114 protein-coding genes, 2 tRNA genes and 1 other RNA gene (2 of these 117 cut by a window edge) are annotated in these 112,490 nt (G+C 55.5%); 62 read left to right on the forward strand and 55 right to left on the reverse strand.

Annotation, left to right across the window (positions count from 1 at the left end; translation table 11 throughout):
• The 9 genes from pheS to selO form a co-directional block, all read left to right on the forward strand.
• Positions 1-104, forward strand: the 3' end of a protein-coding gene (pheS, locus tag ACMGGH_RS14505) for a phenylalanine--tRNA ligase subunit alpha (RefSeq protein ID WP_010426091.1). The gene continues 880 nt to the left of window position 1, outside the view; only the last 104 of its 984 coding nucleotides appear in the window; the start codon falls outside the window, past its left edge; its stop codon occupies positions 102-104.
• 15 nt (positions 105-119) lie between these two features.
• Positions 120-2,507, forward strand: coding sequence for a phenylalanine--tRNA ligase subunit beta (gene pheT / locus ACMGGH_RS14510; protein ID WP_420299128.1), 2,388 nt, complete (start codon positions 120-122; stop codon positions 2,505-2,507).
• 4 nt (positions 2,508-2,511) lie between these two features.
• Positions 2,512-2,811 carry an integration host factor subunit alpha gene (ihfA, locus tag ACMGGH_RS14515; RefSeq protein WP_003857805.1) on the forward strand — a complete coding sequence of 100 codons (300 nt, stop codon included), beginning with the start codon at positions 2,512-2,514 and terminating at the stop codon, positions 2,809-2,811.
• Between the two features lie 102 nt (positions 2,812-2,913).
• Positions 2,914-3,894 carry a vitamin B12 ABC transporter permease BtuC gene (gene btuC, locus ACMGGH_RS14520; protein WP_045261582.1) on the forward strand — a complete coding sequence of 327 codons (981 nt, stop codon included), beginning with the start codon at positions 2,914-2,916 and terminating at the stop codon, positions 3,892-3,894.
• 22 nt (positions 3,895-3,916) lie between these two features.
• Complete coding sequence (locus ACMGGH_RS14525) at positions 3,917-4,468, forward strand: glutathione peroxidase (RefSeq protein ID WP_028012818.1); 552 nt, start codon at positions 3,917-3,919, stop codon at positions 4,466-4,468.
• Positions 4,468-5,223, forward strand: coding sequence for a vitamin B12 ABC transporter ATP-binding protein BtuD (gene btuD / locus ACMGGH_RS14530; RefSeq protein ID WP_232948117.1), 756 nt, complete (start codon positions 4,468-4,470; stop codon positions 5,221-5,223). Before ACMGGH_RS14525 ends, btuD begins: the two co-directional genes overlap by 1 nt.
• Positions 5,224-5,297: 74 nt before the next feature.
• Positions 5,298-5,762 carry a C40 family peptidase gene (locus tag ACMGGH_RS14535; RefSeq protein WP_028012820.1) on the forward strand — a complete coding sequence of 155 codons (465 nt, stop codon included), beginning with the start codon at positions 5,298-5,300 and terminating at the stop codon, positions 5,760-5,762.
• A 291-nt stretch (positions 5,763-6,053) separates the two neighbouring features.
• Positions 6,054-6,770: an EAL domain-containing protein gene (locus ACMGGH_RS14540; RefSeq protein ID WP_028012821.1), complete on the forward strand. Its 717-nt coding sequence runs from the start codon at positions 6,054-6,056 to the stop codon at positions 6,768-6,770.
• A gap of 61 nt (positions 6,771-6,831) precedes the next feature.
• Entirely contained in the window at positions 6,832-8,274 is a 1,443-nt protein-coding gene (selO, locus tag ACMGGH_RS14545) for a protein adenylyltransferase SelO (RefSeq protein WP_232948118.1), read from the forward strand.
• Positions 8,275-8,317: 43 nt separating this feature from the next.
• Here selO and ACMGGH_RS14550 read toward each other — a convergent pair whose 3' ends face one another.
• Genes ACMGGH_RS14550 through ACMGGH_RS14570 form a run of 5 tightly spaced genes read right to left on the reverse strand, consistent with a single transcriptional unit; the run spans position 8,318 to position 13,092 of the window.
• Complete coding sequence (locus ACMGGH_RS14550) at positions 8,318-9,088, reverse strand: 3-hydroxybutyrate dehydrogenase (protein WP_232948119.1); 771 nt, start codon at positions 9,086-9,088, stop codon at positions 8,318-8,320.
• A gap of 10 nt (positions 9,089-9,098) precedes the next feature.
• Positions 9,099-10,493 (reverse strand): GntP family permease, encoded by a 1,395-nt coding sequence (locus tag ACMGGH_RS14555; protein ID WP_220457929.1) that lies wholly within the window; start codon positions 10,491-10,493, stop codon positions 9,099-9,101.
• Positions 10,494-10,534: 41 nt separating this feature from the next.
• Complete coding sequence (locus tag ACMGGH_RS14560; RefSeq protein WP_232948120.1) at positions 10,535-11,716, reverse strand: acetyl-CoA C-acetyltransferase; 1,182 nt, start codon at positions 11,714-11,716, stop codon at positions 10,535-10,537.
• Positions 11,717-11,725: 9 nt separating this feature from the next.
• A complete protein-coding gene (locus tag ACMGGH_RS14565; RefSeq protein WP_232948121.1) occupies positions 11,726-12,382 on the reverse strand; it encodes a CoA transferase subunit B in 657 nt (218 codons plus the stop codon).
• 2 nt (positions 12,383-12,384) lie between these two features.
• Complete coding sequence (locus ACMGGH_RS14570; protein ID WP_028012827.1) at positions 12,385-13,092, reverse strand: CoA transferase subunit A; 708 nt, start codon at positions 13,090-13,092, stop codon at positions 12,385-12,387.
• Between the two features lie 140 nt (positions 13,093-13,232).
• Here ACMGGH_RS14570 and ACMGGH_RS14575 point away from each other — a divergent pair, with 140 nt between their 5' ends.
• Positions 13,233-14,156 (forward strand): LysR family transcriptional regulator, encoded by a 924-nt coding sequence (locus ACMGGH_RS14575; RefSeq protein WP_232948122.1) that lies wholly within the window; start codon positions 13,233-13,235, stop codon positions 14,154-14,156.
• Here the strand turns inward: ACMGGH_RS14575 and ACMGGH_RS14580 are convergent.
• The 8 genes from ACMGGH_RS14580 to ppsR form a co-directional block, all read right to left on the reverse strand.
• Positions 14,123-14,902, reverse strand: coding sequence for a heme ABC transporter ATP-binding protein (locus ACMGGH_RS14580; protein WP_232948123.1), 780 nt, complete (start codon positions 14,900-14,902; stop codon positions 14,123-14,125). The two genes, ACMGGH_RS14575 and ACMGGH_RS14580, sit on opposite strands and share 34 nt — an antisense overlap.
• A complete protein-coding gene (locus ACMGGH_RS14585) occupies positions 14,895-15,887 on the reverse strand; it encodes a FecCD family ABC transporter permease (protein WP_045261574.1) in 993 nt (330 codons plus the stop codon). Before ACMGGH_RS14585 ends, ACMGGH_RS14580 begins: the two co-directional genes overlap by 8 nt.
• The gene (locus ACMGGH_RS14590; RefSeq protein WP_028012830.1) at positions 15,887-16,708 is read right to left on the reverse strand and encodes a heme/hemin ABC transporter substrate-binding protein; all 822 of its coding nucleotides are present in this window, start codon (positions 16,706-16,708) and stop codon (positions 15,887-15,889) included. Before ACMGGH_RS14590 ends, ACMGGH_RS14585 begins: the two co-directional genes overlap by 1 nt.
• Positions 16,705-17,733 carry a hematinate-forming heme oxygenase ChuS gene (gene chuS / locus ACMGGH_RS14595; RefSeq protein WP_045630149.1) on the reverse strand — a complete coding sequence of 343 codons (1,029 nt, stop codon included), beginning with the start codon at positions 17,731-17,733 and terminating at the stop codon, positions 16,705-16,707. The genes ACMGGH_RS14590 and chuS overlap by 4 nt, the downstream gene beginning before the upstream one ends.
• A gap of 35 nt (positions 17,734-17,768) precedes the next feature.
• Positions 17,769-19,751 (reverse strand): TonB-dependent hemoglobin/transferrin/lactoferrin family receptor, encoded by a 1,983-nt coding sequence (locus ACMGGH_RS14600; RefSeq protein WP_420299129.1) that lies wholly within the window; start codon positions 19,749-19,751, stop codon positions 17,769-17,771.
• Positions 19,752-19,823: 72 nt separating this feature from the next.
• Positions 19,824-20,012, reverse strand: a complete 189-nt coding sequence (gene hemP, locus ACMGGH_RS14605) for a hemin uptake protein HemP (RefSeq protein ID WP_028012833.1) — start codon at positions 20,010-20,012, stop codon at positions 19,824-19,826.
• 212 nt (positions 20,013-20,224) lie between these two features.
• On the reverse strand, positions 20,225-21,271 hold the full coding sequence (gene aroH, locus ACMGGH_RS14610; protein ID WP_028012834.1) for a 3-deoxy-7-phosphoheptulonate synthase AroH: 1,047 nt from the start codon (positions 21,269-21,271) through the stop codon (positions 20,225-20,227).
• Between the two features lie 152 nt (positions 21,272-21,423).
• Positions 21,424-22,257 carry a pyruvate, water dikinase regulatory protein gene (gene ppsR / locus ACMGGH_RS14615; protein WP_028012835.1) on the reverse strand — a complete coding sequence of 278 codons (834 nt, stop codon included), beginning with the start codon at positions 22,255-22,257 and terminating at the stop codon, positions 21,424-21,426.
• A 335-nt stretch (positions 22,258-22,592) separates the two neighbouring features.
• Here ppsR and ppsA point away from each other — a divergent pair, with 335 nt between their 5' ends.
• The 3 genes from ppsA (at position 22,593) to ACMGGH_RS14630 (ending at position 28,984) form a co-directional block, all read left to right on the forward strand.
• On the forward strand, positions 22,593-24,971 hold the full coding sequence (ppsA, locus tag ACMGGH_RS14620) for a phosphoenolpyruvate synthase (protein WP_028012836.1): 2,379 nt from the start codon (positions 22,593-22,595) through the stop codon (positions 24,969-24,971).
• Positions 24,972-25,204: 233 nt separating this feature from the next.
• On the forward strand, positions 25,205-26,605 hold the full coding sequence (locus ACMGGH_RS14625; protein WP_150143545.1) for an MFS transporter: 1,401 nt from the start codon (positions 25,205-25,207) through the stop codon (positions 26,603-26,605).
• 3 nt (positions 26,606-26,608) lie between these two features.
• Complete coding sequence (locus ACMGGH_RS14630) at positions 26,609-28,984, forward strand: glycoside hydrolase family 3 N-terminal domain-containing protein (protein WP_232948125.1); 2,376 nt, start codon at positions 26,609-26,611, stop codon at positions 28,982-28,984.
• A gap of 5 nt (positions 28,985-28,989) precedes the next feature.
• Here the strand turns inward: ACMGGH_RS14630 and rprA are convergent.
• Together rprA and ydiK are read right to left on the reverse strand one after the other, a co-directional pair.
• An RNA gene (gene rprA / locus ACMGGH_RS14635) (antisense sRNA RprA) lies at positions 28,990-29,097 on the reverse strand.
• A gap of 209 nt (positions 29,098-29,306) precedes the next feature.
• The gene (gene ydiK / locus ACMGGH_RS14640) at positions 29,307-30,422 is read right to left on the reverse strand and encodes an AI-2E family transporter YdiK (RefSeq protein WP_232948126.1); all 1,116 of its coding nucleotides are present in this window, start codon (positions 30,420-30,422) and stop codon (positions 29,307-29,309) included.
• A gap of 198 nt (positions 30,423-30,620) precedes the next feature.
• Here ydiK and ACMGGH_RS14645 point away from each other — a divergent pair, with 198 nt between their 5' ends.
• From ACMGGH_RS14645 to ACMGGH_RS14655, 3 genes are all read left to right on the forward strand, one after another.
• The gene (locus ACMGGH_RS14645; protein ID WP_232948127.1) at positions 30,621-33,677 is read left to right on the forward strand and encodes an FAD-binding and (Fe-S)-binding domain-containing protein; all 3,057 of its coding nucleotides are present in this window, start codon (positions 30,621-30,623) and stop codon (positions 33,675-33,677) included.
• Positions 33,674-34,084 (forward strand): 1,4-dihydroxy-2-naphthoyl-CoA hydrolase, encoded by a 411-nt coding sequence (gene menI, locus ACMGGH_RS14650; protein WP_028012841.1) that lies wholly within the window; start codon positions 33,674-33,676, stop codon positions 34,082-34,084. The genes ACMGGH_RS14645 and menI overlap by 4 nt, the downstream gene beginning before the upstream one ends.
• Positions 34,085-34,169: 85 nt before the next feature.
• Complete coding sequence (locus tag ACMGGH_RS14655) at positions 34,170-34,364, forward strand: YdiH family protein (RefSeq protein ID WP_003857766.1); 195 nt, start codon at positions 34,170-34,172, stop codon at positions 34,362-34,364.
• Positions 34,365-34,414: 50 nt separating this feature from the next.
• Here ACMGGH_RS14655 and ACMGGH_RS14660 read toward each other — a convergent pair whose 3' ends face one another.
• Positions 34,415-35,044 carry a helix-turn-helix domain-containing protein gene (locus tag ACMGGH_RS14660; RefSeq protein WP_232948128.1) on the reverse strand — a complete coding sequence of 210 codons (630 nt, stop codon included), beginning with the start codon at positions 35,042-35,044 and terminating at the stop codon, positions 34,415-34,417.
• Positions 35,045-35,121: 77 nt separating this feature from the next.
• A complete protein-coding gene (locus ACMGGH_RS14665; protein WP_232948129.1) occupies positions 35,122-35,781 on the reverse strand; it encodes a winged helix-turn-helix transcriptional regulator in 660 nt (219 codons plus the stop codon).
• 422 nt (positions 35,782-36,203) lie between these two features.
• On the opposite strand from ACMGGH_RS14665, the gene ACMGGH_RS14670 reads away from it, so the two are divergent.
• The 6 genes from ACMGGH_RS14670 to ACMGGH_RS14695 are packed head-to-tail and all read left to right on the forward strand — an operon-like array spanning position 36,204 to position 42,210.
• The gene (locus ACMGGH_RS14670) at positions 36,204-36,734 is read left to right on the forward strand and encodes a fimbrial protein (protein ID WP_028012844.1); all 531 of its coding nucleotides are present in this window, start codon (positions 36,204-36,206) and stop codon (positions 36,732-36,734) included.
• Between the two features lie 57 nt (positions 36,735-36,791).
• On the forward strand, positions 36,792-37,469 hold the full coding sequence (locus tag ACMGGH_RS14675; RefSeq protein WP_048960405.1) for a molecular chaperone: 678 nt from the start codon (positions 36,792-36,794) through the stop codon (positions 37,467-37,469).
• Positions 37,470-37,510: 41 nt separating this feature from the next.
• Positions 37,511-40,054, forward strand: a complete 2,544-nt coding sequence (locus tag ACMGGH_RS14680; RefSeq protein WP_232948130.1) for a fimbria/pilus outer membrane usher protein — start codon at positions 37,511-37,513, stop codon at positions 40,052-40,054.
• A 1-nt stretch (position 40,055) separates the two neighbouring features.
• Entirely contained in the window at positions 40,056-41,003 is a 948-nt protein-coding gene (locus ACMGGH_RS14685; RefSeq protein ID WP_063153870.1) for a fimbrial protein, read from the forward strand.
• An 11-nt stretch (positions 41,004-41,014) separates the two neighbouring features.
• Positions 41,015-41,527 (forward strand): fimbrial protein, encoded by a 513-nt coding sequence (locus tag ACMGGH_RS14690; RefSeq protein ID WP_232948132.1) that lies wholly within the window; start codon positions 41,015-41,017, stop codon positions 41,525-41,527.
• Between the two features lie 41 nt (positions 41,528-41,568).
• Positions 41,569-42,210: a helix-turn-helix transcriptional regulator gene (locus ACMGGH_RS14695; RefSeq protein WP_232948133.1), complete on the forward strand. Its 642-nt coding sequence runs from the start codon at positions 41,569-41,571 to the stop codon at positions 42,208-42,210.
• A 15-nt stretch (positions 42,211-42,225) separates the two neighbouring features.
• On the opposite strand, the gene ACMGGH_RS14700 is transcribed toward ACMGGH_RS14695, so the two are convergent.
• Together ACMGGH_RS14700 and ACMGGH_RS14705 are read right to left on the reverse strand one after the other, a co-directional pair.
• The gene (locus ACMGGH_RS14700) at positions 42,226-42,864 is read right to left on the reverse strand and encodes a helix-turn-helix domain-containing protein (protein ID WP_080351080.1); all 639 of its coding nucleotides are present in this window, start codon (positions 42,862-42,864) and stop codon (positions 42,226-42,228) included.
• A gap of 87 nt (positions 42,865-42,951) precedes the next feature.
• Complete coding sequence (locus ACMGGH_RS14705) at positions 42,952-43,614, reverse strand: winged helix-turn-helix transcriptional regulator (RefSeq protein ID WP_028012851.1); 663 nt, start codon at positions 43,612-43,614, stop codon at positions 42,952-42,954.
• Positions 43,615-44,020: 406 nt separating this feature from the next.
• On the opposite strand from ACMGGH_RS14705, the gene ACMGGH_RS14710 reads away from it, so the two are divergent.
• From ACMGGH_RS14710 to ACMGGH_RS14745, 8 genes are all read left to right on the forward strand, one after another.
• On the forward strand, positions 44,021-44,539 hold the full coding sequence (locus ACMGGH_RS14710) for a fimbrial protein (protein ID WP_232948134.1): 519 nt from the start codon (positions 44,021-44,023) through the stop codon (positions 44,537-44,539).
• A gap of 61 nt (positions 44,540-44,600) precedes the next feature.
• On the forward strand, positions 44,601-45,278 hold the full coding sequence (locus ACMGGH_RS14715) for a molecular chaperone (RefSeq protein WP_232948135.1): 678 nt from the start codon (positions 44,601-44,603) through the stop codon (positions 45,276-45,278).
• A gap of 40 nt (positions 45,279-45,318) precedes the next feature.
• A complete protein-coding gene (locus tag ACMGGH_RS14720; RefSeq protein WP_232948136.1) occupies positions 45,319-47,859 on the forward strand; it encodes a fimbria/pilus outer membrane usher protein in 2,541 nt (846 codons plus the stop codon).
• Positions 47,860-47,867: 8 nt separating this feature from the next.
• A complete protein-coding gene (locus ACMGGH_RS14725) occupies positions 47,868-48,794 on the forward strand; it encodes a spore coat protein U domain-containing protein (RefSeq protein WP_232948137.1) in 927 nt (308 codons plus the stop codon).
• Positions 48,795-48,805: 11 nt separating this feature from the next.
• Positions 48,806-49,315 carry a fimbrial protein gene (locus tag ACMGGH_RS14730; protein WP_232948138.1) on the forward strand — a complete coding sequence of 170 codons (510 nt, stop codon included), beginning with the start codon at positions 48,806-48,808 and terminating at the stop codon, positions 49,313-49,315.
• Between the two features lie 12 nt (positions 49,316-49,327).
• Positions 49,328-49,837: a fimbrial protein gene (locus ACMGGH_RS14735; RefSeq protein WP_059356938.1), complete on the forward strand. Its 510-nt coding sequence runs from the start codon at positions 49,328-49,330 to the stop codon at positions 49,835-49,837.
• Between the two features lie 42 nt (positions 49,838-49,879).
• A complete protein-coding gene (locus ACMGGH_RS14740; RefSeq protein WP_269835757.1) occupies positions 49,880-50,566 on the forward strand; it encodes an EAL domain-containing protein in 687 nt (228 codons plus the stop codon).
• Between the two features lie 3 nt (positions 50,567-50,569).
• Positions 50,570-51,211, forward strand: a complete 642-nt coding sequence (locus ACMGGH_RS14745; protein WP_232948140.1) for a LuxR C-terminal-related transcriptional regulator — start codon at positions 50,570-50,572, stop codon at positions 51,209-51,211.
• Positions 51,212-51,278: 67 nt separating this feature from the next.
• Here ACMGGH_RS14745 and fdhF read toward each other — a convergent pair whose 3' ends face one another.
• From fdhF to ycgZ, 4 genes are all read right to left on the reverse strand, one after another.
• Positions 51,279-53,429 (reverse strand): formate dehydrogenase subunit alpha, encoded by a 2,151-nt coding sequence (gene fdhF, locus ACMGGH_RS14750; RefSeq protein ID WP_232948141.1) that lies wholly within the window; start codon positions 53,427-53,429, stop codon positions 51,279-51,281.
• Positions 53,430-53,613: 184 nt separating this feature from the next.
• Positions 53,614-53,892, reverse strand: coding sequence for a biofilm/acid-resistance regulator YmgB/AriR (locus tag ACMGGH_RS14755; protein WP_028012859.1), 279 nt, complete (start codon positions 53,890-53,892; stop codon positions 53,614-53,616).
• A gap of 29 nt (positions 53,893-53,921) precedes the next feature.
• The gene (locus ACMGGH_RS14760) at positions 53,922-54,242 is read right to left on the reverse strand and encodes a hypothetical protein (RefSeq protein WP_028012860.1); all 321 of its coding nucleotides are present in this window, start codon (positions 54,240-54,242) and stop codon (positions 53,922-53,924) included.
• Positions 54,243-54,246: 4 nt separating this feature from the next.
• A complete protein-coding gene (gene ycgZ / locus ACMGGH_RS14765; protein ID WP_028012861.1) occupies positions 54,247-54,486 on the reverse strand; it encodes a regulatory protein YcgZ in 240 nt (79 codons plus the stop codon).
• 340 nt (positions 54,487-54,826) lie between these two features.
• Here ycgZ and ACMGGH_RS14770 point away from each other — a divergent pair, with 340 nt between their 5' ends.
• The 9 genes from ACMGGH_RS14770 to ldtE all read left to right on the forward strand — a co-directional run bounded on the left by ACMGGH_RS14770 (position 54,827) and on the right by ldtE (position 63,905).
• Positions 54,827-56,047: a diguanylate phosphodiesterase gene (locus tag ACMGGH_RS14770; protein WP_182034293.1), complete on the forward strand. Its 1,221-nt coding sequence runs from the start codon at positions 54,827-54,829 to the stop codon at positions 56,045-56,047.
• Positions 56,048-56,235: 188 nt separating this feature from the next.
• A complete protein-coding gene (locus ACMGGH_RS14775; protein ID WP_048956258.1) occupies positions 56,236-56,964 on the forward strand; it encodes a MerR family transcriptional regulator in 729 nt (242 codons plus the stop codon).
• Positions 56,965-57,277: 313 nt separating this feature from the next.
• A complete protein-coding gene (gene sufA, locus ACMGGH_RS14780; RefSeq protein WP_041910386.1) occupies positions 57,278-57,646 on the forward strand; it encodes a Fe-S cluster assembly scaffold SufA in 369 nt (122 codons plus the stop codon).
• Positions 57,647-57,654: 8 nt separating this feature from the next.
• The gene (gene sufB / locus ACMGGH_RS14785; protein WP_028012865.1) at positions 57,655-59,145 is read left to right on the forward strand and encodes a Fe-S cluster assembly protein SufB; all 1,491 of its coding nucleotides are present in this window, start codon (positions 57,655-57,657) and stop codon (positions 59,143-59,145) included.
• A 9-nt stretch (positions 59,146-59,154) separates the two neighbouring features.
• A complete protein-coding gene (gene sufC / locus ACMGGH_RS14790) occupies positions 59,155-59,901 on the forward strand; it encodes a Fe-S cluster assembly ATPase SufC (RefSeq protein WP_041910384.1) in 747 nt (248 codons plus the stop codon).
• Positions 59,876-61,147 (forward strand): Fe-S cluster assembly protein SufD, encoded by a 1,272-nt coding sequence (gene sufD / locus ACMGGH_RS14795; protein WP_232948142.1) that lies wholly within the window; start codon positions 59,876-59,878, stop codon positions 61,145-61,147. The genes sufC and sufD overlap by 26 nt, the downstream gene beginning before the upstream one ends.
• Positions 61,144-62,364, forward strand: a complete 1,221-nt coding sequence (gene sufS / locus ACMGGH_RS14800) for a cysteine desulfurase SufS (RefSeq protein ID WP_028012868.1) — start codon at positions 61,144-61,146, stop codon at positions 62,362-62,364. The genes sufD and sufS overlap by 4 nt, the downstream gene beginning before the upstream one ends.
• A 13-nt stretch (positions 62,365-62,377) precedes the next feature.
• Positions 62,378-62,794, forward strand: coding sequence for a cysteine desulfuration protein SufE (sufE, locus tag ACMGGH_RS14805; RefSeq protein ID WP_028012869.1), 417 nt, complete (start codon positions 62,378-62,380; stop codon positions 62,792-62,794).
• A gap of 97 nt (positions 62,795-62,891) precedes the next feature.
• A complete protein-coding gene (gene ldtE / locus ACMGGH_RS14810) occupies positions 62,892-63,905 on the forward strand; it encodes a L,D-transpeptidase LdtE (protein WP_420299130.1) in 1,014 nt (337 codons plus the stop codon).
• Between the two features lie 60 nt (positions 63,906-63,965).
• Here the strand turns inward: ldtE and lpp are convergent, their stop codons facing one another.
• From lpp to ACMGGH_RS14835, 5 genes are all read right to left on the reverse strand, one after another.
• Positions 63,966-64,202 (reverse strand): murein lipoprotein Lpp, encoded by a 237-nt coding sequence (gene lpp / locus ACMGGH_RS14815; RefSeq protein ID WP_001082307.1) that lies wholly within the window; start codon positions 64,200-64,202, stop codon positions 63,966-63,968.
• Between the two features lie 309 nt (positions 64,203-64,511).
• Positions 64,512-65,924 (reverse strand): pyruvate kinase PykF, encoded by a 1,413-nt coding sequence (gene pykF, locus ACMGGH_RS14820; RefSeq protein ID WP_014883536.1) that lies wholly within the window; start codon positions 65,922-65,924, stop codon positions 64,512-64,514.
• Positions 65,925-65,931: 7 nt separating this feature from the next.
• Complete coding sequence (locus ACMGGH_RS14825; protein ID WP_418721936.1) at positions 65,932-66,126, reverse strand: hypothetical protein; 195 nt, start codon at positions 66,124-66,126, stop codon at positions 65,932-65,934.
• Between the two features lie 175 nt (positions 66,127-66,301).
• Positions 66,302-67,447, reverse strand: coding sequence for a trans-sulfuration enzyme family protein (locus tag ACMGGH_RS14830; RefSeq protein WP_232948144.1), 1,146 nt, complete (start codon positions 67,445-67,447; stop codon positions 66,302-66,304).
• Between the two features lie 11 nt (positions 67,448-67,458).
• Positions 67,459-68,829 (reverse strand): pyridoxal-phosphate dependent enzyme, encoded by a 1,371-nt coding sequence (locus ACMGGH_RS14835; RefSeq protein WP_232948145.1) that lies wholly within the window; start codon positions 68,827-68,829, stop codon positions 67,459-67,461.
• Positions 68,830-69,229: 400 nt separating this feature from the next.
• Between ACMGGH_RS14835 and ACMGGH_RS14840 the strand changes: the two genes are divergently transcribed.
• The 4 genes from ACMGGH_RS14840 to fumD all read left to right on the forward strand — a co-directional run bounded on the left by ACMGGH_RS14840 (position 69,230) and on the right by fumD (position 72,069).
• A complete protein-coding gene (locus ACMGGH_RS14840; RefSeq protein WP_045630167.1) occupies positions 69,230-70,252 on the forward strand; it encodes a methionine ABC transporter ATP-binding protein in 1,023 nt (340 codons plus the stop codon).
• The gene (locus tag ACMGGH_RS14845; protein ID WP_028012874.1) at positions 70,245-70,913 is read left to right on the forward strand and encodes a methionine ABC transporter permease; all 669 of its coding nucleotides are present in this window, start codon (positions 70,245-70,247) and stop codon (positions 70,911-70,913) included. The genes ACMGGH_RS14840 and ACMGGH_RS14845 overlap by 8 nt, the downstream gene beginning before the upstream one ends.
• 23 nt (positions 70,914-70,936) lie before the next feature.
• The gene (locus tag ACMGGH_RS14850; RefSeq protein ID WP_028012875.1) at positions 70,937-71,749 is read left to right on the forward strand and encodes a MetQ/NlpA family ABC transporter substrate-binding protein; all 813 of its coding nucleotides are present in this window, start codon (positions 70,937-70,939) and stop codon (positions 71,747-71,749) included.
• 110 nt (positions 71,750-71,859) lie between these two features.
• Positions 71,860-72,069, forward strand: coding sequence for a fumarate hydratase FumD (gene fumD / locus ACMGGH_RS14855; RefSeq protein ID WP_028012876.1), 210 nt, complete (start codon positions 71,860-71,862; stop codon positions 72,067-72,069).
• Here the strand turns inward: fumD and ACMGGH_RS14860 are convergent.
• Genes ACMGGH_RS14860 through ACMGGH_RS14875 form a run of 4 tightly spaced genes read right to left on the reverse strand, consistent with a single transcriptional unit; the run spans position 72,050 to position 75,114 of the window.
• Positions 72,050-72,736, reverse strand: coding sequence for an amino acid ABC transporter permease (locus tag ACMGGH_RS14860; RefSeq protein ID WP_028012877.1), 687 nt, complete (start codon positions 72,734-72,736; stop codon positions 72,050-72,052). The two genes, fumD and ACMGGH_RS14860, sit on opposite strands and share 20 nt — an antisense overlap.
• On the reverse strand, positions 72,720-73,466 hold the full coding sequence (locus tag ACMGGH_RS14865) for an amino acid ABC transporter permease (RefSeq protein ID WP_059356946.1): 747 nt from the start codon (positions 73,464-73,466) through the stop codon (positions 72,720-72,722). The genes ACMGGH_RS14860 and ACMGGH_RS14865 overlap by 17 nt, the downstream gene beginning before the upstream one ends.
• Positions 73,466-74,281 (reverse strand): amino acid ABC transporter ATP-binding protein, encoded by an 816-nt coding sequence (locus ACMGGH_RS14870; RefSeq protein ID WP_192970964.1) that lies wholly within the window; start codon positions 74,279-74,281, stop codon positions 73,466-73,468. Before ACMGGH_RS14870 ends, ACMGGH_RS14865 begins: the two co-directional genes overlap by 1 nt.
• Positions 74,282-74,283: 2 nt before the next feature.
• On the reverse strand, positions 74,284-75,114 hold the full coding sequence (locus ACMGGH_RS14875; RefSeq protein WP_232948380.1) for an ABC transporter substrate-binding protein: 831 nt from the start codon (positions 75,112-75,114) through the stop codon (positions 74,284-74,286).
• Between the two features lie 241 nt (positions 75,115-75,355).
• Here ACMGGH_RS14875 and ACMGGH_RS14880 point away from each other — a divergent pair, with 241 nt between their 5' ends.
• The 3 genes from ACMGGH_RS14880 (at position 75,356) to ACMGGH_RS14890 (ending at position 77,270) form a co-directional block, all read left to right on the forward strand.
• The gene (locus ACMGGH_RS14880) at positions 75,356-75,523 is read left to right on the forward strand and encodes a hypothetical protein (RefSeq protein WP_032644868.1); all 168 of its coding nucleotides are present in this window, start codon (positions 75,356-75,358) and stop codon (positions 75,521-75,523) included.
• A gap of 144 nt (positions 75,524-75,667) precedes the next feature.
• Positions 75,668-77,074, forward strand: coding sequence for a DUF1996 domain-containing protein (locus tag ACMGGH_RS14885; protein ID WP_232948146.1), 1,407 nt, complete (start codon positions 75,668-75,670; stop codon positions 77,072-77,074).
• 16 nt (positions 77,075-77,090) lie between these two features.
• On the forward strand, positions 77,091-77,270 hold the full coding sequence (locus ACMGGH_RS14890) for a LuxR C-terminal-related transcriptional regulator (RefSeq protein ID WP_028012882.1): 180 nt from the start codon (positions 77,091-77,093) through the stop codon (positions 77,268-77,270).
• A gap of 35 nt (positions 77,271-77,305) precedes the next feature.
• Here ACMGGH_RS14890 and ACMGGH_RS14895 read toward each other — a convergent pair whose 3' ends face one another.
• Positions 77,306-77,446, reverse strand: coding sequence for a hypothetical protein (locus tag ACMGGH_RS14895; RefSeq protein ID WP_003857665.1), 141 nt, complete (start codon positions 77,444-77,446; stop codon positions 77,306-77,308).
• 125 nt (positions 77,447-77,571) lie between these two features.
• Here ACMGGH_RS14895 and ACMGGH_RS14900 point away from each other — a divergent pair, with 125 nt between their 5' ends.
• Together ACMGGH_RS14900 and ACMGGH_RS14905 are read left to right on the forward strand one after the other, a co-directional pair.
• A complete protein-coding gene (locus ACMGGH_RS14900; protein ID WP_232948147.1) occupies positions 77,572-78,354 on the forward strand; it encodes an MBL fold metallo-hydrolase in 783 nt (260 codons plus the stop codon).
• Between the two features lie 72 nt (positions 78,355-78,426).
• Positions 78,427-79,062 carry a carbonic anhydrase gene (locus ACMGGH_RS14905; protein WP_028012884.1) on the forward strand — a complete coding sequence of 212 codons (636 nt, stop codon included), beginning with the start codon at positions 78,427-78,429 and terminating at the stop codon, positions 79,060-79,062.
• Between the two features lie 28 nt (positions 79,063-79,090).
• Here the strand turns inward: ACMGGH_RS14905 and ACMGGH_RS14910 are convergent, their stop codons facing one another.
• The 4 genes from ACMGGH_RS14910 to mdtK form a co-directional block, all read right to left on the reverse strand.
• The gene (locus ACMGGH_RS14910; RefSeq protein WP_232948148.1) at positions 79,091-80,686 is read right to left on the reverse strand and encodes an FAD-NAD(P)-binding protein; all 1,596 of its coding nucleotides are present in this window, start codon (positions 80,684-80,686) and stop codon (positions 79,091-79,093) included.
• A gap of 118 nt (positions 80,687-80,804) precedes the next feature.
• A tRNA-Val gene (locus ACMGGH_RS14915) sits at positions 80,805-80,881 on the reverse strand.
• 4 nt (positions 80,882-80,885) lie between these two features.
• Positions 80,886-80,962 (reverse strand) — tRNA-Val (locus ACMGGH_RS14920).
• 153 nt (positions 80,963-81,115) lie between these two features.
• A complete protein-coding gene (mdtK, locus tag ACMGGH_RS14925) occupies positions 81,116-82,489 on the reverse strand; it encodes an MdtK family multidrug efflux MATE transporter (RefSeq protein WP_049138896.1) in 1,374 nt (457 codons plus the stop codon).
• Between the two features lie 225 nt (positions 82,490-82,714).
• Between mdtK and ACMGGH_RS14930 the strand changes: the two genes are divergently transcribed.
• On the forward strand, positions 82,715-83,356 hold the full coding sequence (locus tag ACMGGH_RS14930) for a riboflavin synthase (RefSeq protein ID WP_028012887.1): 642 nt from the start codon (positions 82,715-82,717) through the stop codon (positions 83,354-83,356).
• A 31-nt stretch (positions 83,357-83,387) separates the two neighbouring features.
• Here ACMGGH_RS14930 and cfa read toward each other — a convergent pair whose 3' ends face one another.
• Together cfa and punC are read right to left on the reverse strand one after the other, a co-directional pair.
• Positions 83,388-84,536: a cyclopropane fatty acyl phospholipid synthase gene (gene cfa / locus ACMGGH_RS14935; RefSeq protein ID WP_028012888.1), complete on the reverse strand. Its 1,149-nt coding sequence runs from the start codon at positions 84,534-84,536 to the stop codon at positions 83,388-83,390.
• A 297-nt stretch (positions 84,537-84,833) separates the two neighbouring features.
• The gene (gene punC, locus ACMGGH_RS14940) at positions 84,834-86,024 is read right to left on the reverse strand and encodes a purine nucleoside transporter PunC (RefSeq protein WP_232948149.1); all 1,191 of its coding nucleotides are present in this window, start codon (positions 86,022-86,024) and stop codon (positions 84,834-84,836) included.
• A gap of 114 nt (positions 86,025-86,138) precedes the next feature.
• On the opposite strand from punC, the gene punR reads away from it, so the two are divergent.
• Entirely contained in the window at positions 86,139-87,050 is a 912-nt protein-coding gene (gene punR / locus ACMGGH_RS14945; protein WP_420299131.1) for a DNA-binding transcriptional activator PunR, read from the forward strand.
• A 17-nt stretch (positions 87,051-87,067) separates the two neighbouring features.
• On the opposite strand, the gene purR is transcribed toward punR, so the two are convergent.
• A complete protein-coding gene (gene purR / locus ACMGGH_RS14950; RefSeq protein WP_008500597.1) occupies positions 87,068-88,093 on the reverse strand; it encodes an HTH-type transcriptional repressor PurR in 1,026 nt (341 codons plus the stop codon).
• A 297-nt stretch (positions 88,094-88,390) separates the two neighbouring features.
• On the opposite strand from purR, the gene ACMGGH_RS14955 reads away from it, so the two are divergent.
• Both ACMGGH_RS14955 and ACMGGH_RS14960 read left to right on the forward strand, forming a co-directional pair.
• Positions 88,391-88,480, forward strand: a complete 90-nt coding sequence (locus tag ACMGGH_RS14955) for a YnhF family membrane protein (RefSeq protein ID WP_020688313.1) — start codon at positions 88,391-88,393, stop codon at positions 88,478-88,480.
• Between the two features lie 163 nt (positions 88,481-88,643).
• The gene (locus ACMGGH_RS14960) at positions 88,644-89,810 is read left to right on the forward strand and encodes an MFS transporter (protein WP_045261503.1); all 1,167 of its coding nucleotides are present in this window, start codon (positions 88,644-88,646) and stop codon (positions 89,808-89,810) included.
• Between the two features lie 37 nt (positions 89,811-89,847).
• Here the strand turns inward: ACMGGH_RS14960 and sodB are convergent, their stop codons facing one another.
• Both sodB and ACMGGH_RS14970 read right to left on the reverse strand, forming a co-directional pair.
• Complete coding sequence (gene sodB, locus ACMGGH_RS14965) at positions 89,848-90,429, reverse strand: superoxide dismutase [Fe] (RefSeq protein WP_028012892.1); 582 nt, start codon at positions 90,427-90,429, stop codon at positions 89,848-89,850.
• Positions 90,430-90,551: 122 nt separating this feature from the next.
• Positions 90,552-91,325, reverse strand: coding sequence for a C40 family peptidase (locus ACMGGH_RS14970; protein ID WP_028012893.1), 774 nt, complete (start codon positions 91,323-91,325; stop codon positions 90,552-90,554).
• 338 nt (positions 91,326-91,663) lie between these two features.
• Between ACMGGH_RS14970 and grxD the strand changes: the two genes are divergently transcribed.
• Positions 91,664-92,011 (forward strand): monothiol glutaredoxin 4, encoded by a 348-nt coding sequence (gene grxD, locus ACMGGH_RS14975; RefSeq protein WP_003832760.1) that lies wholly within the window; start codon positions 91,664-91,666, stop codon positions 92,009-92,011.
• Positions 92,012-92,055: 44 nt separating this feature from the next.
• On the opposite strand, the gene rnt is transcribed toward grxD, so the two are convergent.
• The 5 genes from rnt to eptA all read right to left on the reverse strand — a co-directional run bounded on the left by rnt (position 92,056) and on the right by eptA (position 96,727).
• Positions 92,056-92,706 (reverse strand): ribonuclease T, encoded by a 651-nt coding sequence (rnt, locus tag ACMGGH_RS14980; RefSeq protein ID WP_232948150.1) that lies wholly within the window; start codon positions 92,704-92,706, stop codon positions 92,056-92,058.
• Between the two features lie 95 nt (positions 92,707-92,801).
• Entirely contained in the window at positions 92,802-93,209 is a 408-nt protein-coding gene (gloA, locus tag ACMGGH_RS14985; RefSeq protein ID WP_013096923.1) for a lactoylglutathione lyase, read from the reverse strand.
• A gap of 100 nt (positions 93,210-93,309) precedes the next feature.
• Positions 93,310-94,407 (reverse strand): alkene reductase, encoded by a 1,098-nt coding sequence (locus ACMGGH_RS14990; protein WP_028012895.1) that lies wholly within the window; start codon positions 94,405-94,407, stop codon positions 93,310-93,312.
• A gap of 53 nt (positions 94,408-94,460) precedes the next feature.
• The gene (locus tag ACMGGH_RS14995; protein WP_232948151.1) at positions 94,461-95,060 is read right to left on the reverse strand and encodes a TetR/AcrR family transcriptional regulator; all 600 of its coding nucleotides are present in this window, start codon (positions 95,058-95,060) and stop codon (positions 94,461-94,463) included.
• A 41-nt stretch (positions 95,061-95,101) separates the two neighbouring features.
• Positions 95,102-96,727 (reverse strand): phosphoethanolamine transferase EptA, encoded by a 1,626-nt coding sequence (gene eptA / locus ACMGGH_RS15000; protein ID WP_232948152.1) that lies wholly within the window; start codon positions 96,725-96,727, stop codon positions 95,102-95,104.
• Between the two features lie 149 nt (positions 96,728-96,876).
• On the opposite strand from eptA, the gene ACMGGH_RS15005 reads away from it, so the two are divergent.
• The 3 genes from ACMGGH_RS15005 (at position 96,877) to sodC (ending at position 98,660) form a co-directional block, all read left to right on the forward strand.
• Positions 96,877-97,116, forward strand: coding sequence for a DUF1289 domain-containing protein (locus ACMGGH_RS15005; protein ID WP_028012898.1), 240 nt, complete (start codon positions 96,877-96,879; stop codon positions 97,114-97,116).
• Between the two features lie 48 nt (positions 97,117-97,164).
• The gene (locus ACMGGH_RS15010) at positions 97,165-98,061 is read left to right on the forward strand and encodes an aldo/keto reductase (RefSeq protein ID WP_069732381.1); all 897 of its coding nucleotides are present in this window, start codon (positions 97,165-97,167) and stop codon (positions 98,059-98,061) included.
• 80 nt (positions 98,062-98,141) lie between these two features.
• Positions 98,142-98,660, forward strand: coding sequence for a superoxide dismutase [Cu-Zn] SodC (gene sodC / locus ACMGGH_RS15015; RefSeq protein WP_045630184.1), 519 nt, complete (start codon positions 98,142-98,144; stop codon positions 98,658-98,660).
• Here the strand turns inward: sodC and ACMGGH_RS15020 are convergent.
• Genes ACMGGH_RS15020 through ACMGGH_RS15030 form a run of 3 tightly spaced genes read right to left on the reverse strand, consistent with a single transcriptional unit; the run spans position 98,639 to position 101,771 of the window.
• Positions 98,639-100,672 carry an FUSC family protein gene (locus ACMGGH_RS15020; RefSeq protein ID WP_126326110.1) on the reverse strand — a complete coding sequence of 678 codons (2,034 nt, stop codon included), beginning with the start codon at positions 100,670-100,672 and terminating at the stop codon, positions 98,639-98,641. The two genes, sodC and ACMGGH_RS15020, sit on opposite strands and share 22 nt — an antisense overlap.
• A complete protein-coding gene (locus ACMGGH_RS15025) occupies positions 100,672-101,532 on the reverse strand; it encodes an HlyD family secretion protein (RefSeq protein WP_232948153.1) in 861 nt (286 codons plus the stop codon). Before ACMGGH_RS15025 ends, ACMGGH_RS15020 begins: the two co-directional genes overlap by 1 nt.
• A 2-nt stretch (positions 101,533-101,534) precedes the next feature.
• Positions 101,535-101,771 (reverse strand): DUF1656 domain-containing protein, encoded by a 237-nt coding sequence (locus ACMGGH_RS15030; protein ID WP_028012903.1) that lies wholly within the window; start codon positions 101,769-101,771, stop codon positions 101,535-101,537.
• 186 nt (positions 101,772-101,957) lie between these two features.
• On the opposite strand from ACMGGH_RS15030, the gene slyA reads away from it, so the two are divergent.
• Entirely contained in the window at positions 101,958-102,398 is a 441-nt protein-coding gene (gene slyA / locus ACMGGH_RS15035; RefSeq protein ID WP_028012904.1) for a transcriptional regulator SlyA, read from the forward strand.
• 37 nt (positions 102,399-102,435) lie between these two features.
• On the opposite strand, the gene ACMGGH_RS15040 is transcribed toward slyA, so the two are convergent.
• Positions 102,436-103,797, reverse strand: a complete 1,362-nt coding sequence (locus tag ACMGGH_RS15040) for an MASE4 domain-containing protein (protein WP_232948154.1) — start codon at positions 103,795-103,797, stop codon at positions 102,436-102,438.
• 196 nt (positions 103,798-103,993) lie between these two features.
• Positions 103,994-104,461: an outer membrane lipoprotein SlyB gene (slyB, locus tag ACMGGH_RS15045; protein WP_028012906.1), complete on the reverse strand. Its 468-nt coding sequence runs from the start codon at positions 104,459-104,461 to the stop codon at positions 103,994-103,996.
• 255 nt (positions 104,462-104,716) lie between these two features.
• Between slyB and anmK the strand changes: the two genes are divergently transcribed.
• The 5 genes from anmK (at position 104,717) to pdxY (ending at position 109,299) form a co-directional block, all read left to right on the forward strand.
• A complete protein-coding gene (anmK, locus tag ACMGGH_RS15050) occupies positions 104,717-105,841 on the forward strand; it encodes an anhydro-N-acetylmuramic acid kinase (RefSeq protein ID WP_028012907.1) in 1,125 nt (374 codons plus the stop codon).
• A gap of 93 nt (positions 105,842-105,934) precedes the next feature.
• Complete coding sequence (mliC, locus tag ACMGGH_RS15055) at positions 105,935-106,258, forward strand: C-type lysozyme inhibitor (protein ID WP_045261493.1); 324 nt, start codon at positions 105,935-105,937, stop codon at positions 106,256-106,258.
• Positions 106,259-106,315: 57 nt separating this feature from the next.
• Complete coding sequence (gene pdxH, locus ACMGGH_RS15060) at positions 106,316-106,972, forward strand: pyridoxamine 5'-phosphate oxidase (protein WP_028012909.1); 657 nt, start codon at positions 106,316-106,318, stop codon at positions 106,970-106,972.
• Positions 106,973-107,097: 125 nt separating this feature from the next.
• Positions 107,098-108,372 (forward strand): tyrosine--tRNA ligase, encoded by a 1,275-nt coding sequence (gene tyrS / locus ACMGGH_RS15065; protein WP_028012910.1) that lies wholly within the window; start codon positions 107,098-107,100, stop codon positions 108,370-108,372.
• Positions 108,373-108,438: 66 nt separating this feature from the next.
• The gene (pdxY, locus tag ACMGGH_RS15070; RefSeq protein WP_232948155.1) at positions 108,439-109,299 is read left to right on the forward strand and encodes a pyridoxal kinase PdxY; all 861 of its coding nucleotides are present in this window, start codon (positions 108,439-108,441) and stop codon (positions 109,297-109,299) included.
• Between the two features lie 60 nt (positions 109,300-109,359).
• Here pdxY and gstA read toward each other — a convergent pair whose 3' ends face one another.
• From gstA to nth, 3 genes are all read right to left on the reverse strand, one after another.
• Positions 109,360-109,965, reverse strand: coding sequence for a glutathione transferase GstA (gene gstA, locus ACMGGH_RS15075; protein WP_028012912.1), 606 nt, complete (start codon positions 109,963-109,965; stop codon positions 109,360-109,362).
• 105 nt (positions 109,966-110,070) lie between these two features.
• Positions 110,071-111,579, reverse strand: coding sequence for a dipeptide/tripeptide permease DtpA (gene dtpA / locus ACMGGH_RS15080; protein ID WP_028012913.1), 1,509 nt, complete (start codon positions 111,577-111,579; stop codon positions 110,071-110,073).
• Positions 111,580-112,170: 591 nt separating this feature from the next.
• Positions 112,171-112,490, reverse strand: the 3' portion of a protein-coding gene (nth, locus tag ACMGGH_RS15085) for an endonuclease III (RefSeq protein ID WP_028012914.1). 316 nt of this gene lie beyond the right edge of the window; only the last 320 of its 636 coding nucleotides appear in the window; its start codon lies off the right edge, out of view; it ends in the stop codon at positions 112,171-112,173.

Consider the following 112,490-nt stretch of genomic DNA (forward strand, 5'->3'; position numbering starts at 1 on the left):
CGTTCGGCATGGGCATGGAGCGTTTGACCATGCTGCGCTACGGCGTGACCGACTTACGTGCATTCTTCGAAAACGATCTGCGTTTCCTCAAACAGTTTAAATAAGGGCAGGACAGAACAATGAAATTCAGTGAACTGTGGTTACGCGAGTGGGTGAACACCACGCTGGACAGCGAAGCGCTTTCCAACCAGATCACCATGGCGGGCCTGGAAGTTGACGGCGTTGAGCCGGTTTCCGGTGCCTTCAACGGCGTCGTGGTGGGTGAAGTAGTCGAGTGCGGCCAGCACCCTAACGCTGACAAACTGCGCGTGACTAAAGTGAACGTAGGCGGCGACCGTCTGCTGGACATCGTCTGCGGTGCGCCAAACTGCCGTCAGGGCCTGAAGGTGGCCGTGGCTACCGTCGGTGCCGTACTGCCGGGTGATTTCAAAATCAAAGCGGCCAAGCTGCGCGGTGAGCCGTCTGAAGGCATGCTGTGCTCCTTCTCTGAGCTGGGTATTTCCGACGACCACAACGGCATCATCGAGCTGCCGCTGGATGCGCCAGTTGGCACCGATATCCGTGAATACCTGAAGCTTGATGACAATACTATCGAAATCAGCGTTACGCCAAACCGTGCCGACTGCTTAGGTATTATCGGCGTGGCGCGCGACGTGGCCGTACTGAACCAGACTGAACTCAACGCGCCGGAGATTGTGCCGGTTGAAGCGACCATCAGTGACGTGCTGCCGATTCAGGTTGACGCTGCTGATGCCTGCCCGCGCTACCTCGGTCGCGTGGTAAAAGGCATTAATGTTAAAGCGCCAACCCCGCTTTGGATGAAAGAGAAGCTGCGCCGCTGCGGTATCCGCTCAATCGACGCCGTGGTTGACGTCACTAACTACGTTCTGCTGGAGCTGGGCCAGCCGATGCACGCGTTCGATAAAGATCGTATCGACGGCGGCATCGTTGTGCGCATGGCGAAAGAGGGGGAAACCCTGGTGCTGCTGGACGGCACAGAAGCCAAACTGAACGCCGACACCCTGGTGATTGCTGACCACAGCAAAGCGCTGGCGATGGGCGGAATCTTTGGTGGCGAACACTCTGGCGTCAACGACGAAACGCAAAACGTCCTGCTCGAATGTGCGTTCTTCAGCCCGCTCTCCATCACCGGCCGCGCGCGCCGTCACGGCCTGCACACCGATGCGTCTCACCGCTACGAGCGCGGCGTTGACCCGGCGCTGCAGTACAAAGCGATGGAGCGTGCAACCCGCCTGCTGATCGACATCTGCGGCGGCGAAGCGGGCCCGGTTATTGACGTCACCAACGAAGCGACTCTGCCGAAGCGTGCGACCATTACCCTGCGCCGCAGCAAGCTGGATCGCCTGATTGGTCACCACGTTGCCGACGCGCAGGTGACCGACATCCTGACGCGCCTGGGCTGCGAAGTGACCGAAGGTCAGGACGAGTGGCAGGCCGTTGCGCCGTCATGGCGTTTCGACATGGAAATTGAAGAAGATCTGGTGGAAGAAGTGGCCCGTGTTTACGGCTACAACAACATCCCTGACGAGCCTGTGCAGGCGGGTCTGGTGATGGGCACCCACCGTGAAGCCGACCTGTCCCTGAAGCGTGTGAAAACCATGCTGAACGACAAAGGCTACCAGGAAGTGATCACCTACAGCTTCGTTGATCCTAAGCTGCAGCAGCTGATCCACCCGGGTCAGGAAGCGCTGATCCTGCCAAGCCCAATCTCCAGCGAAATGTCCGCGATGCGCCTGTCCCTGTGGACGGGCCTGCTGGGGACTATCGTTTACAACCAGAACCGCCAGCAAAACCGCGTGCGCATTTTCGAAAGCGGTTTGCGCTTTGTGCCGGATAATCAGGCAAATTTAGGCATCCGTCAGGATCTCATGCTGGCTGGTGCCATCAGCGGTAACCGCTACGAAGAGCACTGGGACCTGGCAAAAGGCACGGTTGATTTCTACGATATGAAGGGCGATCTGGAAGCGATTCTGGATCTGACCGGTAAATTATCTGAAATTGAGTTCCGCGCGGAAGCGATTCCTGCGCTTCATCCGGGCCAGAGCGCGGCGATTTATTTAGACGGCAAACGCGTTGGTTTCATTGGCGTTGTCCACCCGGAGCTGGAGCGTAAGCTGGACCTGAACGGCCGTACCATCGTGTTCGAGCTGGAGTGGAGCCCGGTTGCAGACCGCGTCATTCCTCAGGCGCAGGACGTCTCCCGCTTCCCGGCGAACCGCCGTGATGTCGCGGTTGTGGTCGCTGAAAACGTGCCCGCAGCAGATATTTTGGCCGAATGTAAGAAAGTTGGCGTAAATCAGGTAGTTGGCGTAAACTTATTTGACGTGTACCGCGGCAAGGGCGTAGCAGAAGGTTTCAAGAGCCTCGCTATCAGCCTTATCCTTCAGGATACCAGCCGTACACTCGAAGAAGAGGAGATTGCCGCTACCGTCGCCAAATGTGTAGAGGCATTAAAAGAGCGATTCCAGGCATCATTGAGGGATTGAACCTATGGCGCTTACAAAAGCTGAAATGTCAGAATATCTGTTTGATAAGCTTGGGCTTAGCAAACGGGATGCCAAAGAGCTGGTAGAGCTGTTTTTCGAAGAGATCCGTCGTGCTCTGGAAAATGGTGAGCAGGTAAAACTCTCCGGTTTTGGCAATTTTGATTTGCGAGACAAAAACCAACGTCCGGGCCGTAACCCGAAGACGGGGGAAGATATTCCCATTACAGCCCGCCGCGTGGTGACCTTCAGACCCGGCCAGAAGTTAAAGAGCCGCGTCGAAAACGCAACGCCTAAAGCAGAGTAATATGAACTAACCAAAAAGGCCGCCCACGCGGCCTTTTTTCTTTGCGCTCTCCGGCAAACACGCCGTAAAATCAATTACATCACTCGCTAACAAACCGTACACATGCTTGATTATGCTCATCGCCAGCACCGTTCCGATCGGCGTCGCCTGCTTCTGCTGGCGCTGCTGCTTATTCTTGCCGCGGGTATTAGCCTCTGCGCAGGCGACAGCTGGATCGGGCCTGAAAGCTGGCTGGGGCCTGACGGGCAGCTCTTCGTCTGGCAAATTCGCCTGCCGCGCACCGTCGCGGTGATCCTGGTCGGCGCCGCGCTGGCGCTGTCTGGCACCATTATGCAGGCGCTGTTCGAAAACCCGCTGGCGGAGCCCGGCCTGCTGGGGGTGTCGAACGGTGCAGGCGTCGGGCTGATTGCGGCGGTGATGCTGGGCGGGGGAGGACTCTCCGGCTGGAGCATTAGCCTGAGCGCCATTCTCGGCGCACTGCTGATCACAGTCATTCTTCTTCGCTTCGCCAGACGTCACCTGTCGACCAGCCGGCTGCTGCTTGCCGGCGTCGCGCTGGGGATCATCTGTAGCGCGCTGATGACCTGGGCGGTCTACTTCTCGACCTCCTTTGACCTGCGTCAGCTCATGTACTGGATGATGGGCGGCTTTGGCGGCGTTGACTGGCACCAGGGCTGGCTAATGGCGCTGCTGGTGCCGGTCATCGCGTGGGCTGCGCTGCAGGCCCAGCCGCTGAATCGGCTCGCGCTGGGGGAAATCTCTGCCCGCCAGCTCGGCATGCCGATTGGTTTCTGGCGTAACGTACTGGTCATTGCCATTGGCTGGCTGGTAGGCGTGAGCGTGGCCCTGGCGGGGGCGATTGGCTTTATCGGGCTGGTCATTCCGCACATGCTGCGTCTTTGCGGCTTCACGGATCATCGAACCTTGCTTCCGGCCTCGGCGGTTGCCGGGGCAGCCACGCTGCTGGTGGCCGACATCATCGCCCGTCTCGCCCTGACGGCCGCAGAATTGCCTGTTGGCGTGGTGACCGCAACGCTGGGCGCGCCAGTCTTTATCTGGCTACTATTAAAAGCTGGACGTTAAATCGACAACCTGAGGAAATGCTATGCAGTCAGATATCCTGAATACCGAAGTGACCACCATTGATGGGGATAACACCACGCTGGAAAGCTACAAAGGCAAGGTGTTGCTCATCGTCAACGTGGCATCGAAATGCGGCCTGACGCCGCAGTACGAGCAGCTGGAGAATATTCAGAAGGCCTGGGAGAAAGACGGTTTTACCGTGCTGGGCTTCCCGTGCAACCAGTTCCTGGGACAGGAGCCGGGCAGCGAAGAAGAGATCAAAACCTTCTGCAGTACCACTTATGGCGTGACGTTCCCGATGTTCAGCAAAATTGACGTCAACGGTGAAGACCGCCATCCGCTGTATGCGAAGCTGATTGCCGCCGCGCCGAAGGCCGTTGCGCCGGAAGAGAGCGGTTTTTACGAGCGCATGGCCAGCAAAGGCCGCGCGCCGCTCTATCCGGACGATATTCTGTGGAACTTCGAAAAATTCCTGATTGGCCGTGACGGCCAGGTCGTTCAGCGTTTTTCGCCGGATATGACGCCTGAGGACCCGATCGTCATGGAATCTATTAAGCTGGCGCTGGCGAAATAATGTCGCTGCTGATGCAGCTCACGGACGTCGCCGAGAAGGGGCGTCTGGAGCCGGTAACCTGCGACATCAATTCGGGTGAAATCCTGCATCTCGTCGGGCCAAACGGCGCGGGTAAAAGCACGCTGCTGGCGCGGATGGCGGGGCTGACCACCGGGCCAGGGCAGATTACGCTGCTGGAACATGCTTTGGTCGACTGGTCACCCGCCTCGCTGGCCCACCGGCGCAGCTACCTGGTGCAGCAGCAGGTACCGCCTTTTGCGATGCCTGTCTGGCATTATCTGATGCTGCATCTGCACGACAAACAGCATACGGTACTGCTGGAGGAAGTGGCTGCGGCGTTAGGGCTGGAAGATAAACTGTCCCGGCTTGCCAGCCAGCTTTCCGGGGGGGAATGGCAGCGGGTGCGTCTGGCGGCGGTCATTCTGCAGATCCATCCCGCGGGCAATCCTCACGGGAGGATGCTGCTGCTGGATGAACCGATGAGCGGTCTGGATGTTGCCCAGCAGGCGGCGCTGGATAGCCTGCTAAGCGCTCTGAGCAGGAAAGGTATCGCCGTAGTGATGAGCAGCCACGATCTTAACCATACGTTACGTCACGCCCATCGCGTGTGGCTCCTGTCGCGCGGCAGGATGATCGCCAGCGGTACGCGGGATCGGGTCCTTACGCCGCCAAATCTTGCCCGCGCCTACAACATGTCGTTCCGCAGGCTGGACATAGAGGGACATAAGATGCTGATTTCTACCGGGCAGGAGTAACCGTTTCTTGCCTGTGAACACAATTGCACGCTAAATTACCAAAAGAACAATAAAAGCAGAGGATTCGTCTGAAAATGCGATTCTGGTTTCTCTTCGTGGCGGCACTCTTTCTTGCGGGATGCAGCAGCCATCGTGCACCGCCGCCTAATCCGCGGCTATCGGATTCTATCACCGTTATTGCCAGCCTTAACGATCAGCTGAGCAACTGGCGCGGCACGCCTTATCGCTACGGCGGCATGAGCCGCGGTGGGGTGGACTGCTCAGGCTTTGTCCTGATGACGTTTCGTGACAAGTTTGATTTACAGCTTCCGCGAGACACGCGCAAGCAGGCGGAAATAGGCACTGAAATTGATAAAGACGATCTCCTTCCCGGTGATCTGGTCTTTTTCAAAACCGGATCGGGAGAAAGCGGCCTGCATGTTGGGATATATGATACAGACAATCAGTTTATTCATGCCTCTACCAGCCGCGGCGTGATGCGCTCTTCTCTCGATAACGTGTACTGGCGTAAAAATTTCTGGCAGGCGCGACGTATTTAGACTGCCCGAACACGTTTCTTATGTCGGCATGGTAACTATTAAACCATGCCGTTTTTCTCAAATAAGCTGATTAAAGTTAAATTTACCTAAATTAGCAACATCCTTATGTGTCTGTTTTATCTAAAACTGGCTATTATTCAGTAACCAGGATAAGATTATTTTAGATTCAGGGATAAATCTGAAAATTAATACGGAACTAATGAAATTAAACTTATTAAAATCAAGACAGTGGAATTGTGTCAGCAATTGCTCCAGGATGTCCTCTCTCATCTTTAATGCGGGGCGAGTGCAATGATTATTACGCTAGATAATGCTTACCAGTCTGAACTGATGCTTCTGCCTGCCCGTAATAGCGCAGGCGAGCTAAAAGGTTTAGAAATACTGGTTAACTTTACTGGCGTCGGCACCGATGTGAGGATCCCCACTGAGCTCGTTATCCCTCGGCTTTCAGCGGCAGAGGAGTTAGCGCTGTTTAACGAAAAACTGCAATTGCTTGATACCTGTAAACTGTTTTTTATTCAGCATCAGTTAATTGCATGGATCAATATTACACCAGCAATTGTTGAGTTTTTATTAAGTAATGGGAATGCTGTTTCAATTCTTGAGCGTTATCCGTTTCTTGAGTTTACTGTTAATGAGAACTATCCAGGTTTAAATAACGGAAAGGACGATCTGCAGCTGGCAAGAATGGCGATCCATTTTCCGCTGGTGCTGGCAAACTTTGGAGCCGGTGCTGCATCGCTCAAGGCCGTCTATGATGGATTATTTAAACGGGTTATTCTTGATAAAGGATTCATCCAGCAGCGTGCTTCTGAGCTTTCTTTCGAGCCTTTTATGCGCGCGATCCTCTGGCAAATAACGCCGCACTGCCAGTCGGTGATCGTCTCCGGCATTGACGACCACGGTTTGCTGCAGCGCGTTCTGTCCTTCAATTTTGGTGCCATGCAGGGTGCGCTCTGGCCAGCCGTCTCGGCGGAGCACGTCACGACGCTCGTTCAGCAGCGATAACCCTGCCTTTCGCCCGTGTTTAAGTCCGGGTAAACCCTCTACACTAAAGGCAGGAGGACTTATGACCCTGTCTTTTACTGCTCACTGGCATGACGAGTTGCCTGGCTTTTACACCGCACTCAAACCAAAACCGTTACATAATTCACGTCTTATCTGGCATAACGATCGGCTGGCCGATGAGCTGGCCATTCCGCCCGATCTGTTTCAGCGTTCAGACAGTGCTGGCGTCTGGGGAGGCGAGACGCTTCTCCCCGGTATGCAGCCTCTGGCTCAGGTCTATAGCGGACACCAGTTTGGCGTCTGGGCGGGGCAGCTGGGTGACGGCAGGGGGATCCTGCTCGGCGAACAACGGCTTCCCAACGGGGAGACGGTTGACTGGCATCTGAAAGGCGCAGGTCTTACCCCTTACTCACGGATGGGCGACGGGCGCGCGGTATTGCGGTCAACGATACGCGAAAGTCTGGCATCCGAAGCGATGCATGCGCTGGGGATTCCCACCACCCGCGCGCTGTCGATCGTCACCAGCGACACGCCGGTGACGCGCGAAACGGTGGAAAAGGGGACGATGCTGATGCGCATAGCGCAAAGCCATCTCCGCTTTGGTCATTTTGAGCACTTTTACTATCGCCGCGAGCCGGACAAGGTTCGCCAGCTCGCGGACTTCGCCATTCGCCACCACTGGGCGCATCTGCAGGATGAGGCGGATAAATACGTTCTCTGGTTCCGGGACGTGGTTGCCCGTACCGCCACGATGATTGCGCGCTGGCAAACGGTAGGCTTTGCTCACGGGGTCATGAATACGGATAATATGTCGATTCTCGGCCTGACCTTTGATTACGGTCCGTTTGGTTTCCTGGACGATTATCAGCCGGGGTATATCTGCAACCATTCTGACTATCAGGGGCGTTACAGCTTTGACAATCAGCCGGCGGTTGGGCTGTGGAACCTCCAGCGGCTTGCACAAACCTTATCGCCGTTTATCGACGTTGATGCCCTGAATGATGCGCTCGACAGCTATCAGGACCTTTTGCTGCGGGAATACGGCACGCTGATGCGTAACAAGCTGGGGCTGATGACCCAGGAGAAGGGCGACAACGACATCCTCAACGGCCTGTTTACCCTGATGGCGCGTGAAGGGAGCGATTACACCCGCACCTTCCGAATGCTGGGCCAGACGGAGCAGCACAGCGCCGCCTCGCCGCTGCGCGACGAGTTTATTGACCGTCAGGCGTTTGACGACTGGTTTGTACAGTACCGCACGCGGCTGCAGCAGGAGCAGGTAGACGACGCTACCCGTCAGGCGCAGATGAACGCAGCGAATCCCGCGATGGTATTACGCAACTGGCTGGCACAGCGGGCGATTGAGCAGGCAGAGCAGGGTGAGTACGACGAGTTACACCGGCTGCATCTGGCGTTGCGCACGCCGTTTGCCGACCGGGATGATGACTACGTCAGCCGCCCGCCCGACTGGGGCAAGCGGCTGGAGGTCAGCTGCTCAAGCTAGCGATTTTAGCCGGGCGGCGACGTTGCCTTACCCGGCCTGTTCATCACTGAGCAACCCAGCCGCCATCCATATTCCACGCAGCGCCGCGAACGTTCACGGTGCCGTCGCTGCACAAAAACAGCGCCAGCTCGCCCAGCTGTTCCGGGGTAACAAACTCCCCTGAAGGCTGTTTCTCCGCCAGAAGCTGTTCGCGAGCCTGCTCCGGCGGTACGCCGTCCGCGATACGTTTGTCGATTTGCTGCTGCACCAGCGGGGTCAGTACCCAGCCGGGGCAAATAGTATTGGCGGTAATACCCGTGCGGGCGGTTTCCAGCGCCAGGGATTTGGTAAAGCCCACCACGCCGTGCTTGGCCGCAACGTAGGCCGATTTCTCTTTCGACGCGACCAGCCCGTGAACGGAGGCGATATTGATGACGCGCCCCCAGTTTTTATCCCGCATGGCCGGCAGCGCCAGCCGGCTGGTGTGAAACACCGCGGAAAGATTAATGGCGATAATGTCGTTCCATTTCTCCACCGGGAAGGCGTCAACCGGGGCCACGTGCTGGATCCCGGCGTTGTTCACAAGAATGTCCACGCCGCCAAACTGCGATTCGGCGTAGCGCATCATGGCCTCAATCTGCAATACATCCCGCAGATCCGCATCGTGATAGCCCGGCTTTTTGCCCAGTTGCGCAATCTCTTCCCGTGCCGATGCGCTGTCGCCGAAGCCGTTGAGGATCAGCTGCGCGCCTGCCTTCGCCAGCACGCGGGCGATCCCCAGACCAATGCCGCTGGTTGAGCCGGTGACCAGGGCGGTTTTACCGTTCAGATTCATTTTTCTCTCCTTACACAATGCCGGTCAGATAGAACACGGCAATGACAAAAAGTACTGCCAGACTTTTAATGATGGTGATAGCGAAAATGCCGCCGTAGGCCTGGCGATGGCTCAGGCCGGTGATTGCCAGCAGGGTAATCACCGCGCCGTTATGGGGAAGGGTATCCATCCCGCCGCTCGCCATCGAGGCCACGCGGTGCAGCACCTCAAGCGGGATATTGGCCGCATGGGCGGCGGCGACAAACGAGTCGGACATGGCGGCAAGGGCAATACTCATCCCGCCGGACGCCGAACCGGTGATCCCCGCGAGCACAGTCACGCTGATGGCCTCATTTAGCAGCGGATTCGGAATGGCCGCCAGCGCTTTGGATAACACCAGGAACCCAGGCAGCGCCGCGATAACCGCGCCGAAACCGTATTCCGAGGCGGTATTCATCGCCGCCAGAATGGCTCCGCTCACCGCCGTTCGGCTGCCTTCAGCCAGACGCCCCCGGATATTGCGAAAGCCAAAAACCAGCACCAGCACTATACCGGCGATCAGTGCCGCCTCCACGGCCCAGATGGCGGTGATCTTGCCCACCTCGGTCACAATCGGTTTCGCCAGGCCGGGCAGGGTAAGCTCGTGACTCACGCCGTACCAGCCGGGGATCCAGCGGGTAAACAGCAGGTTCAGTATGCCCACTACCAGCAGCGGGGAGATAGCAATCAGCGGGTGCGGGAGATTAATGTTATCCGGCGTCTCGGGTTCATTTTTCAGATCCGTGCCGTAACCCTCGTTGTTGCTGAGCGCCTTACGCCGCTGGCGCTCCAGCCAGAGCAGGCCAAAGATGATAATAAACAGAGAGCCGATAAGCCCCAGCCACGGGGCCGCCCAGGCGTTCGTGCCGAAGAAGCTGGTGGGGATGATATTCTGGATCTGCGGCGTGCCGGGCAAGGCGTCCATGGTAAACGAGAATGCCCCCAGCGCCACGGTGGCCGGGATCAGCCGTTTAGGGATACCGCTCTGGCGAAACAGCTCGGCGGCAAACGGGTACACCGCAAACGCCACCACGAACAGCGAAACGCCGCCGTAGGTTAACAGCGCGCATACCAGGACAATCACCGGGATGGCGTGTCGACGCCCGAGGATCTGGATTGCGGCGGCGACGATGGAGCGTGAGAAGCCGGAAAGCTCAATCAGCTTGCCAAACACCGCACCCAGCAGGAACACCGGGAAGTAGAGCTTGACGAAGCCCACCATCTTTTCCATAAATAGGCCGGTAAACGTCGGGCCGACGGCACCCGGATCGGTCAACAGCACGGCACCGAGCGCCGCGATCGGCGCAAACAAAATAACGCTGTATCCGCGGTAGGCCGCCAGCATCAGCAGTGCCAGCGCCGCCAGGGCTATTAACACACTCATTATGACTCCTCACTTTACTTATTATTCGGGTACCAACGAGAGGTTTAACGCTCGACGGTCAGGGCAATGCCTTGTCCGCCGCCTACGCACAGGGTGACGAGCCCTTTTTTAACGTCACGGCGCTGCATTTCGTACAGCAGGGTCACGAGGATTCGGCAGCCGGAAGCACCAATCGGATGGCCCAGGGCGATGGCACCGCCGTTAACGTTGACCTTGTGCTCATCCCAGCCGAGCTGCTGGCCCACCGCCAGCGCCTGGGCGGCAAAGGCTTCATTGGCTTCAATGAGATCCACCTCGTCGAGCGTCCAGCCCGCCCGCGCCAGCGCCGTCCGGCAGGCGCTGACCGGGCCCATGCCCATTACTGACGGGTCAACGCCCGTCACGGCGTAACTCACGATGCGGCCAAGGACAGGCAATCCGCTCTCCCGCGCCTTTTCCTCGCTCATCAGCAGCACCGCGGCGGCACCGTCGTTGAGCGTGGAGGCATTCCCCGCCGTGACGGTGCCTTCCTCGTGCAAAAAGGCGGGGCGCAACTGCGCAAGCTGCTCTGCAGTCGTGCCTGGTCGGGGCTGTTCGTCACGATCAATAACCAGCGGCGGCTTTTTACCCTGTTTCACCGTCACCGGCGCTATCTCGGCGTCAAGCCGGCCGGACTCAATGGCGGACGCCGCTTTTTGCTGCGAGCGGGCGGCGAAGGCGTCCTGCTGCTCGCGGGAAATGTCATACTCGCGGGCGACGTTTTCTGCGGTGATCCCCATGTGGTAATCGTTGAATGCGTCCCACAGGCCGTCGGTAATCATGCTGTCCTTGAGGCCCGCATGCCCGAAACGCAGCCCGGCACGTGCGCCGTCCAGCAGATACGGGGCGTTGCTCATGCTCTCCTGACCGCCGGCGATAACCACCTCCGCGTCGCCGCAGCGGATCGCCTGGGCGGCGAGCTGGACCGCTTTTAAGCCCGCGCCGCACACCAGGTTGACGGTGGTCGCCGGCGTGCTGACGGGCAACCCGGCGCCGATGGCCGTCTGGCGGGCGGGGTTTTGCCCGCATCCGCCCGTCAGCACCTGGCCGAAAATCGTTTCATCTACCTGTTCGGCGCTGAGACCACTGTTCTCCAGCAGACGCCGTACCGTGACGGCCCCAAGCTCAACCGCAGAAAGGGACGAGAGCGATCCGCGAAAACTGCCAATGGGGGTTCGCGTTGCCCCGACAATCATGACCTTTTTCATGCTGACCCCTCAGGTGAAGCGCATCTCGCGCACGTCGTCCGCCACAATGATTTTCCCTGCCGTTTTACGCACGATCTCGTCAATACTGATGCCCGGGGCGTATTCCCGCAGGATGAACGCGCCGTCCTGAATTTCCAGCAGCGCGAGATCGGTCAGGACCCGACGGATACAGCCCGCGCCCGTGAGCGGCAGCGTGCAGCGCGGCAGCAGCTTCGACTCACCGCTCTTTGAGGCGTGGGTCATCACCACAATGATGTTCTGCGCCCCGGCAACGAGATCCATCGCGCCGCCCATTCCCTTCACCATCTTTCCGGGGATCATCCACGAGGCGATGTTGCCCTCCACGTCAACTTCAAATGCGCCCAGCACGGTCAGGTCCACGTGGCCGCCGCGGATCATGGCAAACGACTGGGCCGAGTCGAAAATGGCCGCGCCGGTCCGCGCGGTCACGGTCTGTTTACCGGCGTTGATCATGTCGGCATCAAGGCTCTGCTCGTCGGGAAAAGCCCCCATCCCCAGCAGGCCGTTTTCCGACTGCAGCATCACGTCCATCCCGTCCGGAATGTAGTTCGCCACCAGGGTAGGGATGCCGATCCCCAGGTTGACGTAATAACCGTCGCGCAGCTCGCGGGCGACGCGCATGGCCATCTGTTCACGGGTTAACATCGTCACACTCCTTGCGCGCGCAGGGTGCGCTGCTCAATGCGTTTTTCAAACTGGCCGACAATCAGCCTGTCGACGTAAATTCCCGGGGTGTGAATGGCCGACGGGGGCAGTTCACCCGGCGGAACAATCTCTTCCACCTCCACCACCGTGATCCGACCCGCCGTTGCCATCAGCGGATTAAAGTTTTGCGCGGTATGGCGATAGATAACGTTGCCGTACCAGTCCGCTTTCCAGCCCTTGATCAGCGCGAAATCGCCGACGATCGCCTCCTCGAGGATGTAGTGCTTGCCCGCGAACTGGCGCACGTCCTTGCCGGTCGCCACGGGCGTGCCGTAGCCGGTGGCCGTATAAAACGCCGGAATACCGGCCCCGCCCGCGCGCACCTTTTCCGCCAGCGTGCCCTGCGGCGTAAGCTCAATTTCCAGCTCGCCGCTCAGCACCTGCTGCTCAAACAGCGCGTTCTCGCCGACGTAAGAGGCCACCACTTTGCGAACCTGCCGCGTTTCGAGCAGTATCCCCAGGCCGAATCCATCCACGCCGCAGTTGTTTGACACCACGGTCAAATCTCTCACCTGACGGCGTCGGACCTCCGCAATCAGGTTCTCCGGAATGCCGCACAGGCCGAAGCCGCCTGCCAGCAAGGTCATTCCGTCCGTCAGCCCGTCCAGCGCCTGCGCATAGCTGCCGACGCGCTTATCCAGTCCTGCCATAGTCATCCCTCCCGTTAACCGTGCCGGTATCATTAGGGGCGGCGACTCATTTGTTAATTTTGAATTTGTGACCCACTCATTTGGTTTTCTTATTAATTTCCTGTTAACTAATTCTTTTCAATTAGTTAACAGGATGAAAAATGAGAATGAGTGTCAAACAGTTACGCGCGTTTTTAGCGGTAGCTCACACTCTCAATTTCGCGCACGCCAGCGAACGCTTAAATCTCTCCCAGCCGGCCCTGAGCCTGACGATTAAAAGTCTGGAAGACGCGCTCGGCGGCCCGCTGCTGCAGCGGAGCACGCGCAAGGTTGCCCTCACGCAGGAAGGGGAGACGTTTCTGCCGATGGCGCGGCAGCTGCTTGCCGACTGGGATAATGTGGAGGAGGCGATGCACCAGTGCTTTACCCTGCAGCGCGGCAAAATCTCGGTCGCGGCGATGCCGTCATTTGCCGCCAACGTTTTACCGGAGGTGCTCAAGGCGTTTCGCGATCGCCACGCCGGGATCAACGTCACCGTGCATGACGTCATTAACGAGCAGGTGATTGAGATGGTGCGGGAAGGGCGGGTTGAGATGGGGATCGCCTTTGAGCCAGCCCCCACGCACAACCTGCTGTTTACGCCGCTGGGGCTCGACAGGTTTGTCGCCATTGTGCCGAAGGACTCCGCGCTGGCGGGCAAAAAGCGGCTGTCCTGGGAAGAGCTACTGACGCTGGATTTTATTACCCTGCAGCGCCCGTCGGCGGTACGTCTGATGATGGAGGAGGAGCTGGCCCGAAGCGGCAGAAAGCTGGACGCGGCGCTGGAGAGTCATCAGCTGGTGACGGTAGGTCGCATGGTCGCCAGCGGGCTGGGCGGCAGTGCCGTACCGGCGCTCTGCGAAGCGCAGATGACGGCGCTGGGCGCGGTCTGTATACCGCTGGATAATCCGCCCATTGAAAAGTGCATCGGAGCAATCCATCCGGGGCACACGCAGCTCTCTAAAGCGGCGCATGCCCTGCTGGAAACGCTGAAGGATTTTTACCAGCCCGCTCACGGGGCGAGAAATACCTGCGGTACGGGGTGATCCGGATGGCTGCCGACACGCACCTGCGCGCCGTACCAGCGCGCCAACGTCCCAGCCTGCAGCACGTCCTCCGGTGTGCCACTGGAGACCAGCCTGCCGTTGTGCAACAGCAGAATGCGATCCGCCCACAGCGCCGCCAGATTGAGATCGTGCAGCACCACGCACACGTGGAGATGACCCCGACGGGTCAGGGATCTCATCAGGCGCAGCAGATGCTGCTGGTGGTAGAGATCCAGCGCGGAGGTGGGCTCATCAAGAAACAGCCAGCCGCGCGGGGCTCCGTCGCACCAGAGCTGGGCCAGCGCGCGGGCGAGCTGGATCCGCTGCTGCTCGCCGCCGGATAGCTTTGAATAGCGTCTGCCCGCCAGCGGTAGACAGCCCGTTATCGCCATCACTTCCTCAACTACCGACGCTTCAGGGGAGCGAGTCCAGGGTGCGCGTCCCATACCGACCACCGCGTCCACCGGCCAGTCGAATCCGGGCTGAGTATTCTGGCGCATCACCGCCCGGTAGCGCGCGAGGGTATCCGGCGGCCAGTCCGCAAGCGGCGTCCCGGCCAGAGTGCAGCGTCCGCTTGCGGGCTTGAGATAGCCGGTAAGCAGCCGCAATAACGTCGATTTCCCGGCACCGTTGGGGCCAATCAGGGCGACCAGCTCACCCTGAGAGAGGGTAAGCGACACATCGTCTATCAGCGTCCGCTGCCCGGCGTGAAAGAAGATTTTCTCTGCACAATAGCGTTCAGCCATGCGTACCTCCGCGACGAAAGATAAGCCACAGGAACCACGGCGCGCCGAGAAGGCTGGTCAATAACCCGACGGGCATCTCCGCCGGAGAGACCAGGGTGCGCGCCAGCGTGTCGGCAACCAGCAGCAGCAGCGCACCGGCCAGCACCGAGCCGGGTACGACGGCCCGGTGGTCGGCCCCCAGCCACATGCGCATCAGGTGTGGCACCACAAGGCCAATAAAGCCGATCACGCCGCTGACGGCTACCGCCGCGGCAACCAGCAGGGCGCTGCACAGCAGCAGGATCCGCTGTACCATCGCGACATCCACCCCGAGATAGTGCGCCTCTTCATCGCCCAGCTGCAGCAGGTTGAGCGGGGCGGCCAGCCGCCAGATAATCAGCACTGCGGGCACCATCAGCGACGTTACCGCCAGCAGGGTGGACCACTGCGCCTGCCCGAGGCTGCCCATTCCCCAGAGGGAAAGCTGGCGAAGCTGGGCATCGTTGCTGAGCCATGAGAGCACCCCGACGGCCGCGCCGCACAGGGCGTTGATGGCGATCCCCACAAGCAGCAGGCGGGACAGGGAGCCGTGACGCTGCTGGCTGAGCAGGAAGATAATAACGGTTGCGGCCAGCGCGCCGAGGAACGCCGCGAGCATCGGGGCATACAGCATCAGCAGGGCAGGTAACGCGGCGGGAATGACCACCCACAGTGCCACCGCCAGCGCCGCGCCGCTGCTGATCCCCAGCAGACCCGGGTCCGCCAGCGGGTTGCGGAACAGCCCCTGCATCACACAGCCGGCCAGCGCCAGCGCTCCGCCAATCACCAGCGCCAGCAGTACGCGCGGCAGGCGAATGGTAAGCCAGATCTGACGCATGGCCTCATCGCTGCCGCTCCACAGCAGGCTGACCGGCAGGTGCAGTGCCCCAAACCCGGTCGCGGTGAGCGTCATGATGCTCAGGATCGCGGCCAGCATCCACAACGACAAGGCGATCCGCCGGGACATCAGGGCAGTTGCTCCGCTTTGGCGCGCAGCTGCTGGATGGCATCCGGCGTTCGCACGCTGAAGCCCAGCAGCGCCATATCATCAATCGCCAGCACCTGCCTGTTCCGTCCCGCCGGGGTTTGCGCCAGACCGGGCAGCTTCCACAGGTTTTCTTCGCCGCCCAGCGCGTTCACGCCGTCCTGCGAAATCACCACCAGATCGGGCTGGCTGGCAATGACCCCTTCCTGAGACAGCGGCTGATAGCGGGTGAATCCCTGCATCGCGTTCTGCAGCCCGGCTGCACGGATGGCAGCGTCTGCGCCGGTCTGCTGCCCGGCGGCCATTGCGGTCATTCCCCCGTGGTTGAGGATAAACAGCACCCGCTTGTTGAGGGGCGCGGAGGGCAGGGCCGCCAGCGCCTGACGCAGCGTGTGGCGCAGGGCTTCCCCCTCGGCTTCACGGTGCGTAGCGTTGGCAATCACCCGAACCTTTTCGTCAATGACGCTCAGGTCGTTGCGGCCGGGAACGGTTACTACCCTGACGTGACTTTGTTCGACCTGCTTCAACGCCAGAGACGGCTGCGCCTGGTCGCTGGCCAGCACCAGCGTGGGGCGCATGGACAAAATGCCTTCGGCGTTAAGCTGGCGTAAATATCCCACGTCAGGCAGATCGTTTGCCGCCTGCGGCCACTGGCTGGTGCTGTCGCGCGCGACCAGCGAAGACTGCGCGCCAAGCGCGTAGACAATCTCCGTCACGTCGCCGCCAAGGGCGACAATTTTCTCCTGCGCGGCGGCAAACGCCACCAGAGGCAGGGCGCTCAGCAGGGCTAACCACGTTTTCATGCGGCCAGCCCTTTTGGCGTCAGGGCGTCAATCTGGCTGCGCCACTGGCTCTGCTCCGGCTCACCTTCGGTACGCTGGCCGTAAAGCTGGGCGATTTGCGTGCCGTCGGCGGCAAACAGCTCCAGGCTGGTGACGTGGCCGTCAGCCGTGGGCTTGCGCGTCACCCAGCTCTCTGCGATCGTCTCCTCCAGCAGATGCAGTGTAAAGGCAGGGTTAAAGACGTTCAGCCAGCCTTTCATCGGCACGACTTTTTCCACCGCGCCGGTGAAGATCTGCACGCAGCCGCGGTTGCCGACGAAGACCATGATTTCGTTGCCGTCCCGGCGAGCCGCTTCCAGCAGCTGTGCCAGCGCGCTGTTCTCCACCTTACAGGCCAGGTCGTCGCCCACCAGGCGAAACGCCTGCTGACGGCTGAGATTGTGGCGTTTGAGCAGGCTGAAGAACTGATGCACGTCGGTCATGGCGCGCCACTCCTTGTCCACGAGAGCGGCATCCGCGTTTTCGGCGTGAGCCGGGACATCCCCAGCGCTCAGCTCAAGCGGCGGGTTATCGGCAAAGATAAAGCGGGTCAGCACGTCGCCCCAGGCGGCGAGGTCGGTGTTGTCCGTGGTGTAGACCTTCAGCACCGCATCGCCCTGACGATCGAAGAACTGAATGCTCTGTCGCTCGCCGCGGGCGGTGGTTTCGCTGAGGTGAAACGCGCTCGCCCACTGGTTGAGGAACAGGCGCAGATCCAGCGCGCGCGGGTTCAGCACCAGCCCGGCGTGGCCGTTCAGGTGTTGGTTGGTGAAGCTGCCCACCTGCTCGTGAACGGCATACTCGTTGCGGCAGATGCACTTGGTTTCACCCACGGCTTCCAGCGCGCCCAGAATATCGCGGATTTCGCCGCGCAGTCGCCAGGCGTCATGGCCCACGCGGGAAAAGGTCAGCTCCGCTTCGCTGATGTTCATTAACCCTGCGATGTCTCGCGCATACTTACCCGGATTTTCTTCTTTTAGCTCAAGCCAGCGTGCGTAGTGATGCATTGTCTTATCCTTCTGAAGAGTGGCCCCGAAGGGAATTACCACTGATAGCTTACGAAAATCTTGCCGTTACGACCGTCCTGCGGAATACCCTGCGGAGACCAGTACTCCTTATCGAAGACGTTGCCGAGCACCAGCGTGGTGGTGACGCCCTTGAGCTGCTCCTGGCCCTTATAGCTGACGTAGAAATCGTTAACCGCATAGCCCGGCTGCTTGCTGTAGCTGCTGCTGACGTGGGTTGAGCGATCGGCAAAGGTGCCGATCCAGCCCACGGAGAAACCGCTTTGCGCCACCGGAACGTCCAGCTTGCTGGTGACGGTATCCGGGTTAATGCTGGAGATGTACTCGCCCGTATCGGTGTCTTTCCCGCGGGTGCGGTTATAGGCCACGTCGAGGCTAAACAGATCGGCCGAGTATTTTGACATCATGTCCCAGCCCCAGATTTTGGCGTCGGGTACGTTGTACGACATGGTGGTCGCGGCGGCAAAATCGACGGTTGTGGAGATATAGTCTTTGGCTTTGGTATCGAAATAGCTGGCTTTAAACTCCAGCGCATCGTTGGCAAGCATCAGATCGTCAAAGCGCAGGCCAAAACCAAACTCCTGCGTTTCGTTGGTTTCCGGGCGCAGGTTCGGGTTCGGCACCCAGTAGTTGGTGTAGAAGCGGCCAATGGAGAAGTGTTTGGCGTCGTTATACATCTCACCCATGGTCGGCGCGCGGAAGGCCTGCGCGTAAGATCCGAACAGCATCAGCCAGTCGGTGGGGCTGACGGTTAACCCGGCGCGGGAGGACCATTTATCGGCATCGACATCGTCGTAGCCATTGCTGCTGCCGCGGTAGTTGTCATACCGCGTGCCGCCCAGCAAGGTGATCGGCAGATCGCGCAGGGTGATTTCATCCTGCAGCCAGCCGGAGCTGAAGTCGATTTTCGCCTCCGGGAAGCCGGTCGTGGCCCCGCCCGGACGCTGCTCCTGACGATAATATTCTCCGCCGTAGGTCAGCAGGTGAGAGGCAAAAGAGTCGCTGAACAGGCGGGTACGGTTTTCCACCTTGCCGCCTTTGGTGGTCTGCTTGCGGAACTCGCCGGTGCTGTCGATGTTCTGGGCATTAATGCGCGCTTCGGACCAGTAAACCTTCGCATCGGCGTTCAGCCAGTCGTATCCTTCCGGCGCAATGTGGTAGCCAACCTGCGCATCGCGCTGGATGGTGGAGCGGTCTGTCATCGGGTTGCTGCTATTGGCATCAGAGGTTTGCGGGTTTTTCGGCTCCTGCGCGGCATTGTTGTAGTAGCGCAGGGCGCCGCTCAGGGTCTGGGCCTGGTCGATTTTCCAGCTGCCTTTCGCCAGCATGTTATTGATGGATTCGTCGTTCGGCGCCGTCGCACCGTCGCTCTGGCGGATATCGCCGCGGTCGCGGCTGGACCACGATACCAGGCCGTCCAGGGTATCGGTACGGCCATAGGCGCTGGCCCCCAGGCCGAGGCTGTGGTCCCCCGTTGCGCCGGTACCAAACACGCGATAACCGCTGTTTTTGCCCGGTTCCAGCAGATCTTTGGCGTCGACGGTGTCATAGGAGATGACACCACCCAGCGCGCCGCTGCCGTAGAGCAGCGCAGACGGACCACGCACCACTTCAATACGTTTAATCAGCGCCGGATCGAGGAACGTGCTGTTGAGGTGCCCGGTGTCGGTACCCTGGCGCACGCCGTCGACCAGCACCAGAACGCCGCGGCGGTCATAGCCGCGCAGGTTAACGTCCTGACCGTTGGTGCGGCCGGTGCCGTCCAGCGTCAGACCGGGCACGTTGCGCAGCAGGTCGGCGGCAGAGCTGGCGGTCTGTTTTTCCGGGGCGGTGGCGTCAACCACGCTCACCATCATCGGGGCTTCGAAAGCGCTACGGGCGTTGCCTGTGGCGGTGACGGTTATTTCATCTGCGGCAGCAAACGCGGCGCCCGGCAGGGTGCTGACAATCGCCAGCGCCAGAAGGGACGGGCGTAAACGTGCGGTATGCAGGTGTAGCATAGCAACTCTCCATAAAGTATCGAAAGCGCTGGCTGCCTGGGGATCACCTGGGTGGCTGGCGAAAGTTTTGGTTTATTTTGTGAGGATCAGTTTTCCGGCATTCGTCTGGCGCAGCAGATACTGCTGGCCGTCATGCTCGATAATCACCCGGCCTTCCTCACCCAACAGGCTTTTGCTGTCGATGCGGCGATCGGTGGAAGCAGGGGATGGCGCTGTGTGTGTTTTTACTGGCGTTGCCGCGCTGTTATCGGTCGGTGACATAATGTTTATAAATAACAATCAATGTAACAATGATAATCATTATCAATAAACTGCAAATTCACGGCAAGCGTTTTTGTGAAAATTGTGTGACGGGATCAAATTCAGGGGGAGGAAATGCGGCCTGATGCCCTCAACCCAACCCTCTCCCACGGGGAGAGGAAGAAGGGCGCGAACCGTAGGTCGGGTAAGCGCAGCGCCACCCGACAATAACATCAGAAGCGAGAATCAACCGCAGCTGCCAGCTTCTCCAGCAGCAGCTCGCTGTCTTCCCAGCTCAGGCACGGGTCGGTGATCGACTGGCCGTATACCATCTGCTGTCCGGCAACGATTTTCTGCGTGCCTTCTTTGATAAAGCTTTCGGCCATGATCCCGGCAACGGCGGTCGAGCCGCTGCGGATCTGCTGACAGACCTCATCGCAGACGTCAAGCTGGCGGCGATGCTGCTTCTGGCAGTTGCCGTGGCTGAAATCCACCACCAGATGTTCCGGCAGGTCGAATTCGGCCAGCGTTTCACAGGCGGCAGCGATGTCTTGTGCATGGTAATTAGGCTTCTTCCCGCCGCGCATAATGATATGCCCATACGGGTTACCGCTGGTCTGGTAGATGGTCATATGGCCGTTCTTGTCCGGCGACAGGAACATATGGCTGGCACGCGAGGCGCGGATCGCATCGACCGCAATCCGGGTGTTGCCGTCGGTCCCGTTTTTGAAGCCGACCGGACAGGAGAGGGCTGAGGCCATCTCGCGGTGGATTTGGCTTTCGGTAGTGCGCGCGCCAATCGCGCCCCAGCTGATCAGATCGGCGATAAACTGCCCGGTCACCATGTCGAGAAACTCGGTGGCCGTCGGCACGCCCAGCTCGTTGACCTGCAACAGCAGCTTCCGCGCCAGCTCAATGCCGTGGTTTACGCGATAGCTGCCGTTAAGGTCAGGGTCGGAAATCAGCCCTTTCCAGCCCACCACGGTACGCGGTTTTTCAAAGTAGGTGCGCATCACAATCTCAAGGCGATGCTGGTATTTTTCCCGCAGCCCCTGGAGCCGTTTTGCATAATCCATCGCGGCATCCAGATCGTGGATGGAGCAGGGCCCAATCACCACCAAAAGACGTTTGTCTTCACCATTGAGGATTTTTTCAATGCGGCGGCGGGAGGCCGTCACATGTTCCGCGACCGCGGCGGAAACGGGGTGCCGCTCGGCCAGTTCAGCCGGGGTGACCAGGCTGTCTATGCGCGCCGTGCGGAGTTCATCGGTTTTATTCATGACTTGTCTCAGAAAATTTTTGCTTCATCGGCAGACTACCGGGAAGTGATGGGCATCACATTAAACCAATCCCTGCTGATTTCAAGTTCGGGGCGACACCGCCCCGCTGTTGAAAAGGATGATACATGAATCTGAGCTAATGTACTAGCTTATTAGTACATGCGGCGGTTAAGTCCCATGATGTCGAGAATTTTGGTGGCGATCTCTTCTACCGAATAGTTCGTGCTGTTCAGCCACGGGATCTGATTTTTGCGGTACAGCGCTTCCACTTCGGAAACCTCCATGCGGCACTGGCGCATCGAGGCGTAGCGGCTGTTCTCGCGGCGCTCTTCGCGGATCGCCGCGAGACGTTCCGGGTTAATCGTCAGGCCGAACAGCTTATGCTGCAGCGGCTTGAGCGCAGCGGGCAGCACCAGGTTATCCATATCGTCGGCAATAAAGGGGTAGTTTGCGGCGCGGATGCCGAACTGCATCGCCAGATAGAGGCTGGTCGGCGTTTTGCCGCAGCGCGACACGCCGAGCAAAATCACCTGCGCCTGGTCGAGGTTGCGCAGCGAGATCCCGTCGTCGTGCGCCAGGGTGTAGTCGATGGCGGCAATACGCGCGTCATATTTGGTCAGGTTGCCGGGGTTCAGCCCGTGGGTGCGGTGCGCGATAGGCGTCGGGTCAAGCTTAAGCTCGCTCTGGAGCGGGGCCACCAGCGCCTGCACGATGTCCTGGCAAAAGCCTTCACTTTGCAAAATGATGTGGCGAATCTCAGGAATAACGATGGAATAGAACACCAGCGGGCGCACGCCGGTCTGCTGGAAGATGGCGTCAATCTGGTCCTTCACCGCTTTGGCACGGCTCTCATTTTCCACAAACGGCAGCGTGATGCTGTTAATCGAAACGGGGAATTGCGACATCACCGCGTGGCCCAGCACCTCGGCGGTGATCGCCGTACCATCAGAAATATAAAAAACGTGACGATCGACAGCATTATCCATTTTACCCACCCTGAATATCATACCTAATTGTCTGAAAGCATAAATTAAAAAAGTTAATTGCACAGCAAAGAAGTTATCTGAATTTAAAATGAAATGATGTTTTTGATTTTCCTGAAAAGCGGATTTCATTTTTCAAATAGCGACTTTATTTTTGTGGTTTCTGGCTGAATATAGAGGAATCATCAGCTTATTGGCTGGTGGGAAACTATCCGAAAAGTTGAAAATTTAAATTGCTTACACGATTCACCGTTTTTTTAGCGCAAATAATTATGCCAGTATAAATACGTAGTCAGGTGTTACTTACTCCGATCAAATATCACAAAAGGATTGTTTCGATGTCCAACAATGGCTCGTCACCGCTGGTGCTTTGGTATAACCAACTCGGCATGAATGATGTAGACAGAGTTGGGGGCAAAAATGCCTCCCTGGGTGAAATGATTACAAATCTGTCCGGTATGGGTGTCTCCGTACCAAACGGGTTTGCCACGACCGCCGACGCGTTTAACCTGTTTTTAGACCAGAGCGGTGTAAACCAGCGCATTTACGACCTGCTGGATAAAACGGATATTGATGACGTCACCGAGCTTGCCAAAGCCGGGGCGCAGATCCGCCAGTGGATCATCGACACACCTTTCCAGCCGGAACTGGAAAAAGCTATCCATGACGCGTACAACCAGCTCTCCGCTGACGACGCGCAGGCCTCCTTTGCCGTACGTTCTTCCGCGACCGCAGAAGACATGCCGGACGCGTCGTTTGCCGGGCAGCAGGAAACCTTCCTGAACGTTCAGGGCTACGATGCGGTACTGGTGGCGGTGAAGCACGTATTTGCTTCCCTGTTCAACGACCGCGCCATCTCCTATCGCGTGCACCAGGGCTATGACCATCGCGGCGTGGCGCTCTCCGCGGGCGTGCAGCGCATGGTGCGCTCGGACGTGGGTTCCTCCGGCGTGATGTTCTCCATTGATACCGAATCCGGCTTCGACCAGGTGGTGTTCATCACTTCAGCGTGGGGCCTGGGTGAGATGGTCGTGCAGGGCGCGGTGAACCCTGACGAATTCTACGTACACAAGCCTACGCTTGCCGCGGGCCGTCCGGCGGTGGTGCGCCGCACCATGGGCTCGAAAAAAATCCGCATGATTTATGCCCCAACCCAGGAGCATGGCAAGCAGGTTAAGATTGAAGATGTGCCGCAGGAGCAGCGCGACCGCTTCTCCCTGACCGACGCCGAAGTGCAGGAGCTGGCGAAGCAGGCGGTGCAGATTGAGAAACACTATGGCCGTCCGATGGATATCGAATGGGCGAAAGACGGGAACACCGGCAAGCTGTTTATCGTTCAGGCGCGCCCGGAAACCGTTCGCTCTCGCGGCCAGGTGATGGAGCGTTATACGCTGCACGCGCAGGGTAAAATCGTGGCGGAAGGCCGCGCCATCGGTCACCGCATCGGTGCCGGTCCGGTCAAAGTGATCCACGACATCAGCGAGATGAACCGTATTGAGCCAGGCGACGTGCTGGTGACCGACATGACCGACCCGGACTGGGAACCGATCATGAAGAAAGCGTCGGCCATCGTCACCAACCGCGGCGGCCGTACCTGCCACGCGGCGATCATTGCCCGCGAGCTGGGGATCCCGGCGGTTGTCGGCTGCGGTGATGCCACCGAGCGCATGAAGGACGGGCAGAACGTGACCGTCTCCTGTGCCGAAGGCGACACCGGCTACGTCTACGCCGATATCCTTGACTTCAGCGTGAAGAGCTCCAGCGTGGATACCATGCCGGATCTGCCGCTGAAGATCATGATGAACGTCGGTAACCCGGACCGCGCGTTTGACTTCGCCTGTCTGCCGAACGAAGGCGTTGGCCTGGCGCGTCTGGAATTCATCATTAACCGCATGATCGGCGTTCACCCGCGCGCGCTGCTGGAGTTTGACGACCAGGACGCGAAGCTGCAGAACGAAATCCGCGAGATGATGAAAGGTTACGACTCGCCGAAAGAGTTCTACGTCGGCCGTCTGACCGAAGGGATCGCGACGCTGGGCGCAGCGTTCTACCCGAAACGCGTGATCGTGCGTCTGTCTGACTTTAAGTCTAACGAATACGCTAACCTTGTGGGCGGCGAGCGCTACGAGCCGGAAGAAGAGAACCCGATGCTGGGCTTCCGCGGGGCCGGACGCTACGTGTCCGACAGCTTCCGCGACTGCTTCGCGCTGGAGTGCGAGGCGGTGAAACGCGTGCGCAACGACATGGGGCTGACCAACGTCGAAATTATGATCCCGTTCGTGCGTACCGTGGATCAGGCGAAAGCGGTGGTGGACGAGCTGGCGCGTCAGGGCCTGAAGCGCGGCGAAAACGGGCTGAAGATCATCATGATGTGTGAGATCCCGTCCAACGCCCTGCTGGCCGAGCAGTTCCTGGAGCACTTCGACGGCTTCTCTATCGGCTCGAACGACATGACTCAGTTGACGCTGGGCCTGGACCGCGACTCCGGCGTGGTTTCTGAGCTCTTCGACGAGCGTAACGAGGCGGTGAAAGCGCTGCTTTCCATGTCCATCCGCGCGGCGAAGAAGCAGGGTAAATACGTCGGGATTTGCGGTCAGGGTCCATCCGACCATGAAGACTTTGCCGCATGGCTGATGGAAGAGGGGATTGACAGCCTCTCCCTGAACCCGGACACGGTAGTGCAAACCTGGCTGAGCCTGGCGGAACTGAACAAGTAACGGCAACACGATCGCAAAAGGCGAGGATTTTATTTCTCGCCTTTTTTATTTCACCTCTAATTTGCTCCCCATCACAAATAATCTAAAAAACCAAATATCATAATTTGTCTGTTAATTAAGACAATTGTTAGTGCGCAACGCGTTGCTAATACTTGAGCCTTACTGCGCATTTCCCTTCAGATGATGCGCAACTGGTTGAAATACGTTTTAACCTGATAAAAAGGCAAATAACAATGACACTTTCCTCTGTATTGCGTACCAAAGATAAAATAGGTTATGGCTTAGGTGATATGGCCAGCGCGCTGGTCTGGCAAACGGCCACATTATTTCTTGCTTATTTCTATACCGACGTTTTTGGTTTGCCTGCCGCGATCATGGGTACCATGTTTTTAGTGGTGCGCGTGGTTGATGCGTTTGTCGACCCGTGTATTGGCGCGCTGGTTGACCGCACGCAGACGCGTCACGGCCGTTTCCGGCCCTGGCTGCTGTGGTTTGCTATTCCCTTTGGCGTAAGCTGCCTTATTACCTTCTACGTACCGGACGTCGGGCCGACGGCAAAAATTGTTTATGCCTGCGCGACCTACGCGATTTTAAGTCTGATTTACTCCGCCATTAACGTGCCTTACTGCGCTATGCCAGGTGCGCTGACGCTGGATCCGCGCGAGCGTCACTCCCTGCAGTCGTGGCGCTTTGGCCTGTCGTTTATCGGCGGATTAATTGTGACGGTGATTGCACTGCCGCTGGTCTCATTGTTAGGCCAGGGCAATCTGCAGAAAGGCTATTTCTTTGCCATGAGCCTGATGGGGCTGCTGGGAATTGTGCTGTTCTTTTGCTGTTTCCTGATGACCCGCGAGCGTTATTCCCCGCGCAATGATACCTCCGGCTCCATGCTCACCGATTTAAAACTGCTGGCCGGTAACAGCCAGTGGCGCATTGTGTTTGTGTTTAATATTTTGCTGTTAACGGCGGTGGTGACGCGCGGCTCTGCCACCATGTATTACGTCAACTATGTACTGTTGCGCCCGGAGCTGGTTTTTGCCTTTATTGTTTCTGGCATGGTGGCCTCGCTAAGCGGCGCGTTATTATCTGAACGCCTGCTGGGGAAATTTGACCGCGTACGCGCCTATCAGTGGACGATAATGTCCTTCGTCATTTTCGGCGCGCTGATTTTCTTCCTGCCGCCTTCGCAGGTGTGGCTAATCTTTGGCCTTAACATCGTCTTTAGCTTTATTCAAAACCTCACCACGCCGCTCCAGTGGACCATGTTCTCTGATGTGGTCGACTACGAAGAGCATCGCAGCGGCCGCCGTCTGGACGGGCTGGTCTTCTCTACCGCACTGTTCGCCATCAAGTTTGGCCTTGCGCTGGGCGGGGCGGTGGTCGGCTGGGTGCTCGGCATGGTGGATTACGCCCCGGGCCAGGCAGCCCAGGCGCCGCACGTGCTCTCCACCATCAACGCCCTGTTCACCCTTATTCCGTGCGCGCTGTTCCTCTGCATGGTGGCGCTGCTTTCCATCTACAAGCTCAACAGCCGGCTGGTGGATTCCATCGCCCGGGAGCTGGCCAGCAAGCGTGAGGTAAGACCCGACGCGGGGCAGCTCAGCCCGGCAACCCCTTCCGCACTACAGGAGTAAAATATGACTGCTATCTACAAGGACGCAGGACGTCCCGTGCACGAGCGCGTCGCTGATTTACTGGCACGCATGACCCCCGAAGAGAAGTTCGCCCAGATGCACGCCTACTGGCTGATCCTTGATGAAAACGGCAACCACCGGGAGCGCAGCGATTTGAGCGACGAATTCGCCGGCGTCAGCGAGCAGGCGGCGCTGAGCGAACGGCTAAAACTGGGCGTCGGGCAGATCACCCGTCCGCTCGGCACCCACATCGTTGACGCGAAAACCGGGGTGCGCGCGGCTAACCGCCTGCAGCGCATGATGATGGAAGAGACGCGGCTTGGCATTCCGGCGTTGTTCCACGAGGAGTGCCTGGTGGGGCTGCTGTGCAAAGACGCCACCCTGTTCCCGTCCTCGCTCAACTACGGCTCGACCTGGGACCCGGAGCTGGTGCAGCGCGCGGCAGAGCAGATCGGTAAAGAGGCGCGTTCCGTCGGTTGCCAGCAGGGGCTGGCCCCGGTGCTGGACGTTTCCCGCGACGTCCGCTGGGGGCGAACCGAAGAGACCTTCGGGGAAGATCCCTGGCTGGTGGGCGTGATGGCAACCGCCTGGGTGAAAGGGTTACAGGGCGACAAGCGCGATCTGCTGGCGACGCTCAAACATTACGTGGGCCACTCGTTCAGCGAAGGGGCGCGCAACCACGCCCCGGTGCATCTTGGCTTTAGCGAGCTGAACGACACCTTCCTGCTGCCGTTTGAAATGGCGGTCAAGCTGGCAAATGCCGGTTCGGTCATGCCCGCCTACCACGACATCGATAACCAGCCGGGGCACAGCGACAGCTTCCTGTTGACCACCGTCCTGCGCGAACAGTGGGGCTTCGACGGCATTATTGTGGCGGACTACGGCGGCGTCAGCCTGCTGCACCAGCACCACGGGATTTCCCACGACGCAGCGGAGTCCGCCGCGCTGGCGTTTAACGCCGGGCTGGACGTTGAGCTGCCGAAAGATGACTGCGCACGCCATCTGGCGGAAGCGGTAGAGCGCGGGCTGATCTCTATGGCGAAAGTCGATGAGATCGTGGCGCGTACGCTGACCGAAAAATTCCGTCTCGGCCTGTTTGAGAACCCGTATGCCGATGAAAACGGCATCGATCTGCAAAATGAGATGACCCGCCAGGTAGCGCGGGAGGTGGCGACAAAATCGGTCACGCTGCTGGAAAACAACGGCATTCTGCCGCTGAACGGTAAACCCCGCGTGGCGGTGGTGGGGCCGACGGCAGACGATCCGCTGGCGTTACTCAGCGGGTATAGCTTCCCGGTGCATCTGATCATCAGCGATATGGTTGAGGAGACCTCGCAGGTGACGACCCCGCGCGCGGCGCTGGAGCAGTACCTGGGTGCATCGAACGTGCGCTACGCGAAAGGGTGCCACATTATCGAAAAACGGATGGCGAGCGCGCCGGTCTTCCCGGGCGACAGCGGCGGCAAGCCAATGCAGCAGTCTCCGGTGTCGCAAAGTACCGCACTTATCCCCGAGGCGGTCAGCGCCGCACATGAGAGTGACGTGGTGGTGGCCTGCGTGGGCGATCTCGCCGGGCTGTTCCAGAGCGGCACGGTAGGGGAAGGCTCCGATACCGACTCTCTGAATCTGCCGGGCGTGCAACAACAGCTGCTGGAGGCGCTGGTGGCGACGGGCAAACCGGTGATCGTCGTGATGACCGGCGGGCGTCCGTACAACCTTCAGGGGCTGGAGGAGAAGATTGCCGCGCTGATGATGGCCTGGGCGCCGGGACAGGAAGGGGGCTGGGCGATTGCCGATGTGTTAACCGGTCGCGCGGAGCCGCAGGGCCGGCTGGTGGTCAGCGTGCCGAAAAGCGCCGGGGCGATGCCGTTCTACTATAACCACAAGCTGAAAAGCGGCGGCACGCCGTTCGCGTTCCATTTCGGTGCGCGTTACCCGTTTGGTTTCGGCCTCGGCTGGACGCAGTTTAGCTGGGGCACTTCCCGCGTCGCTGAAAGCAGCGTGCCGGTCGACGGTGAGGTGACGCTGAGCGTGGATATCACCAATACCGGCGAGCGCAGCGGCAGCGAGGTGGTGCAGGTCTACGTGCGGGACAAGGTCGCCACCCAGGTGCGCCCGCTTCAGGAGCTTAAGGCCTTCCAGCGCGTCACGCTCTCGCCGGGCGAAACCGCCACGCTCACCTTCACGCTGCCGGTTGAGATGTTCAACTTCACCCGCCGTGACGGCAAGCGCGTCGTTGAGCCGGGCGAGTTTGAACTGCAGATTGGCGCATCGTCGGCGGATATCCACCAGGCGGTGACGGTCAATGTGACGGGGGAAACGCGGGTGCTGCCTGCTGAGTGGCGGATGCTCAGTACCTGTGAGGTTAAGCGCGCGTAGTCAGGATAAAAAAAAGCCCATCGTGGGAGATGGGCAAAGACTACACACAGCAATTCGTTGTTTCACTCAGGGGATTTCCATGCTTATAAATCAAGGTGTTGATTTATAACCTTGAGCTAATAGTAGGCATGTCATCTTTCAGCGTCGATCGGATTCGTCTCAATAGTTAAAGAGACGTAAAGATTTCTTGAGAATAATAGCGGACTTAGTGCTGAAATGGCGGGTCTGACCAGTGTGCAACGAATAAATACTTTAGCGGTGTTAAAGTATTGTGCGGGATAATGTAGGCCGGGTAAGCGTAAGCACCACCCGGCAACAAGGCTTAATGGGTATTCTTTTCTTCCAGCTCGTCCAGCTCGCTCAGAATCACGTCCGGGTCGGTTCCAGGCGGCGGCACTTCATAAACCCAGGCGGAGAACAGACGCCAGGTAACGGCGAGCAGCACTGGGCCAATGAACAGACCGATCATCCCGAAAGCAATCAACCCGCCGATAACCCCGGAGAGGATCAGGATCAGCGGCAGGTCTGCGCCCATGCGGATGAGGATGGGGCGAATCACGTTATCCATGGTGCCAACCACGCAGCTCCAGACCAGCAGCACCGTTCCCCACGTGGTATCACCCGTCCAGTAAAGCCAGATAATGCTCGGAACCAGCACCAGCAGCGGCCCCAGTTGCGCAAGGCAGGTCATCAGCATGACTACGGTAAAGACGGTGGCGTACGGTACGCCGGAAATCGCTAGGCCGATACCGCCCAGCACCGCCTGCACCAGCGCCGTCACCACGACGCCCAGGGCGACCGCGCGCACGGCCTGCGCGGCCAGCAGCACCGCGGCGTCACCCCGTTTTCCCGCCAGGCGGGTGGCAAAGTGACGAACGCCTAAAGCCACCTGCTCACCGCGCCAGTAAAGCAGGGCGCTGAAGACCAGCATCAGGGTACAGTGCATCATAAAGCGGCCGATATGTGCGGCCTGACCGACAAACCAGGTGGTGGTGGTGCCAATATACGGACGCACTTTCGCCATCAGCGCGCTGCCGCCCATCTCCAGCAGGCTATGCCAGCCGCTGTAAAGTTTAGCGCCCACGACCGGAATGCTGTTCAGCCAGCCGAGGTCCGGCAGCGTCAGGTCGCCGCTTGTCACGGCGCGGATCACCGGGCCGCTGGAGTCGACAAGGCTGTTTACCAGCAGCGCAATTGGAATAATAAACAGCAGGAACAGCAGCAGCGTCATCACCAGCACGGCCAGCCCGCGGCGGCCAAACAGCAGTTTTTGCAAGCGCAGCAGCAAAGGCCACGTGGCGACGACAACGGTCGCAGCCCAGGCGAAGCCGAGAATAAAAGGTTGAACAATCCACAGACACGCAATAATCATGAGGGCCAGGAACAGCACCGACAGCAGAATTTGCGCAACATCCCTGGGCTGGCGAAGATTGACCATAAATGAAACTTTCCTTAAAAGAACGCCAGTACCACTGGCGGGAATGGAAAACCGCGTCTCTCTTATCATTAGCGATCGCAGCGGTTTTTGACAGGCGAATTCTGCCTGTAATTCAGCAGAGATTATAAGAAAAAAATGTGATAAAACTTTTAAGATACACGCAAACGATTCCCACAACTCTAATTAGGGTCGACAGTAATGATCCCACAGATTTCTCAGGCACCTGGCGTCGTTCAGCTGGTGCTTAATTTTTTGCAGGCACTGGAGCAACAGGGTTTTACAGGTGATACCGCCACGAACTATGCCGACAGGCTGACGATGGCAACCGATAACAGTATCTACCAGCTTCTTCCCGATGCGGTCGTTTTCCCGCGTTCCACGGCCGACGTGGCGCTTATCGCCCGGCTGGCAACGCAGGAGCGGTTTGCCTCTCTGGTCTTCACGCCGCGCGGCGGTGGCACCGGAACCAACGGTCAGGCGCTGAACCAGGGCATCATTATTGATATGTCGCGCTATATGAACCGCATCATTGAGATCAACCCTGAAGAGGGATGGGTGCGGGTTGAGGCGGGCGTTATCAAAGATCAGCTTAATCAGTACCTCAAGCCTTACGGCTACTTTTTTGCCCCTGAACTCTCCACCAGCAACCGAGCAACCATCGGGGGGATGATCAACACCGATGCCTCCGGGCAGGGATCGCTGGTCTACGGTAAAACCTCCGATCACGTGCTGGGCGTGCGGGCAGTATTGTTAGGCGGCGATATCCTTGATACCCAGCCGATGCCGGTCGAACTGGCGGAAACGCTGGGTAAAGATAACACCGCCAGCGGGCGCATCTACCGCACCGTGCTGGAGCGCTGCCGCGACAACCGCCAGCTTATTCTCGACAAATTCCCCAAACTGAACCGCTTCTTAACGGGCTACGACCTGCGCCACGTGTTTAACGACGACCTGACGCAGTTTGATTTAACCCGCGTGCTGACCGGCTCCGAAGGAACGCTGGCGTTTATTACCGAGGCGCGGCTGGATATCACCCGCCTGCCGAAGGTGCGTCGCCTCGTGAACGTCAAATATGACTCCTTCGACTCCGCGCTGCGCAATGCGCCGTTTATGGTGGAAGCGCAGGCGCTGTCGGTGGAAACCGTCGACTCTAAGGTGCTGAATCTGGCGCGGGAAGATATCGTCTGGCACTCCGTGCGCGAGCTGATTACCGACGTGCCGGACAAAGAGATGCTTGGCCTCAACATTGTGGAATTTGCCGGTGATGACGCGGAGCTGATTGAAAGCCAGGTGACGACGCTCTGCCAGCGCCTGGATGAGCTGATTGCTCATGGCGAAGGCGGCGTGATTGGCTGGCAGCTTTGTCACGATCTGGCCGGTATCGAGCGTATTTACGCCATGCGTAAAAAAGCCGTGGGCCTGCTTGGCAATGCGAAAGGGGCGGCGAAGCCGATTCCGTTTGCCGAAGACACCTGCGTGCCGCCCGAGCATCTGGCGGATTATATCGTCGAGTTTCGCGCCCTGCTGGACAGCCACGGCCTGAGCTACGGCATGTTTGGCCACGTAGATGCCGGGGTGCTGCACGTGCGTCCGGCGCTGGATATGTGCGACCCGCAGCAGGAGATCCTGATGAAGCAGATCTCCGACGATGTGGTGGCCTTAACCGCTAAATATGGCGGCCTGCTGTGGGGGGAGCACGGGAAAGGGTTCCGCGCGGAATACAGCCCGGAGTTCTTCGGGGAGCAGCTTTACGCGGAGCTGCGCAAGGTCAAAGCGGCGTTCGACCCGGATAACCGCCTCAATCCGGGGAAAATCTGCCCGCCTGAAGGGGTGGACGCGCCAATGCTCCAGGTAGATGCCGTTAAGCGCGGTACGTATGACAGACAGATCCCGATTGCGGTGCGCTCGTCCTGGCGCGGCGCGATGGAGTGTAACGGCAACGGCCTGTGCTTTAACTTTGACGTGAAAAGCCCGATGTGCCCGTCAATGAAAATCACCAGCAACCGCATTCACTCGCCGAAAGGGCGTGCGACGCTGGTGCGCGAGTGGCTGCGTCTGCTGGCGGACCGTGGCGTCGATCCCCTGAAGCTGGAGCAGGAGCTGCCGGAAAAACGGGCCAGCCTGCGCTCGCTGATTGAGCGCACCCGCAACAGCTGGCATGCCAATAAGGGCGAGTATGATTTCTCCCATGAGGTGAAAGAGGCGATGTCCGGCTGTCTGGCCTGTAAAGCCTGCTCTACCCAGTGCCCGATTAAAATCGACGTGCCGGAATTCCGCTCGCGTTTCCTACAGCTCTACCACACCCGCTATCTGCGCCCGGTGCGCGATCATCTGGTGGCGACGGTGGAAAGCTACGCGCCGCTGATGGCGCGCGCGCCGAAGACCTTTAACTTCTTTATCAATCAGCCGCTGGTGCGCAAGCTTTCCGAAAAGCATATCGGCATGGTCGATCTGCCGCTGCTGTCGGTGCCGTCGCTGCAGCGCCAGCTCGTCGGCCACCGCTCGGCGAACATGACCCTGGAACAGCTTGAAGCGCTTACTCCTGAGCAAAAAGCGAAGGTGGTGCTGGTGGTCCAGGATCCGTTCACCAGCTACTACGACGCGCAGGTGGTCGCTGACTTCATCCGCCTGGTTGAAAAACTGGGCTATCAGCCGGTAGTGCTGCCGTTCTCGCCAAACGGCAAGGCGCAGCACATTAAAGGCTTCCTGAACCGCTTTGCGAAAACGGCGCAAAAAACCGCTGATTTTCTCAACCGGATCGCCGAACTTGGGATGCCGATGGTCGGCGTCGATCCGGCGCTTGTGCTTTGCTATCGCGATGAATACAAGCAGACGCTGGGTGATAAGCGCGGCGATTTCCACGTCATGCTGGTGCACGAGTGGCTGCCGGCAGCCCTGGAAGAGAAGGCCATTCAGGAGGCTGGCGGTGAACCGTGGTATCTGTTCGGACACTGTACGGAAGTGACGGCGCTGCCCGGCGCCCCGGCGCAATGGGCGTCTATTTTTGCGCGTTTCGGCGCGAAGCTGGAGAGCGTCAGCGTGGGCTGTTGCGGCATGGCGGGCACCTACGGCCACGAGGTGAAAAACCACGCCAACTCGCTCGGCATCTATGAGCTGTCGTGGCATCAGGCGATGCAGCGATTGCCAAGAAACCGCTGCCTGGCGACGGGCTACTCCTGCCGCAGCCAGGTGAAACGGGTTGAGGGTAACGGCGTACGCCACCCATTACAGGCTTTACTGGAGATAATTGGATGATCTGGAAACGTGCCGTCACGCTGCAGGCGCTAAACGCCATGGGCGAGGGGAATATGGTGGGGCTGCTGGATATCCAGTTCACCCGCATTGGGGAAGACGATCTGGAGGCGACGATGCCTGTCGATAGTCGCACCCATCAGCCGTTTGGCCTGTTGCACGGCGGGGCTTCCGTCGTGCTGGCGGAAACCCTGGGCTCCGTCGCGGGATATCTCTGCACCGAAGGCGAACAGAAGGTGGTCGGGCTTGAGGTGAATGCCAACCACATTCGCTCGGTGCGCAGCGGGCGCGTGCGCGGTATCTGCCGCGCGCTGCACGCTGGCAGCCGCCACCAGGTGTGGCAGATTGATATTCTCGACGAGCAGGATCGCCTGTGCTGCTCGTCGCGTCTGACGACGGCGGTCGTGTAAAGTTTTCAGATGAATTGCCTTTGGTCAAAAACTAGTCAGCGTGTTGTGATATACTGGTCAGGATTTGTACATAAGCGAGGACATCATGGATACTGAAATAACCCCAACACAGCTGGCAATTGAATATTTACGTCGCGATAAGAGCAACCTGTCTCCGGCGCAGTACCTGAAAAAGCTGAAACAGCTTGAGCTGGAGTTCACGGATCTGCTGGCGCTCTCTTCGAATGAACTGAAAGAAGAGATCTACTTTGCCTGGCGGTTGGGCGTTCACGTCCATTGAGTGAGTGTTGTTGAACAGGCCGCGAGTGCGGCCTTTTTTGTGTCTGACATTCAGTATTTAGCGGGGAGCTTGTTGATTTTAATAAGTCTGCCTTCTTCCATTTCGATAAATCCGCCGGTTTTTAAATCCGCCAGAATGCGCATTACGCCGCTGCGGGAGAGCTGGGTTTTCTCCCGAATATACCTTTCCGCCGTTACGCTGCTGCGATAACTTTCATCTTCCTCCATCAGCTTTATGAGCTGCTGGCGAATCATCTCATACGCCGTCGGTGCGCCCTGCGGCATCACGTTGTTATAAAGCCGGCTATAGACAAACATCAGTTGTTTCGAGAGCAGGCCCCATAGCCCTTTTTCTTTGATAATGTCAGCTACCTGTTCAGTAGGGATACTGCCAATCAGGCAAGGGCTCACCGTGACGAGGTAATCATTGAAATAGATGTCCGTCAGGTTAGCAAGACCAAACAGGGCAGGGCTGCGGGCGGTAGAAAGCATCATGTTATCGCTGGTGCGATAGAGGGCAATCGTCCCCTCGAGGATTAAATAACAGAGCCCCTGACCGTTAACCTCAAGGTTAAGTCGTTCACCGCGGCCCGTTCGACGCACGGTGCAATAAGGCTTCAGATGCGCGATCAGTTCCTGGGCGTAAGGGGAGCCGCGAGACGATTTATCTGTAGAGGACATAGCCGTAAACCTGGAAGATAATCTTATGCTTATAGTTTCGCTCTTCTCTCGCGCTATCTCCAGATATTATTGTGCTTTCAGTACTTCCGGGGTAAATGGTTAACTTCTATCAGCACGCCACGGTCCATGGTGATGTATTTCCCCGTACGCAGTTCTGCCAGAATCCGCATAATTCCGCTGCGGGAAAGGTAGGTACGGCTTTTAATGTAAGCCGCTGCGGTGATGTTTTGTCGAATTGCCTTAGGCTCCTGCATTAATTCAACCAGCTGAAAGCGGATGATATCGTAGGCGGACATCTGTGATATTTGCGCGCAGTGCTCGTACACCCGCGATGCCGTGTAGATCAGCAATTTAGAAAAGTGTTCCCAGAGATCGTGCTGTGCAACCACGTTGTTAAACGTTTCCAGCGGTACGCTTGCTAATTCGGATGTCTCCAGGGCCCTGACGTAAAGATGTTCCGATGAAAACTGACTGCTGACACCCAGTATAAAAGGCGCTGATTCTGAATTTAACACAATGCCGTCGCCGCGGCGGTGCAGCGCCACGCTGCCGTGTAACAGCATAAAACATTGGCGTTCGTCATTTCGGTAATATTGTACGACTTCACTTTTCGAAAGAATGATTTTCTCTGCACCAGGAAGGACATTATCAATTATACGCTCTATGTGCCTTAAGGGTTTTAATCCCAGCACTGACGATTTCTCATTGTCTAATACGGCTGCAATTCGCGTGTTCATAATATACCTCACTTCAACAGATGCGATCGTTTTTCAATCAGCGTGGAGAATTATCTTAAAAAGCAGCGAAGCAGGGAATAATACTCGGAAGTCTAATAATAGACCGGAAGAGTTGAGTATCTTAACGTTATGAATTTTATCGTTAAACGACGAAAGTCTAAAAGTAGACTGGCGATAAAGTGAACGATCAAAATGTTTGTTTTTTGTTAAACTCCAGTCTACAGCTAGACCTGAAAATAGATTGTCTCGCACAAAAGAGTTGTATAAATTTTGACTCGTCGACAAAAACACCCATCTGAAACGCTCGACACGATGAGAGTGATATTTTGTTTCTGATGGCCTCTAAAAAAGAATGGCAGAATGAGGAACGTCTGTTTTGCCTGAATATCAGTAATAAATAAAGTAATACAGGAAATGGCTTTATGAAAAAGAAAATTATTGTTGCCATGTTTGCGGCTGGCTCTGCATTGACAATGACTCAGGCTTTCGCGGCGGCAGGTACGGTTAATTTTAACGGTAATATTTTGGATAATGCCTGCGATGTGGATGTGGCATCCCAGAATCAGGTTGTGGTCCTCGGCGATTATTACAAAACGGAATTCCCGACAACGGGTTCCCGAACCGCAGCGACGCAGTTCAATATCGTACTGAAAAACTGCCCGGTGACCGTTACCTCCGCGAAGGTGCGTTTTGACGGCACGCCAGATTTAACCAACGCAAGCCTGCTGGCGATTGATTCCTCCGTTGTGGGAGCAGCAACTGGCGTGGCCATCAACCTGATGACGGCGGATAAGGCCGATCTGCCGCTGCATGGTAGCAACAGCTATACCTATGCGCTGAGCAGCACCGCTGATAATACGCTCAACTTCTATGCCCAGTATATTTCGACTGCGGCATCAGTGACCGCGGGCCCGGCTAACTCGGTTGCTAACTTCTCTGTGATTTATAACTAAGTCTTTTGCAGTAATCAGTATGGGGCCACCCGGCCCCTTTGTTTTATGAGGTATTCAATGCGTTTTATCACAACAATCGGTCTGGCCGCAGCAGCGTTACCGCTGACATTTTCAATCGCCAATGCCGGGGTCATTATTGGCGGCACCCGCGTTATTTTCGACGGTGCAAAAAAAGAAGCAACCATTAGCGTGGACAATGCCGATAGCGCGCCCTTTTTAATTCAGTCGTGGATTGATGCGCCGGAGGGGAAAACAGATAAAGCGCCTTTTATCATTACGCCTCCGCTTTATCGACTGGATGGCGGCCAGAAAAATATCGAACGCATTGTTATGACAGGTTCACTCTCTCAGGAACAAGAAAGTTTATTCTGGCTCAATATAAAAGCCATTCCTTCTGCAACGAAACAGGCTAACGCACTGCAAATTGCGGTGAAAACGCGTATCAAGTTGATTTATCGCCCGGCTAATCTTCACGCGTCAACGCCTGAAGATCAGGCCGGAAAATTAACGTGGCAACGCAACGGGAATGAAATTCAGGTTACGAATCCGACACCTTATGTCATCAATTTTAATGAAATATCTGTGGGCGGAAAAAGGCTGGATGATGTTTCGTATGTATTACCTGGCGCGTCGGCCCGGTTCCCATTATCTCATGGAACCAGCGGAAATACGTTGACGTTTAAAGTTATCAACGATTATGGAAGCCCCGGCGCGTTGCATCAAGCCAGTTTGTGATTTTACAAACGGTAATACCCGCATTACTCAGGTTATCAGCAATGAAAATACAGCAATATAAAGTACGTCCTCGACGCCTGGCGACACTCATCGCCCTGGCAATGACGGGGTCTTCTCCCACGCTTTATGCCAGCGAAACGTTTAATACCGAACTGGTCGAGCTGGACAACCCAGGAATGGGGAAAGCCGATTTATCCGCATTTGAAACAGGCTCTCAGGCACCGGGGACGTACCATGTTGATATTATTCTTGACGATCAGCTCATGGAGACCCGGGATATTACCTTTGCCGCAGCAAAAACACCTGATGGAAATGACGTATTACAGCCGTGCCTGAGCATTGAACAATTAAAACAGTGGGGCGTTAAGACAGCGCTTTTTCCACAGCTGGCCTCAGCGAAAAGCGACTGTGCCGATCTTAAGGCCATTCCATTGGCCTCGACGGATTTCCAGTTCAACGCGCAGCGTCTGGTTATCAGTATTCCGCAGGCGGCTATTGATATACCGGCGCGTGGCTATGTGCCACCAGAAATGTGGGACGAGGGCATCAATGCCGCCATGCTCAATTACAGCCTGAGCGGGGCCAACTCCTGGGCGAAGACCGGAGGGGCTGACAGAACGGAAAGCCAGTATGCCAACCTGCGTCCGGGGATCAACATTGGGCCCTGGCGCCTGCGCAACTACACCACCTGGTCCCGGGATGCGTCGGGTCAGGATAAATGGGACACCGTTTACACCTATGCGCAGCGGGCCGTTATTCCTCTGAAAGCGCAGCTGACGCTCGGCGACAGCTCCTCCCCGGCTGACGTGTTTGACAGTATCCCTTTTCGCGGCGGCCAGCTGGCGTCCGACGATGACATGCTGCCGGATTCCCTGAAAGGCTACGCGCCCGTGGTTCGCGGTATTGCGCGCACGAATGCGCAGGTGGTGGTGCGCCAGAATGGCTATCAGATCTACCAGAGCTACGTCGCCCCGGGGGCGTTCGAGATAACAGACATGTACCCGACGGGCGGTGCCGGGGATCTGGATGTGACAATCAAAGAAGCGGATGGAAGCGAACAGCATTTCACCCTGCCTTACGCCTCTCTGCCGGTGCTGCAACGCGAAGGGCGTCTGAAGTATGCCATCACGGGCGGCCAGTATCGCGCCTATAACAGCAGCGTGGAAAAGACGCCTTTCGGGCAACTGACCGGTATTTATGGTCTCCCGCAGGGTCTGACGCTATACGGCGGCGTGCAGGGATCGGGCAAGTACCGGTCGCTCGCCGTTGGGGTGGGTAAAAACATGGGGGATTTTGGTGCGATCTCCACCGACGTAACCCAGGCCTGGTCTACGCCGGATAACACGGCCAAAACCAGCGGCCAGTCCTGGCGCGCGCGGTACAGCAAGAACTTTATTGATACCGGAACAAACTTTTCGATTGCGGGGTATCGCTATTCGACCAGCGGCTACTACGGAATGCAGGAAGTGCTGGACTCCTGGGGAGACAGTACCGCGCTGCAGGACAGGCGGCGTAACCGCGCCGAATTGACCATGAGCCAGACGCTGGGCGGGGGTTTGGGGTCCCTGGCCCTCAGCGCCGCGCGGGAAGACTACTGGAATTCGGGCAAATCAATGGCGTCCTGGAGCGTCGGGTATAACAACTACTGGCATAACATCAGCTATGGCGTGACCTGGACATACAGCAAAAACGCCAGCGCAGCCTCTTATGGCACCGGGAGCAGTAAAACGTACGACCACGACCAGCTTCTGGCATTTAACGTCAGCGTGCCGCTGGAGAAATTCCTCCCGCAGACGTGGGCGAACTATGGCATGAACGCCAGCAAGAATAACGGTACTACGCACAGCCTGGGCATGAACGGCGTGGCCCTGGAAAACAACGCCCTTAACTGGAACGTGCAGCAGGGCTACGGCACGGACGGCGTGGGATATACCGGCAACATGAACGGGGATTACAAAGGGACCTACGGCGAAGTGACGGCGGGCTATGGCTACGACAGGAACAGCGAGCGTCTGAACTACGGCCTGCAGGGGGGCATCCTGGCCCACGCGGATGGCATCACCTTTTCCCAGCCGCTGGGGGAAACCAATGCCCTGATTAAGGCACCCGGCGCCCACGGGGTGGATATTCGAAACCAGTCCGGTATGCGAACGGACTACCGGGGCTACACGGTGGTGAGCAACCTCTCCGTGTACCGCAAAAACGACCTCACGCTCGATCCGGAAAATATGCCTGACGACGTGGAACTGGAGATCAATACGCGCACGGTGACGCCAACGCGAGGCGCGGTGGTCAGGGCAGATTATCTCTCTAAAGTGGGGCGCAAGGTGCTGATGACCCTGATGGACGACGGTCGATTCGTTCCATTTGGGGCGATGGTGACGCTCGCCGGAGACGGTCACAGTAGTTTTATCGTCGGCGATCGCGGACAAGTCTATTTAACCGGCATGAGCGAGCAGGGGACGCTGATCGTGGCGTGGGGAAATCAGTCCGGCCAGCAGTGTCGCGCGGATTTCACGCTGCCGAAACAGGCCACCTATGGTGGCGTCACCCTCGTTAACGCCCTTTGTCGTCGGGAACATTAAGATGAAAACGATGAAATTTTTGCTGTTGCTCTGTTTATTGGCGGGCTGGAATGGTGCCTGGGCCGGGACGTGCACGACGATCGTGCCGCAAACGTCTTCGCTGTCGGTGGGCACCCTCAACGTGCAGCGCGATGCGCCTGTGGGAACGGTGATATTCTCCGGTGCGGCGTCAAATACGGGGTCCTATCTGACCGGCTGCAGCAATCCATTAATGCTGGGTTTTAGCATGCGGTATAACGGCGCCACGCTCAGCACCTATGGGAATCATGTTTACAATACCAACGTCAGCGGGATTGGGATTCGATTTTCATCGAACAACTATTTTGATAACCCGAGCAATACCTTCTCATACAACGCGCAAACCTCCTACGTCGACTGGTATGGCGGAAAAATTGAACTGGTGGTGACCGGGCCGGTTTCATCCGGGGCGCTCACGCCCGGCGTCATCGGCGTGGTAACCCTTCAGGGCAGCGACGCTATTTATCGCGATGGCCTGACAACGCAGTTGACCAGCGGCACGATCAATGCCCTGGCGTGTACGATTAATACGCCACAATTAACCTTCGCCATTGGAAATATACCCGCCTCTTCCTTTACTGGCGGTGTGGGAACGTCGCCGGCAGGCGCGCAAAATACGCAGAACCTCGGATTAAACTGCAGCGCCGGGACCAATATAAACGTCACGTTGAGCGGCATTCAAAACCCGGATAGCGGCAATACCAGCGTGATGGCCCTGACGGGGCAGGGTAATTCAGGAACGGCAAAAGGGGTGGGCGTTCAGCTCATCTATAACGGTACGCCGCTGGCCATGAACAGTCGCCTGCTATTAAAACAGTCCGCGGGCGGGGTCGAGACGCTCCCGTTAACGGCCCGTTATTATCAAACGCTGGGGACCGTTCAGTCGGGAACGGCCAACGCCTCGGCCACGCTAAATATTACCTACCAGTAGCAGGTGAGAAGATGAAAATAGCGCACAAAAAAACGCTCCTGCTTGCCCTGTTGAGCTGGAAGGTGTTTTCCGCTGAGACGGTCAATATCGGCGTAACGGGGAATATCGTGGCATCGCCCTGCATATTTAATGTCGGGAATACGAATCTGGATATTAACCTCGGCAATATTCAGGCTTCCAATATGGCGACGCCAGGATCCACGTCCGATCCGGTTGCGTTCAATCTGCGCTTTACAAGCTGTCCGCTGGGAACCCGCAGCGTCACGGTGACGTTCGCAGGTAACCCGGATCCCACAGCAGGGGCGGACTATTACATGAACAGCGGAACGGCCACTGGCGTTGCCGTCGCGATGAGTGACGCCGCGACCGGCTCGCTTAAAGGGACGGGCTCCAGTATCACAAAGGCTATTGCGGCAGACAGCACTGCCACGATGCCAATGCAGGCTTGGGTCAAATCCGCTTCAGGCGGTGTTACGCCTGGAAGCATCAGTGCTGTTGTCGTGATGACCATGCAGTACAACTAAATGACAGTGATACGTATCTCTTAAAGACGTTGGTAGGAACTATGTTAAATATCCTGATTCAGGAAACGGATCTGTTTTTTCAGGCTGGGCTACAGAACTTTTTAGAGAATTTTTTTAAGCAAAACTTTAATCGCGCCATCACCTTTAATCTTGACCTGACCCAAGAAAACGTCAGTCAGGCCGATATTATTGTTCTGTCATTGTGTCAGGGTGAAACACTGACCTGTTTTCCCGAGTTACTGGCCCGGAAAAAAGGGATTGTGATAGGCTTCGTCGACGATGAGCTGCGATTTTCCGCGTCGCCCTCCTGCTTTCAGGACATCATTTTTCTCTCTCGCCGTGCATCGCTTGATCGTATCAGTGGTGAACTGTTTATCGCGTGGTTCAGGACACAACTACCGGGTTACAAGTGGACTAAAAGGAGCTGTTTCGACTGCCAGCATAAAGGTTTATCCCGGCAACAAATTCGCATTATGGTGAATTTTTACAGAGGGCTGTCGGTTGTGCAGATCGCGCACGCGCTGGAGATGAGCGAGAAAACGGTCTTTACCCATAAATATATGATGATGCAAAAATTTAATCTGCGCAGCGATTACGAGCTGATCGTATTGCTGAGAAGGTTGATGGAGAAAAAGAGCCAACCCAACCAGCTTCGCGATTTCCTGGAAAACGATTATGTATAACCTGGCAATGCGCAATCAAAATTTTTCAGGCAACTTAATAATATTAAGTAACACACCTCTTTGCATGTCGATATAGCCCCCTTCTTTTAATGCCGAGAGTATACGCATCACGCCACTCCGGGACAGGTGGGTTTTATCTCTGATATAACTTTCAGCAGTAACACTGAGCCTGAACGAGGGTTCTTCGTTTGAGAGCGCATAAAGTTGGGCGATGACAATATCATAAGCGGAAGGGCCCGTTAAATCTTCATAACTGTGAAAGAGCTTACCTGCCAGGCTCATCAGATGATATGCCAGGGGCTCCCAAAGGTTATGACGCTTAACCGTCTCATTAACAAAATCCATTTTAAGGATGACGATGTCACAGTTATTGAATGTCTTGATATAGCCGCGCATCTGGGTCTGATACAAATTGCTGAGGCCGATCACCGCGGGCCCTTGAACCGTAGCCATCGCTAAATCGTGGTTGCTACGGTGTATCATGACACGTCCTTTGAGCAATACATAACAGAGACGCTCATTGCCAACCACAAAATTTAATCGACGGCGTGGCAGCACTTTTTTTAAATCTGAACCGTGTTGAAGATAATCGATCAGCAAATTTGTCGCTGATGAAGGATCACATACCCATTTTGTGGAGAACTCATCGAGCATACGCGCGCCTGTCCGTCAAACCTTCCAGTAGTCATGGGGTTCAGTATAGCGTGGATCCTGCCGAGTCTCCCTAAGCGCGCGTTTTGTTCAGTATTTCAAAGGTAAGTGATTGATAGAAATCAGGATACCGCGTTTAAGTTCAACGCATCCCGCATCCCGAAGTTCTGCAAGGATCCGCATTATGCCGCTACGAGAAAGATACGTTCTGCTTTGGATGTAATTCGCTGCGGTAATATTGCTGCGGATACGCTCCGATTCGTTCATCAGTTCAAGCAACTGGAACCGGATTATCTCATATGAGGACATTTGTGAGATCAATGTGCAGTGCTCGTAAACGCGAGAAGCGGTGTAAATCACTAACTTGCACAAACTCTCCCACAGTCCAAAACTCTCGATCAGCAGATTGAAACGTTCCAGAGAAAGGCGGCTCATCACAGCATTTTCATTCACTCTGACGTACAGGTTTTCGGTCTGTGAGAACTGATTACTGATACCCATAATGAAAGTCGCTTGTTCAGAGTTAAGCACCATACCATCCCCTCGACGGTTCAGCGTGACACCACCTTGATGAAGTATGTAACAGGTTCTTTTTTTACCGGAATGATAGCGCAGGACTTCGCCTTTATTCGCATTAAAACGCGTGGCAAAGGGAGCGATTTGTTCAATAATTTTATTGATATCATCAACGGGCTTAAATGCATGCGCAGGAGTAACCTCAGTGATTTCTCCCGTTGACATTTTAGTATTCATGTTAATCCCTCCAGACGCTCTTTATGTTTGTCAAAAGATGCGTCAGAGATTATCTATCCGAGGGGAGTATAAATAAATAATAGGTTGATTTCATAATGGACTCGACCATTAACAAATATTTAATAATTTGAAATAGCCTAATTAAACAAATTTTACGTGTTAAAGAATGGTTAAGGTTAAAGTCTACTGTTGGGCTAAAAACCAATTGTCGAAAAAATTAAACTTCTGTAAATTTCGCTTCAGCAAGTGAGAGGGTGAAAACAAAGTTATCGAATAAATATCTTTGCGTTCTGCTTACTGCACGTTGGAAATGAGATATCTGGCGCAAAAAATAAATGGCCTAAATCCATCTGGATGTTGCTGCCTAAATTTCGGTAATTTATAAAGTTATTAAGGAAATTAAATCATGAAAAAGAATATTATTGCTGCTGCTTTCGTTGCGACTGCTGCTCTGACCATGTCTAACGCATTCGCTGCTGCTGGTACCGTTAATTTCACCGGCGAAATCATCGATGCGGCGTGCACCGTTGACGCGGGTTCTGTAAACCAGACCGTTGATCTGGGCCGTTACAGCAAATCTGAATTTACCGCTGCTGGCGATAAAACCGCTGCGACTAAATTCTCAATCGTGCTGACCGACTGCCCGGCAACCGTAACAGGCGCAACCATCAAGTTTGACGGTTCTGCCGATCCAGCAAACTCCAACCTGCTGGCTGTAACCGGTGGCGCAACAGGCGTTGCTATTAACCTGATGACGGCTGACAGCCAGGATCTGCCGCTGTCGGGCGTTAACTCCCACGTTTACAGCCTGGCTGAAACTGTACCAAACACGCTGGACTTCTTTGCTCAGTACGAAGCAACGTCTGCAACTGTTGGCGTAGGTCCAGCAAACGGTGTAGCGAACTTCTCCGTTAGCTACCAGTAATCTTCCTGACCGGAAAAATATATGAGGGCCGGTATACGGCCCTTTTTTATCGAGGTGTAAAATGAATTTTCTTAGCAAAACTTTAATTGCCTGCGCAGTGTTTTCAGCAAGCGTGTCCGTCGCCAATGCGGGTGTTATTATTGGCGGAACGCGTGTCGTCTATGATGGCAATAAAAAAGAAGCTTCCATTGATGTTAACAACCCGGATAAGACGCCGTACCTTATTCAGTCATGGGTTGAGACATTAAATGGTGGCGCTGAGAAAGCTCCTTTTATTATTACCCCTCCGTTGTATCGACTCGATGGCGGTCAGCAAAACATTGAGCGTGTCGTGGTGACCGGCAACTTGCCGCAGGATAAGGAAAGTCTCTACTGGCTGAATATTAAAGCGATACCCTCAGCGCCCAAAAAAGATAATACGCTGCAAATAGCGATTAAAACGCGCATTAAGCTGATATACCGTCCCGCAGGCTTAAAGTCTCAGCAGCCGCAGGAGTTGAGTCATCAGTTAACCTGGCGTCGGAATGGAAATCAACTTCAGGTTACCAACCCAACCAGCTATGTCATTAACTTTAATGAAATCAGTCTGGGCGGTAAAAAAATTGAAAATGTTTCGTATGTACTTCCTGGGGAATCAATGAATTTCACGCTGCCTGCTGGCGCTAACTCAACCTCTGTTAATTATAAAGTCATTAATGATTATGGAGCGGTGAGTGACGTGCAAAGCGCAAGCTTGTGAAAATTATTGGTTTTGGAATGTCGTTTCCAAGGTGACGTGAATGATGATAGTAAGGGAATATAATAATTTTAAACCTGCGCGATTGGCTTTACTGATTGCATTTGCCCTTGCTGGCTCAGTGCAGAATGCCATGGCGCGTGATTACTTCAACCCGGACCTGGTTGAACTCGATAATCCGCAAAATGGAGGTAAAGCCGATCTCGCTGCGTTTGAAGCGGGCTCGCAGGCGCCGGGAACTTATCACGTCGATGTGATGCTGGATAACGAACTTGTTGATACGCGTGATATCGAATTTAAAACCTCTGGTGCTCCCAACGATGAGGGGAAATTAGAACCTTGTCTGACCGTGGAGCAGCTGAAAGAGTGGGGCGTAAAAACCGAGCTTTTCCCGGCGCTGGCGGTGGACAACGAACGTTGTGCGAACCTGCATGCGATACCTTCCGGATCCACTGAATTCCAGTTTGGCGCACAGCGTCTGCTTATCAGCATCCCGCAGGCGGCCATTTCTCGTCAGGCGCGCGGATACGTTCCACCAGAACAGTGGGATGACGGAATCACGGCTGCGCTGCTCAACTACAGCCTGAGTGGCGCTAACAACCGCTCGCGCAACGGGAGCAGTGATATCAGCAACACGCAGTACGCTAATTTGCGTCCGGGAATCAATATCGGGCCATGGCGTCTGCGCAACTACACCACCTGGTCACGGGATGAAGATGGCAAGGACAAATGGGACAGCGTTTACACCTACGCCCAGCGCGCGATCGTTCCGTTAAAAGCGCAGATGACCCTCGGGGACAGCACTGCGCCTGCTGATGTTTTCGACAGCATGCCGTTCCGCGGTGCGCAGCTGGCCTCCGATGATGATATGCAACCCGACTCCCTCAAAGGGTACGCACCCGTCGTGCGCGGTATCGCGCGTACCAATGCGCAGGTCATTGTCCGTCAGAATGGGTATGAGATTTACCAGACCTACGTTGCGCCTGGCGCCTTCGAGATCACGGATATGTATCCGACCGGGGGGGCAGGCGATCTGCAGGTAACAATTAAAGAGGCTGACGGTAGCATTCAACAATTCACCGTCCCTTATGCCTCACTGCCAGTACTGCAGCGAGAAGGGCGATTCAAGTACGCCGTCACGGGTGGGCAATATCGTTCCTATAACGGTAGCGTAGACAAGACACCGTTTGCGCAAATTACGGGCATCTATGGCTTGCCGTATGGCTTAACGGCGTACGGCGGTGGTCAAACGTCGAGTCACTACCAGTCGATCGCTGCCGGTATGGGCAAGAACATGGGAGATCTCGGCGCAGTTTCTGTCGACGTCATTCAGGCATGGTCTAGCCCGCAAAATCTGCCGAGCGATAGCGGCCAGTCCTGGCGCGCCCGCTACAGTAAAAACTTTGTCGAAACCGGCACTAACTTTGCCATCGCAGGCTACCGCTATTCGACCAAAGGCTTTTATGGTATGCAGGAAGTACTTGATTCCTATGGCGATACGGGTGTGATGCAGAATCGGCGTCGTAACCGTATGGAGCTAACCATGAACCAGTCTCTGGGCGGTTCATTAGGCTCGATCATGGTCAGCGCTGTCCGCGAAGACTACTGGAGCTCCGGGCGAGCCATGGAGTCCTGGAGTCTGGGGTATAACAATTTCTGGAACGGCATCAGCTACGGTTTAACCTATACCTCAACGCGTAACGGGACGCCTGGTACCTATGGTAACCCTACGAGCTATGACAAAGACCAGATGGTGGCGTTTAACATTAGCGTGCCGCTGGATAAATTCCTGCCGCAGACGTGGGCAAACTACAGCGTTAATAACAGTAAAAATAGCGGAACGACTCATACGGTTGGCATCAACGGGACCGCGCTGGAAAACAATGCCCTGAACTGGAACGTTCAGCAGGGCTATGGCAGCGATAATGTCGGATACAGCGGCAACGTAAACGGTGATTACAAGGGTACCTATGGTGAGGTGACGGCAGGGTACAGCTACGACCAGAATAATGAGCGTCTGAACTACGGAATCCAGGGCGGGGTTATTGCGCATGCTGACGGCGTGACGTTATCGCAACCGCTGGGTGAAACGAACGTCCTGGTTAAAGTGCCTGGGGCGAAAGGCCTGACGGTACGAAACCAAACGGGCGCGAAAACGGACTATCGGGGATATACAACGGTAAATAACGTCAGCGTATATCGTAAAAACGATATCGTGCTCGACCCGGAAAGCATGTCCGATAACGTCGAACTGGATCTCACTACGCGAACAGTCGTGCCGACCCGCGGAGCTGTGGTACGCGCTGAATATACTGCCAATGTTGGCCAGCGTGCTCTGTTTACGTTATTACGTGGTAATGGTCAGCCTGTTCCATTCGGGGCGATTGTCAGCGTCAATGGAATTAAAAATAGCGGCTTTATCGTAGGTGACAATGGTCAGGTTTACCTAACAGGATTAGGTGAGAATGTTGACCTTATCGCACAGTGGGGGGAAGGAACAGATAAGCAGTGTAGGGCGTCATATGCTTTAAAACCTTCCGATACAAAAAATAACATTGCTGTTGTCAGTACAATCTGTCGATAGGAAAGGAAATGAATATTTTTAGATTTCTTTTATTATTTATTCTCACTACCGTGTCTGGGATGAGCTTTGCAGCATGCACGAATAACGCAACTACTCCAACCATCAATATTAATTTTGGGAGTGTAATTGCACAAAGAGATGCACTTCCCGGCACAACCGTTGTAACAAAGACGGGTTACTATAGTATGAACTTTACGTGCACTGATACTAATAATACTTATCAGGAGACAATGTATTTCAATGCATTGGGTAACTACCTTTATGATATAGGTATCAGTGGCTATGGTTTGCGACTTTCACAAAACGATGGGGCCTTAAATTTCCTTCATTATTTCCCTACTGGTGCAAGCCTTATGGGAACGCAAAATGGCACATATCGTTATAAAGCGGAGATTGTCAGAACAAGCGGTGCTCAAGGTTCAGGTAATTTTCTGACTGGCAAACTTGCTGACGCATCTATTGTAAATCAATTTTATATAGCCAGCTGGTATGTTACAGGAGGTAGCATTACCACGACTGCTTGCAGCCTAAATACAGGGTCGTTGAGTTTCCCTATGGGGAATATTCCTACTACGAGTTTTGGCTCCACTGTAGGTACAACGTCAAGTAGCGCACAAGTTACTCAAAACCTGGGGTTAACATGCAATCCGGGTGCGAATATAAATGTTTCACTAAGCGGGCAGCAAAATCCTGATGTATCAAACACAAGTGTTTTAGCACTGTCAAACCAAGGGTTGCCTGGAGTTGCACAGGGTATTGGAGTACAGGTTTTATATGGCGGAGTACCTCTTAACCTTAATGGAAACGTGTTACTCAAGCAATCTACTGGCGGCGCTGAATCGCTACCGATTGTTGTTCGTTATTATCAAACGAAGCCGAATATTGCTCCCGGTTCAGCCAACGCAACAGCGACATTGAATATTACGTATCAATAAGGAAGTAAAATATGAAATTTATGTATTTAGTCCTGGCTTCGTACATTATGATGCCGTTGTTATCCTATTCCGCAGATACGGTAACGATTAACGTAACCGGTAATATAGTGGCGTCGCCCTGTATCGTAAATGGTGGATCGAACAGCCTTAATGTTGATTTAGGGAATATACAAGCAACAGCACTCTCGACGCCGGGGGCTGCATCAACGCCAGTGACATTTACACTGTCAGTGACAAACTGTCCGAATGGTACCAGTACTGTCAGAGCAGATTTTGATGGTTCTGCATCCCATGATGCGCCTAATCTCTATGAGAATATGGGCACGGCAGGAAATGTGTATATTGCTTTGTATGATGGCGTAACAGGTGATTCTTTAGGGCCAGGATGTACTTTGTTTAAATCTGTTCAAAGCGACCGTACAGCGTCGATTCCCCTCAAGGTTAATGCGTATTCGATTGATGGTACTACAACGCCAGGTTCAATTAATACGGCTATCGTTCTCACGATGAGCTATCAGTGAAGGCACAATGATATGAATATAAAGATTATTTTATTTTCTTCACTCCTGAGCTCAGCCCCTTTGATGACGTGGGCCGAAACAACAATTAATGTCACTGGCCAGGTCATTGCAAGCCCGTGTGTCGTAGACACGGGCACCGTTTCTAAAGTGGTCAATCTGGGGGAAGAAACCAAGCAGAATCTCATAAATGCCGGTGACGGTGCCGTCTGGTCTGATTTTGATCTGCTGGTGCAAAACTGTCCTGCTGGCACCAGCAGCGTAACGGCCAAATTTACCGGTAATGCAGATACGCAAGATCCCACGGCGTGGAAAAACAGCGGGACCAGCAACAATGTGGCATTACGTATTGCCAGCAGGGATCATGCGACAGCATATAGCGTGAACAGCACAATGCAGGTCAATGTCGACAGCAGCACGCGCAGTTCGACATTCCCGTTGTCAGCGAGAATGTTTACGCCACAAGGAAATTCCACTGCCGGAACATTCCAGGCAGTAATGAATGTAGATTTTACTTATCAGTAACGGCTGAAATATCTTTTTTAAAATAATAAGTTTGAGACATCCATGTTGATTAATTCCTTGCTTGAGCATGCTATATGCGGTGTTCGGTTCCAGCCTATCTATTCTTCACAGGAAAAGAAGATAAAGGCTTGGGAGATGCTAAGTACCTTACGTCAGGGAATTGATTGCGAAACGTTTTTTGAAAAGATGTCTTTAAATGCAAGCTCTCGTTTGCTGCGCTGGCAGTTGCGTATAATTCCTCTGTGTGAAGAGGATGGTGACTATTTTATTAACGTCCCCGCAAAATTATTATGCCAATCAGAATTGGTCAGTGAAATATTGCCCAGCCTGCGTTCTGGTATCGTTATTGAGGTACAAGATCCGTGCAATTTTATTTTGCTAACAAATGAAGAGCGAGAGAGTTTTGATATAATGCATCAGAGAATAAAGAAAACAGGTGCAAAGATATGGTTGGATGATGTTAGAAGTGAGCATTTAGCGCCGCTGGGTGAGCGTATTTGCATATTTGATGGTGTTAAAGTAGATAAAAAGAGCTTATGGGAAAACAGATTGACTCCCCGGGCCTTACAATCAATGATAGCCTACTGCGCTATGATGGTAGATCAGGTGCTTATTGAAGGCATCGAAAATAACGATCTGTTTTCTTTGGCTCAGAATACTGGATGCAATTTAATGCAGGGATTTCTTTGGCCTGAAAAAAAGTTGAATGTCGATTATGTCTCGGTCTGATAAATGATAAATGTTTTAATTAAAGAAGATGATTTTTTATATCACCATAGCCTCAGGTCATTTGTTGAAGATTTTTTTAACAATGAATGTACAAAAAAAGTCAATTTTCTCAATGGCTATGATGTGGAGAATATTGCTCGGGCGGGAATAATCGTTTATGCGTTCAGCAAGGGCGAACATTATACCTGTTTCCCGGAATTAAAATGCGCGCGTAAATGCGTCATAATTGGTATTACCGAAGCGGAAGAGCCAGCGTCATCGTTTTTACCGCTCTGCATTCAGCAGACCTTTTTTGTGTCGCGCTCAGCGTCACTCTATCTGTTGAAGAGGGTATTGCGCCAGGCCTGGAGTGCATACAGTGCGCCTGTTATCCCTGTCCTTTCAAAAGCCTGTTTAAGCTGTAAGCATAAAACGTTATCACAGCGTGAGCTCAATATTATGGCCGGTCTTTTCAAGGGGGAATCCGTCAAAAACATAGCCAGGGAGATGATGCTTACGCCAAAGACGATCTATGCCCATAAGTATGCGGTTATGCATAAGTTTAACCTGAGCAGTGAGCATGAGTTGCTGGAGCTCCTGAACCGCTTGCTTGAAAAGCGCTGTAACCCCAATTTGTTTCGTGATGCATTAGATCTGTTTCATTAGGGAATTACCCGGCCAAAAAGATGATCATCCTGGTGCCGGGTAAACCTGATGCTATTTACGCTGTTCCTCAGACGTTCGCCGCGCTCATCAGCCGCGACTTCATGGACTGATACGCCGACGCCGCATAGTCCTCCGCCCAGCGCTGATCCTCAATCGCCTCCAGCTGCACCGCGCAGTACTTCGTTTCCGGGGTTTTCGAGATGGGGTCGAGATTATCCTGCGTCAGCTCGTTGCAGGCCCCGATCCACCATTGATAGGTCATATAAACCGCCCCGGCGTTGATGCGCTCGCTAATGCTGGCGCGGGTGATCACTTTACCCCGGCGCGAACGTACCCAGACCAGTTGACCGTCGCTAATACCTAGTCTGTCCGCATCGGCAGGATTCACCTGCACTCGTCCCGGCTCATCGGCGAGGCTTTGCAGCGCGGCACAGTTACCCGTCATCGAGCGGCAGGAGTAGTGCCCAACTTCGCGTACCGTGCAGAGTACCAGCGGATAATCATCATCGGGCGTCTCGGCCGGCGCGCGCCACGGTGCGGCAAAGAGCTGCCCTTTACCGCTCGGGTTATCGAACTGATTATCTTTGTAGAGGTACGGCGTGCCGGGGTGATCGAGCGTCGGGCACGGCCACTGCACGTGGCCCATCTCGCCCATTTTTTCATACGTCACGCCGTAGAAGAGAGGGCACAGCTCGCGCATTTCATCCCAGATCTGCTGGTTATCGTCGTAATGCATCGGATAGCCCATCTCGGTGGCGAGCAGGCTGATGATCTCCCAGTCGCGCTTCACGTTGCCTTTGGCCTCAATAGCCTGGCCAAAACGCTGGAAACCCCGGTCGGCGCAGGTAAAAACGCCGCCGTGTTCGCCCCATGAGGTGGCAGGGAGCAGAACGTCCGCCACTTCCGCCGTTTTGGTCATAAAGATGTCCTGAACCACCACGAAGTCAAGCGCCTCGAAACCGCTGCGAACCAGGCCGAGATCGGCTTCCGTCTGCAGCGGATCTTCCCCCATGATGTAATAGGCTTTGACCTTGCCTTCCAGCGCAAGGTGAGGCACTTCGGTAATGCGCGTTCCGACGCGATCGTCCATGTTATTCACGTCGATCCCCCAGGCATCGGCGAATTTCTGCCGGACAGCCGGATCGGTCACATCCTGATAGCCGGGGAACATATTCGGCAGAACGCCCATATCGCAGGCGCCCTGAACATTGTTTTGCCCGCGCACGGGACCGACACCGACGGCAGGGCGGCCGAGGTTGCCGGTCAGCAGTGCCAGGCTGGAAAGCCCTTTGACGACATCGACGGCCTGGCCAAACTGGGTCACGCCCATTCCCCACATTACGGTGGCGGAAGGGGCCGCCGCGAAGGTGCGCATTGCCTGACGAACGTCGCGGGCGGGGATGCCGGTGAGGTGTTCTACGCGCTCAGGGGCATACTCTTTCACCGTCTGCCGATAGGCCTCAAGTCCTTCGGTAAACCGCGCGACGTAGTTCTTGTCGTACAGCTCCTCTTCCAGAAGCACATAGCCAAAGGCGTTCACCAGCGCCATGTTGCTACCGTTCTTCAATTGCAGATGCTGATCGGCAATGCGCGCCGTTTCGATGCGGCGCGGGTCGCAGACAATGATTTTCGCGCCGTTTTCACGGGCTTTTAGCACGCGCCGGGCGACGATAGGGTGGGAGTCTGCGCAGTTATAGCCAAATACCAGCAGGCATTTGGAGTGTTCAATATCGTTGATAGAGTTGCTCATTGCACCGTTGCCGAGGGTCTCCTGAAGTCCGGCGACGGAAGGACCGTGACAAACGCGCGCGCAGCAGTCGACGTTGTTGGTGTGCAGCACCGCGCGGGCAAATTTTTGCATCACGTAGTTGGTTTCATTCCCGGTGCCGCGGGAGGACCCGGTGGTCATAATCGAACGCGGGCCGAACTGGGCTTTTATGCTGCTGAGCTTCCGGGCGGTATAGCGAATAGCCTCTTCCCAGGTCACCGGGGTGAATGCTTCGCCTTTGCGGTAGCGCATCATGGGCTGGGTGAGACGAGGGGTGAGAAGACGGGTATCGTTGAGGAAGTCCCAGCCGTAAAATCCTTTCAGACATAAGGTGCCCTGGTTTGTGGCCCCCTCTGCCGCTTCGGCACGGATGATACGGTTATTTTCAACGACAAGGTTCAATTTACAGCCTGCTCCGCAGTACGGGCAGACGCTGGCGATCTTTTTCATCAATAACAGACCTGTTAAGAAATGAAGCAAAATGACTGGTAAGCCCAGTCCCGTAACAGGGAGTAAGCAGAAACCATGCCATCTTTATAACGCTTCTTTACAGGGGGTTATGAAGAGAGGGGGGTGTCATCGTCAGCCTGTTCGACAATTCTGACGATGACACGATCGCTGAATGGCAGGGCGTTTAAACGTCATCCATGGTGTAGCCCACCACGATTTCCAGCGTCTTGCGAATCACATCCGCCTGAACTACGTCGTGAGTGGCTTCCAGCGTTTGAATGAGCCAGAGGATGATGGCTTTATTGGAAATATGACCTTCGGAGGCCAGAACACAGCGTACTGCAGTAGAAAAAATAGCGGACTCTTCAGCAAAACGATCGCCTGCGTGACGGAAATATTCCGCCAGCGCACTGTCTAAAAAAGCAGAGTGGTATTCGGGTTGAAGCTGAATATTTTGTCTCATTTGTTCTCACCGTAGCTGTTAAAATGCAGTCAATGTATTTTTTTGGGATCGGACGGCTTTCCCTTTCCAAACAACGACACAACATTGCCTCTGTTATCATTGAGAGGTCCCTCTCTGCTTATTCGTCCTTGCGCGGTTCTGCGACGTTTTAATCCGAGGCTTTTTGATCCGATATCGGCAATCGCCTTCGCCAGTGTCTCCCGCCGCCGGGGATTCTTTTCATGTGTTTTCATCTGCCGCAGACGCTGAACCAGAGCTTCAGTTGTAACGGGGCCACGCTCTCTCAAAAGAGAAAGAACGGCTTCGCCAATCAGCTGATCGGTCAGTTTGTCTGCGTCACTGCGGTTCATCACGTTATCGTTCGAAGAGCAAACCAAGCAGCATATGGTAATGCTGTTCCTCTTCGGGGCCCTCGGCCCTTTCAAGGCGACTTAACAGTTTGGTACAGAGCGATTTGCGATTGAGATTTCGCCCGTCGCTAAGGATCTCAACAACGACCTGACCCAGCGTTTCCTGTTGGGTGGGAAGCGTGGCTTTTTCGAAGTACTGTGCGATCGCTGCTGCGGAATCTGCGACGTAACCTTTCTGCTGCATGTTTCGCTCCTGTAAAATTTTGTAATCAGTAACGTTACATTTAAGGTATACACTTTTTCCAAATCTGTACATTAAAAATGTACAGATTTTTAATAAAATCAGGATATATTTCATAAACACTCTATTTTTCAATTGCTTATTTGTTATTCATGAAACGGTAATGCTACAGAATATATTGTACAAATCGCACAGCCGCTGTTAAGTTGTACAACACTTTTGAGAGTGCCATTAGCGGGCGTAAATGATTGAGATGTAAATTATTTGTGAGGCAATTAATGTGCTATAAGAGAAGTCTCTCCACATGTTTTTGTGGTCAAAACCCTTAACCCCCAGGAATCGCATGCTTACAACCATCATTTACCGCAGTCATATCTGCGAGGACGTTCCAGTGAAAGCACTGGAAGCTATGGTCGCTGCTGCAAATAATAAAAACCGGCAAGCCAACGTCACGGGGATCTTGCTGTTTAACGGCACACATTTTTTTCAGTTGCTTGAGGGGCCAGTGGAGCATGTTTCTGCTATTTATGAGGAGATCTGCAACGACCCGCGACACCATAACGTAGTCGAGCTGATGCGCGATCACGGCCCCGTCCGGCGTTTTGGCAAGGTGGGGATGGAGCTTTTTGATTTGCGCCAGTTCGACAGGAATGAGGTGCTGCAACAGGTGCTGAACAAGGGAACAACACGCTATCAGCTGACTTACAATGACCGTCCGCTGCAGTTTTTCCGTACCTTTGTCGAGGCCACGGAAAAAGCGAACTATTTTGAACTGCCGCCTGCGGATTCCTGGGAGTTCGTTCGCGAAGAAACACGCTTGTCAGCGCAACCCGAGGTAATCGCGAAAGGAGCGGATTGCAGCTTTGCTTTCCAGCCGATAGTCGATCCGTTTATGCAGCAGGTTGTCTCCTGGGAGGCGCTTCTCCGCACGCCTGACGGCGGCGCTCCGGGGATCTACTTCGCCAATCTGCCGCGTGACGACGTGTATACCTCTGATTTGCACAGCAAGCAGGTAGCACTCTCAATGGCCAGTGCACTCGGGTTGCAGAACCAGACGTTATCCCTCAACCTGCTGCCTATGACGCTGGTTAACATTCCTAACGCCGTTGATTTCCTGCTCACCGCGATTGGAGCAAACGGTTTTGTTCCTGAGCAAATTGTGGTGGAGTTTACCGAAAGTGAAGCCATTTCCCGTTTTGACGAGTTCACGGATTCAGTCAGACAGCTAAAAAGTGCAGGCATCAGCGTGACGATCGATCACTTTGGTGCCGGCTTTGCGGGACTACAGCTACTGGCCCAATTCCAGCCCGACAGAATTAAGATTAATCGCGATCTCGTCGCGAACGTGCATAAAAGTGGCCCTCGACAGGCCATCATTCAGGCGATTATCAAATGCTGTTCCTCGCTTGAAATTCAGTTCTGCGCGGTCGGCGTGGAGAAGGCAGAAGAGTGGATGTGGCTGGAATCTGCGGGCATTTCCCAGTTCCAGGGCCATCTGTTTGCAAGCCCCCGGCATGGCGGAATTCCGGCGATTGCATGGCCGGAGAAGAAATTCGATTTTTGATAAAGCTGTACAAAATTCGGCAGAGTTAGCTGTACGAGAAGCAAACTTTAGACAACAATGTATTAACAGGTGAAGGGAGAACGACCCCTTTCACCTGAGCAAAATGCGGTCTTAGTTATACAAATGGTTTGTACAATCTGATAAGGTTGGTGTAGTTAGGTATGGAAGTTCTGAGCGTGAGGGAGTTAATGGCCTATTACAGTATCGGCGAAGTGGCCGAACGATGCGGTATCAACCCCGTTACGCTGCGTGCCTGGCAGCGACGTTATGGATTGTTGAAGCCGCAGCGCAGCGAAGGGGGTCATCGTCAGTTTGACGATGAAGATATCCTGCGTATTGAAGAGATCAAACGCCTGATGAAAAGCGGCGTTTCGGTCGGAAAAGTAAAAGCCTTGCTGGAAAATAAAGAAGTCCTGACTCAGGGTAACTGGGTCTCGTTCCAGGAAGAGATGATGACCGTTCTGCGTTATGCCAGCCCGGCAAAGCTGCGCGCCAAAATCGGTGAGTTCCGCCGGGATCATGCCATGGATGCGCTGATTGATAACATCATTTCCCCCGTCCGCCAGCGAATGAATCAGGATCAAAATACTGTACGCCACATGGCGAGCATGCTTGACGGCGTCCTGATTGAATTCGCGGTTCTAAGCCTGGCGGAGTCGCGCAAGAAAGCGGGTAAAGATGCGTTGCTTATCGGCTGGGAATGCGATGACCGTACCCATCTTTGGCTTGAAGCCGCGCGGCTGGCGCAGCAAGGCTGGCACATTGACGTGCTGGCGGACCCGATTGATTCTCCGCGTCCTGAACTTTTCCCGGGGCAAAAAATCTTCGTCTGGACGGGAAAGACGCTAACACCGCGTCAGCAGGAACAGCTGGATCACTGGCGTGAGCAGGGTTTTAGCGTTTCATTTCACCAATAATAATCAGAGGCCTTGAGGGCCTTTTATTGTTTAAGACACTTCCAGAACAAAAGCTATCTCAAAAATAGGCATTTCCGATACATATTTTACTTTTCCTCTCTTCGCTGTTTTCTCCAACAGATAATCCATTAATTTTCAAAGTATTGAACAATTAAATCCATCCCGCCCGCATCTTCTGACAGGGTCTATGCTTAATAAAAGTAGACAAAAAGGGCGGTTTAGCCGAATGCCCCTGCTGACAGAGGGTTGAAGTGATAATCGTTATCACTAACATGGTGTTATGCCCTGATGGCTAATCAGATGAGGTGGACCTATGGAACTGCATTCAGAAACCTTCAATCCTGCCGATTTTGCCTGGCGTGGATTAACGCTCACGCCTGCGGCGGCGGCGCATATCCACGAGCTGGTGGCAAAAAATCCCGACATTCTCGGCGTGCGCTTAGGCGTTAAGCAGACCGGCTGCGCGGGCTTTGGCTACGTGCTGGATACCGTCACCGCACCGGAAAAAGATGACCTGGTGTTTGAAACCGACGGCGCAAAGCTGTACGTCGCGCTGCAGGCTATGCCGTTTATCGATGGAACCGAAGTGGATTACGTGCGGGAAGGTTTAAACCAGTTATTCAAATTTCATAACCCGAAAGCCCAGAACGAATGCGGCTGCGGCGAAAGCTTTGGGGTATAGGCGGTACTATGTCTCGTAATACTGAAGCAACGAGTGATGTAAACACCTGGAGCGGCGGACACCTCAACTATAAAGAGGGTTTTTTCACGCAGCTGCAGACCGACGAGCTGGCGAAAGGCATTAATGAAGATGTGGTGCGCGCCATTTCGGCCAAACGTAACGAGCCCGAGTGGATGCTCGAATTTCGCCTGAGCGCATTCCGCGCCTGGCTGGAGATGGAAGAGCCGCACTGGCTGAAAGCCCACTACGACAAGCTAAACTATCAGGATTACAGCTACTACTCCGCGCCCTCATGCGGCAGCTGTGACGATACCTGCGCCTCGCAGCCCGGCGCGGTCCAGCAAACCGGTGCCGAGAACAGCTTCCTGAGCAAAGAGGTTGAAGAGGCGTTTAACCAGCTGGGCGTACCCGTGCGCGAGGGGAGAGAGGTGGCGGTAGACGCCATTTTCGACTCCGTCTCGGTAGCGACCACCTACCGTGAAAAGCTGGCCGAGCAGGGGATCATTTTCTGCTCCTTTGGCGAAGCTATTCATGACCACCCCGATCTGGTGAAAAAGTACATCGGCACCGTGGTACCGAGCAACGATAACTTCTTCGCCGCGCTGAATGCCGCGGTAGCCTCTGACGGCACCTTTATCTACGTGCCGAAAGGCGTGCGCTGCCCGATGGAGCTCTCCACCTATTTCCGCATCAACGCCGAAAAAACCGGACAGTTCGAACGCACCATTCTGGTAGCGGACGAAGGCAGCTACGTCAGCTATATCGAAGGGTGCTCCGCCCCGGTGCGCGACAGCTACCAGCTGCACGCGGCGGTGGTTGAGGTCATCATTCACAAAGACGCCGAGGTGAAATACTCCACGGTGCAGAACTGGTTCCCCGGCGACGGCAATACCGGCGGTATCCTGAACTTCGTCACCAAGCGCGCGCTGTGCGAAGGCGAAAACAGCAAAATGTCCTGGACGCAGTCGGAAACCGGCTCCGCTATTACCTGGAAATACCCGAGCTGTATTCTGCGCGGGGATAACTCCATCGGTGAGTTTTACTCGGTGGCGCTGACCAGCGGGCATCAGCAGGCCGATACCGGCACCAAGATGATCCACATTGGGAAAAACACCAAATCGACGATTATCTCGAAAGGGATCTCCGCCGGGCATAGCCAGAACAGCTATCGCGGGCTGGTGAAAATCATGCCGACGGCCACCAACGCGCGTAATTTCACCCAGTGTGATTCAATGCTGATCGGTGCCGACTGCGGGGCGCATACCTTCCCGTACGTGGAGTGTCGCAACAACACGGCTCAGCTGGAGCACGAGGCGACCACGTCGCGCATTGGGGAAGATCAGCTCTTCTACTGCCTGCAGCGCGGCATCAGCGAAGAAGATGCCATTTCGATGATTGTGAACGGCTTCTGTAAGGACGTGTTCTCTGAACTGCCGCTGGAATTCGCCGTTGAAGCACAAAAACTCCTCGCCATTAGTCTTGAACACAGCGTCGGTTAAGGAAAGCACATGTTAAGCATTAAAGATTTACAGGTTAGCGTGGAAGAGAAAGCGATCCTGCGCGGTCTCAATTTTGACGTCAAGCCGGGTGAAGTTCACGCCATCATGGGGCCAAACGGCTCCGGGAAAAGTACGCTTTCAGCGACGCTGGCGGGACGCGAAGATTACGAAGTGACAGGCGGCTCGGTCGAATTTAACGGCAAAGATCTTCTGGAGATGTCGCCGGAAGACCGCGCGGGTGAGGGCATCTTTATGGCCTTCCAGTACCCGGTGGAAATTCCGGGCGTCAGCAACCAGTTTTTCCTCCAGACGGCGCTGAATGCGGTGCGCAAGTATCGCGGCCAGGAGGCGCTGGATCGCTTCGACTTCCAGGATCTAATGGAAGAGAAGATCAAACTGCTGAAAATGCCGGAAGACCTGCTGACCCGCTCGGTCAACGTCGGCTTTTCCGGCGGCGAGAAAAAGCGTAACGATATCCTGCAGATGGCGGTGCTGGAGCCCGAGCTGTGCATTCTGGATGAGACCGACTCCGGTTTGGATATCGACGCCCTGAAGATTGTCGCCGACGGGGTGAATTCCCTGCGCGACGGCAAGCGCTCGTTCATTATTGTCACCCACTACCAGCGCATTCTGGACTACATCAAGCCGGACTACGTCCACGTGCTTTACCAGGGACGTATTGTGAAATCCGGTGATTTTACGCTGGTTAAACAACTGGAGGAGCAGGGCTATGGCTGGCTTACCGAACAGCAGTAATGCGCTCCAGCAGTGGCACCGGCTGTTTGAGGAGCAGGGTAATACGCGCTCCGAGCAGGCGCAGCAGCACCTGCAGCAGATGCTGCGCCTCGGCCTGCCGACGCGGAAGCATGAGAACTGGAAATACACCCCACTTGACGGCCTGCTGAACGGCGAGTTTGTGACGCGTCTGGCGGAGATTGACCCGGCCCGGCGTGACGCTCTGGCGCTGACGGTGGATGCGGTGCGTCTGGTCTTTGTCGACGGCGTCTGGCGCCCTGAACTGAGTGATGACGCCCGGGATAGCGGGTTCGATATCGTCATTAACGACGACCGCCAGAGACTGAGCGCCCCGGTTCAGCCGGAAGTTTTCCTCCACCTGACCGAGAGCCTGGCCCGCAGCGTGACGCATATTCAGGTCAAGCGTAACCAGCGTCCGGCAAGACCGCTGCTGCTGATGCACATCACACAGGGCGTGGAGGGCGATGAGATCAACACCGCGCACTATCGCCATCACCTTGAGCTGGCGGAGGGGGCGGAGGCCACGGTAATCGAACATTACGTCAGCCTCAACGAGACCCGCCATTTTACCGGGTCGCGGCTGACGATGAACGTTGCCGCCAATGCGCAGCTTCACCACATTAAGCTGGCGTTTGAGAATCCGCAGAGCCATCATTTTGCCCATAACGATCTTCTGCTGGGCCAGGATGCCGCGGCGTACAGCCACAGCTTCCTGCTCGGCGGCGCGGTGCTGCGCCACAACACCAGCACGCAGCTTAACGGTGAAAACACTACGCTGCGCATCAACAGCCTGGCGATGCCGGTGAAGGCTGAAGTGTGCGACACGCGCACCTGGCTTGAGCACAACAAAGGCTACTGCAACAGCCGCCAGCTGCACAAAACCATCGTCAGCGATAAAGGGCGGGCGGTGTTTAACGGCCTGATTAACGTGGCCCAGCACGCCATCAAAACCGACGGGCAGATGACCAACAACAATCTGCTGCTGGGGCGCCTGGCGGAAGTGGACACCAAGCCGCAGCTGGAGATCTACGCCGACGACGTAAAATGCAGTCACGGCGCGACGGTCGGTCGGATCGACGACGAGCAGATGTTCTACCTGCGCTCGCGCGGCATCGACCAGCAGGCGGCGCAGAAAATGATCATCTACGCCTTTGCGGCGGAGCTTACGGAAGCGCTGCACGATGGCGTATTGAAGCAGCAGGTGCTGGCCCGCATTGGTCAGCGTCTGCCCGGAGGCGAAGCATGAGTTTTCCCGTAGAGAAAGTGCGGGCCGATTTCCCGGTTCTGACCCGTGAAGTGAACGGCCTGCCGCTGGCCTATCTCGACAGCGCGGCCAGCGCGCAGAAGCCGAATCAGGTGGTGGATGCGGAAGCCGAGTTCTACCGCCACGGCTACGCCGCCGTGCATCGCGGTATTCATACCCTGAGCGCCGAGGCGACCCAGCGCATGGAAAACGTGCGAACGCAAATTGCAGCCTTCCTTAATGCACGCCTGCCGGAAGAGCTGGTATTTGTGCGCGGCACAACCGAGGGGATTAACCTCGTCGCCAACAGCTGGGGCAACGCCCAGGTGCGCGCGGGGGATAACATCATCATCACCCAGATGGAGCACCACGCCAATATTGTGCCGTGGCAGATGCTCTGCGAGCGTGTCGGCGCGCAGCTGCGGGTCGTTCCGTTGAACGACGACGGCACGCTGCAGCTGGAGCAGCTTGACGCCCTGCTGGACGATAAAACGCGGCTGGTTGCGGTCACCCAGGTCTCTAACGTGCTGGGCACCGAAAACCCGGTGACAGAGATTATCGCAAAAGCTCATCAGGCCGGCGCGAAGGTGCTGATTGACGGCGCGCAGGCGGTGATGCACCACGCGGTGGACGTACAGGCGCTGGACTGTGATTTCTACGTATTCTCCGGGCATAAGCTCTATGGCCCGACCGGGATTGGCGTGCTGTATGTGAAAGAGGACATCCTGCAGGCGATGCCGCCGTGGGAAGGGGGCGGATCGATGATCGCCACCGTCAGCCTGACGGAAGGGACGACCTACGCCCGCGCGCCCTGGCGTTTCGAGGCGGGCACACCCAACACTGGCGGGATTATCGGCCTGGGGGCGGCGGTGTCTTACGTCTCCGCAATCGGCCTCGACGCCATCCAGGAGTACGAACAGCTGCTGATGCACTACGCGCTGCAGGAGCTTGCCAGCGTGCCGGACCTTACCCTGTATGGCCCGGCTGACCGGCAGGGCGTGATTGCCTTTAACCTGGGGAAACACCACGCCTATGACGTGGGCAGCTTCCTCGATAATTACGGCGTGGCCGTCCGTACCGGCCACCACTGCGCCATGCCGCTGATGGCTTTTTATCAGGTGCCGGCAATGTGCCGCGCATCGCTGGTGATGTATAACACAATGGAAGAGGTCGACAGGCTGGTGGCGGGGCTTAAGCGCATTCACCAGCTGCTGGGCTAAGAAGAGGCAAAAGATGGCGGAACTGCCGGACAGAGACAAATTGCTGCGCAACTTTGGGCGCTGTGCAAACTGGGAAGAGAAGTACCTTTATATCATCGAGCTGGGGCAGCGTCTGCCGCCGCTCGGTGAAGAGGCGCATAACCCAGAAAACATTATTCAGGGCTGCCAGAGCCAGGTGTGGATTGTGATGGAGCAGTCTGACGACGGCACTATCGCCCTGCACGGCGACAGCGATGCGGCCATTGTAAAAGGGCTGATTGCGGTCGTCTTTATTCTTTACCACCGGATGTCGGCGCAGGATATCGTCGCGTTCGATGTCCGCCCGTGGTTTGAAAAAATGGCCCTGACCCAACACCTCACCCCGTCCCGCTCTCAGGGGCTGGAAGCGATGATTCGCGCCATTCGCGCCAAAGCTGCAATCCTTAGCTAGACTTACAGAACAGCATTCATTCTGTTTCGCGAGGTGGTTCCCGCCTCGCTGGTTTTTCAGCTTTCTGGCATCCTGCCAGTGAATAAGGAATCTCAGCATGAAGCGCGCGTCTCTAATAACTCTATTACTCCTCAGTTCGCTCGGTACGTTTAATTCGGCCCGCGCGATGGACTATCCGTTGCCGCCCGCAGGCAGCCGTCTGATTGGGCAAAATCAAACCTACACGATACAGGAAGGGGATAATAAGCTTCAGACTATCGCCCGTCGGTTTAATACGGCGGCGCAGGTGATCCTTGAAACGAACAATACCATTGCGCCAGTAAACCCGGCGCCGGGTACCGTTATCACGATCCCGTCGCAGATGTTGCTGCCGGATACCCCGCGCGAAGGCATTGTGGTTAACCTGGCCGAGCTTCGGCTCTACTACTTCCCGCCGGGAGAAAATATTGTCCAGGTCTTCCCGCTCGGCATCGGACAGCTGGGGCTGGAAACGCCGGTGAGCACCACCCGCGTCAGCCAAAAAATCCCTAATCCAACCTGGACGCCAACGGCGGGCATCAGAGCGCGTTCCCTGGCCCAGGGAATTAAATTGCCACCCGTCGTCCCGGCGGGGCCAAATAACCCGCTGGGGCGCTATGCGCTGCGTCTGGGAATTGGTAATGGGGAATATCTTATTCACGGCACCAGCGCGCCGGACAGCGTAGGTCTGCGCGTCAGTTCCGGCTGCATGCGAATGAACGCCCCGGATATTAAAGCCCTGTTTGAACAGGTGCGGGTCGGCACGCGGGTACAGATCATCAACGAGCCGGTGAAATTCTCGGTTGAGCCGGACGGTAAACGTTATATTGAGGTCCACCGTCCTCTGGCGCAGGTGGAGGGCGAGAACCCGCAGATTTCGCCCATTACCCACTCGGCAGACTTTGCCACCTTTGTTACTCAGGCCGGAAGCGATAAGGCGTTAATTGATAAAGCCCTGGCGCGCCGTGCCGGGATCCCGGTTGTCGTATCCGCGGGTAGCGGCCCGTCGGCCAGCAATAGCGTGTTGTCAGTGCAGAACCGCCGGGTGTCTGCTGCGGTAGCAGAAGAGGAAGGGGAAAAGGTAACGCAGTAGCAGTTTGACGCAGGCAAAAAAAATGGCGCACAATGTGCGCCATTTTATTAACAGGTACTATTACTTACGGTATTTAGTAGCCTGGTTGTCCAGACGCTGGTTAGCGCGAGCTGCGTCGTCTTTAGCAGCCTGAACGTCGGAACGCATTGCGTTCACGTCGTTGCTCAGCTGGTCAACTTTAGCGTTCAGAGTCTGAACGTCAGAAGACAGCTGATCGATTTTAGCGTTGCTGGAGCAACCAGCCAGCAGAGTAGAACCCAGGATTACCGCGCCCAGTACCAGTTTAGTACGATTCATTATTAATACCCTCTAGATTGAGTTAATCTCCATGTAGCGTTACAAGTATTACACAAACTTTTTTGGGTTGAGAATATTTTTTTGATGGGAATACGCCTATTTTTGATCGTTCGCTCAAAGAAGCATCGAATCAGTGCGTTTTGAGTAAAAAGCTATGTAAAAAAAGGCATTTTTCATCGGATTCATCTTAGATAAATCGCATTTAAATAGAAAAACCCGATTTGCTTTTTGAATGAATTTGGCTAATGCCGGGAATAAAAAAAGCGCCCATTGGGCGCTTTTTATCAAATTTAATTCGTTCGTGAATTATTACAGCACGTGAACGGAGGCAGTATTGGTTGTTCCGCTTGGTACCAAAGCACCAGAAACCATTACAACCACGTCGCCCTTCTGCGCCAGACCGCTTTCCAGAGCCATTGCTTTACCCTGAATGTAGAAATCGTCAGTCGAGGCGATCTCTTTGACCAGGTGCGCAACCACGCCTTTGCTCAGCACCAGCTGACGTGCGGTGGTTTCGTTGGTGGTCAGGGCCAGGATGGTGGCATCCGGGAAGTATTTACGCACTGCGCGCGCAGATTTACCGCCCTGGGTCGCAACAACAATCAGTGGCGCTTCCAGTTTCTCAGCGGTTTCTACCGCACCGCGGCACACTGCTTCAGTGATGCGCAGCTTGCGGCTGTCGTTGTTGAAGTCCAGACGGCTGGTCATCACGCGGTCAGTACGTTCGCAGATGGTCGCCATGATGCCGACCGCTTCCAGAGGGTATTTCCCTTTCGCGGATTCACCGGACAGCATTACTGCATCGGTACCGTCGAGGATGGCGTTCGCCACGTCGCCTGCTTCAGCGCGGGTAGGGCGTGGGTTTTTGATCATGGAGTCCAGCATCTGCGTGGCGGTGATAACCACTTTACGCGCGCGAACACATTTCTCGATCATCATCTTCTGGGCGAAGATCACTTCTTCAACCGGGATTTCAACGCCCAGGTCGCCACGAGCAACCATGATGCCGTCAGACGCTTCGAGGATTTCGTCGAAGTTGTTCAGGCCTTCCTGGTTTTCGATTTTGGAGATGATCTGGATCTTCTCGCCGCCGTGGGCTTTCAGGTGCTCACGAATTTCAACCACGTCGGAACGCTTACGGATGAAGGACGCCGCAACGAAATCAACGCCTTGTTCGCAGCCGAAGATCAGGTCCTGTTTGTCTTTCTCCGCCAGTGCTGGCAGCGCGATAGAAACGCCCGGCAGGTTAACGCCTTTGTTTTCGCCCAGGTCGCCGTTGTTCAGCACTTTACAGATAACTTTGTTACCTTCGATAGCGGTCACTTCCATACCGATCAGACCATCGTCGACCAGCACGGTGTTACCCACGGACAGATCGCTGGTGAAGCCTTCATAGGTGACCGCAACGATTTCGCTGTTACCAACAACGGATTTGTCGGTAGTGAAGGTGAAGGTCTGGCCCGCTTTCAGAGAGACGTCGTTACCGCCTTCCAGTTTGATGGTACGGATTTCCGGACCCTTGGTATCGAGCAGGATCGCCGCTTTTTTACCGGTCTTGCTCATCACGTTGCGCAAGTTCTGGATACGCTGACCGTGTTCTGCGTAGTCACCGTGGGAAAAGTTCAGACGCATCACGTTCATGCCGGCGTCCAGCATTTTGCTCAGCATCTCTTCGGATTCGGTTTTCGGGCCGATAGTACAAACAATTTTCGTCTTTTTCATGACAGTCTTAGTCTTTAAGTTGGGAAGGATATGGAAATCTCGCTCCGGGGGCGCACCGCCGCGGAGTCAAACCTGTGTTGCAAAAGAGTATATGACACGCACTAAGGATAGGAGACATCAAATGAGCGTGCAGAAGAAAGTGTGCCTGAGTGACAGCCCAACGAAGGAGAGGAGAAGTTGTACGTTGTTTTTTGTATTCCAAGCGCTGAAACCATTCACCAGGGATTTGGCGCGCATTATACGCTAATTTTAAGATAAAAGGAAAATGGAAACGGTGTTTCAGAATTAATCAATGCCGTTTCACATAATATTGTTATCAAGGCGTTAAGCCATGATGACAACTTTTGGCGGCAGGTGAGCGACCTGCCGCCGTTTGCTTATTTTTGCAGCGCCTGGCTGAGGTCGGCAATCAGGTCTTTTGGATCTTCAATGCCTACCGAGAGGCGGATCAGCTGCGGCACAATGCCGTTTGCCAGCCGTTGCTCCAGCGGAATCGAGGCGTGCGTCATGCTGTAAGGCTGGCTTACCAGGCTCTCCACGCCGCCCAGGCTTTCCGCGAGGGTGAACAGCTTCAGGTTGCGAATCACCTCGGTGGCGCGTTGCGCATCGCCTTTCACCACGACGGAAATCATCCCGCCCGGCAGGGCCATCTGAGTGCGGGCTAGTTGGTACTGCGGATGCGATTCCAGGCCGGGATAGAACACTTTTTCGACCAGAGGATGCTGCGCCAGCCATTGCGCAATCTCCAGCGCGTTGCTGCTGTGCTTTTCTACCCTCAGCGCAAGCGTGCGGATACCGCGCAGGGTCAGGAAGCTGCTGAACGGATCCAGGACGCCGCCCACCGCGTTTTGCAGATAGCCCAGCTTGTCCGCCAGCGCCGGATTATCTCCCACCACTGCCAGCCCGGCCACCACGTCAGAGTGCCCGTTAAGGTATTTGGTGGCGGAGTGCACCACGATATCGAAACCGGACTCCAGCGGGCGGTGGATCACCGGCGACGCGAAAGTGTTATCCGCCACGCTGATGACGTTATGACGACGGGCGATCGCCGCAATGGCCGCCAGATCCGCCAGCTTCAGCAGCGGGTTGGTCGGCGTTTCGACCCACACCATGCGGGTCTCCGGGCGAATGGCGGTCTCAAGCCCGGCTAAGTCGTCCGGTTTAACCCAGCTGACCTGCAAGCCCGTACTGCGTTTGCGCACGTTTTCAATCAGGCGGTACGTCCCGCCGTAAACGTCATCAATGGCGACGATATGGCTGTCTTTATCCAGCAGCTCGAGCACCGTGGAGATGGCCGCCAGTCCGGAGGCGAAGGCGTAGCCGCGCGTGCCGCCCTCCAGTTCGGCAATCGCCGTTTCCAGCGCATGGCGCGTTGGGTTGCCGCTGCGGGAATACTCATAGCCGGTATGCTCGCCGGGTGACGGTTGCGCAAACGTCGACGTGGCGTAAATCGGCGGCATGACGGCGCCGTGCGGGTCGTTGAATGCGCCGCTGTGGACGCTCAGGGTTGCCAGGTTTTTCATCGTTTAATCCTTTATTGCTGTAGACGATTGCGCCACGCGGTCAGGACGTCGCTGCGCGTAATCAGGCCGAGAAAACGGTCATTGTCGTTAATCACGGCCACCAGACCGCGGTCGAAGATGGCGTGCAGGGCGCTCTCCGGGGCACGTTTATCGAGAAATTCCACCTGACGGGTCATGGCCGCCGTGACCGGCAGGGCAAAGCGGTCGCCGTCGCCGCCGATATGCCGCAGCAGATCCCACTCGTCGATAATGCCCACCACCTTGCCGTTCTCCAGGACCGGCAGCTGAGAGATGTCATACAGGCGCATGCGTGCCAGCACGGTGGAAAGCGTATCGTCCGGCGCGGCGGTGACGGTAGCGCCTTCATCATGGCGCAGGGCAATGTAGTCGGAGAGATCCCCCGCCTGAGGGCGCGTGATAAGCCCCTGCTGTCGCATCCAGTCGTCGTTAAACATCTTCGAGAGATACTTATTGCCGCTGTCACAGGCAAAGGTCACCACGCGTTTCGCCACGGTCTGCGCCTGGCAATACTTCAGCGCCGCTGCCAGCAGCGTGCCGCTGGAGGAGCCCGCCAGAATGCCTTCCGTTTTCAGCAGCTCGCGCGCGGTGGCGAAGGCTTCGCGGTCGGAGATGCGCCAGGCGCGATTCACCCCTTCGATGTGGGCCAGCGGGGGAATAAAGTCTTCGCCAATGCCCTCTACCAGCCAGGAGCCCGCGTCGTGGTAGCGTCCGGTTTCCACCTGGTCGGCCAGCACCGACCCGGCGGGGTCAGCCAGGACAAACTCCGTGTGCGGAGAGTGCTCGGCGAACCACGCCTGCAGGCCACCGAGCGTACCGCCTGAGCCGACGCCGACGACGATGGCGTCAATCTTGCCGTCAAGCTGTTCATAGAGTTCCGGTGCCGTGGTGGTGCGGTGCGCCAGCGGGTTGGCCACGTTATTAAACTGGTCGATGTAAAACGTGCCGGGCAGCTCGTTGGCCAGACGCCGGGCGTAATCCTGGTAATAGGCGGGGTGGCCCTTATTCACGTCCGAGCGGGTCAGCACCACCTGAGCACCCAGCGCGCGCAGGTGGAAAATCTTTTCGCGGCTCATTTTGTCGGGCACTACGAGGATCAGCGAGTAGCCTTTCTGGGCGGCGATCAGCGCCAGGCCGAGGCCGGTATTGCCCGCCGTGGCCTCAATAATCGTGCCGCCCGGCTGCAGCTGGCCGGTACGCTCCGCTTCGTTAATCATCGACAGCGCAACGCGGTCTTTAATCGAGCCGCCGGGGTTCTGGTTTTCCAGCTTCAGAAACAGTGAGCAGGGACCGGTATCAAGCTTATGCAGCTGGATCAGCGGCGTGCGGCCAATCAGTTCGGTGACGGAGTGGTAAATCGTCATGATGTTTTCCTTTCGGGATGTCATGACGGGATGATAGGGCGATGAAATTTTCTCAATAAAGAACTATTCACTGCCGTTTAGAACAGAAAGGAATATAAATGCCGTTTTTGGATGTCAGGACAGCAAGACGTAAAGTTGTCTGGATGTGAGGATGGCTATATTGGGATAAAATGCTGCAAAAATGACCGTTTTTTGCGGGCGTCCGCCAGCAGATATGCATCCGGCAGATAATCATTGCTGAAATTGGTCTAAATATTTCCCACCCGGTAAATCCGCTGTTTATTTCCGAAAGTTATAACACATTCTTTTTTGTTCATTTAAAAGCTGATAACGCCTGTTTACTATCGTTTGGACATCCATACTGCTAAACAGCCATGCGCGAAACGGATAAAGAATAAGAATGATCGTACTCAGCAATATTTCGAAGGTTTTTGACAACGGAAAGGTCGCGCTGACTGCCGTTGATAACGTCAATTTGACGATAGAGCAGGGACAGATTTACGGCATTATCGGTTACAGCGGCGCCGGGAAAAGCACGCTGATTCGCCTGCTGAACGGTCTGGAGAAACCCAGCGCCGGGAGCGTCACCATTAACGGGCAGGATATCTCCGCCGCAAAAGGTGAAGCACTGCGCCAGGCGCGTCTGAAAATAAGCATGGTGTTTCAGCACTTCAACCTGCTGTGGTCGCGCACGGTGAGTGAGAACATTGCTTTCTCTATGCAAATTGCCGGTGTGCCAAAAGCGAAGATTAAGGCGCGCGTCGCCGAACTGGTGGAGCTGGTTGGCCTGAAGGGACGCGAAAATGCGTATCCGTCGCAGCTGAGCGGCGGGCAAAAGCAGCGCGTGGGGATTGCGCGCGCGCTGGCCAACAACCCCGACGTGCTGCTCTGCGATGAGGCTACGTCCGCGCTCGACCCGCAGACCACCGATCAGATCCTCGATCTTCTGCTGGACATTAACCGCCGCTTCAAGCTCACCATCGTGCTGATCACGCACGAGATGCACGTGGTGCGCAAAATCTGCGACCGCGTGGCGGTGATGGAGAACGGCAAAGTGGTGGAAGAGGGCGACGTGCTGAGCGTCTTTACCCATCCGCAGCAGCCGATTACGCAGCAGTTTGTCCGCCAGGTGAGCCAGTACGCCGAGGAAGAGACCTTCAACACCGAACTGGCAAGCGATCTGGAAGGCACGGTGATCAGGCTGACCTTTACCGGACACAGCACGCACAAGCCGATTGTCGGGGAACTCACCCTGCGCTACGGCCTGCCGTTTAACATCCTGCACGGAAAAATGACGCAGACCGCCCACGGTGTTTTCGGGCAGCTCTGGGTCCACGTGGCGGCATCCGATGAACAACTGAACAATATCCTCGCCGACCTGCAGCACAGCGATATTGAAGGCGAGGTAATTAAACATGTCTGAGAATCTCTTTCCGCATCTCAAGTGGGATCAGCTCTGGGCTGCAACGCTGGAGACGCTGTACATGACCGCGCTTTCCGGCGTGGCGACCTTTGTGCTGGGCATCGTGCTGGGGCTGGCGCTGTTTTTAACCGCGCGCGGTGGCTTGTTCCACAACCGCACGGTCTACAGCGTCATTTCGATAGTGGTGAACGTGTTCCGCTCGATTCCGTTCATCATTCTCATCGTTCTGCTGATCCCGTTCACCAAGACCGTCGTCGGCACCATTCTTGGTGCCAACGCGGCGCTGCCGGCGCTGATCGTGGGTGCCGCACCGTTCTACGCACGCCTGGTGGAAATTGCCCTGCGTGAAGTGGATAAAGGCGTGATAGAAGCCACGCGCTCGATGGGCGCACGGCTTAGCACGCTCGTGTTTCGGGTTTTACTGCCGGAATCATCACCTGCACTGGTATCAGGTATTACGGTGACGCTAATTGCGCTGGTGAGCTACAGCGCCATGGCGGGGGTGATTGGTGCCGGCGGTTTAGGAAATCTGGCTTATCTGGAAGGATTCCAGCGCAACCATGGTGACGTCACGCTGGTGGCAACGGTGACCATTTTAATCATCGTTTTCATTATCCAGTTCTGCGGCGATGTCATTACTTCACTGTTAGATAAACGCTAATAAATACACACAGGAACCACATCATGAAAAAGACACTGACACTGATCGCCGCCGCAACCCTGAGCGCCCTGAGCTTCGCCTCCTGGGCCGACACCCTGACCGTGGGCGCATCCAACACGCCGCACGCCGAAATTCTGGAGCAGGCAAAGCCGATTCTGGCGAAGCAGGGTATCGACCTGGAGATTAAACCGTTCCAGGACTACATTCTGCCGAACACTGCGCTGGCGGGTCATGACATCGACGCGAACTATTTCCAGCACATTCCTTACCTGAACAGCGTGCTGAAAGATCATGCGGGCGATAAAGACTACGATTTTGTCAGTGCGGGCGCGATCCACATTGAGCCAATCGGCATCTACTCAAAAAAATACAAATCCCTGAAGGATCTGCCGGAAGGCGGCAAGATCATCATGCGTGATGCGGTTTCCGAGGAAGGCCGTATTCTCTCCATCTTCGAAAAAGAGGGCGTGATCAAGCTGAAGCCGGGCATCGACAAAGTGACGGCGCGCATCAGCGATATCGTTGAGAACCCGAAAAAACTGAAGTTCACGCCGAACGTGGAAGCGTCCCTGCTGCCGCAGATGTATAACAACGACGAAGGCGACGCGGTGGTGATTAACGCCAACTATGCGATAGACGCCGGTCTGGATCCGGTTCACGACCCGATTGCGGTAGAGAGCGGTGAAAACAACCCGTACGCCAACATCATTACCGTGCATCGCGGTGACGAGAAGAAGAAAGACATCGTCGCGCTGGTGAACGTGCTGCACTCCAAAGAGATTCAGGACTGGATCCGCACCAAATACAAAGGCGCGGTCATTCCAGTAAACAACTAATTATTTGATTTTCCAGATGAAGCCCGGCGAGATCCTCGCCGGGCTTCTTTTTTGTATCCGGCGGGAGAATCATTTAAGCTCAACGTTTAACAGGCAATGGAGTGATGACGATGGGTAACGTGACCAAAGATGAAGCGCTGTACCAGGAGATGTGCCGGGTGGTCGGAAAGGTGGTGCTGGAGATGCGTGATTTAGGGCAGGAGCCGAAGCATATTGTCATTGCGGGCGTGCTGCGCACGGCGCTGGCGAACCAGCGCATCAAGCGCAGCGCACTGACAACCGAAGCGATGGAAACGGTGGTTAAGGCGCTGGCCGGCTAACGCGCCAGCGTTTCGCGACCTGTTCAAGCGAGCAGCAGAGCAAGTAATAGACCGCACCCGTAAAGATAAAGATGGCCGCCGGGTAGATTTGCACCCGGTTATTGACCTGTCCCGCCACCGTTGTCAGCTCCGGGACGTTGACGATGAATGCCAGCGACGTATCCTTCAGCAGGCTGATAAAAATTCCCACCAGCGACGGCAAAATATTTCTCAGCGTCTGCGGCAGTAGCACGCGCCACAGGGTTTGCTGCGTGCTGAACCCCTGAGACAGCGCGGCCTCGTTTTGACCCGCTGGGAGCGCCCTGAGCCCGGCAAAAACCGAATGCATCACCGATGCCGCCGTAAACCAGGCCAGCGCCAGCGTCACGGTCAGCGCCCCCGGCAGATCCCCTCCGGTGATCAGCGGCAACAGATACCACATCCAGAAAATCACAAAAATCAGGGGAATACCGCGAATCAACTCCGCCCACAGAAAAAGCCCCCTGCGCACCAGCCCAGGATAGCGCCAGGCGAGGCACGCCAGCGTCACGCCGCCGGGAAGCGCAAGCAGGGCGGCCCCTGCGGCCATCAGCAGCGAAAGCAGTACGCCGCCGGGTTCACCCGCTGCCGTTCGTCCCCACAGCAGATAATCCAGGTTTTCGACAATAACGTTAAATCCTGTAACCATCTTTTTTCCTCCCTGAATGCGGACCGACGCGCACCAGCACCATCCCCATGACAATGCCGGTAAGCAAATAGAGCACCGTACCGACGATAAACGCCTCCATGGCGTGGGCGTTGTAACTTTCAATCTGCCGGACCTGGTAGGTTAGCTCAGCGAAGCCAATCCCGCTGGCGAGCGAGGAGAGCTTCATCAAATTGAGGTACTGGCCGACAACGGGCTGCCAGGCGTTGGCGAGCCCCTGCGGCAGAAGGATGTAGCGAAATAAACGCCACGAGGAGAACCCTTGCGCCAGCGCCGCTTCCTGCTGTCCGGCAGGAACAGAACGCAGTCCCGATGCCGCTTCCTCAATTAAAAACGCCGAAGTAAAAACGCCCAGCCCCCAGGCAGAACATAAAAACTCAGGGGTAAACCACCAGACGTCGCCGGGCAGAATTGACCAGCTGTGATCCGCATTCACCGCGTCTCGAAAGCCCTGCGGTAACCCGTTCCAGGCGGCGAAATACCAGAACAGCAGCTGGACCAACAGCGGCGTATTGCGAAACAGCGATACCCAGCCGCTGACGACCGCATTCCCGATGCGTCCACCGGAAAGACGCAGGAGCAAAAAGGTCGGTGCAAGCAGGCTGGCGATCAGGCCCCCCGTCAGCGTCACCCACAGGGTGGTGAGAAATCCGGAGAGTATCCACTGCAGAGGCTGTCCGGCCAGCACACCCTGCCAGTCGAGGGCGGGCATCAGAGGTGCTCCTGGTGCAGCGGGTTCAGCACTTTTTGCAGGAAACGCTGCGCCCGGGGATGCGACGGTTGACTGAAAAATTGTCCCGGCGGCGCGGTTTCAAGAATCTGCCCGCCGTCGATAAAGACAATCCGGTCGGCAATTTCCCGGGCGAACTGCATCTCATGAGTCACGACAATCATGGTGATCCCGCTATGGGCAAGGGTTTTCATGACGAATAACACTTCGCCAATCATCTCCGGATCGAGCGCCGACGTCGGCTCGTCGAAGAGGATGATCTGCGGCGACGAGGCCAGGGCGCGGGCAATCGCCACGCGCTGCTGCTGGCCGCCGGAAAGTTCAGCGGGGAAGTGGTTAGCCTTTTCCTGCATTCCGACCTTCTCCAGCAGCGCCAGCGCGCGCTCCTGAGCTGGCTGCGGCTTCCAGCCGTGCACATGCTCCAGTGCGAGGGTGATGTTCTGGCTGGCGGTGAGGTGGGCATACAGATTGAACTGCTGAAACACAAATCCAACGCGGCTGCGCAGCTGACGCAGCCTGCTGCCGGAAAGCTGCCCGGTCGGCTTGCTGTCGACCAGGATTTCCCCGCCGCTCAGGGTTTCAAGCTGATTGATAAGACGGATCAGCGTTGATTTACCCGAACCGGAAGGGCCGAGAATAGCAACCACTTCACCGGGCGTGATGGTGAGGTTAATGTCGCGTAAAACCTGATGGTCGCCGTAGCGTTTGTCCACGTGACGAAACTCAACGCTGGCCTGTTCCAGATGTGAAAAATCCGCGGCACCGGCCGCGGAATGGGAAAATAAACCTGAGAGCATAATTACCTGGCTTCTATTTTAAAGGCGCGAGGCTGTGGAGCGGGCGTGTTTGGGCCAAACCAGACGTCATAGATCTTTGCCGCCTGACCGTTCTTCTCGAGATTAACCAGCTCATCGTTGACGGCTTTCAGCAGCGCTGTTTCACCTTTCTTCACCCCGACGCCAATTTCTTCTTTACTGAGCAGATCGGGCAGGATTTTAAAGTTCGCTTTATCCGGCGCCTGTGCCAGCAGGCCTGCAAGAATTGTGCTGTCCTGGGTAATGGCCTGTACGTTGCCGTTGCGCAGCGCCGTCAGCGCCAGAGGAATGTCGTCATAAGCCAGCACGCGGGACTGCGGGAAACGCTGGTGGAGCGCCTGTTCACCCGTGGTGCCTTTGACCGCGCCAATGCGCGCCCGGCTGTATTCATCCAGCTTATCGGGCGATTTGGCGGGAACCAGGAACTGTTGTCCGGTCACGAAATAGGGGGTGGAGAAATCAATCACCTGCGCGCGTTCCGGGGTGATGGTGATATCCGCTACGATCAGGTCTGCTTTACCGGACTGAAGCTGCGGAATTCGGTTGGCCGGATTGGTGGCAACCAGTTCAAGCTTCACGCCGAGTGATTTTGCCAGTGCTTTGGCAAAGTCCACGTCGTAACCCACGATCTCGTGCGTTTTTGCATCAATTGAGCCAAACGGTGGGTTGGCGTCAAACGTGGCGACTTTCACCACCCCCGCGGCCTTAATATCTTCCAGCCGATCGGCCAGCGCCTGCGCTGAAAACAGGCTCCCGGCGGCCAGTAATCCCAGAACTGCCGTCCCTTTTTTAAACCTTTTCATCTTTGCTGCCATAGTCATCGTTCGTCCCGTTGTTTTTGTTTTGCACCGTTACGCTCCCATAAGCAAAAGCTATCGCCAAATAAGAAAATGTTCTTTGCTCTATACAAAAAAGCATTATTGAACAGTGTGTTACCGGCAGGTAAATGTAAGGAGCTATTTGCACGTCCTGCACATCGACTGCCGGAATTGATATTTCCGCGGCCAGGAAACGCGTGCTTAACTCAGGGCTGGTGAAGCGAGAGGGGTAAAGGCAATGAAAAAATGGATCGGCACGCTACGGCGGTTTTTTGCGACCCGGCCAGCGAATGCGGAGAACAGCGCGCAGCGTGTTCTGGAGTCAATACTGCCTGTTGCCAGCCTGTATGGCGTGGACGTCGCTAACATCGACCCGGAGTGGTTCCATGATAAAACGTCACGCTGAACTTCGCCGCACGCGCGAAACGTACTGGAATGAGCTGTGCGTGATACGTGTAAAGCAGGGATGAACGGAAAAATAGGCGGGCAAATCCTCGGTAAACCCTGGCCGTTTTGATACCAATATCTCCTTTCTCAGAAGGAGATGATAATGAAACGGACAGTATTAACCCCGGCACTTTCTGCCACCGCACTACTGATTGCCATGCAGGCGGCGCACGCTGCGCCACAGGCGCACGTCGTTTGCGGTTACTCCCACACGCTCGGCGACGATGCCATTATGATGCACGGCATGCCCAACGAGGCCATGCTGCACGATTTTTTTGGCAACGTGCAAACGGATGCCTTCTCCAGCCGTGAATCGCTGCGTAAAGATGAAAAGACCACCTGCGATAACAAAGCAGACAGCTCGGCCTACTGGGCACCCTCTCTGAAATTGCCTGACGGAACGGTGGTCAAACCCGCCTATCAAAAAACCTATTATCAGGCATCGAACGTTGACGCCTGGCCGCTGCACCCGTTCCCGGCGGGGCTGTCGCTGCTGGCGGGCGATCATCACGGCACCGCCCCGAATCCACATATCACCTTCCTGTGCGCTAACGGCAAGGGCTACACCACCAAAACGGGTGAGGTCTGCGGCTTACGCAAGGCGAACGATGCCGTGCAGTTTAATATCGGCATTCAGTTTCCGAACTGCTGGGACGGGGTAAATCTTAAGCCCGCTCACGGTCTGGCCAACGCCACCTACGACACCAAAGGGCAGTGCCCGTCCGACTTCCCGGTGAAAATTCCCACTGTGAACATGAACATTGCGTACGTGCTCCCGACGATTAGCTCGCTCGATACCAGCAAAGCGCAGCTTTCTCTCGACCCCATCATGCACGGCAACGAGCGTGAAGAGCGGTGGGGGAGCCTGTATACGGCGCATGCTGATTTTATGAACGGCTGGACGGAAGACGCCGCGCGCTTTATGACCGACCTGTGCATGAACCGCGGTCTGGACTGCGGCACCACCGTTCCGTATGATTATTCAAAAGCGAAGGCCAACGTCTGGCTCAGCAGCCTGGAGCCCGCGCTTACCCAGCCAGAGCCCCAGGTCCTGCTGGTGCAGGATAACTGGCAGAACGGCGGGCGCACCAAAAACAGCGAAACGCTGTCGCTGGTGAAGTTTCACATTCCCCCGCTGCCTGCCGGACAGGATCCTTCGCAGTTTAAATACCGCGTGCGGATTTATGGCGGGAAAGTGGAAACCAACGGCGCGGATCAAATTTTCTTCTATCCGGCAAGCAACGACTGGGATCCGGCCAGCGTGAGCTGGCAGTCGCGGCCAGCCTGTAACTATCGTTCGGATGCGGTGCTTTACCTTAACCACTCCCGCGAATACCGGATGGTGGACGTGGATAAAGCGGTGCGCAAGGCGCTGGCAGAAGGGAAAACCGAGATTTCGTGGTACATCGGCGGCGATCGTCAGGGAAATCACTACCAGTTTGAGACGGCGTCTTCCCCTCAAAGCCTGATCCTGATGCTGACCGGCTTTAGCAAAACGCCGGAGATCTGATTACGCCCGCGTTTTTTTGTTCTCATCAACGTTAACTGGTAATGTCGACAGCCTGAAAAATGAGAAGGGCATTCTGGTTACCCTGACCGTACTGCTGGAAGGGTGCAGTAATAAAGAGGTGGCTGCACGCCTGAATCTTTCCCCGAGAACCGTGGAAGCGCACCGTGCGGCGGCCATTGACGGGCTGAAAAAGTAAGATAAAAAAGCACCGGTTTACCGGTGCTTTTTTTATCAAATCTTGCAGGCATCACCGCAGTCGTCGTCGGCAACAATCGCCTGCGCTTTTTTATCCGCGTCGTCCAGACGTTCCGCGTTACGCTCTTCCGCTTCATCCAGACCGTTAAAAACTAAGTTATCGAGATCAATTTCCATGTAGCACCTGCTCTGTTCGGTTTTTGATACTGGCACAGTATAGGGTAAAAAACGTCGGCAATGTACCTCGCAGCACATAAGGATAATCCCTGCCATACTCAGTGCTTTATCACCGAGGAGCGCTCATGATTACACTCTGTAAAACCTGCGGTACCTCCTATGATGGAAAGCCGGAGAGATGTCCGATTTGCGAGGATGAACGCCAGTATGTCCCGGTCAGCGGTCAGGCGTGGATTGATTACGCGACGGTGACGGCCACGCACGTGAATAAATGGCAGCAGCTGGAGCCCGCGCTGTTCAGTATCAAAACGGTTCCCGCTTTTGCGATTAACCAGAGGGCGCTCCTTCTGCGCACCCCGCACGGCAATATTCTTTGGGACTGCATTGCCAACCTTGATCCCGCAACCCAAACGCTCATCACCGCGCTCGGTGGCCTTCACGCCATTGCGATTTCGCATCCGCACTATTACACCACGATGCAGGAGTGGGCCGCGGCTTTCGGTGCGCCACTCTACCTGCACGCCAGCGACCGCGAATGGGTGATGCGCAACAGCCCGGCGATTCATTTCTGGGAGGGGGAGGCGCTGGAGATTTGGCCGTCCGTCACGTTGCTACGTCTCGGCGGCCATTTTGCGGGCGGAACGGTACTGCACTGGCAGGAGGGCGAGGGCGTTTTGCTGGCGGGGGATATTTTGCAGGTCACCCCGGGGAAAGATGCGGTGTCGTTTATGTGGAGCTACCCGAATATGCTCCCGCTGCCTGCCCGTACGGTTGAGAACATTACCCGGCGCCTGGCGGGAAAATCGTTCGCTCGTCTTTACGGCGCGTTCGAAGGGCAAAACATCCCGGCGAACGCCGACAACATCGTGCAGCGGTCGGGCCAGAAATATATTGCTTGTCTCAGGTAAAGTACGGTGGGTAAACTTTACGAGTGTGATCGCGATCATACCTAAACGAAAACAGATAAAAGAGAAATTGCTATGCAACATATCATTGAAGGTTTTCTCAGCTTTCAAAAAGAGATTTTCCCGCAACGTAAAGAGCTCTTTCGCAGTTTAGCGTCCAGCCAGAATCCCAAAGCGCTGTTCATCTCCTGCTCCGACAGCCGTCTGGTTCCTGAACTGGTCACCCAGCAAGAGCCGGGACAGCTTTTTGTCATTCGTAATGCTGGCAACATTGTCCCGCCTTTCGGGCCGGAGCCGGGCGGCGTATCTGCAACTATCGAGTACGCGGTGGTGGCGCTGGGCGTGACGGATATCGTGATCTGCGGCCACTCCAACTGCGGCGCGATGAAGGCAATTGCCGATAACGCCAACCTGGAGCCAATGCCAGCCGTATCGCACTGGCTGCGCTATTCCGACGCGGCGAAAGCCGTGGTAGAGAAGAAAAGCTGGGACAAGCCGATCGATAAAGTGAATGCGATGGTGCAGGAGAACGTGTTTGCGCAGCTGAGCAACATCAAGACCCATCCGTCCGTCGCGGTGGGCCTGCGTAATAATTCGCTTCGTCTGCACGGTTGGGTGTATGACATTGAAAGCGGCAAAATCCTTGCCCTGGATAAGAACACCAAAACGTTCGTATCGCTGTCGGAAAACCCGGAGGTCTTCTTCGAGTAATCACCGATAGCAGGGCATGGAAGCCCTGTCAGTTCTCCACGTACGGTAACCGACGCCGTCTCCCCGAGGCAGGTTTTTCAGCCGCCTTCGCCATCGCCTCTGCAATCTCCGCACACTCCGCCAGCCCCTGAACGAAGGGACTATCGTGCATCAGCCACGGTATCGCACCGAAAGCAATGCGCCCGCGAACCGTTTCAGGCGCTTTAAGCGTGTAATCCTCACCAATGTCGGGTATCTCGTCGCCCGTCTCTGCCAGCTGTTTACGCAGCGTCGGGAAAGGCAAGTCCTTTGTTTTGAGCGGCTTTTGCCCGCGCGCGTCAATAAACACGTCGAAACGATAAACGCTCTCTTTGGTGGTAATTACCGTCCGATCGCTGCCGGCGTCGAGCGTGTAATCATCGCCAAGCGCCGCCACGCTAATGATGCCGGCCTCGCGAAGCGCAAGCAGCCTGCGGATAGACTGCGGCGGGATGGCGGCATAGTTGTCGATAAACACGCGGGCGAGGCCCTGCTTAAAGCGCTCTCTGTCCTCTTCGCTGAGGTGGGGCACAATCTCCTGAACCACCTCATGCAGTCGAAGGACGGTATAGCGCCAGGCCACGGTGCGCCGTTCGCGTTTGTTGCGTTCAACCTCGCTGAGGTTCTCTTCCGCCCAGGTAAAGGGGCCGTGCCGTTTACGGTCCTCAAACCATGCCTCACGAAGGCTGTCGGCATCCTGGTTACGCAGAGAAATTTTCTCGCACCACGCCGGGTCAGCGAGCTCGAGCTCTTTCACCATCAGGGAAAATATGCGGTCAAGCAGGCCGTCCGATCCTTTGGCTATCTCGCGTTCAACCACGAATTCGGTCAATACCGACAGCGGTTCGTAAGGGATTGGACAGTAAAAATCGGCTTCCGGCAGAATGCCCGTGCGGGACATCAGCGTAATGTTTAACCCTTCGCTGCCTTTGTCGAGGAGGAATTTACCGTCACGAAACTCACCGTGCTGCATTACCACCGCCATAGCCGCGTCCAGACCGCTCAACGACGTTCCCATAATGCCCACGCGGCAAGGGGGAATGCTGGCGTCCATCAACCCCGACCACGGGCTGGGGAAGAACGTGCGCGTGGCTTCCTCCTCATCTGGCCAGACGTGGCCGGTGGCGATAACCGCCAGGTCGAACCGATCGGGCAAAGTGGTGTCGTTGACGGAAAGCGTTACGCCGGTTATCGAGGGGATGATGTCCGTTACCTTCGCGGATTCATGGACTGCAACCTGGAACCCCAGTTTTTTTGCCTCTTTCACGATTGAACGCAAGCTGTCGCGAAAATACTCACCCAACAGGAGTCGAGGCAGGAACTGCCGGTCATGCAGGCTGGCTTTATCAACCTTAAAGCGCGCCAGATGGGCGTCGCTCTGTTCCTTGAGCCAGTCGAGGTAGGTCATAAAAATGGGCGGGATTTCTATGCTCGCAATGTTCGCCAGCATCAGCCGGGAATTATCGTCGTCGTTATAGGGCATGCCCACGCCAGCTTCATCGGCCTGTTCGAAGACGGATACGGAGAGCGGGGTGCTGTTATTAAGCAGATGATAAAAGGTGTAAATCCCTGTAGGGCCGGAGCCGATAATCGCGATATTCTTCATTGACGCGCTTCCTGTATTTATTCCATAAGAAAAGCGTAGCAGGAGAATAATGATGAAAATAAGCGATTAAGAAAATTCAGGGTAAAAGGGGAGAATTTGCACCATTTCAGGACTGAAATGGTGCGTCCGAGTGGACTCGAACCACCGACCCCCACCATGTCAAGGTGGTGCTCTAACCAACTGAGCTACGGACGCAGAATGGTGCGTTCAATTGGACTCGAACCAACGACCCCCACCATGTCAAGGTGGTGCTCTAACCAACTGAGCTATGAACGCAACGTGTTGTCGGTGACAACGGGGACGAATATTAGCGGCACAGCATCAAGGAGGCAAGAGGGAAAACGCATTTTTCTCTCTGATTTCACGCGATTGCTTCATTACCGCGCAAAGTGAAGAGAAAGTAGCCGCCAGCTGGCGGCTACTGCGTAGTTAACGCGCAGCGCGCTGCAAAATTACCGTTGACGGCTGGCGCTGCAGGAAGCGCATGCGCATCATCATCATGATCGCCGCCGACGTCAGTCCGATGATAAAGCCCATCCAGAATCCGGCTGGCCCCATGCGATCAACGACCAGATCGGTCAGCGCCAACACGTAGCCAGTAGGCAGACCCAGCACCCAATAGGCGATAAAGGTAATAAAGAAGATCGAACGCGTGTCTTTATATCCGCGCAATACGCCGCTGCCAATCACCTGGATGGAGTCAGAAATCTGATACACCGCAGCCAACAGCATCAGGTGCGAAGCCAGCGCCACCACGTCCGGGTTGTCGTTATAGAGCAGGGCGATCTGCTCGCGCAGCGCCACCGTAAACAGCGCCGTACAGATGGCCATGCAAACACCGACGCCCAGCCCGGTGCGCGCGGCCGTTTGCGCATCCAGGGTGGAGCCCTGTCCCAGGCGGAAGCCGACACGAATCGTCACCGCCGCCGCCAGCGACATCGGCAGGACGAACATCAGGGAGCTGAAGTTGAGCGCAATCTGGTGTCCGGCCACGTTAACAATCCCCAGCGGGGAGACCAGCAGGGCAACCACGGCAAAGAGCGTCACCTCAAAGAACAGGGCCAGCGCAATCGGCAAGCCTAGCTGCACCAGGCGCGTCATGATGCTCCAGTCCGGCGTGCTGAATCTGTTCTCGTTACGAATATCGCGCATTGAACGGGCGCGTTTCACATAAGCGATCATACTGAAGAACATTACCCAGTAAACCGCAGCCGTCGCCACGCCACAGCCGACGCCGCCCAGCTCCGGCATTCCAAAATGGCCGTAGATAAAGATGTAGTTCACCGGAATATTAACCAGCAGGCCGATAAAGCCCATCACCATGCCGGGCTTGGTTTTCGCCAGCCCTTCACACTGGTTACGGGCGACCTGGAAAAAGAGGTAGCCGGGCGCACCCCAGAGCAGGGCGCGCAGATAGCCCACGGCTTTGTCTGCCAGCGCCGGGTCAATATTGTGCATGGCGCGGATGATATGACCCGCGTTCCAGAGCACGACCATAATCAGAACAGAGACAAACCCTGCCAGCCAGAAACCCTGGCGGACCTGATGGGCAATACGCTCGCGACGACCCGAGCCATTAAGCTGAGCGATAACCGGGGTGAGGGCGAGCAGCAGACCGTGGCCGAACAGGATGGCCGGCAGCCAGATTGACGTGCCGATGGCAACGGCCGCCATATCGGTGGCGCTGTAGCCACCCGCCATTACCGTATCCACAAATCCCATTGCGGTCTGGGCCACCTGCGCGACGATCACTGGTATAGCCAGTGCCAATAGCTGGCGCGCTTCATTCATGTACTTCTGCACGTGAACACCTTTATTTTGTAGTTATATGAGAGACTAAAAAAGCCGCCGAAACGGGCAGCAAGAAGAAAATGCAGGGGGGTGCCAGCTATTGTAGCGGGCTTTAGCTATTTATCTAGTGAAAAAATCGCCAGAAAATGCGCTCCGCTGGCAACCTGTTTTTCCAACTGTTATTGTGGTGGGATTAAACGGTGTCACCACCGTCCGGAAAAAACAGGAGTTGTAAGCATGTTTACTGGTATTGTGCAGGGCACCGCCAAAGTGGTGTCCATTGATGAAAAACCTAATTTTCGTACTCATGTTGTAGAGCTGCCGGAATATATGCTCGACGGCATCGAAACCGGCGCCTCGGTTGCCCATAACGGCTGCTGCCTGACCGTCACCGAAATTAATGGTAACCAGATTAGCTTTGATTTAATGAAAGAGACGCTGCGTATTACTAACCTGGGCGAGCTGGTGGTGGGGGACACCGTCAACGTTGAGCGCGCGGCGAAGTTCAGCGACGAGATTGGCGGCCATCTGATGTCCGGGCACATCATGACCACCGCCGAAGTGGCGAAAATCGTTACATCAGAAAATAACCGTCAAATCTGGTTTAAAGTGCAGGACCCCTCATTAATGAAATACATCCTCTATAAAGGGTTTATTGGCATTGATGGGATTAGTCTGACGGTGGGAGAAGTTACTCCGACGCGTTTTTGCGTGCATTTAATTCCCGAGACGCTGCAGCGCACCACGCTGGGTTCGAAAAAACTGGGGCATCGCGTGAATATCGAAATCGATCCGCAAACCCAGGCGGTTGTAGATACCGTTGAGCGCGTGCTGGCCGCAAAAGAAGCCGCAATAATTAAAGCTGTAGAAGAAGAATAAAAAATAACCCCGGCTGGCCGGGGTTATTTTTCTAGCGTGCGACCCGCAAGCCGTGTTCAATCCCACGGCTGAAAACAACCTGCCAGAGCTGAATATCTCGCGCGCGAAACGCCCCCGCGCAGGCATTCAGATAATAGCTAAACATCCGCTTGAATCGTTCAGAATAGTTGTCCGCAATTTCAGGCCAGGCTTCCTGAAAACGTGCATGCCACGCCATTAACGTGGTGTCGTAATCCGCGCCGAAGTTATGCCAGTCTTCCATCACGAAATGGGATTCGCTGGCGTTGGCAATCTGGCGTACGGACGGTAAACAGCCATTCGGAAAGATGTATTTGTTGATCCACGGGTCAACGTTATTGTCGGTCCGCTTAGAGCCGATGGTGTGCAGCAGGAAAATACCGTCCGGTTTCAGATTACGGTCCACCACCTCGAAATAGGTGTCGTAGTTTTTCGGCCCGACGTGCTCAAACATGCCCACGGAAACGACCCGGTCAAACTGTTCGTTCAGATCCCGGTAATCCTGCAGGCGGATATCCACATCAAGCCCCAGGCACCGCTCCTGCGCCATTTTTTGCTGTTCAGCGGAAATGGTGACGCCGACCACGCTGACGCCGTAGTGCTTCGCCATAAAATACGCCAGCCCGCCCCAGCCGCAGCCGATATCCAGCACGCGCATACCGGGCTGCAACTGCAATTTCTCGCTAATCAGGCGCAGCTTGGCCTGCTGAGCCTCTTCAAGCGTCGACGCCTCTTTCCAGTAGGCGCAGGAGTATTGCATGAAGGGGTCCAGCATGCGGCTGAACAGATCGTTGCCGAGATCGTAATGCTCTTTGCCGACGATCCAGGCACGCTTTTTACTTTGCAGGTTAAAGAGACGGGCAGAGGCGACACGCAGGGTGTCTTTAAGATTACGGGGGAGCTGTTTTTCCAGACCAGCACGCAGCACGCTGGCGAAAAAAGTATCCAGCCGTTCGCATTCCCACCAGCCGTCCATATAGCTTTCCCCCAGGCCTAGCGACCCCTCGCGCAACACGCGTTTAAAAAAATCGGGATGTTTAACCTGAGGATCCGATGGGGATGATCCGTTGATAGTGATGCCTGCCCGACCTAACAGTTCACTGACGATCCGGGACCAGTTATCGTCCGGAACGCTGACTTCTTCTATACACGATGAACTCATAGCTTCTCCATCACCCTACTGTGATCAGAACCTTAAAACAGCGTAGACGCTTTTTTGGTTTGTGAGAAATCTCACGGTAAATACCGCGAGGCTAGTATCCGACGTAGAACAGAGGAAGGGAGATAACCCTTGCCGAAATGCCTTCCATGGTAAAACGGGAGCACTCCGGCTCCCGTTAACACATAATATTTATCGTATTTAATCGAACCAAATTTAGTATAGGCCTCAAAATTTGGTGATTCAATAGAAAATTCTTAGCAACCTAATCACTGAAAATTAACATAGTTTCTGGCGCGATTAGGCATGCGAGGTTTCTACCTGAGTGTTCTCATCCTGCGCGGAAGCCTGCATGCGATAGCCTATGACGGCCAGCGCAACGGTAGCCAGCATCACGCTGGTTGTCGTCAGCAGCGGCGTGGCAATCAGCGCGGAGACCACCAGGCTTGCCAGGAAGCACAGCCCCAGCTGCAGGGTGTTCTGCAGCGCAGCCGCGCGGCCTGTCGCTTGCGGGAACGGACGCAGCGCCTGCGCCACAACGATAGGGTAGATCGCCCCGTTCGCGATGGCCATCACGCAGAATGGAATCAATATTTCGGCCAGACCCGCGCCCGGAATAAACCCAACGGCCCAGGTGCCGATGACGCTCAGCGCATAGAGCACCAGCAGCCACGGCAGCATCTGCTGGCCTTCCCATTTTTGCAGCGCCGCACGACAGCCGTACCCGCCCACCAGGAACGCGATGGTCTGCGGAACGTAGCTCAGGCCAATGGCCGCAGGGCTATAGCCCATATCGTGCAGAATAAAAGGCGAACCGGTCAGCCACGCGAAGAAGCTCGCCGAGCAGGCGGCATAGATCAGAACGTTGCCGCGATACGCTTTCGCGCTCAGCAGGGAGGTGAAGGTAATCGGCTTCGCGTCTGCGTGCGCCTCTTTTTTATGCGCGGGCTTGAGGGCGAACGCCGGCAGCATCAGCACCAGCGTGATGGCAAACAGCGTGGCAAAGATGGCCTGCCAGTCAAAGTGCGCGAGGATCCAGCTTCCCAGCAGCGGGGCGAGGGCCGGTGAGAGCCCCACCAGCGGCATGATGGTGGCGAAAATACGGTTAGTGCGGTTCGCGGGGTAGTAGTCGGTGACCAGCGCCTGCCAGGTCACGGCCGCGGCACAGACGCCGACCGCCTGAACAAACCGCAGCACCAGCAGCCAGGTAGCATCGCGCACCCATAGCATCCCCAGGCAGCCCACGGCAAAAATGGCCAGCCCCAGCAGCAGCACCGGTTTACGACCGAAGCGATCCGAGAGCGGTCCCCAGAGCAGCTGTGCGAAAGCAAAACCGGCAAGGAACAGGCTCAGGCTGGCGCTGATGGCCGCGGCAGGAGTTTGCAGGTCTTCCTGCATCGCGGCAAACGCCGGCAGGTACATGTCGGTGGCCAAAAAGCCCAGCACGCTTAAGCCGCCGAGCCAGACTAAAAATCCTTTCCTGGGTTGCATTCTTTTATTCTCCTGAGGAGGCAGGTGTACGTTGGCGCAGAGTGTAGGGAGTGCAAAGCGGCTTGTGAAACGCTAATATTTGGCGGGTGCATTCAAATTTTTTGCAGGCAGAAAATGTGGTCAGATTATTCTCTTGAAGTGGTCGATGCTGTCGCGCGTAACGGCAGCTTTAGCGGAGCGGCGCAGGAGTTGCACCGCGTCCCTTCGGCCATCAGCTATACGGTGCGACAGCTTGAGGAGTGGCTGGCGGTACCGCTGTTTGAACGGCGGCATCGTGATGTGGAATTAACGCCCGCAGGGGCGTGGTTTTTAAAGGAAGGGCGTTCTGTTATCAAAAAAATGCAGATCACCCGCGAGCAGTGCCAGCAGATCGCGAACGGCTGGCGGGGCCACCTTTCCATTGCGGTGGATAACATCGTTAAGCCCGAGCGCACCCGGCAGATGATTGTCGATTTTTATCGGCATTTCTCTGACGTAGAACTGCGGGTCTCGCAGGAGGTATTCAACGGCGTCTGGGATGCGCTGGCGGATGGCAGGGTAGAGATGGCGATTGGCGCAACCCAGGCGATCCCGGTCGGGGGACGTTACGCCTTCCGCGATATGGGGATGCTGAACTGGAAATGCGTGGTGGCAAGCGATCATCCCCTGGCGGCGACGGAAGGGCCGCTGAGCGACGATACGCTGCGCAGCTGGCCGTCGCTGGTGCTGGAAGATACCTCCCGCTCGCTGCCGAAGCGAATTACCTGGCTGCTGGACAACCAGCGGCGGGTTGTCGCCCCTGACTGGGGATCGTCGGCGACGTGCCTCAGCGCCGGGCTCTGCGTAGGCATGGTGCCCGCCCATTTTGCACGTCCGCGAATCGACACCGGTGAGTGGGTTGAGCTGACGCTGGAGAATCCGTTTCCGGATGCGGCCTGCTGCCTCACCTGGCAACAAAATGATGTCTCGCCGGCGATGGCCTGGCTGCTGGACTATCTGGGGGACAGCGAAACGCTTAACCGGGAGTGGCTGCGGGAGCCAGACTGACTGGCTCCGCAATGAAATTAACGACGGTAGTCGCGGAACGGGCCATCCGCAACGGAACGGCGTTCGATGAGGCGAGGGTGAACTTCAATCGACTGCGACTCTTCACGCTTGTTGACGATCCTGTCCAGCAGCATATTGAAGGCGGTTTCACCCAGCGAATCTTTCGGCTGGTGAATGGTGGTCAACGCTGGCGTGAAGAAGCGCGCGTTGCGCACGTTGTCATACCCGATCACGGAGATGTCCTGCGGAACGCGCAGACCCAGCTCGTCGGCTGCACAGAGGGCGCCCATCGCCATGATATCGCCCCCGCAGAAGACGGCGGTTGGACGGTGAGGCTGGGAGACGATCTGCTGCATCGCGCGGTAGCCTGATTCCGGCTCAAAGTCGCCCTGCACGATCCAGTTTTCCGGCACGGTGATTAGCGCTTCTTCCATCGCTTTCATAAAACCAGCCAGGCGGCCCGCACCGGTGTTGCGTTCCAGCGGACCCGGGATCACGCCAATCTCGCGGTGGCCGCGTTCGATCAGATAACGGCCCGCCATGTAACCGCCTTCGAAGGCGTTATCGATAACGGAGTCGGTGAAGTCGGCGCGCGCTTCGCCCCAGTCCATCACCACCATAGGGATATGGCGATACTCTTCCAGCATCGACAGCACGGATTCCGGGTACTCAGAACACATCACCAGCAGGCCGTCCACGCGCTTTTGCGCCATCATCGACAGGTAGGCGCGCTGTTTTTCAATGCTGTTCCAGGCGTTGCCGAGAATCAGGGTATAGCCTTTCTGGAAGCAGTTTTTTTCTACCGCTTCAATGATCTCGGCAAAATAGGCCGCTTCGCTGCTGGTCGCCAGCAGACCAATAGACTTGGTGTGATTAACCTTGAGGCTGCGCGCAACCGCGCTTGGCGAGTAGTGCAGCTCTTTGATCGCTGCCCAGACGGCGTTGCGCGTCTCTTCCGCCACAAAACGGGTTTTGTTAATTACATGTGATACGGTTGTAGTGGAAACGTTTGCGCGTTTTGCTACGTCTTTAATTGTTGCCATTAAATGTTACTCCAGACCATATCCTAAACTCCTGAAAAACTTGAAGGTAAACGTTTGCCTTCTCTCACCCTTATCACGCAATTTCGAATTGCGGCACGCCGGGAAAACGACACGGGACGTCAGGAGGGGGTCAATGGCCGGTACGCTAATAAATTTAGCGTGGAATTTTGGCCTATCTTGATGAAAAGGGGAAGAGGTAAAGTGTTTATCAGCTTAAATCCAGGAAGATTTTTGACGTAAACTGTGCAAAAATGAGCAAGCTCACTTTTCGTGGGGGGATTAAAAGGAGAAAAATTGATGAGTTCCGATCTGAAGTTTTCGCTGTTCACCACCGTTATTGTGCTGGCGCTGATTGTGGCGGCTGGCCTGACGGCTGCGCTGCATTGATTTACGCGGGGGGAGAGCCTTCTCCCTCCCGAACGCTCCGATTGTTACTTCTCTGGCAAAAATCTTTTGCCATTTTGTTAACTTCTCATTTTTTGTGATTGATGTCATGCTTTCCGCTTCTTTGTTCTGTGTCACCACATGACACGGCATCCGGAGTTGACGCATGAAAATCAATTTTCCCCTGCTGGCCCTGGCGATTGGCGCTTTTGGGATTGGCACCACTGAATTCTCCCCGATGGGGTTACTGCCCGTTATCGCCCGGGGCGTGGACGTCTCGATCCCGGCCGCCGGGATGTTAATCAGCGCCTACGCCATCGGCGTGATGGTGGGGGCGCCGCTGATGACGCTTCTGCTTTCGCACCGTGCGCGCCGCAATGCGCTGATTTTCCTGATGGCGATTTTCACCCTGGGCAACGTGCTTTCGGCCATTTCGCCGGATTACACCACTCTGATGCTGTCGCGCATTCTGACCAGCCTCAACCACGGTGCCTTCTTTGGTCTGGGCTCGGTCGTGGCCGCAAGCGTGGTGCCAAAACACAAGCAGGCCAGCGCCGTGGCGACCATGTTTATGGGGCTGACCATCGCTAACATCGGCGGTGTTCCTGCGGCAACCTGGCTGGGCGAGGTCATTGGCTGGCGGATGTCCTTCCTGGCGACGGCCGGACTGGGCGTGGTCGCGATGGTGGCGCTGTTCTTCTCCCTGCCAAAAGGCAGCGCGGGTGAACGCCCTGACGTACGCAGAGAGCTGTCGGTGCTGGTGCGCCCGCAGGTGCTCTCCGCGCTGCTGACCACCGTGCTCGGGGCAGGGGCGATGTTTACCCTCTATACCTATATCTCGCCGGTCTTACACGACATTACCCACGCAACGCCACTCTTTGTTACCGCGATGCTGGTGCTGATTGGCGTGGGCTTCTCGATTGGCAACTATCTCGGCGGGAAATTTGCCGACCGTTCCGTGAGCGGCACGCTGAAGGGCTTTTTAACCCTGCTGATTGTCATTATGGTCGCGATCCCGTGGCTGGCGCAGAATGAATTCGGCGCGGCGATTGCGATGGTTGTCTGGGGCGCTGCCACCTTTGCCGTGGTGCCGCCGCTGCAGATGCGCGTGATGCGTGTCGCCCATGAGGCGCCGGGTCTCTCGTCTTCCGTGAATATCGGGGCATTCAATCTCGGCAATGCGCTGGGCGCCGCCGCCGGAGGCGCCGTGATTTCAGGCGGTCTGGGGTACAGTTTTGTGCCGGTGATGGGGGCGATTATTGCCGCGCTCGGCCTGCTGCTGGTGATGATGTCCGGCCGTAAACAGCCTGAAGCGGTTTGCACGGCTGAATAAGCAAAAACGCAGAAGGGTTACCCCTTCTGCGTGTCTCTTACGCGGCGAAGTTCTTCGCGACAAAGTCCCAGTTAACCAGAGCCCAGAAGTGCTCCAGGTAGTTCGGGCGCGCATTGCGGTAATCAATGTAGTAAGCATGTTCCCACACGTCCACGGTCATTAGCGGCGTAGCGCTGGTGGTCAGCGGGGTACCCGCGTTAGACGTGGACACGATAGCCAGTTTGCCATCCGCCTCTTTTACCAGCCACGTCCAGCCAGAACCGAAGTTCTTGATGGCGGCATCGGTAAACTTCGCTTTAAACTCTGCAAAGCTGCCAAAGGCGGCGTTGATGGCGGCTGCCAGTTCACCGGCAGGTTCGCCACCGGCATTCGGTGCCAGGCAGTGCCAGTAGAAAGTGTGGTTCCACACTTGAGCCGCGTTGTTAAAAACGCCACCCTCTGAACTGCGAACGATCTCTTCCAGCGTTTTGCCTTCAAAATCGGTGCCCTTGATGAGGTTGTTCAGGTTAGTGACGTACGTCTGATGATGCTTGCCGTAGTGGTATTCCAGGGTTTCCGCTGAAATGTGCGGTGCCAGGGCGTCTTTTGCATACGGTAGTGCAGGTAATTCGAACGACATTGCTTCTCTCCTTATTGTATTTTGTGTTGCCAATAACCCTACAGACAACAAGGACAGGATAGCAAATTGAAAGGGTATGCAAAAGAGGAACTTACCCTGCCGCAGATGCGGCAGGGCAGGGATTAACGAATGGTTTTTGGCGTCATGACGCGACGCGCGCCGACGTAATGACGTACCCAGTAATCTTCGCTGAGCGAGGTGATCTGAATGTCCTGACCGCTGCGCGGAGACTGGATGAATTTCCCGTTGCCGACGTAGACGCCCACGTGGTCAGCCGTACCGCGACCCTGCGTGCGGAAGAAGACCAGGTCGCCGTTTTCCAGCTCACCCCGGTTAACCGGTGACGCATCGCGCAGGTGATACATCTCATTGGCGGTACGTGGAATACGGAATTTAACCAGATCTTTATAGGCGTAATAGACGAGGCCGCTGCAGTCGAAACCGGTGCGCGGCGAACTGCCGCCCCAGCGATAAGGTTTGCCAATCTGCCCCATCAGTTTATTCATCGCGGTTTTTTGCGCTTTTTGCACACGCACTTTATGCACATCCGCCAGCTTTGTTACCTTCGTGCATTTGGCTTTATGGCCTTTACGGGTAATGCATTTTTCTGTAACGAGATTAGCGGCGGTCTGCGAAGCTTTATTTTTGGCGGTGCGGGTAGTGCGGGAAGATTTTGTTTTCGTCTTGCTGGAAGCGGTTTGTTTAGTCTGAGCGGTGGTTTTTTTCTTGTCGTTCTTGCTGCTGGTTTTTTTCTTACGTTCTGTTGCTTTCACCAGATGGCTTTTTTGTACAGCAGATTGCCGCGCCTGCTGAGAGGCGTTTGCCGCTGGCGTTAACGTGAGTGATGTAAACAGTAAAGCACAGAGCGTGATCGAGATTTTAGTTATCCGCGCCACTGGGCAGTCCCCTGATATATGCAGGTCATCAATAATACCCGCGTGTGATTTACAAAGCCCGTCGATTCTAATCTATAAAAACCCGAGAAGTTAATAGCATTTTTCAATCTAAAAACGTGTTTCGTTAGCAAGTGCAAAAAAATTCATCGTTCTGACGCACAATTGTTCACTCCCTAAGCAAAACCCTGACGGGCGAAGGGGTAAACACCATTTGCAATGCAACTTTTGTGGAGTCGGGGTAAAATATATAAACGTGACGAAAATGTTATTTTCCGATGCCAGCCTGACCCGCTACAATGTCAGACTACTGCCGTAACAGAAGTTAAAGGAAGCAAGACATGAGCACCACTATTGAAAAAATCCAGCGCCAGATCGCTGAAAACCCGATTCTGCTGTATATGAAAGGTTCTCCGAAGCTGCCAAGCTGCGGCTTCTCCGCGCAAGCGGTTCAGGCGCTGTCAGCCTGTGGTGAGCGTTTTGCTTACGTTGATATCCTGCAGAACCCGGACATCCGCGCTGAGCTGCCAAAATACGCTAACTGGCCGACCTTCCCGCAGCTGTGGGTAGACGGCGAGCTGGTGGGCGGCTGCGATATCCTGATTGAGATGTATCAGCGCGGCGAACTGCAGCAGCTGATCAAAGAGACGGCGGCGAAGTACAAAACGGAAGAGCCGGACGCTGAATAATTTTCTGCGTTAATAAAAAAGCGACCTGAAGAGGTCGCTTTTTTTTATTCTTCACTGTCGCCCATCGGCAGCGGCCAGCCGCCCAGACGCTTCCAGCGGTTGACGATCTCACAGAACAGCTCTGCGGTGCGCTCCGTATCGTATAAGGCGGAGTGCGCCTGGGTACCGTCAAACGGTATACCCGCCGTAATGCAGGCTTTGGATAAAACCGTTTGTCCCAGTGCCAGGCCGCTTAGCGCGGCGGTGTCGAAGGTCACGAACGGGTGGAAAGGGTTGCGTTTGAGCGACGCGCGTTCGGCTGCTGCCATGGTAAAGCTGTGATCGAAGGTGGCGTTATGGGCTACCATGATGGCGCGGCTGCAGTTGCTCTCTTTCATGCCTTTACGCACCATTTTAAATATGGCGTGCAGCGCATCATATTCACTGATTGCACCACGCAGCGGGTTATGCGGATCGATACCGTTAAACGCCAGCGCCTCCGGCTGTAAGTTTGCCCCTTCGAAAGGTTCAATGTGGAAATGCAGCGTGGTGTCCGGTGTAAGCCAGCCCTGTTCATCCATCTTCAGCGTGATGGCGGCAATTTCGAGCAGCGCATCGGTTTTAGCGTTAAATCCGGCTGTTTCTACATCAATGACAACGGGATAAAAACCACGAAAACGGTCGCACAGACCGCTAAATTGAGCGTTATCGGACATCAGGGTCTCTTACAAGGGGAAAAAGCAGTGCGCATTATGGCAAATTTTGCAGGGTGATGCAGTAAAACTACGGGCGCATGTTGCGCCCTGAGGGATCAGTTGCCCAGACCGCGACCCGCGTCTTTGGCTTCAATCAGCTCGATCTTGTAACCGTCCGGATCTTCTACAAAGGCAATAACGGTGGTGCCGCCTTTTACCGGGCCGGCTTCGCGCGTGACGTTACCGCCGTTGCTGCGAATGCGTTCACACGCCTCGGCCGCGTTATCCACTTCCAGCGCGATATGGCCGTAGGCGGTGCCCAGCTCATAGCTGTCCACGCCCCAGTTGTAGGTCAGTTCAATGACCGCTTCATCCGTTTCCGGGCCGTAACCCACGAACGCCAGCGAGTATTTGTATTCCGGGTTTTCGCTGGTGCGCAGCAGCTTCATGCCCAGGACGTTAGTGTAGAAATCGATAGAACGTTGCAGATCGCCAACGCGCAGCATGGTGTGAAGTAGGCGCATAATTTCCTCATTAACCAATGGAATAGACTATTTTTTTGAACAGAAACGATGTTTTAGTATAGCGGCGAAGTGTCGCCGCTATCAATGAACAATGGCGAGATTACAGAGAAGGGTAGTCGGTGTAGCCTTCCGCGCCGCCGCCGTAGAAGCTCTCAGGACGCTGCGGGTTCAGGGCCGCTTTCTGCTGCAGTCGAGCAACCAGATCCGGGTTGGCAATATAGTCGCGGCCAAACGCCACGGCGTCGATCAGCCCTTTATTAATCAGATCCTCGGCTTTCTCAGGGGTATAAGCACCCGCACCGATGATCACCCCGTGGAAGCGCTCGCGCACTTTCTGACGGAAGGCTTCCGTATAAGGCTTACCGCCGGCCCAGTCCGGCTCGGACATGTGCAGATAGGCAATGCCGCGCTTCGCCAGCTCTTCAATCAGATACAGCGCGTCCGCTTCTTCATTCGGACCGTTGTCGACGTTCTGGAACGTACCGATTGGGGAGACGCGGATACCGATGCGGTCCGGGCTCCACTCCTGACAAACGGCGTCAACCACTTCCAGCACCAGGCGGGCGCGGTTTTCGACGCTGCCGCCGTACTGGTCGGTGCGATGGTTAGACGACGGTGACAGGAACTGGTGCAGCAGGTAACCGTGAGCGGAGTGCAGTTCAACCAGGTCAAAACCGGCTTCGCGGGCGTTGGCCACGGCCTGACGGAAATCGTTCACGATACCCGGGATCTCATCCAGCTCCAGCGCGCGTGGCGTAGAGGTGTCGACGCGGATCGCGTTGCCGTTTTCATCGCGCAGGGAGGTGCGGGTGTTCGCGTTCAGGGCAGACGCTGAAACCGGCGCCTGACCGCCAGGCTGAATGCTGCTGTGGGAGATACGACCGGTATGCCACAGCTGGACCGCAATGCGACCGTCTTCAGCGTGAACACCCGCGGTGATTTTCTGCCATGCGGCGATCTGCTCCGGGCTGTGCAGCCCCGGCGCACCCGCATATCCCTTGGCCTGAGCAGAAATCTGCGTGGCTTCAGTGATGATCAGGCCAGAGCTGGCGCGCTGACGATAGTATTCACCCATCAGTGGGGTTGGGATATCACCCGGCTCAATGCTGCGCAGACGGGTAAGCGGAGCCATAAACACGCGGTTTGGCGCGGTGACGGCACCCACTTTTAAGGGGGTAAATAATTTTTCAGCTGACATAACGACTCCTGAGTAGACCAGTCGACTAGTAATAACGTAAATAAAAACGCCTGCTAAGCGCCAGGCGCAGTAATCGTACTTATCACATGTGCCAGCGCGCTTTCGAGCGGCACGGCACTGCGAGAAATTTTAGCCTGCAGGTTGGCGCCTAACCAGAGGGAGTAGAGCACCTGAGCCTGCGTTAAGGGATCCCCGGGGAAGGCGAGCGTATTTTCTTGGCGCCCCTTCGCCAGCGCCTGCGCCAGCAGGGCGATAACGCCGCTGGCGCCTTTATCCATTGCAGTGCGCATATCTTCTGAGAGATCGCACACTTCGGCAGAGAGTTTAACCGTCAGGCATCCGCTGATAATGCCTTGCTGACAGAACTGGTTCAGCGTTTCCTGGTAGTAGTTCAGAACACGATCCCGATAGTTACCTTCCCCCGTGGCGAAGTGGGTCGCGAGGCGCTGGTGGTAAGCAGTATAGTGCCGCTCCAGCATCGCCACGCCAAAGGCCTCTTTGGACCGAAAGTAGTGATAGAACGACCCTTTCGGTACCTCAGCGGTTTTTAATAGCTCGCTCAACCCCATACCGGTGAAGCCGCGGTGCATGCACAGCCGCTCGCCGGTCGCCAGGAGATGTTCGCGCGTGTCGTGTTCAGTATTTCTGCTCATGGATTCACTCTAATAGACCGTTCGGTCTAATGCAAGCGCTGTTACCGGCGACACGCATTCAGAATGTCCAACTGTTGCTGATAAACGCTTGATTTAACGTCCATCATGCCCAGCACCGTCGAGAATAAATTGTCCTGCGAAACCGCATTTTTTGCTGCGTGGTCGCGTAAACACTGCGCGTTGATGCCAAAGTTTTTCGCATAGTCCGGGGACAGCCAGAACATAAACGGAATGTGCGTCTGCTGCTCCGGCGCCAGCATGTACGGCGTGCCGTGCAGATAAATACCGCTTTCACCGAGCGATTCCCCGTGATCCGAGAGGTAAATCAGCGCGGTGTTCATGTTCGCCTGACGGGCTTTCAGCGCATCAATGGTTTTGCTGACCATGCTGTCGGTATACAGAATGGTATTGTCATAGGTGTTCATCAGCGCCTGATGGTCGCAATCCTGAATTTCGTTGGTGTCGCAGGTGGGGGTGAATTTACGGAAATTATCCGGGTAACGGCGATAGTACGCCGGGCCGTGGCTGCCCATCAGGTGGATAACCAGCACCGTGTCCTGCTTCAGACCGTCCAGCACGTTGTCCAGGCGGTAGAAATTCACGTCATCAATACAGGACTGGTCTTTGCAGAACTGATCCAGCTTCCACTGCGTCATGTCGGTATGGGGAATACGATCGCAGGCACCTTTACAGCCACCGTCGTTGTCGCGCCACAGGAGGTTGATACCCGCATGGTTGAGTACGTCGAGCAGCCCTTCCTGATGGTGCGCCAGGTCGGCATCGTATTTGCTGCGCGTCATACCGGAGAACATGCACGGAACGGATACGGCGGTTTCAGTGCCGCACGAGGAGGCCTGCGGGAAGTTAATCACATCCTGCTTTTTCAGCTCGGGGTTGGTTTCACGCTCGTAGCCATTGAGGGAGTAGTTCGCCGCGCGCGACGCTTCGCCGATGACCAGCACCAGAACGGTTTTCTTCTGCTGACCCGTAATCAGCGCGCCTTTGTGCGCATCTTCGCCAATCCGCACCAGCGTTTGATCGCCGGCAAACCAGCGCATCTTGCTGTATTTCACCACGGCGCTGACGTAGTTCGCCGGAGTGACCATTTTGACGATGCTTTTGTTATTGCGGAACAGCGACGCGTAATCTTTATAAAACACTGCGGCGATAAGAATAATCACCAGCAGGGCACCGAGCATCGCGGCAACACGCGTCAGCAGGGCGTACCACCATTTGCCGGTACGAATGCGGGTCAGCGCCAGCATCAGGGATGGAACAAGACCGGCTATGACAATCCACAGAATCATCTGCGGGGTCACCAGCGCGGTGGCTTCCTGGGAGTTAGTTTCGAACACGTTCACAATCATGTTCTGATCGATGACCGCGCCGTAGGTAAACATAAAGTAAGTTGCCGCAGCGCACCCGACAGTTAAGACGATCATCAGCGGCTTACGGATATACGGGATATTGAGCAGGCTAAATACAATGACCCAGCCACAAAACAGCACAACCGGCACGGATGCGGCGAAGAGAATATCGTGCAGATGCGCAGGGGCAATAATGGCCCAGCTGCGCTGGATAAACAGCCCGTTAAGCAGAGTAAAAAAGAGTGCACAGCCCAGAGTAAATTTTATATCGTTACATTGTAACTTTTTACTTAACCACATCGATCGTAAAACCTGTCATTGTCATGATGTGGCGAGTATAAAGAGGGAAGATTAGTGAAACCTTAATGCCACAAAACTGTGGTAAAGCCCTTGCACGCGGCGCTTTTAGCGTCTTCACTGTAGGTGAGAGAGGTTAACCGGAGGTGAGTGTGGCAGAGCAACTGGAGTTTTTCCCCATCCAGAGCCCGTGCCGGGGGATTTGTCAGTCAGATGAACGCGGTTATTGCCGAGGGTGCATGCGTACCCGTGACGAGCGTTTTAACTGGCAAAACTTCAGCGACACGCAAAAGCAGGATGTGCTGCGCCTCTGCAGACAGCGACTTCTGCGCAAAATCCGCGCAAACAAAGCCTCTGAGACCGAAGAACCCCAGCAACCTTCACTGTTTTAATGCGGTAATTGCGTATACTCATGACATCACGTCCTTGAGGAAAATGTTATGGTTCAGCGTATTACCCTTGCCCCCCAGGGGCCAGAATTCTCCCGTTTTGTGATGGGCTACTGGCGCCTGATGGACTGGAATATGTCCCCCCTCCAGCTGGCAAGCTTTATTGAAGAGCATATCGATTTAGGGGTAACAACAGTCGATCATGCGGATATTTACGGTGGCTATCAGTGTGAAGCCGCCTTTGGCGAGGCGCTCAAGCTGGTTCCGGCACTCCGGGAGCGCATGGAGATCGTTACCAAATGCGGTATTGCCACCACGGCCAAACCGGAGCATGCCCTCGGCCACTACATCACCGACAGCGCCCATATCATCAAGAGCGCCGAGCAGTCGCTGGTCAATCTGGCAACCGATCGTATCGACCTGCTGCTGATTCACCGTCCGGACCCGCTCATGGATGCCGACGAGGTGGCGGAAGCCTTCCTGAGTCTGCATCAGAGTGGGAAGGTGCGTCACTTCGGCGTCTCCAACTTTACCCCGGCCCAGTTTGCGCTGCTTCAGTCTCGTCTGCCGTTTACGCTCGCCACTAACCAGGTTGAGATCTCCCCGGTGCATCAGCCGCTGCTGCTGGATGGTACGCTCGACCAGCTGCAGCAGCTGCGCATTCGCCCGATGGCCTGGTCGTGCCTCGGCGGTGGACGCCTGTTTAATGATGATGCGTTCCTGCCGCTGCGCAATGAGCTGGAAACCATCGCCCGCGAGCTGAACGCCCAGAGCATAGAGCAGGTGGTTTACGCCTGGATCCTGCGTCTGCCGTCAAAACCGCTGCCGATTATTGGCTCCGGGAAAATTGAACGCGTCCGTTCCGCGCTGGCCGCCGAAGAGCTGCAGATGACCCGCCAGCAGTGGTTCCGCATCCGCAAAGCCGCGCTGGGCTACGACGTGCCATAAACCGCCAGAAGGTGACTTTCCGGTGAAATCTGTGCCCCTGGTATACACTTAAGGGGCAAAAAATAACCAGCGGAGGTCATATGAAGCGTTTTACTCTGGCATTGGTCACGCTGGTTGTTTGCGCAGGGGCGCAGGCAGCCAGCGACGAAGTAGAAATGAATCTTGTCACCTCACAGGGTGTGGGTCAGTCCATCGGGACGGTGAAAATCACCGAGACCGATAAAGGGCTGGAATTCGCACCCGATCTTAAAGCACTCCCGCCGGGCGAACACGGCTTCCATGTTCATGCCAAAGGGAGCTGTCAGCCAGCCATGAAAGAGGGTAAACCGTCGGCAGCGGAAGCAGCAGGGGGCCACCTTGACCCGCAGAATTCAGGTAAACATGAAGGGCCTGATGGTATGGGACACCTGGGCGACTTGCCGGTGCTGGTGGTAAACAATGACGGTAAAGCCACGGATCCGGTCGTGGCGCCGCGGCTGAAAAAGCTGGATGAGGTCAAAGGCAAAGCGCTGATGATCCATGTGGGCGGCGATAACATGTCCGATCAGCCTAAACCGCTTGGCGGCGGCGGGGCGCGCTATGCCTGCGGCGTAATCTGATCCCCAATCGTTCCCGGTGGGGGCGCCTGTTCCAGCTGCGAAAGCGAGCAGTGCAGGCGCCAGATTATCGAGGCCAAATCGCGGGCTGCGGGAAGATGATGCCGGGCAAGGGTGTCGCAGATCCGCTGCAGTTCAGCCAGCGTGGCCTCCAGAGGCCGCTGCTGAACGCCACGCTCGCTCATCACATCGCGTAGCAGAGAGATACACACATCACGTACCTGCGACAGCGGATCGGAGCGCGTTTCCCATGCGCGAAGCTGCCAGACCACGTGCGAGCAGTTCAACAGCACCACCCCCCAGCGCAGCAGCCAGCGTCGGGACAGCGCGTCCTGGCTGTTATTTAACTGGCTAACGTGGTGATAAACCAGCGATTCATACTCGCTTTCTTGCAGATGCGGTTTGCGGCTGAGCTGGTCGACAAACCCTCTGCGCAATTCACGGATATGTCGACGGCTTTTGCGTGCGTCAGAGCCGGGACGTAACACCGCGAAGGCCAGCCACGCCAGCCCGACGCCAAGAATCTTTGCCAGGTTGTCATTCAGAAAAGCGGCGTAATCATACACCGGCGGATTCGTCACGGAGATAAACGAGCCCATAAAGACAATCAGCTGCCCCCACAGACCCGCCAGTTTCGGCATTTGCAGCTTAAGGAGCTGCATCGTCGTTAGCAGCGGAAACAGGAACAGCAGAAACTGCCAGAGATCGCTTATCTGCACCATAAGGCCAAACTTCACCACAAAACTGAACAGTGATAGCAAAACAAGCGTTCGCAGCAGCAGCGTAAGCGAGTTAAACGGCGAGGCCGCGACGGAGTAAAGCACGCAGCTGATAGCGGCAAGCGTTAACGCCGCCGAGCCTGATTCCCACTGCGTGGTAATGCTCCACGCCCCCACCAGCATCAGTGCGCTGAAGGTGCGAAAACCGCTCCACAGCGCTTCCAGATAATCGGTGTGACGTGCGAGAGCCGGGCTGCCGGGAACGGCGAACTCCGTGACCGGGGTAGCATTCTCTACCGCCTTAATCCAGCGGCTGCTGCGCAGGTATAGCCGACAAAAGTAATTCAGCCGCTGCCAGAAGGCGCGATGGCGATAATCAAACTCATCCACCGGGGCGAGCGGGGCGATGATCTTCGCGACGGTATAGATGTCCGCATCCGGTCGCGCGAGTGCCGCGAGCAGGGTTTCGATTACCGCGCGGGTGTTTTCTGGCGGTGTCGGCCAGTTGAGCAGCATTCGGCGCAGGCTGGAGATAGCGCTGGTCATGCGCAGCTGCTGGTGCAGCAAATAGTTAAGCAGCGTGTTCTGACGGCGAAACCGGTAATGGCTCCAGAACGCCTGAATTCGCAACAGATTCATGGTCAGGATCTGCCCGATAACCTTTTCATGCGCGAGGCGGATGTCATCGCTTGTATCCGGTTGCCACAGCAGGCTCGCATGTTCCAGCAGCCGGGTATGCATGGTTTTCAGCGCAGTGATAAGCGCAGTGCCGTCAGAGGTGCTGGGCAGGATCATCATCATAAATCCGCCGCAGAGGATCCCGACAATGACTTCGCAGACGCGCGCCTGTGCGATATCCCATAGCTCGGTGGTGTCGAGCACGTTGACGACCGGGAAGGCGATAATGGCGGCGGTATAGCCCGCCAGCTGGAAAGCATAGGCCACGTTATTGGTGAAATGGGCGCAGGCCCAGGTACAGCAACCCAGCCATGCCGCCATGCTCAGCAGGAACAGCCATGGATCGTTCAGCGTGTGGCCCGCGATAATTAACGCCGCGGTGGCGCCCAGCAGGCTACCTGCGATACGGCCAAGGCTTTTGCTGATCACCCCGCCAACGGTGGGGAAGCTTACCACCGCCGCGGAGGTCATCGCCCAGTAGGGTTCATCCAGGTTCAGATAATAGGCGACAGTCAGCGCCAGGCACATGGCAATGCCGTTACGCAGCGCGTAGCGCCACTGGGGGCGCGTCGCTTTCATCCACGGCGTGTTTTGCCAGGAGAGCGCCTGCAGGTTCATTAACGGGTTCCGATAGAGACAGTGCAGGTGGTGCCGGAAACCAGCGTGATGTCCTCCGGTAAACGGTCAAACTCCACGCGCACAGGCACGCGTTGAGCCAGGCGCACCCACGGTACGTTCGGCTTGATGTCCGGCACCAGCCCGGAATCCGTTTCAACGCTTTGATCGTAAATGGCGCGGCCAATGCTGGAAACGTGACCCTGTAACTTTTTCGGGCCACTATACAGCGTTATGGCGGCGGGTGCGCCTTCACGTATATGACGAAGCTTGGTCTCTTCGAAATAGCCCACGACGTAGAACGAGTGGCTGTCGACGAGAGCAAAAACTGGCTGACCGGCGGTGGCATAATTTCCCACCCGGGCGGAGAGGTTGGTCACCCATCCGTCGACGGGTGCGGTGACCACGGTTTGGGTTAATTCCCACTGCGCCTGCTTCAGCGTGGCCTCAGCCACGTTGACGCTCGCCTGCATGGCCTTGACGTTGATATTGGCGGTATCTAAATCTTCCGCGGAGATGTAGTTTTTCGACAGGTGACGGCGGCGATTGGCCTCATTATTGGCCTTTGCAAGGTCAGACTGGGCTTTTGCCAGCTGCGCCTGGGCGTTCAGAATCGCAATGTGATACGGGGTGTCGTCGATGCGGAATAACACCTCTCCCTTTTTAACGTACTGATTATCCTTAACCAGCAGCGTTGTGATACTTCCCGACACCTGGGGGGTGATGCTGACCTGCTCAGCGCGAACTTTGCCGTCACGGGTCCAGGGGGACTGCATATAATAATTCCACAACCACCATCCAGCAGCCAGGGCGAGGACAAGAACGAACAGGGTGGAAAAGTACTTCAGCGTTTTCAGAGGCATATTCACCACACGATCAGAACAGCAAGGCCCAGGCATACGGAGAGGGCAAACAGGGAGAGATCCATCAGCATGGGGTGCCAGATTTCGCCGGAGTACATCCAGTCGCGAAGCAGGCGATGCGCGATGAGCCAGAGAACAAAGCCCACCAGCACGGCTTTAAACAGGGGAGGAAAGTAGACTGACGCACCGAAGATCAGGTCCTGAAGGGGTAAACCTTCTGAGCGATGAAAAAAGATCACAGGCAGAAATCCTTTGCAGTGAACAGAATGCCGCGTTGGCTTGTCTGAGTATGAAGAAGCATCATAATTCAGTGTAAGTCATACTTTTGAGTCCGATGAATGCAGTATTGCATTTGTTTTGCCAATACAAATGCTGCACACTATTCTAAAATCAGTATAATAACTTAGCAAGCTAATTATAAGGAGATGAAATTGGAATCGCCATTAGGTTCTGATCTGGCAAGGTTGGTACGCGTCTGGCGTGCTCTGATTGACCATCGCCTGAAACCTCTGGAACTGACGCAGACGCATTGGGTCACGTTGCACAACATTCATCAGCTGCCGCCCGACCAGTCGCAAATTCAACTGGCTAAAGCGATAGGCATTGAGCAACCGTCGCTGGTGCGCACGCTTGACCAACTGGAAGAGAAGGGACTGATCTCCCGGCAAACCTGCGCCAGCGATCGTCGCGCCAAGCGCATTAAGCTGACGGAGAAAGCGGCGCCTATCATCACTGAAATGGAAGCGGTGATCACCAAAACGCGCGGTGAAATCCTTTCAGGGGTTTCACCGACGGAGCTGGAAATGCTCATCAGCCTCATTGCGCGCCTTGAGCAAAACATTCACGAGCTACAGTCTCGCGACTGACCAGACAACACGGCCTTGCATCTGCAAGGCCTTGTTTTTACTTAAAGACAACGACGCGGTTACGGCCCGTCTCTTTCGCTGCATACATCGCCTTATCGGCACTTTCCACGCACGCTTCTGCGCTTACCGACGAAGAGGTTGCCGTAAACACCCCCATGCTGATGGTAATCGGCTCTGGTAACTGACCCTCGCTGCTAATTTTATCAAAACCGCTTAGCTTCAACCGAATGCGCTCCGCCACCTGATATGCGTCTTCTGCGGAGGTGTTTGCCAGCATCAGGACAAACTCTTCGCCGCCGATTCGCGCTGCGATATCCTGCGGACGTACGGAGTCCATCAGCAGATTGGCGACAAACTGCAGGACTTTATCTCCCTGCAGGTGACCGTAGTTGTCGTTGATACGCTTGAAACGATCGAGATCGCTGACGATAACCGAAACCGGGCGGCTGGGTTTGGCGATGCCCAGCGCCTGGTTTAACGATTCATAAAAATAGCTGCGGTTATAAAGGCGCGTGAGCGGATCGCGAATCGAATTTTGATACGACTGCTGATACTTCAAATGGGAGTCACGATACAACCTGAAGACATCATAGAGCAGCACAAAAATAATAATCAGCGTCGCGACGGTTTCAAATAATCGGGCGCGATACCAGGATATATCTTCTGCATGTCCGCCTACCAACAGCATAGCGAGCGTGACGACATAGCAGACACACAGAAAATTACCGCCTACCCAGAACAGATTACGCACGCGCGTAATAAACATCAGCGTGGCTAGTGTCACGACCCAGAAAACGATTAATGAAATATTAATGCTGTGGCTCCAGAGAACCATAAACTGCCGCGTTTCATTATCAACCAGATCGAGGGATAAAAACGGGGAATGGCTGGAATACATCCAGGCCAGAATCACCATACATGCGGTAAAAAGAAATGAACCGCTAACGATGATGATATGCGCCAACCGTGAAAGGGGCAGATTGCGCGTGGGATAAAGTAATGCCGAAACGATCATCAGCACCGCCATTAAGAGGTGGCGGAACATATAGTAGATCATCGCATCGTTGTAGTTCACAACGTTGAACTGATAGAGATCCAGCCACGCCGGAAAGCTGGTCAATGTTCCGACCATCAGCAAGGCCGAACCGGCAAAGGCAAATGAGATGGCAATCAGATAGAGCCGCCGCTTATCACACCAGTATTTCATTGCCATAAAACAGGCAATAAACAGGTGAAACACGAGTAAAAAAATGGTGAGTGTGGGGAACAAAAGAGGCGAAAAGGACGGAACCCAGTCAACCAGTTTTGAAAATAAAGCCTGTAATATTCCGATGACGACCAAGCAACCGAAACAGAACGAGATATAACGACCTTTTACAGAATGACTATTCGCAAGCATATAAACTTATACAAATTAAAATAATTATGAAGAGATGATTGCGAAGAGTTTAATCAATTAGCACGCTAAATACTTTGCGCAGAAACAATATATGGCGCGTTTAATAATGCGTGGGATGAATGTATTATGTAAATATATTTGTGAGAGTGATATATATTGTAAATGGATGTGGCCTGATGACCACATCCATTTTTAATTAACGCGGAGAAACGGTAACCTGGCTGCCGTTGCTCGCCAGCACGACGCGTTGACCCGCAGAGAAGCGGGTGTTGCCCTGCTTCTGAACAACCATAATGGTGCTGCCGTCGTCTTTACGAATTTCCAGCTCTACGCCCTGGGTTTTGTTCATCGCGCCCTGAACGCCCTGACCCGCGACACCACCCGCTACAGCGCCCGCTGCGGTTGCCAGAGAACGGCCCGTGCCGCCGCCAACGGTATTACCCAGGAAACCACCCAGTACAGCACCGCCGATTGCGCCCATCACGTTGTTTTCATCACCACCCTGAATTTGTACAGGACGGGCGTTAACAACGGTACCGTAAGTCACGCTCTGAACCTGTTTTGCTTCAGAAGCGCTGTAAACGTCGCCAGACAGCGAGCTGTCGTTCACACAGCCAGCCAGGGTTAAACCAATCAGCGAAACGCCCAGTACACGTACAATCATTTGAATCTCCTGTTCACCAAAAACGCCCATCTGGAGGCATCCGTTATGGCTAAATTATATGGCATAAAGAGCCATAGTTCATATCTTTGCACTAACAATAAGAAAATTGTACTTGAATTTGACTTAACGAGACATAAACAGGAGCCACTCGCCATACCGGCAAGACATTGTTAAAAAATATTATCGTCGGATGGCAAAGGAGCGCTGTTTATGGTTGAGTGGATATCCTTAGCCCACGCAACGTAAGGAAAGCGCATGAAATCGGGTCGCTACATTGGTGTGATGTCGGGCACCAGTCTGGATGGGGTAGATGTCGTTCTGGCCGCCATTGACGAACATATGGTGGCACAGCAGGCGAGCCTGACCTGGCCAATCCCCCTTTCGCTGAAAGAGGACATTCTGAGCATCTGTCAGGGGCAGCAGTTAACCCTCTCCCAGCTTGGTCAACTTGATGTTCGACTGGGTGCGCTGTTTGCGGATGCGGTGCAGGCGTTAATGCAAAAAGAACATCTTCGTCCCCAGGATGTGGTCGCCATCGGGTGTCACGGACAAACCGTCTGGCATGAGCCGACTGGCGACGCGCCGCATACGTTGCAAATCGGCGATAACAACCAGATTGTGGCGAAGACGGGCGTAACGGTCGTCGGGGATTTTCGGCGCCGCGATATTGCCCTTGGCGGCCAGGGCGCGCCGCTGGTGCCTGCCTTCCATCAGGCGTTGCTGGCGCACCCTACAGAACGCCGTATGGTGCTCAACATAGGCGGGATTGCTAACCTCTCGATGCTTATTCCGGGGCAGCCCGTTCGCGGCTACGATACCGGCCCGGGGAATATGTTAATGGATGCCTGGATCTGGCGGCAGTGCGGTCAACCGTATGATAAAAACGCCGAGTGGGCGAGTGAGGGGAAAGTGGTTCTCCCGCTGCTGCAGTCCATGCTCAGCGACCCTTATTTTGCTTTACCGGCGCCGAAAAGCACGGGACGAGAATACTTTAACTTTGGCTGGCTCGAGCGCCAGCTTGCGCTGTTCCCGGCACTCGCCCCGCAGGACGTCCAGGCGACGCTTGCCGAATTAACGGCCGTGTCGATCTCTGAGCAAGTGCTGCTCAGCGGCGGCTGCGAACGCCTGCTGGTGTGCGGCGGGGGAAGCCGAAACCCGCTGGTGATGGCGCGTCTTGCCGGGCTGCTGCCGGGCACCGAGGTGACGACGACGGACGAGGCCGGCATCAGCGGGGATGATATGGAAGCGCTGGCTTTCGCCTGGCTTGCCTGGCGCACCATCGCCGGGCTGCCAGGGAATTTACCGTCGGTAACCGGCGCGCGCGAGGCGAGCGTGCTAGGGGCGATTTTCCCGGCAAATCCTCGTCATAATCAGAGTTAACTGAAATTCAGCGCGGCGCCTCGTCGTTAGAATGGAATAAAACAGGGGGGCAGCCATGTCCTCCAGGACCAGGAAAGTCTTCGGAATACGCCCATGAAAAAAGTTCTTCTTATTGCCGCGCCTTTATTGCTGTCAGGATGCAGCGTCTATAACCAGTTCCTTGAGCGCATGCAGACCGATACGCTGGAGTATCGCTGCGATGAAAAACCGCTGACCGTGAAGCTGAATAACCCGCGTCAGGAAGCCAGCTTCGTTTACGATAACAAGCTGCTAACCCTTAAGCAGGGTATCTCGGCCTCCGGGGCGCGTTATTCGGACGGCATCTATGTATTCTGGTCGAAAGGCGACAGCGCCACGGTCTACAAACGCGACCGAATTGTGCTGAACAACTGCCAGCTTGAAAATCCGAAGCGTTGAGATTTTTACAGGGGCGGCGCACAATAGCGCCACCCAATATCAAGATCAGCTAACGCCATGTCAGATAACGACGAACTGCAGCAAATTGCGCATCTGCGCCGTGAATACACCAAAGGCGGCCTGCGTCGCCAGGATCTTCCCGCTGAACCCCTCGTGCTTTTTGAGCGCTGGCTGAAACAGGCCTGCGACGCAAAGCTGGCCGACCCAACGGCCATGGTCGTCGCGACGGTAGATGAAAACGGTCAACCGTATCAGCGCATCGTCTTGCTTAAGCATTACGACGAGAAAGGGCTGGTGTTCTATACCAATCTGGGCAGCCGCAAGGCGCACCACTTAGAAAACAACCCGCGCATCAGCCTGCTGTTCCCGTGGCACATGCTGGAACGTCAGGTGATGGTGACCGGCAAAGCGGAACGTCTCTCTACCCTGGAAGTGGTGAAGTATTTCCACAGCCGCCCGCGCGACAGCCAGATTGGCGCCTGGGTGTCAAAACAGTCCAGCCGGATCTCTGCCCGCGGCGTGCTGGAAAGTAAATTCCTGGAGCTGAAACAGAAGTTCCAGCAGGGGGAAATTCCGCTGCCGAGCTTCTGGGGCGGCTTCCGCATTCCGATTGAGCAGATGGAATTCTGGCAGGGCGGTGAGCATCGCCTGCATGACCGCTTTTTATACCAGCGCGAGAATGGCGGCTGGAAAATCGACAGACTGGCGCCGTAATCCCCGAAATTTGTTGATTTAAGCGCTAGCGCACACCGCGCTTGCGCTTTATTCTATGGTCCTTTCGCATCAGGCGAAAAGTCGTGTACCGGCAAAGGTGCAGTCGTTTATACATGGAGAATTTGATGGCAAGCAGTAACTTGATTAAACAATTGCAAGAGCGGGGCCTCGTGGCCCAGGTGACGGACGAGGAAGCGTTAGCAGAGCGACTGGCGCAAGGCCCGATCGCGCTCTATTGCGGCTTCGATCCCACCGCTGACAGCTTGCATTTGGGGCATCTTGTTCCATTGTTATGCCTGAAACGCTTCCAGATGGCGGGTCATAAGCCTGTTGCCCTGGTGGGCGGCGCGACCGGTCTGATTGGTGACCCGAGCTTTAAAGCCGCGGAGCGTAAGCTGAACACCGAAGATACCGTGCAGGAGTGGGTGGATAAGATCCGCAAACAGGTTGCACCGTTCCTCGACTTCAACTGTGGTGATAACTCTGCCATTGCTGCTAACAACTACGACTGGTTTGGCGGCATGAACGTGCTGACCTTCCTGCGTGACATCGGCAAGCACTTCTCTGTTAACCAGATGATTAACAAAGAAGCGGTCAAGCAGCGTCTGAACCGTGACGATCAGGGTATCTCCTTTACCGAGTTCTCCTACAACCTGCTGCAGGGCTATGACTTTGCCTGCCTGAACAAGCTGCACGGCGTCTCTCTGCAGATCGGCGGCTCTGACCAGTGGGGGAACATCACCTCCGGTATCGACCTGACCCGTCGTCTGCATCAGAACCAGGTCTTCGGCCTGACCGTTCCACTGATCACCAAAGCTGACGGCACCAAATTCGGTAAAACCGAAGGCGGCGCGGTATGGCTCGATCCGAAGAAAACCAGCCCGTACAAATTCTATCAGTTCTGGATCAACACGGCGGACGCCGATGTTTACCGCTTCCTGAAGTTCTTCACCTTCATGGACATTGCCGAGATCAATGCGCTGGAAGAGGAAGATAAGAACAGCGGTAAAGCGCCGCGTGCCCAGTACGTGCTGGCGGACGAAGTGACCAAACTGGTTCATGGTGAAGAGGGCCTGGCAGCGGCAAAACGCATCACCGCAAGCCTGTTCAACGGTACGCTGAGCGATCTGAGCGAAGCTGACTTCGAACAGCTGGCGCAGGACGGCGTGCCGATGGTTGAGATGGAGAAAGGAGCTGACCTGATGCAGGCGCTGGTGGACTCTGAGCTCCAGCCTTCCCGTGGTCAGGCGCGTAAAACCATCGCCTCCAACGCTATCACCATCAACGGTGAAAAGCAGGCTGATCCGGAATACACCTTCGTTGACGGCGATCGTCTGTATGGCCGCTACACGCTGCTGCGCCGCGGTAAGAAAAACTACTGTCTGGTCTGCTGGAAGTAAGTAAAAGTCTCGAGGGGCGTGGGAAACCACGCCCTTTTTGTTTGTTCAGGGTTTGGTAAGAAAAAGATGAAGAACATCCTCGCCATTCAGTCCCACGTTGTCTTTGGACATGCTGGCAATAGCGCAGCGGAATTCCCGATGCGCCGCCTCGGTGCCAACGTCTGGCCTCTCAATACCGTGCAGTTCTCTAACCACACGCAATACGGCAAATGGACCGGCTGCGTGATGCCGCCTTCGCATCTCACAGAGGTTGTGCAGGGTATTGCGGATATCGACCAGCTCAAGCGCTGCGACGCCGTTCTGAGCGGCTACCTCGGCTCAGCGGAGCAGGGGGAACACATCCTCGGCATCGTGCGTCAGGTGAAAGCGGCAAACCCGGCGGCAAAATATTTCTGCGACCCCGTCATGGGACACCCGGAGAAAGGCTGCATTGTGGCGCCTGGCGTAGCGGAATTTCACGTTCGCCATGCGCTGCCCGCCAGCGATATCATTGCGCCCAACCTGATTGAGCTGGAGATCCTCTGCGAGCATCCGGTTAACAGCGTAGAAGAGGCTGTACGCGCGTCTCGCGAGCTGATAGCCCAGGGGCCGGAGATTGTGCTGGTAAAACATCTCGCCCGCGCAGGGATGACCCAGGAGCGTTTTGAGATGCTGCTTGTGACGAAAGATGACGCATGGCATATCAGCCGTCCGCTGGTGGATTTCGGCACACGTCAGCCGGTGGGCGTGGGTGATGTGACCAGCGGGCTGCTGCTGGTGAAACTGTTGCAGGGTGCAACGGTGAGAGACGCGCTGGAGCACGTGACGGCAGCGGTGTACGAAATAATGATTGCGACGAAACAGATGCAGGAATATGAACTGCAGGTGGTCGCGGCACAGGATCGTATCGCGAAGCCGGAGCACTATTTCAGCGCCACACGGCTATAATCGTCCAGAGTTCGTAGGCCGGGTGAGCGTCAGCGCCACCCGGCAACACAGATGGCTGGCTTAATTCAACCCTTCCGCTTTTAGCGCCGCGGCCACCGCTGGACGCTCCGCCACGCGCGCCATATACGATGCGATGTGGTCCAACCCTTCCAGGTTCAGCTTAACCGCACGCGCCCAGCGCAGTACGGTAAACAGGTACGCGTCGGCAATGGTGAAGCGTGAACCACAAATCCACTGATCGTCTTTCAGCGATTCGTTAACATACTGCAGCTTTTTCTCCAGCAGAGCTCGCACGGTCGGCTTGTACTCTTCCGGCGTATCCGGGCGGAAGAGGGGGGTAAAACCTTTGTGCAGCTCGGTGGCGATATAGTTCAACCACTCCAGCGTTTTATAACGTGCGACGCTGCCGGTAGGGGCAAGGAGCTGGCGATCCGGTACGTTGTCCGCCAGGAATTGCATAATCGCCACGCCTTCGGTCAGCAGAGTTCCGTCATCCAACAGCAGGGCCGGAACCTGCCCTTTTGGGTTAATCGCAAAAAAGTCATCCCCGTTTTCAAGGCGCTTTTTCATCAGATCAACGCCATCCAGCGTGAAATCTTTGCCGCTCTCGCGCAGGGTGATATGGGAAGCAAGAGAGCACGCGCCCGGTTTGTAGAACAGTTTCATCGGTAACTCCTTTTTGCTGAGGTTTCAGCTATGTTAGTGCGCGAAGGGACAAAAAAAAAGCCGCTAATCTCTTAGCGGCTTCTGTTCTGTCGTTTCTCTCAAATATCACGCGGTAGCGGTTTTGTTCGCTTCCGCCGTCTTGTCGTCGTCCTGAGTCATTCGATTCAGTTTCGGCGCGGTCAGCAGCATCAGCGCCGCGATAACCGCCGTAGCGATACCAATCTGCATGAACACGGTACCGTAGACGTTCAGGGAGAGCAGCGGATCGGTCACGTTTTCTGGCACAGCCATCAGGTTTGCGATCTTACCGGCGATGATCGCCGCACCGGCAGTGGTCAGGAACCAGCTACCCATAATGAAGCCCATTAGACGCTGTGGAACCAGCTGTGCAACCATCGCCAGACCCAGACCGGAGATCATCAGTTCGCCGATAGACTGCAGCGCGTAGCTCAGGATCAGCCAGTTAACGGACACGATACCGGCGTCGGACGCAAACTTTGTCCCCAGCGGCAGCACCAGGAACGCACCAGAACAGAGCACCATACCCACCGCGAACTTGTGCGGCATTGGCAGACGATCGCCCATCTTGTTATAGATTGCGGCCAGAATCGGGGAACCGATCATGATCCAGAAGGGGTTCAGCGCCTGGAACTGCTCGGGTTCGAATGCGATACCCAGGATAGAGTGCTCAACGTTACGAATAGCGAAGAAGTTCAGAGAGGTTGGCATCTGGCTGTACAGCACGAAGAAGATAATCGCTTCCAGCATCAGAATGAACGCCACAATCATCTTACGACGGGCTGCACCCTTCATAGCGAACGCTTCTTTCGCGAAGATGACCACGATGCCCAGCGCAACTACGCCCAGAACGGCACGAGCGATACCCTGGTTGTGCAGCAGCCAGGTGGCGATCGCCGCCAGGACGACAACGCCCACGATGGTAGCCAGCAGCTTGCCCATGTGGACAGGCTCGAAGTCAGGTTTTGAACCGTAGTCTTTCACCCAGTTGCGGCAGAACAGGAAGTTTACCACGGTGATCAGCATACCCACGAAGCTCAGCGCAAACGCCACGCTCCAGCCGAATTTCGCGGCCAGCCATGGGGTTGCCAGCATGGAAAAGAAGGAACCGATGTTGATGGACATGTAGTACATGGTAAATGCACCGTCCAGACGTGGGTCATCTTTGCTGTAGCAGGTTGAGAGCAGGGAAGACGGGTTCGCTTTGAACAGGCCGTTACCCACGGCGATGGTTGCCATGCCCATGTAGACCACAGCCGCATCATGTCCTGACCATGCAACCAGACCATAGCCAATAGCCAGAACAATGGCACCCAGCATAATGACGCGCTTAGTACCGAGAACTTTATCACCCAGCCAGCCGCCGATAGCAACCAGACCGTAGACGAGGGCACTAAAGGAGGAGAACAGCGTGATGGAATCGGCTTCGGACATACCCAGCTGTTTAACCAGGTAAACCGCCATGATCCCTTGCAGGCCGTAGTAACCAAAACGCTCCCATAACTCGATAGAGAAGATGAGATAAAACGCTTTCGGTTGTTTAAAAGCGTTCAGACTCACGCTTTCATCTGTTGGTTTATTGTTTGCAGTCGACACATATACCTCTTTTTTTACATCCCATATTAACGGGGGTGTTCATAGCGTGATGGCCGTAGCCCATCCGCCTTATAGTTATATTGGGAGGAGAAACGGCGGGTAATGTTCACTATCCTGCCCCGTCTGGCAATACGTTTGTAATAATCTGTTACATATATCTTGAACGGTATAATTGTCGGTTTCTACAAATGTTATTTAGCGTTAAATTTTATACGATAACTAAAGGTAGTTTTTTCGACTGGTATACACCCAGTGTGATGGGGTTTTGGCGATATGTTCTGCTATTTGCCGTCTGTTGTAGTGATATAGCCCATATTCTGAAAAATAGCTGGTCTTATCTTCCGGCTAAACGCATTTAAATCTTGCCCGGCAAAGGGTTTGCGATGACTTTGACTACAAAAAATCAACATGACGTTATCAGAGTGATCGCGATCACAGATGTATAGAAATTTTTGGCTATGAAAAAAGTATTAACCTGTTTGAGCGTTATAGAGCCGAACAAGTGACAAGTCAGAAGAAAGTAAGAGCGGACAAATAACGGCCAAAAGAAGAACGAACGGTAGCCCTTCTTTTGGCAAGGGATTATGACGGTCAGGGATAGACTTTTTCTTTATATTCGCAGAGATCTTCAATAACGCAGGAGCCGCAGCGCGGCTTTCGGGCTATGCAGGTATAACGACCGTGCAAAATCAGCCAGTGGTGGCAGTCAACCTTGAATTCGGCAGGAACCACTTTTAACAGCTTCTCTTCTACCTGCTCGACATTTTTCCCTGGGGCGAAGTTGGTCCGGTTTGAGACGCGGAATATATGCGTATCAACGGCGATGGTCGGCCAGCCAAACGCGGTATTGAGCACAACGTTCGCGGTTTTACGCCCCACGCCCGGCAAGGCTTCCAGCGCGGCGCGATCTT

The sequence above is a fragment of the Enterobacter sp. BNK-16 genome (assembly GCF_048684955.1).
GTDB classification, from domain to species: Bacteria; Pseudomonadota; Gammaproteobacteria; order Enterobacterales; family Enterobacteriaceae; genus Enterobacter; species Enterobacter bugandensis.

Bases quoted from the DNA above. Each gene is read 5' to 3' on its own strand.
- pheT (WP_420299128.1), top strand. From the start codon at position 120: ATGAAATTCAGTGAACTGTGGTTACGCGAGTGGGTGAACACCACGCTG.
- ihfA (WP_003857805.1), top strand. From the start codon at position 2,512: ATGGCGCTTACAAAAGCTGAAATGTCAGAATATCTGTTTGATAAGCTT.
- btuC (WP_045261582.1), top strand. From the start codon at position 2,914: ATGCTTGATTATGCTCATCGCCAGCACCGTTCCGATCGGCGTCGCCTG.
- ACMGGH_RS14525 (WP_028012818.1), top strand. From the start codon at position 3,917: ATGCAGTCAGATATCCTGAATACCGAAGTGACCACCATTGATGGGGAT.
- btuD (WP_232948117.1), top strand. From the start codon at position 4,468: ATGTCGCTGCTGATGCAGCTCACGGACGTCGCCGAGAAGGGGCGTCTG.
- ACMGGH_RS14535 (WP_028012820.1), top strand. From the start codon at position 5,298: ATGCGATTCTGGTTTCTCTTCGTGGCGGCACTCTTTCTTGCGGGATGC.
- ACMGGH_RS14540 (WP_028012821.1), top strand. From the start codon at position 6,054: ATGATTATTACGCTAGATAATGCTTACCAGTCTGAACTGATGCTTCTG.
- selO (WP_232948118.1), top strand. From the start codon at position 6,832: ATGACCCTGTCTTTTACTGCTCACTGGCATGACGAGTTGCCTGGCTTT.
- ACMGGH_RS14550 (WP_232948119.1), bottom strand. From the start codon at position 9,088: ATGAATCTGAACGGTAAAACCGCCCTGGTCACCGGCTCAACCAGCGGC.
- ACMGGH_RS14560 (WP_232948120.1), bottom strand. From the start codon at position 11,716: ATGAAAAAGGTCATGATTGTCGGGGCAACGCGAACCCCCATTGGCAGT.
- ACMGGH_RS14565 (WP_232948121.1), bottom strand. From the start codon at position 12,382: ATGTTAACCCGTGAACAGATGGCCATGCGCGTCGCCCGCGAGCTGCGC.
- ACMGGH_RS14570 (WP_028012827.1), bottom strand. From the start codon at position 13,092: ATGGCAGGACTGGATAAGCGCGTCGGCAGCTATGCGCAGGCGCTGGAC.
- ACMGGH_RS14575 (WP_232948122.1), top strand. From the start codon at position 13,233: ATGAGAATGAGTGTCAAACAGTTACGCGCGTTTTTAGCGGTAGCTCAC.
- ACMGGH_RS14580 (WP_232948123.1), bottom strand. From the start codon at position 14,902: ATGGCTGAACGCTATTGTGCAGAGAAAATCTTCTTTCACGCCGGGCAG.
- ACMGGH_RS14585 (WP_045261574.1), bottom strand. From the start codon at position 15,887: ATGTCCCGGCGGATCGCCTTGTCGTTGTGGATGCTGGCCGCGATCCTG.
- ACMGGH_RS14590 (WP_028012830.1), bottom strand. From the start codon at position 16,708: ATGAAAACGTGGTTAGCCCTGCTGAGCGCCCTGCCTCTGGTGGCGTTT.
- chuS (WP_045630149.1), bottom strand. From the start codon at position 17,733: ATGCATCACTACGCACGCTGGCTTGAGCTAAAAGAAGAAAATCCGGGT.
- ACMGGH_RS14600 (WP_420299129.1), bottom strand. From the start codon at position 19,751: ATGCTACACCTGCATACCGCACGTTTACGCCCGTCCCTTCTGGCGCTG.
- hemP (WP_028012833.1), bottom strand. From the start codon at position 20,012: ATGTCACCGACCGATAACAGCGCGGCAACGCCAGTAAAAACACACACA.
- aroH (WP_028012834.1), bottom strand. From the start codon at position 21,271: ATGAATAAAACCGATGAACTCCGCACGGCGCGCATAGACAGCCTGGTC.
- ppsR (WP_028012835.1), bottom strand. From the start codon at position 22,257: ATGGATAATGCTGTCGATCGTCACGTTTTTTATATTTCTGATGGTACG.
- ppsA (WP_028012836.1), top strand. From the start codon at position 22,593: ATGTCCAACAATGGCTCGTCACCGCTGGTGCTTTGGTATAACCAACTC.
- ACMGGH_RS14625 (WP_150143545.1), top strand. From the start codon at position 25,205: ATGACACTTTCCTCTGTATTGCGTACCAAAGATAAAATAGGTTATGGC.
- ACMGGH_RS14630 (WP_232948125.1), top strand. From the start codon at position 26,609: ATGACTGCTATCTACAAGGACGCAGGACGTCCCGTGCACGAGCGCGTC.
- ydiK (WP_232948126.1), bottom strand. From the start codon at position 30,422: ATGGTCAATCTTCGCCAGCCCAGGGATGTTGCGCAAATTCTGCTGTCG.
- ACMGGH_RS14645 (WP_232948127.1), top strand. From the start codon at position 30,621: ATGATCCCACAGATTTCTCAGGCACCTGGCGTCGTTCAGCTGGTGCTT.
- menI (WP_028012841.1), top strand. From the start codon at position 33,674: ATGATCTGGAAACGTGCCGTCACGCTGCAGGCGCTAAACGCCATGGGC.
- ACMGGH_RS14655 (WP_003857766.1), top strand. From the start codon at position 34,170: ATGGATACTGAAATAACCCCAACACAGCTGGCAATTGAATATTTACGT.
- ACMGGH_RS14660 (WP_232948128.1), bottom strand. From the start codon at position 35,044: ATGTCCTCTACAGATAAATCGTCTCGCGGCTCCCCTTACGCCCAGGAA.
- ACMGGH_RS14665 (WP_232948129.1), bottom strand. From the start codon at position 35,781: ATGAACACGCGAATTGCAGCCGTATTAGACAATGAGAAATCGTCAGTG.
- ACMGGH_RS14670 (WP_028012844.1), top strand. From the start codon at position 36,204: ATGAAAAAGAAAATTATTGTTGCCATGTTTGCGGCTGGCTCTGCATTG.
- ACMGGH_RS14675 (WP_048960405.1), top strand. From the start codon at position 36,792: ATGCGTTTTATCACAACAATCGGTCTGGCCGCAGCAGCGTTACCGCTG.
- ACMGGH_RS14680 (WP_232948130.1), top strand. From the start codon at position 37,511: ATGAAAATACAGCAATATAAAGTACGTCCTCGACGCCTGGCGACACTC.
- ACMGGH_RS14685 (WP_063153870.1), top strand. From the start codon at position 40,056: ATGAAAACGATGAAATTTTTGCTGTTGCTCTGTTTATTGGCGGGCTGG.
- ACMGGH_RS14690 (WP_232948132.1), top strand. From the start codon at position 41,015: ATGAAAATAGCGCACAAAAAAACGCTCCTGCTTGCCCTGTTGAGCTGG.
- ACMGGH_RS14695 (WP_232948133.1), top strand. From the start codon at position 41,569: ATGTTAAATATCCTGATTCAGGAAACGGATCTGTTTTTTCAGGCTGGG.
- ACMGGH_RS14700 (WP_080351080.1), bottom strand. From the start codon at position 42,864: ATGCTCGATGAGTTCTCCACAAAATGGGTATGTGATCCTTCATCAGCG.
- ACMGGH_RS14705 (WP_028012851.1), bottom strand. From the start codon at position 43,614: ATGAATACTAAAATGTCAACGGGAGAAATCACTGAGGTTACTCCTGCG.
- ACMGGH_RS14710 (WP_232948134.1), top strand. From the start codon at position 44,021: ATGAAAAAGAATATTATTGCTGCTGCTTTCGTTGCGACTGCTGCTCTG.
- ACMGGH_RS14715 (WP_232948135.1), top strand. From the start codon at position 44,601: ATGAATTTTCTTAGCAAAACTTTAATTGCCTGCGCAGTGTTTTCAGCA.
- ACMGGH_RS14720 (WP_232948136.1), top strand. From the start codon at position 45,319: ATGATGATAGTAAGGGAATATAATAATTTTAAACCTGCGCGATTGGCT.
- ACMGGH_RS14725 (WP_232948137.1), top strand. From the start codon at position 47,868: ATGAATATTTTTAGATTTCTTTTATTATTTATTCTCACTACCGTGTCT.
- ACMGGH_RS14730 (WP_232948138.1), top strand. From the start codon at position 48,806: ATGAAATTTATGTATTTAGTCCTGGCTTCGTACATTATGATGCCGTTG.
- ACMGGH_RS14735 (WP_059356938.1), top strand. From the start codon at position 49,328: ATGAATATAAAGATTATTTTATTTTCTTCACTCCTGAGCTCAGCCCCT.
- ACMGGH_RS14740 (WP_269835757.1), top strand. From the start codon at position 49,880: ATGTTGATTAATTCCTTGCTTGAGCATGCTATATGCGGTGTTCGGTTC.
- ACMGGH_RS14745 (WP_232948140.1), top strand. From the start codon at position 50,570: ATGATAAATGTTTTAATTAAAGAAGATGATTTTTTATATCACCATAGC.
- fdhF (WP_232948141.1), bottom strand. From the start codon at position 53,429: ATGAAAAAGATCGCCAGCGTCTGCCCGTACTGCGGAGCAGGCTGTAAA.
- ACMGGH_RS14755 (WP_028012859.1), bottom strand. From the start codon at position 53,892: ATGAGACAAAATATTCAGCTTCAACCCGAATACCACTCTGCTTTTTTA.
- ACMGGH_RS14760 (WP_028012860.1), bottom strand. From the start codon at position 54,242: ATGAACCGCAGTGACGCAGACAAACTGACCGATCAGCTGATTGGCGAA.
- ycgZ (WP_028012861.1), bottom strand. From the start codon at position 54,486: ATGCAGCAGAAAGGTTACGTCGCAGATTCCGCAGCAGCGATCGCACAG.
- ACMGGH_RS14770 (WP_182034293.1), top strand. From the start codon at position 54,827: ATGCTTACAACCATCATTTACCGCAGTCATATCTGCGAGGACGTTCCA.
- ACMGGH_RS14775 (WP_048956258.1), top strand. From the start codon at position 56,236: ATGGCCTATTACAGTATCGGCGAAGTGGCCGAACGATGCGGTATCAAC.
- sufA (WP_041910386.1), top strand. From the start codon at position 57,278: ATGGAACTGCATTCAGAAACCTTCAATCCTGCCGATTTTGCCTGGCGT.
- sufB (WP_028012865.1), top strand. From the start codon at position 57,655: ATGTCTCGTAATACTGAAGCAACGAGTGATGTAAACACCTGGAGCGGC.
- sufC (WP_041910384.1), top strand. From the start codon at position 59,155: ATGTTAAGCATTAAAGATTTACAGGTTAGCGTGGAAGAGAAAGCGATC.
- sufD (WP_232948142.1), top strand. From the start codon at position 59,876: ATGGCTGGCTTACCGAACAGCAGTAATGCGCTCCAGCAGTGGCACCGG.
- sufS (WP_028012868.1), top strand. From the start codon at position 61,144: ATGAGTTTTCCCGTAGAGAAAGTGCGGGCCGATTTCCCGGTTCTGACC.
- sufE (WP_028012869.1), top strand. From the start codon at position 62,378: ATGGCGGAACTGCCGGACAGAGACAAATTGCTGCGCAACTTTGGGCGC.
- ldtE (WP_420299130.1), top strand. From the start codon at position 62,892: ATGAAGCGCGCGTCTCTAATAACTCTATTACTCCTCAGTTCGCTCGGT.
- lpp (WP_001082307.1), bottom strand. From the start codon at position 64,202: ATGAATCGTACTAAACTGGTACTGGGCGCGGTAATCCTGGGTTCTACT.
- pykF (WP_014883536.1), bottom strand. From the start codon at position 65,924: ATGAAAAAGACGAAAATTGTTTGTACTATCGGCCCGAAAACCGAATCC.
- ACMGGH_RS14830 (WP_232948144.1), bottom strand. From the start codon at position 67,447: ATGAAAAACCTGGCAACCCTGAGCGTCCACAGCGGCGCATTCAACGAC.
- ACMGGH_RS14835 (WP_232948145.1), bottom strand. From the start codon at position 68,829: ATGACGATTTACCACTCCGTCACCGAACTGATTGGCCGCACGCCGCTG.
- ACMGGH_RS14840 (WP_045630167.1), top strand. From the start codon at position 69,230: ATGATCGTACTCAGCAATATTTCGAAGGTTTTTGACAACGGAAAGGTC.
- ACMGGH_RS14845 (WP_028012874.1), top strand. From the start codon at position 70,245: ATGTCTGAGAATCTCTTTCCGCATCTCAAGTGGGATCAGCTCTGGGCT.
- ACMGGH_RS14850 (WP_028012875.1), top strand. From the start codon at position 70,937: ATGAAAAAGACACTGACACTGATCGCCGCCGCAACCCTGAGCGCCCTG.
- fumD (WP_028012876.1), top strand. From the start codon at position 71,860: ATGGGTAACGTGACCAAAGATGAAGCGCTGTACCAGGAGATGTGCCGG.
- ACMGGH_RS14860 (WP_028012877.1), bottom strand. From the start codon at position 72,736: ATGGTTACAGGATTTAACGTTATTGTCGAAAACCTGGATTATCTGCTG.
- ACMGGH_RS14865 (WP_059356946.1), bottom strand. From the start codon at position 73,466: ATGCCCGCCCTCGACTGGCAGGGTGTGCTGGCCGGACAGCCTCTGCAG.
- ACMGGH_RS14870 (WP_192970964.1), bottom strand. From the start codon at position 74,281: ATGCTCTCAGGTTTATTTTCCCATTCCGCGGCCGGTGCCGCGGATTTT.
- ACMGGH_RS14875 (WP_232948380.1), bottom strand. From the start codon at position 75,114: ATGGCAGCAAAGATGAAAAGGTTTAAAAAAGGGACGGCAGTTCTGGGA.
- ACMGGH_RS14880 (WP_032644868.1), top strand. From the start codon at position 75,356: ATGAAAAAATGGATCGGCACGCTACGGCGGTTTTTTGCGACCCGGCCA.
- ACMGGH_RS14885 (WP_232948146.1), top strand. From the start codon at position 75,668: ATGAAACGGACAGTATTAACCCCGGCACTTTCTGCCACCGCACTACTG.
- ACMGGH_RS14895 (WP_003857665.1), bottom strand. From the start codon at position 77,446: ATGGAAATTGATCTCGATAACTTAGTTTTTAACGGTCTGGATGAAGCG.
- ACMGGH_RS14900 (WP_232948147.1), top strand. From the start codon at position 77,572: ATGATTACACTCTGTAAAACCTGCGGTACCTCCTATGATGGAAAGCCG.
- ACMGGH_RS14905 (WP_028012884.1), top strand. From the start codon at position 78,427: ATGCAACATATCATTGAAGGTTTTCTCAGCTTTCAAAAAGAGATTTTC.
- ACMGGH_RS14910 (WP_232948148.1), bottom strand. From the start codon at position 80,686: ATGAAGAATATCGCGATTATCGGCTCCGGCCCTACAGGGATTTACACC.
- ACMGGH_RS14930 (WP_028012887.1), top strand. From the start codon at position 82,715: ATGTTTACTGGTATTGTGCAGGGCACCGCCAAAGTGGTGTCCATTGAT.
- cfa (WP_028012888.1), bottom strand. From the start codon at position 84,536: ATGAGTTCATCGTGTATAGAAGAAGTCAGCGTTCCGGACGATAACTGG.
- punC (WP_232948149.1), bottom strand. From the start codon at position 86,024: ATGCAACCCAGGAAAGGATTTTTAGTCTGGCTCGGCGGCTTAAGCGTG.
- punR (WP_420299131.1), top strand. From the start codon at position 86,139: ATGTGGTCAGATTATTCTCTTGAAGTGGTCGATGCTGTCGCGCGTAAC.
- purR (WP_008500597.1), bottom strand. From the start codon at position 88,093: ATGGCAACAATTAAAGACGTAGCAAAACGCGCAAACGTTTCCACTACA.
- ACMGGH_RS14955 (WP_020688313.1), top strand. From the start codon at position 88,391: ATGAGTTCCGATCTGAAGTTTTCGCTGTTCACCACCGTTATTGTGCTG.
- ACMGGH_RS14960 (WP_045261503.1), top strand. From the start codon at position 88,644: ATGAAAATCAATTTTCCCCTGCTGGCCCTGGCGATTGGCGCTTTTGGG.
- sodB (WP_028012892.1), bottom strand. From the start codon at position 90,429: ATGTCGTTCGAATTACCTGCACTACCGTATGCAAAAGACGCCCTGGCA.
- grxD (WP_003832760.1), top strand. From the start codon at position 91,664: ATGAGCACCACTATTGAAAAAATCCAGCGCCAGATCGCTGAAAACCCG.
- rnt (WP_232948150.1), bottom strand. From the start codon at position 92,706: ATGTCCGATAACGCTCAATTTAGCGGTCTGTGCGACCGTTTTCGTGGT.
- gloA (WP_013096923.1), bottom strand. From the start codon at position 93,209: ATGCGCCTACTTCACACCATGCTGCGCGTTGGCGATCTGCAACGTTCT.
- ACMGGH_RS14990 (WP_028012895.1), bottom strand. From the start codon at position 94,407: ATGTCAGCTGAAAAATTATTTACCCCCTTAAAAGTGGGTGCCGTCACC.
- ACMGGH_RS14995 (WP_232948151.1), bottom strand. From the start codon at position 95,060: ATGAGCAGAAATACTGAACACGACACGCGCGAACATCTCCTGGCGACC.
- eptA (WP_232948152.1), bottom strand. From the start codon at position 96,727: ATGTGGTTAAGTAAAAAGTTACAATGTAACGATATAAAATTTACTCTG.
- ACMGGH_RS15010 (WP_069732381.1), top strand. From the start codon at position 97,165: ATGGTTCAGCGTATTACCCTTGCCCCCCAGGGGCCAGAATTCTCCCGT.
- sodC (WP_045630184.1), top strand. From the start codon at position 98,142: ATGAAGCGTTTTACTCTGGCATTGGTCACGCTGGTTGTTTGCGCAGGG.
- ACMGGH_RS15020 (WP_126326110.1), bottom strand. From the start codon at position 100,672: ATGAACCTGCAGGCGCTCTCCTGGCAAAACACGCCGTGGATGAAAGCG.
- ACMGGH_RS15025 (WP_232948153.1), bottom strand. From the start codon at position 101,532: ATGCCTCTGAAAACGCTGAAGTACTTTTCCACCCTGTTCGTTCTTGTC.
- slyA (WP_028012904.1), top strand. From the start codon at position 101,958: ATGAAATTGGAATCGCCATTAGGTTCTGATCTGGCAAGGTTGGTACGC.
- ACMGGH_RS15040 (WP_232948154.1), bottom strand. From the start codon at position 103,797: ATGCTTGCGAATAGTCATTCTGTAAAAGGTCGTTATATCTCGTTCTGT.
- slyB (WP_028012906.1), bottom strand. From the start codon at position 104,461: ATGATTGTACGTGTACTGGGCGTTTCGCTGATTGGTTTAACCCTGGCT.
- anmK (WP_028012907.1), top strand. From the start codon at position 104,717: ATGAAATCGGGTCGCTACATTGGTGTGATGTCGGGCACCAGTCTGGAT.
- mliC (WP_045261493.1), top strand. From the start codon at position 105,935: ATGAAAAAAGTTCTTCTTATTGCCGCGCCTTTATTGCTGTCAGGATGC.
- pdxH (WP_028012909.1), top strand. From the start codon at position 106,316: ATGTCAGATAACGACGAACTGCAGCAAATTGCGCATCTGCGCCGTGAA.
- tyrS (WP_028012910.1), top strand. From the start codon at position 107,098: ATGGCAAGCAGTAACTTGATTAAACAATTGCAAGAGCGGGGCCTCGTG.
- pdxY (WP_232948155.1), top strand. From the start codon at position 108,439: ATGAAGAACATCCTCGCCATTCAGTCCCACGTTGTCTTTGGACATGCT.
- gstA (WP_028012912.1), bottom strand. From the start codon at position 109,965: ATGAAACTGTTCTACAAACCGGGCGCGTGCTCTCTTGCTTCCCATATC.